This is a genomic window from Kosakonia arachidis (genome assembly GCF_900116535.1).
In the GTDB taxonomy this organism is placed as follows: Bacteria; Pseudomonadota; Gammaproteobacteria; order Enterobacterales; family Enterobacteriaceae; genus Kosakonia; species Kosakonia arachidis.
Genome location: NZ_FPAU01000003.1, coordinates 1 through 115,343, shown reverse-complemented (window position 1 = coordinate 115,343; position 115,343 = coordinate 1). Strand labels below are relative to the sequence as shown.

General features: G+C 53.4%; 98 protein-coding genes, 1 rRNA gene, 3 pseudogenes and 1 riboswitch (1 of these 103 running past the window's edge). Of the genes and pseudogenes, 45 read left to right on the top strand and 57 right to left on the bottom strand.

Features of this window, described 5'->3' with window-relative positions; genetic code table 11:
- The 4 genes from phnM to BM427_RS12080 form a co-directional block, all read left to right on the top strand.
- Window positions 1-648, top strand: the 3' portion of a protein-coding gene (gene phnM / locus BM427_RS12095; protein WP_090121917.1) for an alpha-D-ribose 1-methylphosphonate 5-triphosphate diphosphatase. The gene continues 489 nt to the left of window position 1, outside the view; 648 of the gene's 1,137 nt are visible here — the last part of the coding sequence; the start codon falls outside the window, past its left edge; its stop codon occupies window positions 646-648.
- Complete coding sequence (phnN, locus tag BM427_RS12090; protein WP_090121915.1) at window positions 648-1,196, top strand: ribose 1,5-bisphosphokinase; 549 nt, start codon at window positions 648-650, stop codon at window positions 1,194-1,196. Before phnM ends, phnN begins: the two co-directional genes overlap by 1 nt.
- A gap of 60 nt (window positions 1,197-1,256) precedes the next feature.
- Entirely contained in the window at window positions 1,257-2,015 is a 759-nt protein-coding gene (phnP, locus tag BM427_RS12085; RefSeq protein ID WP_090121914.1) for a phosphonate metabolism protein PhnP, read from the top strand.
- Window positions 2,016-2,211: 196 nt separating this feature from the next.
- Window positions 2,212-2,556, top strand: coding sequence for a low molecular weight protein tyrosine phosphatase family protein (locus tag BM427_RS12080; RefSeq protein ID WP_090121913.1), 345 nt, complete (start codon window positions 2,212-2,214; stop codon window positions 2,554-2,556).
- Here BM427_RS12080 and yjdP read toward each other — a convergent pair.
- Together yjdP and BM427_RS12070 are read right to left on the bottom strand one after the other, a co-directional pair.
- Window positions 2,553-2,861 carry a DDRRRQL repeat protein YjdP gene (gene yjdP / locus BM427_RS12075; protein ID WP_090121911.1) on the bottom strand — a complete coding sequence of 103 codons (309 nt, stop codon included), beginning with the start codon at window positions 2,859-2,861 and terminating at the stop codon, window positions 2,553-2,555. The two genes, BM427_RS12080 and yjdP, sit on opposite strands and share 4 nt — an antisense overlap.
- A 158-nt stretch (window positions 2,862-3,019) precedes the next feature.
- Window positions 3,020-5,584: an ATP-binding protein gene (locus BM427_RS12070; protein WP_090121910.1), complete on the bottom strand. Its 2,565-nt coding sequence runs from the start codon at window positions 5,582-5,584 to the stop codon at window positions 3,020-3,022.
- Between the two features lie 252 nt (window positions 5,585-5,836).
- Between BM427_RS12070 and BM427_RS12065 the strand changes: the two genes are divergently transcribed.
- From BM427_RS12065 to BM427_RS12040, 6 genes are read left to right on the top strand one after another with little or no spacing between them, the layout of a single operon-like run.
- A complete protein-coding gene (locus BM427_RS12065; protein ID WP_090121909.1) occupies window positions 5,837-7,360 on the top strand; it encodes a sugar ABC transporter ATP-binding protein in 1,524 nt (507 codons plus the stop codon).
- On the top strand, window positions 7,353-8,342 hold the full coding sequence (locus BM427_RS12060) for an ABC transporter permease subunit (RefSeq protein WP_090121907.1): 990 nt from the start codon (window positions 7,353-7,355) through the stop codon (window positions 8,340-8,342). Before BM427_RS12065 ends, BM427_RS12060 begins: the two co-directional genes overlap by 8 nt.
- Window positions 8,343-8,382: 40 nt before the next feature.
- Window positions 8,383-9,324 carry an ABC transporter substrate-binding protein gene (locus BM427_RS12055; protein ID WP_007372506.1) on the top strand — a complete coding sequence of 314 codons (942 nt, stop codon included), beginning with the start codon at window positions 8,383-8,385 and terminating at the stop codon, window positions 9,322-9,324.
- A gap of 46 nt (window positions 9,325-9,370) precedes the next feature.
- Window positions 9,371-10,057: a D-lyxose/D-mannose isomerase gene (locus BM427_RS12050; RefSeq protein WP_090121904.1), complete on the top strand. Its 687-nt coding sequence runs from the start codon at window positions 9,371-9,373 to the stop codon at window positions 10,055-10,057.
- An 11-nt stretch (window positions 10,058-10,068) separates the two neighbouring features.
- Window positions 10,069-10,929: a ketose 1,6-bisphosphate aldolase gene (locus BM427_RS12045; RefSeq protein WP_090121901.1), complete on the top strand. Its 861-nt coding sequence runs from the start codon at window positions 10,069-10,071 to the stop codon at window positions 10,927-10,929.
- Window positions 10,929-11,921 (top strand): carbohydrate kinase family protein, encoded by a 993-nt coding sequence (locus BM427_RS12040; RefSeq protein ID WP_090121899.1) that lies wholly within the window; start codon window positions 10,929-10,931, stop codon window positions 11,919-11,921. The genes BM427_RS12045 and BM427_RS12040 overlap by 1 nt, the downstream gene beginning before the upstream one ends.
- Window positions 11,922-11,924: 3 nt before the next feature.
- Here the strand turns inward: BM427_RS12040 and BM427_RS12035 are convergent, their stop codons facing one another.
- Window positions 11,925-12,656: a response regulator gene (locus BM427_RS12035; protein WP_090121897.1), complete on the bottom strand. Its 732-nt coding sequence runs from the start codon at window positions 12,654-12,656 to the stop codon at window positions 11,925-11,927.
- Between the two features lie 256 nt (window positions 12,657-12,912).
- Between BM427_RS12035 and fdhF the strand changes: the two genes are divergently transcribed.
- From fdhF to BM427_RS12020, 3 genes are all read left to right on the top strand, one after another.
- On the top strand, window positions 12,913-15,060 hold the full coding sequence (gene fdhF, locus BM427_RS12030) for a formate dehydrogenase subunit alpha (protein WP_090121893.1): 2,148 nt from the start codon (window positions 12,913-12,915) through the stop codon (window positions 15,058-15,060).
- 210 nt (window positions 15,061-15,270) lie between these two features.
- The gene (locus tag BM427_RS12025; protein ID WP_090121892.1) at window positions 15,271-17,001 is read left to right on the top strand and encodes a penicillin-binding transpeptidase domain-containing protein; all 1,731 of its coding nucleotides are present in this window, start codon (window positions 15,271-15,273) and stop codon (window positions 16,999-17,001) included.
- 147 nt (window positions 17,002-17,148) lie between these two features.
- Window positions 17,149-18,345 (top strand): MFS transporter, encoded by a 1,197-nt coding sequence (locus tag BM427_RS12020; RefSeq protein ID WP_090121890.1) that lies wholly within the window; start codon window positions 17,149-17,151, stop codon window positions 18,343-18,345.
- A gap of 46 nt (window positions 18,346-18,391) precedes the next feature.
- Here BM427_RS12020 and gltP read toward each other — a convergent pair whose 3' ends face one another.
- Window positions 18,392-19,705 (bottom strand): glutamate/aspartate:proton symporter GltP, encoded by a 1,314-nt coding sequence (gene gltP / locus BM427_RS12015; RefSeq protein WP_090121889.1) that lies wholly within the window; start codon window positions 19,703-19,705, stop codon window positions 18,392-18,394.
- 689 nt (window positions 19,706-20,394) lie between these two features.
- Here gltP and acs point away from each other — a divergent pair.
- From acs to yajD, 4 genes are all read left to right on the top strand, one after another.
- The gene (acs, locus tag BM427_RS12010; RefSeq protein WP_090121887.1) at window positions 20,395-22,353 is read left to right on the top strand and encodes an acetate--CoA ligase; all 1,959 of its coding nucleotides are present in this window, start codon (window positions 20,395-20,397) and stop codon (window positions 22,351-22,353) included.
- A gap of 244 nt (window positions 22,354-22,597) precedes the next feature.
- On the top strand, window positions 22,598-22,909 hold the full coding sequence (locus tag BM427_RS12005) for a DUF485 domain-containing protein (RefSeq protein WP_090121886.1): 312 nt from the start codon (window positions 22,598-22,600) through the stop codon (window positions 22,907-22,909).
- Window positions 22,906-24,555, top strand: coding sequence for a cation/acetate symporter ActP (actP, locus tag BM427_RS12000; RefSeq protein ID WP_090121884.1), 1,650 nt, complete (start codon window positions 22,906-22,908; stop codon window positions 24,553-24,555). The genes BM427_RS12005 and actP overlap by 4 nt, the downstream gene beginning before the upstream one ends.
- A 246-nt stretch (window positions 24,556-24,801) precedes the next feature.
- Window positions 24,802-25,149: an HNH nuclease YajD gene (gene yajD / locus BM427_RS11995; protein WP_090121883.1), complete on the top strand. Its 348-nt coding sequence runs from the start codon at window positions 24,802-24,804 to the stop codon at window positions 25,147-25,149.
- A 407-nt stretch (window positions 25,150-25,556) separates the two neighbouring features.
- Here yajD and BM427_RS11990 read toward each other — a convergent pair whose 3' ends face one another.
- Entirely contained in the window at window positions 25,557-27,608 is a 2,052-nt protein-coding gene (locus BM427_RS11990; RefSeq protein ID WP_090121882.1) for a sensor domain-containing protein, read from the bottom strand.
- Window positions 27,609-28,380: 772 nt separating this feature from the next.
- Here BM427_RS11990 and BM427_RS11985 point away from each other — a divergent pair.
- The 5 genes and pseudogenes from BM427_RS11985 (at window position 28,381) to BM427_RS11965 (ending at window position 32,814) form a co-directional block, all read left to right on the top strand.
- The gene (locus BM427_RS11985; protein WP_090121880.1) at window positions 28,381-29,547 is read left to right on the top strand and encodes an iron-containing alcohol dehydrogenase; all 1,167 of its coding nucleotides are present in this window, start codon (window positions 28,381-28,383) and stop codon (window positions 29,545-29,547) included.
- A 541-nt stretch (window positions 29,548-30,088) separates the two neighbouring features.
- On the top strand, window positions 30,089-31,003 hold the full coding sequence (locus BM427_RS11980; protein ID WP_090121879.1) for a LysR family transcriptional regulator: 915 nt from the start codon (window positions 30,089-30,091) through the stop codon (window positions 31,001-31,003).
- 487 nt (window positions 31,004-31,490) lie between these two features.
- Window positions 31,491-31,981, top strand: a pseudogene (tssD, locus tag BM427_RS11975) (type VI secretion system tube protein TssD).
- Window positions 31,982-31,991: 10 nt separating this feature from the next.
- Window positions 31,992-32,411, top strand: a complete 420-nt coding sequence (locus BM427_RS11970; RefSeq protein WP_090121877.1) for a tlde1 domain-containing protein — start codon at window positions 31,992-31,994, stop codon at window positions 32,409-32,411.
- A gap of 16 nt (window positions 32,412-32,427) precedes the next feature.
- Window positions 32,428-32,814: a hypothetical protein gene (locus BM427_RS11965; protein WP_139234407.1), complete on the top strand. Its 387-nt coding sequence runs from the start codon at window positions 32,428-32,430 to the stop codon at window positions 32,812-32,814.
- Between the two features lie 171 nt (window positions 32,815-32,985).
- Here BM427_RS11965 and BM427_RS11960 read toward each other — a convergent pair.
- The 4 genes and pseudogenes from BM427_RS11960 to soxR form a co-directional block, all read right to left on the bottom strand.
- Window positions 32,986-33,341, bottom strand: a pseudogene (locus BM427_RS11960) (MurR/RpiR family transcriptional regulator); the annotation flags it as partial.
- Between the two features lie 115 nt (window positions 33,342-33,456).
- A complete protein-coding gene (locus tag BM427_RS11955; protein ID WP_090121875.1) occupies window positions 33,457-35,103 on the bottom strand; it encodes a Na+/H+ antiporter in 1,647 nt (548 codons plus the stop codon).
- Window positions 35,104-35,238: 135 nt separating this feature from the next.
- Window positions 35,239-36,588 (bottom strand): guanine/hypoxanthine transporter GhxP, encoded by a 1,350-nt coding sequence (ghxP, locus tag BM427_RS11950; protein WP_090121873.1) that lies wholly within the window; start codon window positions 36,586-36,588, stop codon window positions 35,239-35,241.
- 694 nt (window positions 36,589-37,282) lie between these two features.
- Window positions 37,283-37,741 carry a redox-sensitive transcriptional activator SoxR gene (gene soxR, locus BM427_RS11940; protein ID WP_090121872.1) on the bottom strand — a complete coding sequence of 153 codons (459 nt, stop codon included), beginning with the start codon at window positions 37,739-37,741 and terminating at the stop codon, window positions 37,283-37,285.
- Between the two features lie 81 nt (window positions 37,742-37,822).
- Here soxR and soxS point away from each other — a divergent pair, with 81 nt between their 5' ends.
- A complete protein-coding gene (gene soxS / locus BM427_RS11935; RefSeq protein WP_061498717.1) occupies window positions 37,823-38,146 on the top strand; it encodes a superoxide response transcriptional regulator SoxS in 324 nt (107 codons plus the stop codon).
- A 449-nt stretch (window positions 38,147-38,595) separates the two neighbouring features.
- Here soxS and pdeC read toward each other — a convergent pair whose 3' ends face one another.
- Window positions 38,596-40,170, bottom strand: a complete 1,575-nt coding sequence (pdeC, locus tag BM427_RS11930; protein ID WP_090121870.1) for a cyclic di-3',5'-guanosine monophosphate phosphodiesterase PdeC — start codon at window positions 40,168-40,170, stop codon at window positions 38,596-38,598.
- 339 nt (window positions 40,171-40,509) lie between these two features.
- Complete coding sequence (locus BM427_RS11925) at window positions 40,510-41,916, bottom strand: GGDEF domain-containing protein (RefSeq protein WP_090122724.1); 1,407 nt, start codon at window positions 41,914-41,916, stop codon at window positions 40,510-40,512.
- A gap of 738 nt (window positions 41,917-42,654) precedes the next feature.
- On the opposite strand from BM427_RS11925, the gene BM427_RS11915 reads away from it, so the two are divergent.
- Window positions 42,655-42,936, top strand: a complete 282-nt coding sequence (locus tag BM427_RS11915) for a YjcB family protein (protein ID WP_090121868.1) — start codon at window positions 42,655-42,657, stop codon at window positions 42,934-42,936.
- A gap of 68 nt (window positions 42,937-43,004) precedes the next feature.
- Here the strand turns inward: BM427_RS11915 and BM427_RS11910 are convergent, their stop codons facing one another.
- From BM427_RS11910 to BM427_RS11895, 4 genes are all read right to left on the bottom strand, one after another.
- Window positions 43,005-43,826: an ABC transporter permease gene (locus tag BM427_RS11910; RefSeq protein ID WP_090121866.1), complete on the bottom strand. Its 822-nt coding sequence runs from the start codon at window positions 43,824-43,826 to the stop codon at window positions 43,005-43,007.
- On the bottom strand, window positions 43,823-44,656 hold the full coding sequence (locus tag BM427_RS11905) for an ABC transporter permease (RefSeq protein ID WP_090121865.1): 834 nt from the start codon (window positions 44,654-44,656) through the stop codon (window positions 43,823-43,825). Before BM427_RS11905 ends, BM427_RS11910 begins: the two co-directional genes overlap by 4 nt.
- A 66-nt stretch (window positions 44,657-44,722) precedes the next feature.
- The gene (locus tag BM427_RS11900) at window positions 44,723-45,868 is read right to left on the bottom strand and encodes an ABC transporter substrate-binding protein (RefSeq protein WP_425280048.1); all 1,146 of its coding nucleotides are present in this window, start codon (window positions 45,866-45,868) and stop codon (window positions 44,723-44,725) included.
- A gap of 34 nt (window positions 45,869-45,902) precedes the next feature.
- Window positions 45,903-46,889 (bottom strand): ABC transporter ATP-binding protein, encoded by a 987-nt coding sequence (locus tag BM427_RS11895; RefSeq protein ID WP_090121863.1) that lies wholly within the window; start codon window positions 46,887-46,889, stop codon window positions 45,903-45,905.
- A 153-nt stretch (window positions 46,890-47,042) separates the two neighbouring features.
- On the opposite strand from BM427_RS11895, the gene BM427_RS11890 reads away from it, so the two are divergent.
- Genes BM427_RS11890 through BM427_RS11880 form a run of 3 tightly spaced genes read left to right on the top strand, consistent with a single transcriptional unit; the run spans window position 47,043 to window position 49,598 of the window.
- Window positions 47,043-47,801 carry an MBL fold metallo-hydrolase gene (locus BM427_RS11890; RefSeq protein WP_090121862.1) on the top strand — a complete coding sequence of 253 codons (759 nt, stop codon included), beginning with the start codon at window positions 47,043-47,045 and terminating at the stop codon, window positions 47,799-47,801.
- The gene (locus tag BM427_RS11885) at window positions 47,798-48,820 is read left to right on the top strand and encodes a LacI family DNA-binding transcriptional regulator (protein ID WP_090121861.1); all 1,023 of its coding nucleotides are present in this window, start codon (window positions 47,798-47,800) and stop codon (window positions 48,818-48,820) included. Before BM427_RS11890 ends, BM427_RS11885 begins: the two co-directional genes overlap by 4 nt.
- A gap of 10 nt (window positions 48,821-48,830) precedes the next feature.
- A complete protein-coding gene (locus tag BM427_RS11880; RefSeq protein ID WP_090121859.1) occupies window positions 48,831-49,598 on the top strand; it encodes an inositol monophosphatase family protein in 768 nt (255 codons plus the stop codon).
- Between the two features lie 159 nt (window positions 49,599-49,757).
- Here the strand turns inward: BM427_RS11880 and BM427_RS26010 are convergent, their stop codons facing one another.
- The 6 genes from BM427_RS26010 to BM427_RS11850 all read right to left on the bottom strand — a co-directional run bounded on the left by BM427_RS26010 (window position 49,758) and on the right by BM427_RS11850 (window position 55,162).
- Window positions 49,758-49,901 carry a hypothetical protein gene (locus BM427_RS26010; RefSeq protein WP_244316529.1) on the bottom strand — a complete coding sequence of 48 codons (144 nt, stop codon included), beginning with the start codon at window positions 49,899-49,901 and terminating at the stop codon, window positions 49,758-49,760.
- A 493-nt stretch (window positions 49,902-50,394) separates the two neighbouring features.
- Window positions 50,395-51,087 carry a dipeptidase PepE gene (gene pepE / locus BM427_RS11870; protein ID WP_090121858.1) on the bottom strand — a complete coding sequence of 231 codons (693 nt, stop codon included), beginning with the start codon at window positions 51,085-51,087 and terminating at the stop codon, window positions 50,395-50,397.
- A 12-nt stretch (window positions 51,088-51,099) separates the two neighbouring features.
- Entirely contained in the window at window positions 51,100-51,780 is a 681-nt protein-coding gene (locus BM427_RS11865; protein WP_090121857.1) for an AroM family protein, read from the bottom strand.
- Between the two features lies 1 nt (window position 51,781).
- The gene (locus BM427_RS11860) at window positions 51,782-52,720 is read right to left on the bottom strand and encodes a DUF1177 domain-containing protein (RefSeq protein WP_090121856.1); all 939 of its coding nucleotides are present in this window, start codon (window positions 52,718-52,720) and stop codon (window positions 51,782-51,784) included.
- A 24-nt stretch (window positions 52,721-52,744) separates the two neighbouring features.
- Complete coding sequence (locus BM427_RS11855; protein ID WP_090121854.1) at window positions 52,745-54,364, bottom strand: OPT/YSL family transporter; 1,620 nt, start codon at window positions 54,362-54,364, stop codon at window positions 52,745-52,747.
- Window positions 54,365-54,397: 33 nt separating this feature from the next.
- Window positions 54,398-55,162, bottom strand: a complete 765-nt coding sequence (locus tag BM427_RS11850) for an IclR family transcriptional regulator (RefSeq protein WP_090121853.1) — start codon at window positions 55,160-55,162, stop codon at window positions 54,398-54,400.
- Between the two features lie 375 nt (window positions 55,163-55,537).
- Between BM427_RS11850 and BM427_RS11845 the strand changes: the two genes are divergently transcribed.
- From BM427_RS11845 to BM427_RS11830, 4 genes are all read left to right on the top strand, one after another.
- Complete coding sequence (locus BM427_RS11845; protein ID WP_007372446.1) at window positions 55,538-56,233, top strand: amino acid ABC transporter permease; 696 nt, start codon at window positions 55,538-55,540, stop codon at window positions 56,231-56,233.
- The gene (locus BM427_RS11840; RefSeq protein ID WP_090121852.1) at window positions 56,211-56,978 is read left to right on the top strand and encodes an amino acid ABC transporter ATP-binding protein; all 768 of its coding nucleotides are present in this window, start codon (window positions 56,211-56,213) and stop codon (window positions 56,976-56,978) included. The genes BM427_RS11845 and BM427_RS11840 overlap by 23 nt, the downstream gene beginning before the upstream one ends.
- A gap of 24 nt (window positions 56,979-57,002) precedes the next feature.
- On the top strand, window positions 57,003-57,776 hold the full coding sequence (locus tag BM427_RS11835) for an amino acid ABC transporter substrate-binding protein (protein WP_090122719.1): 774 nt from the start codon (window positions 57,003-57,005) through the stop codon (window positions 57,774-57,776).
- A gap of 167 nt (window positions 57,777-57,943) precedes the next feature.
- Window positions 57,944-58,486, top strand: coding sequence for a chorismate mutase (locus BM427_RS11830; protein WP_090121850.1), 543 nt, complete (start codon window positions 57,944-57,946; stop codon window positions 58,484-58,486).
- A 61-nt stretch (window positions 58,487-58,547) separates the two neighbouring features.
- Here BM427_RS11830 and ssb1 read toward each other — a convergent pair whose 3' ends face one another.
- The gene (gene ssb1, locus BM427_RS11825; protein WP_090121848.1) at window positions 58,548-59,069 is read right to left on the bottom strand and encodes a single-stranded DNA-binding protein SSB1; all 522 of its coding nucleotides are present in this window, start codon (window positions 59,067-59,069) and stop codon (window positions 58,548-58,550) included.
- Window positions 59,070-59,333: 264 nt separating this feature from the next.
- On the opposite strand from ssb1, the gene uvrA reads away from it, so the two are divergent.
- Window positions 59,334-62,159: an excinuclease ABC subunit UvrA gene (uvrA, locus tag BM427_RS11820; RefSeq protein ID WP_090121846.1), complete on the top strand. Its 2,826-nt coding sequence runs from the start codon at window positions 59,334-59,336 to the stop codon at window positions 62,157-62,159.
- Window positions 62,160-62,162: 3 nt separating this feature from the next.
- On the opposite strand, the gene BM427_RS11815 is transcribed toward uvrA, so the two are convergent.
- The 6 genes from BM427_RS11815 to dnaB all read right to left on the bottom strand — a co-directional run bounded on the left by BM427_RS11815 (window position 62,163) and on the right by dnaB (window position 67,849).
- Window positions 62,163-62,531 carry an MmcQ/YjbR family DNA-binding protein gene (locus tag BM427_RS11815; protein ID WP_090121842.1) on the bottom strand — a complete coding sequence of 123 codons (369 nt, stop codon included), beginning with the start codon at window positions 62,529-62,531 and terminating at the stop codon, window positions 62,163-62,165.
- A gap of 2 nt (window positions 62,532-62,533) precedes the next feature.
- Window positions 62,534-62,950: a secondary thiamine-phosphate synthase enzyme YjbQ gene (locus BM427_RS11810; RefSeq protein WP_090121840.1), complete on the bottom strand. Its 417-nt coding sequence runs from the start codon at window positions 62,948-62,950 to the stop codon at window positions 62,534-62,536.
- A 69-nt stretch (window positions 62,951-63,019) separates the two neighbouring features.
- On the bottom strand, window positions 63,020-63,730 hold the full coding sequence (gene aphA / locus BM427_RS11805) for an acid phosphatase AphA (protein WP_090121838.1): 711 nt from the start codon (window positions 63,728-63,730) through the stop codon (window positions 63,020-63,022).
- A gap of 194 nt (window positions 63,731-63,924) precedes the next feature.
- Window positions 63,925-65,118 (bottom strand): aromatic amino acid transaminase, encoded by a 1,194-nt coding sequence (tyrB, locus tag BM427_RS11800; RefSeq protein ID WP_090121835.1) that lies wholly within the window; start codon window positions 65,116-65,118, stop codon window positions 63,925-63,927.
- Window positions 65,119-65,223: 105 nt separating this feature from the next.
- The gene (gene alr, locus BM427_RS11795) at window positions 65,224-66,303 is read right to left on the bottom strand and encodes an alanine racemase (RefSeq protein ID WP_090122717.1); all 1,080 of its coding nucleotides are present in this window, start codon (window positions 66,301-66,303) and stop codon (window positions 65,224-65,226) included.
- Between the two features lie 139 nt (window positions 66,304-66,442).
- Window positions 66,443-67,849, bottom strand: coding sequence for a replicative DNA helicase (gene dnaB / locus BM427_RS11790; protein ID WP_090121833.1), 1,407 nt, complete (start codon window positions 67,847-67,849; stop codon window positions 66,443-66,445).
- Between the two features lie 59 nt (window positions 67,850-67,908).
- On the opposite strand from dnaB, the gene BM427_RS11785 reads away from it, so the two are divergent.
- Window positions 67,909-68,892: a quinone oxidoreductase gene (locus BM427_RS11785; RefSeq protein WP_090121830.1), complete on the top strand. Its 984-nt coding sequence runs from the start codon at window positions 67,909-67,911 to the stop codon at window positions 68,890-68,892.
- A 189-nt stretch (window positions 68,893-69,081) separates the two neighbouring features.
- Here BM427_RS11785 and pspG read toward each other — a convergent pair whose 3' ends face one another.
- Entirely contained in the window at window positions 69,082-69,324 is a 243-nt protein-coding gene (pspG, locus tag BM427_RS11780; protein ID WP_090121827.1) for an envelope stress response protein PspG, read from the bottom strand.
- Window positions 69,325-69,457: 133 nt separating this feature from the next.
- A complete protein-coding gene (gene dusA / locus BM427_RS11775) occupies window positions 69,458-70,477 on the bottom strand; it encodes a tRNA dihydrouridine(20/20a) synthase DusA (RefSeq protein ID WP_090121825.1) in 1,020 nt (339 codons plus the stop codon).
- A gap of 236 nt (window positions 70,478-70,713) precedes the next feature.
- Here dusA and BM427_RS25800 point away from each other — a divergent pair.
- A pseudogene (locus BM427_RS25800) lies at window positions 70,714-70,942 on the top strand (cysteine hydrolase family protein); the annotation flags it as partial.
- Between the two features lie 29 nt (window positions 70,943-70,971).
- Here BM427_RS25800 and BM427_RS11765 read toward each other — a convergent pair.
- Window positions 70,972-72,288, bottom strand: a complete 1,317-nt coding sequence (locus BM427_RS11765; protein WP_090121822.1) for a conjugal transfer protein TraF — start codon at window positions 72,286-72,288, stop codon at window positions 70,972-70,974.
- 282 nt (window positions 72,289-72,570) lie between these two features.
- Here BM427_RS11765 and zur point away from each other — a divergent pair, with 282 nt between their 5' ends.
- Window positions 72,571-73,086, top strand: coding sequence for a zinc uptake transcriptional repressor Zur (gene zur / locus BM427_RS11760; RefSeq protein WP_090121820.1), 516 nt, complete (start codon window positions 72,571-72,573; stop codon window positions 73,084-73,086).
- A 111-nt stretch (window positions 73,087-73,197) separates the two neighbouring features.
- Here zur and BM427_RS11755 read toward each other — a convergent pair whose 3' ends face one another.
- The 4 genes from BM427_RS11755 to BM427_RS11740 form a co-directional block, all read right to left on the bottom strand.
- The gene (locus BM427_RS11755; RefSeq protein WP_007372427.1) at window positions 73,198-73,407 is read right to left on the bottom strand and encodes a CsbD family protein; all 210 of its coding nucleotides are present in this window, start codon (window positions 73,405-73,407) and stop codon (window positions 73,198-73,200) included.
- A gap of 163 nt (window positions 73,408-73,570) precedes the next feature.
- A complete protein-coding gene (gene dinF, locus BM427_RS11750) occupies window positions 73,571-74,905 on the bottom strand; it encodes an MATE family efflux transporter DinF (RefSeq protein WP_090121817.1) in 1,335 nt (444 codons plus the stop codon).
- 77 nt (window positions 74,906-74,982) lie between these two features.
- Window positions 74,983-75,594, bottom strand: coding sequence for a transcriptional repressor LexA (gene lexA, locus BM427_RS11745; protein ID WP_090121815.1), 612 nt, complete (start codon window positions 75,592-75,594; stop codon window positions 74,983-74,985).
- A 108-nt stretch (window positions 75,595-75,702) separates the two neighbouring features.
- Window positions 75,703-76,071: a diacylglycerol kinase gene (locus BM427_RS11740; RefSeq protein WP_090121813.1), complete on the bottom strand. Its 369-nt coding sequence runs from the start codon at window positions 76,069-76,071 to the stop codon at window positions 75,703-75,705.
- Window positions 76,072-76,203: 132 nt separating this feature from the next.
- Between BM427_RS11740 and plsB the strand changes: the two genes are divergently transcribed.
- Window positions 76,204-78,627 carry a glycerol-3-phosphate 1-O-acyltransferase PlsB gene (plsB, locus tag BM427_RS11735; protein ID WP_090121811.1) on the top strand — a complete coding sequence of 808 codons (2,424 nt, stop codon included), beginning with the start codon at window positions 76,204-76,206 and terminating at the stop codon, window positions 78,625-78,627.
- Window positions 78,628-78,722: 95 nt separating this feature from the next.
- Here plsB and ubiA read toward each other — a convergent pair whose 3' ends face one another.
- The 5 genes from ubiA to malK all read right to left on the bottom strand — a co-directional run bounded on the left by ubiA (window position 78,723) and on the right by malK (window position 83,850).
- Window positions 78,723-79,592, bottom strand: coding sequence for a 4-hydroxybenzoate octaprenyltransferase (gene ubiA, locus BM427_RS11730; RefSeq protein WP_090121809.1), 870 nt, complete (start codon window positions 79,590-79,592; stop codon window positions 78,723-78,725).
- 12 nt (window positions 79,593-79,604) lie between these two features.
- Entirely contained in the window at window positions 79,605-80,102 is a 498-nt protein-coding gene (gene ubiC / locus BM427_RS11725) for a chorismate lyase (protein WP_090121807.1), read from the bottom strand.
- A 181-nt stretch (window positions 80,103-80,283) separates the two neighbouring features.
- Entirely contained in the window at window positions 80,284-81,225 is a 942-nt protein-coding gene (gene malM, locus BM427_RS11720; protein ID WP_090121805.1) for a maltose operon protein MalM, read from the bottom strand.
- A gap of 111 nt (window positions 81,226-81,336) precedes the next feature.
- On the bottom strand, window positions 81,337-82,665 hold the full coding sequence (locus BM427_RS11715; protein WP_090121803.1) for a maltoporin: 1,329 nt from the start codon (window positions 82,663-82,665) through the stop codon (window positions 81,337-81,339).
- Between the two features lie 75 nt (window positions 82,666-82,740).
- Window positions 82,741-83,850: a maltose/maltodextrin ABC transporter ATP-binding protein MalK gene (gene malK / locus BM427_RS11710; RefSeq protein ID WP_090121800.1), complete on the bottom strand. Its 1,110-nt coding sequence runs from the start codon at window positions 83,848-83,850 to the stop codon at window positions 82,741-82,743.
- Window positions 83,851-84,221: 371 nt separating this feature from the next.
- Between malK and malE the strand changes: the two genes are divergently transcribed.
- The 3 genes from malE to malG all read left to right on the top strand — a co-directional run bounded on the left by malE (window position 84,222) and on the right by malG (window position 88,050).
- Window positions 84,222-85,412, top strand: coding sequence for a maltose/maltodextrin ABC transporter substrate-binding protein MalE (malE, locus tag BM427_RS11705; RefSeq protein WP_090121798.1), 1,191 nt, complete (start codon window positions 84,222-84,224; stop codon window positions 85,410-85,412).
- Between the two features lie 189 nt (window positions 85,413-85,601).
- A complete protein-coding gene (gene malF / locus BM427_RS11700; protein WP_090121796.1) occupies window positions 85,602-87,146 on the top strand; it encodes a maltose ABC transporter permease MalF in 1,545 nt (514 codons plus the stop codon).
- Window positions 87,147-87,159: 13 nt separating this feature from the next.
- Window positions 87,160-88,050, top strand: coding sequence for a maltose ABC transporter permease MalG (gene malG, locus BM427_RS11695; RefSeq protein WP_090121794.1), 891 nt, complete (start codon window positions 87,160-87,162; stop codon window positions 88,048-88,050).
- A gap of 202 nt (window positions 88,051-88,252) precedes the next feature.
- Here the strand turns inward: malG and psiE are convergent, their stop codons facing one another.
- Window positions 88,253-88,663: a phosphate-starvation-inducible protein PsiE gene (psiE, locus tag BM427_RS11690; protein WP_090121791.1), complete on the bottom strand. Its 411-nt coding sequence runs from the start codon at window positions 88,661-88,663 to the stop codon at window positions 88,253-88,255.
- Window positions 88,664-88,801: 138 nt separating this feature from the next.
- On the opposite strand from psiE, the gene BM427_RS11685 reads away from it, so the two are divergent.
- Window positions 88,802-89,311 (top strand): GNAT family N-acetyltransferase, encoded by a 510-nt coding sequence (locus BM427_RS11685; protein ID WP_090121789.1) that lies wholly within the window; start codon window positions 88,802-88,804, stop codon window positions 89,309-89,311.
- Between the two features lie 10 nt (window positions 89,312-89,321).
- On the top strand, window positions 89,322-89,783 hold the full coding sequence (locus BM427_RS11680; RefSeq protein ID WP_090121787.1) for an acyltransferase: 462 nt from the start codon (window positions 89,322-89,324) through the stop codon (window positions 89,781-89,783).
- A 34-nt stretch (window positions 89,784-89,817) separates the two neighbouring features.
- Here BM427_RS11680 and BM427_RS11675 read toward each other — a convergent pair whose 3' ends face one another.
- The 5 genes from BM427_RS11675 to pgi form a co-directional block, all read right to left on the bottom strand.
- Complete coding sequence (locus BM427_RS11675) at window positions 89,818-91,908, bottom strand: YjbH domain-containing protein (RefSeq protein WP_090121785.1); 2,091 nt, start codon at window positions 91,906-91,908, stop codon at window positions 89,818-89,820.
- Window positions 91,909-91,910: 2 nt separating this feature from the next.
- Window positions 91,911-92,648, bottom strand: coding sequence for a capsule biosynthesis GfcC family protein (locus tag BM427_RS11670; RefSeq protein ID WP_425280049.1), 738 nt, complete (start codon window positions 92,646-92,648; stop codon window positions 91,911-91,913).
- On the bottom strand, window positions 92,645-93,283 hold the full coding sequence (locus BM427_RS11665) for a YjbF family lipoprotein (protein WP_090121784.1): 639 nt from the start codon (window positions 93,281-93,283) through the stop codon (window positions 92,645-92,647). Before BM427_RS11665 ends, BM427_RS11670 begins: the two co-directional genes overlap by 4 nt.
- Before the next feature lie 65 nt (window positions 93,284-93,348).
- Complete coding sequence (yjbE, locus tag BM427_RS11660; protein ID WP_090121783.1) at window positions 93,349-93,591, bottom strand: exopolysaccharide production protein YjbE; 243 nt, start codon at window positions 93,589-93,591, stop codon at window positions 93,349-93,351.
- A gap of 452 nt (window positions 93,592-94,043) precedes the next feature.
- A complete protein-coding gene (gene pgi, locus BM427_RS11655; RefSeq protein WP_090121781.1) occupies window positions 94,044-95,693 on the bottom strand; it encodes a glucose-6-phosphate isomerase in 1,650 nt (549 codons plus the stop codon).
- Between the two features lie 511 nt (window positions 95,694-96,204).
- A riboswitch (Lysine riboswitch) is annotated at window positions 96,205-96,400 on the top strand.
- 91 nt (window positions 96,401-96,491) lie between these two features.
- Here pgi and lysC point away from each other — a divergent pair.
- Both lysC and panS read left to right on the top strand, forming a co-directional pair.
- Window positions 96,492-97,841, top strand: coding sequence for a lysine-sensitive aspartokinase 3 (gene lysC, locus BM427_RS11650; protein ID WP_090121780.1), 1,350 nt, complete (start codon window positions 96,492-96,494; stop codon window positions 97,839-97,841).
- An 88-nt stretch (window positions 97,842-97,929) separates the two neighbouring features.
- Window positions 97,930-98,871, top strand: a complete 942-nt coding sequence (panS, locus tag BM427_RS11645; RefSeq protein ID WP_090121778.1) for a ketopantoate/pantoate/pantothenate transporter PanS — start codon at window positions 97,930-97,932, stop codon at window positions 98,869-98,871.
- Between the two features lie 48 nt (window positions 98,872-98,919).
- On the opposite strand, the gene BM427_RS11640 is transcribed toward panS, so the two are convergent.
- On the bottom strand, window positions 98,920-99,225 hold the full coding sequence (locus BM427_RS11640) for a helix-turn-helix domain-containing protein (RefSeq protein WP_090121777.1): 306 nt from the start codon (window positions 99,223-99,225) through the stop codon (window positions 98,920-98,922).
- Window positions 99,226-99,333: 108 nt separating this feature from the next.
- Here BM427_RS11640 and BM427_RS11635 point away from each other — a divergent pair, with 108 nt between their 5' ends.
- Window positions 99,334-99,606: a YjbD family protein gene (locus BM427_RS11635; RefSeq protein WP_090121775.1), complete on the top strand. Its 273-nt coding sequence runs from the start codon at window positions 99,334-99,336 to the stop codon at window positions 99,604-99,606.
- Here BM427_RS11635 and rluF read toward each other — a convergent pair whose 3' ends face one another.
- The 5 genes from rluF to metH all read right to left on the bottom strand — a co-directional run bounded on the left by rluF (window position 99,607) and on the right by metH (window position 107,597).
- On the bottom strand, window positions 99,607-100,470 hold the full coding sequence (gene rluF, locus BM427_RS11630; RefSeq protein WP_090121774.1) for a 23S rRNA pseudouridine(2604) synthase RluF: 864 nt from the start codon (window positions 100,468-100,470) through the stop codon (window positions 99,607-99,609).
- Between the two features lie 135 nt (window positions 100,471-100,605).
- On the bottom strand, window positions 100,606-102,237 hold the full coding sequence (locus BM427_RS11625; protein ID WP_090121772.1) for a Na/Pi cotransporter family protein: 1,632 nt from the start codon (window positions 102,235-102,237) through the stop codon (window positions 100,606-100,608).
- A gap of 174 nt (window positions 102,238-102,411) precedes the next feature.
- Window positions 102,412-102,888 (bottom strand): hypothetical protein, encoded by a 477-nt coding sequence (locus BM427_RS11620; RefSeq protein ID WP_244316530.1) that lies wholly within the window; start codon window positions 102,886-102,888, stop codon window positions 102,412-102,414.
- On the bottom strand, window positions 102,863-103,672 hold the full coding sequence (locus BM427_RS11615; protein WP_244316531.1) for a DUF8093 domain-containing protein: 810 nt from the start codon (window positions 103,670-103,672) through the stop codon (window positions 102,863-102,865). Before BM427_RS11615 ends, BM427_RS11620 begins: the two co-directional genes overlap by 26 nt.
- A 238-nt stretch (window positions 103,673-103,910) precedes the next feature.
- Window positions 103,911-107,597 (bottom strand): methionine synthase, encoded by a 3,687-nt coding sequence (metH, locus tag BM427_RS11610; protein ID WP_090121769.1) that lies wholly within the window; start codon window positions 107,595-107,597, stop codon window positions 103,911-103,913.
- Between the two features lie 195 nt (window positions 107,598-107,792).
- Between metH and iclR the strand changes: the two genes are divergently transcribed.
- Entirely contained in the window at window positions 107,793-108,617 is an 825-nt protein-coding gene (gene iclR, locus BM427_RS11605) for a glyoxylate bypass operon transcriptional repressor IclR (RefSeq protein WP_090121768.1), read from the top strand.
- Window positions 108,618-108,706: 89 nt separating this feature from the next.
- Here iclR and aceK read toward each other — a convergent pair whose 3' ends face one another.
- From aceK to rrf, 5 genes are all read right to left on the bottom strand, one after another.
- Window positions 108,707-110,455, bottom strand: coding sequence for a bifunctional isocitrate dehydrogenase kinase/phosphatase (aceK, locus tag BM427_RS11600; protein ID WP_090121766.1), 1,749 nt, complete (start codon window positions 110,453-110,455; stop codon window positions 108,707-108,709).
- Between the two features lie 97 nt (window positions 110,456-110,552).
- Window positions 110,553-111,857 (bottom strand): isocitrate lyase, encoded by a 1,305-nt coding sequence (gene aceA / locus BM427_RS11595; protein WP_090121765.1) that lies wholly within the window; start codon window positions 111,855-111,857, stop codon window positions 110,553-110,555.
- A 34-nt stretch (window positions 111,858-111,891) separates the two neighbouring features.
- On the bottom strand, window positions 111,892-113,493 hold the full coding sequence (gene aceB, locus BM427_RS11590; protein ID WP_090121764.1) for a malate synthase A: 1,602 nt from the start codon (window positions 113,491-113,493) through the stop codon (window positions 111,892-111,894).
- Between the two features lie 246 nt (window positions 113,494-113,739).
- A complete protein-coding gene (gene metA, locus BM427_RS11585) occupies window positions 113,740-114,669 on the bottom strand; it encodes a homoserine O-acetyltransferase MetA (RefSeq protein WP_090121762.1) in 930 nt (309 codons plus the stop codon).
- Between the two features lie 423 nt (window positions 114,670-115,092).
- Window positions 115,093-115,208, bottom strand: a 5S ribosomal RNA gene (rrf, locus tag BM427_RS11580).
- Window positions 115,209-115,343 lie beyond the last annotated feature (135 nt).

The window sequence follows — 115,343 nt, the reverse complement described above, 5'->3', positions numbered from 1 at the left end:
GATCACTCGCCAGGCCAGCGCCAGTACGCCAGCTATGAAAAGTATCGCGACTACTTTCAGGGCAAATACCACCTGACCAACGAGCAGATGGATGCGTTTGAACAGGAGCAACTGGCGCTGGCTGCCGAGTGGTCACAACCTAACCGGTTGGCCATTGCCGCGCTCTGTCGGTCGCGTAACCTGCCACTGGCCAGCCACGATGACGCCACGCGCGAGCATGTAGTGGAATCCCACCAGTTAGGCAGCGTGATCGCAGAATTCCCCACCACCTTTGCCGCCGCCGAAGCCTCGCGCGAGCACGGCCTGAGTGTGCTGATGGGCGCACCGAACATCGTGCGCGGCGGCTCGCACTCCGGTAACGTGGCGGCGCATAAACTGGCGCAACTCGGCATGCTGGATATCCTCTCATCGGATTATTATCCCGCCAGCCTGTTGGACGCTGCCTTCCGCGTTGCGGCGGATGAGCTCAATGATTTCACCCTGCCGCGCGCCATTCACCTGGTAACGAAAAATCCGGCACAGGCGCTCAAACTTGACGATCGAGGAACACTCGGCGAAGGGAAACGAGCCGATCTGGTTCTGGTGCACAACAAAGGCGACCACGTCCGCGTCGATCACGTCTGGCGCGAGGGGAAACGGGTGTTCTGATGGGCAGACTGATCTGGTTGATGGGGCCATCAGGCGCAGGAAAAGATTCGCTGCTGGCTGCACTGCGCAGCCGCGAGCATCCCCAGTTGCTGGTGGCGCACCGCTATATCACGCGCCCGGCAGATTCCGGCAGCGAGAACCATATCGAGCTGAGCGAAAAGGAGTTTTTTACCCGGGCCGGGCAGAATCTGTTTACCCTGAGCTGGCACGCCAACGATCTCTATTACGCTATCGGCGTGGAGGTCGATCTCTGGTTACAGGCGGGGTTTGATGTGGTGGTCAACGGCTCGCGCGGGCATCTGCCGCAGGCGCAGGCGCAATACGGCGACGTGTTGATGCCGGTGTATGTGCAGGTATCGCCGGAGATTTTGCGCCAGCGGCTGGAAAAACGAGGGCGCGAAAGCAGCACGGAAATTAGTGCGCGGCTTGAGCGCGCAGCCCGTTACTCGCCAGGTAATTGCCTGATGCTGAACAACGACGGGAGTCTGCTACAGTCAGTGGAAGGATTGATCTCGTTGATAAGAGCGCAACAAGGGAAAAGTGCGTAATGCTGCCGGCGCATTCATCGCGCGCCGTTTACGTTAACTCAGTCGTTAAAGCGAGGCGCTATGAGCCTGACTCTCACCTTGACCGGCACCGGTGGTGCGCAACTGGTTCCGGTATTCGGCTGCGATTGTGCAGCCTGCTTACGAGCGCGCCAACAGTCGCAATATCGTCGCCAGCCTTGCAGCGGCGTGGTGCAGTTTAACGACGCGGTGACGCTGCTGGATGCCGGGCTTGCCGATTTAATCGAGCGTTTCCCGGCAGGTCAGTTTCAGCAGATTATGTTGACGCATTACCATATGGATCATGTGCAAGGGTTGTTTCCGCTGCGCTGGGGCTTAGGCGCGAAAATTCCGGTTTACGGCCCGCCGGATGAACAAGGCTGTGACGATCTGTTTAAACATCCCGGTCTGCTTGATTTCAGCCATATCGTTGAGCCATTTGTGGTGTTCGATCTACAAGGATTGCAGGTCACACCGCTGCCGCTGAACCACTCGAAACTGACCTTTGGTTATCTGCTGGAATCGGCACACAGCCGGATCGCCTGGCTCTCGGATACTGCCGGTCTGCCGGATAAGACGCTTAAGTTTTTACTCAATAATCGCCCGCAGGTGGTGATCATCGATTGCAGTGAACCGCCCTGCGCAGAGACGCCGGAAAATCATAACGATCTGCGCACCGTTATCGCCCTGAATGAGGTGATTGGCTGCCCGCGCGTCGTGCTAACCCATATTGGACATCGCTTTGATGTCTGGTTGATGAATAACACGCTACCGACGGGGTTTGAGGCGGGTTTTGATGGCATGCGGATTGTACTGGATTAGACCGCACAATATGGATATATTCGTCCCGTTGCTTACCGGCATGGGGTAAGCAGACGCAGCCTGTAAAGAGGTCGTTTGAAGGATAAAGCGTACAGACTCGCACTGATAGGGTTGTGGATAACGCAACCGGGTCTTAAATACCCGCGTGTGACCAATAAATAATTAGCACATCGCGGCTTACAGAGTATCACTTGCCATGAATGTGCTTTTTATTTGTAGCCGCAACCAATGGCGCAGCCCGACCGCTGAGCATGTGTTTCGTCGCTATCCCGGGGTAAATGCCCGCTCTGCTGGCACACAACGCCATGCGAGAAAAACCGTTTCGCCCGCCATTCTCTCCTGGGCAGACATTATCTGTGTGATGGAAGAAAAACACAAAAACAGCATCCTTGCCGACTTTAGCCACCTGGTGCAGCATAAACCTGTTTATGTGCTTGATATCCCGGATGAATACCATTTTATGGACCCGCAATTAATCACGTTGCTTGAGGATATCGTTCCGGAACGCCTGGGTTTGCGCATCCCCTCGCTGACGCGTTAACGGCCATCGTCCTCTTCCAGCCTGCTTTCTTCATCATCCAGCTGGCGTCGCTCCTGATCGAGCTGACGCTGGCGTTCATCAAGCTGACGGCGCCTGTCTTCAAGTTGGCGGTAGCGGTTGTCATCATTCCGGTACTGCTCGTCGCGGTGGCTGCTGTCTTCATCGTCACGATTGCTGTCAGCGCTGTACGTGTCGCCAATTGCCCGCTGAATATTGCCAATAGCGTCGTCGATAATATCGGCGTGCGCCATCTGACCGCTGAGTGAAAGAGCACCGAATAACAGCACAGTCGCGTAACGTTTCATAAGGCCAGTCTCAAAGGGGGGGACTGGCTGTACGTTAGTGCAGAGTCCGCCGTAGCGGGTAGCGGAGGAATCTCAATTGCAGGCGAAGCGCAGGATGGCGGCCTCATCACCCGCGTTTAACAGCGCGCAGGGCCTGGCAACACTGGCCCGTAGCCGTTTTACGCCGCAATCCGTCGCAGCGCCTGCGCAAGCTCTGCACGGGTAAAAGGTTTACGCAGCTGTTCCACGTCCGGCAGCGCAGGGTTGTGCGCCGGGCGCAGATCCTGGCCGCTAATAAGCAGCATCGGCAGACGCGGATAGTGCTGACGCGCCAGATGAATCACTTCCGCGCCGCTGAGCGCGCCCGGTAACATTAAGTCACTGACCAGTGCGCCAATCTCCGTCGAAGCAGCCAGTAACTGCAACGCCTGCTCACCGGTTTCCGCCTCCAGCGTCAAATAGCCCAGCTCGTGCAACTGTTCGCATAATGTCTGGCGCACATCGGCCTCATCTTCCAGCACCAGAATCAACGTATCGCTGCTATCGCGCGCCTGCGCGGCATCTGGCTCGCGGCTTTCCACCGCCTGCACCGTCGCGCGCGGCAGTTGCAGACGCACGGTAGTACCCTGCCCCGGTGCGCTCTCAATCTCTACCCGGCCACCTGACTGGCGAACAAAGCCATATACCATCGACAAGCCCAGCCCGCTGCCGCTGCCGGTCTGTTTGGTGGTGAAGAAGGGTTCGAACACCTGCGCTTTGACCTCCTGCGACATACCGCAGCCGCGGTCGATCACCTCCAGCGCCACCATATCCTGGCGGCGTCCATCGCTGCGAGTAACACGCTGGTTCCAGGTACGAATTTTAATGGTGCCACTCTCGCCCTCCATCGCATCCCGGGCATTCATCACCAGATTGATAATGGCATTTTCCAGTTGCCCGACATCGATCCACGCGGGCCATGCCGGACTTTGCGCTTCGATATCCAGCGTCAGTGTACCGGGTAACGAGTGGCGCATAAGCTCGCCGAGATTCTCCAGCAGCGGCTGCATCTCCACGGAATGGGGATGTAGCGACTGCTTGCGGGAAAAAGCCAGCAGCCGCTGGGTGAGCAACGCGCCGCGCTCCGCGGCTTTCAGCGCCCGAGAGATACGCGACGCATCCGGCGAGCCGGGTGTCACCAGCTCAAGGCTGCCGATAATCACTGCCAGCAAGTTATTAAAATCGTGCGCCAGCCCGCCGGTCAGTTGGCCGACGGCTTTCATCTTCTGGCTGTGCAGCAGCGCCTCTTCCAGCCCTTTACGCTCAGTGCGATCCAGTACCACGTTAACCATGCCGCGCCCCGGCACCGGGCTAAAACGCAGCTCAATAGTGCGGTTATCCGCCAGCCGTAACTCCTGCGGTTTGGGCAGCGGGCGAGCCAGATTCTCCTGTACGTGGCCGGGAAGATCGCTCACCTGCTGTAACAGGCTCTGATAGTGCTGGCCGCGTTGCAATGCCTCTGCCGTCAGACCGAGCAGCAACGGATATTGCGGGTTCCACACCACCAGACACCCCCGATTATCGAACAGCGCAAAGCCATCGCGCATCGCGTGGAAAGTGGTTTCCAGCTGTGTACTTTTCTCTTTCAGCAACTTAGAGGTGTGTTCCAGCGAAGCGGTATTACGGGCAAACACATTAAACGCGCGCGCCAGTTCGCCCAGCTCATCGCGCCGTTGCAGCGCCGGAACCGACACCTCCTGTTCGCCGCGCGCCAGACGCGACATGGCGCGAGAAATGGCTGTCAGATTCGAGCCCAGATTGCGGTAGATATACCACCCGGCAAAGCCGGTAATCACCAGCGCCAGCAGGGCGAAGACGCTGATAAACGAAATGATCGAGCGCATCTCCTGGTGGCTTTGCGCCGTGCGCAGTTCCGACGCCTGCGCGACCTGCGCAACGTACTGGTTGATGTCGCTGTTGAGTAGTGCCACCAGCGCTTTGATATGAAACATCGACCAGCTAATCGCCAGATCACTCTCTTCCAGCCGGAGCGATAGCGGCCCCAGCTTGCGCAGCTCGGCGCTGAAATCCGGCAGGATAAAATCCACCGTCGGGCTGGCAGCACGCAGCGGCAACTGTCCCATGATGTCGGAGAGCTGTTTGATTGTCGGCCGGGGAGACGGCGTCTGAATCGCGGCGATAATAAGCCGGTCCATCTCGTTAAGCAGGCGGCTATCCGGGATGTTGCTCGCTTCCCGGGTGGTGATCGCCTGCAAATGGCGCAAATAACTTTGGTTCTGATACAGCGAACTGAGCAGCGCATTACGCTCCAGATGACGCTGTTGTCCGCGTTCCAGCATCTCAGTGACACTTTGCTGCAATTCGTGGCTGCGGCGGGTGATCTGCGCCACCAGTTGTGGTTCCTGCTGCGCCAGCGGCGCGCGGGCAAGCTGGCTGAGCGAGTGTTGCAGCGCGCTCTGTGTAGCCTTCAGGCGTTCGGCTTCGCCCTTATACTCCAGCGCCCCCACCACTTGCGACAACCGTACGGCCGCCGTGGCGACGCTGGCAGTATCGCGCGCCAGATTCATGCTGCCGGTCATATCGTCCAGCGTTTGTTGCTGCGCCAGTTCCTGAATCTGGCTGGCGTGGCGAAAGCCCAGTACCGCGACGCCGCAGACCATTAAGGTTACGGCCACCACCAGTAAATTGAAGAACAGCAGACGCCCGCGAGCGCTGGTGAAAAACGGGTTCGCACGATACGACATAGTGGCTCCGGATGAGGTTCAACGCAGATGCGTAACATCACTATACCCAAAATAATTAGAGTTGCAGGAAGGCGACGACGCAGAGAATCCCCAGGAGCTTACTCCAGTAAGTGACTGGGGTGAGCGAGGAAAGCCAACGCACATGCAACTTTAAGTATGACGGGTATATGACAAATATGAACAGAACCTGACATTGTGCATTTACTAACGTGTGATGAAGTGCGGATATCGTTCCTCCGAGGAAGCCCGCTGATGAGCAACACGCCTGTACTGGAGATGCGCAACATTGCCAAAGTTTTTGGCAAATTTTACGCCCTCAAAGGAGTCGATCTGACGGTCTGGCCCGGCGAGATTCATGCGTTGATGGGGGAAAACGGCGCGGGGAAAAGCACGCTAATGAAGATTCTTGCCGGGGCGTATAGCGCCACCAGCGGCGAGATCCTGATTGACGGCCAGCCTTACGCCATCAAAAGCCCGAAAGATGCGCTCGCTGCCGGTATCACGCTGATTTACCAGGAGATGCAGTTAGCGCCAAACCTGACAGTGGCGGAAAATATCTTTCTTGGCAGTGAAATCGCCCGCGGCGGGCTGGTCCAGCGCAAAGAGATGGTGGCGCAGGCGCAGGCGGTGATTGACCGTCTTGGCGCGAATTTCAACGCCACCGATCGGGTGATGAAACTGACTATCGCAGAACAGCAGCAGGTGGAGATCGCCCGCGCTTTGCACCGCAATAGCCGTATTCTGGTAATGGATGAACCCACCGCCGCCCTCTCCTCACGCGAAACGCATCGCCTGTTCGAACTGATCTTGCGCCTGCGCGATGAAGGGATGGCGATTATCTACATCAGCCACCGCATGGCGGAAGTGTATGAACTCTCCGACCGTGTCAGCGTCCTGCGCGACGGCCAGTATGTCGGCAGCCTGACGCGCGACAAACTCAATGCCTCTGAACTGGTGCGCATGATGGTCGGGCGCCCGTTAAGCGACCTGTTTAACAAAGAGCGCGATATTCCGCTCGGTAACCCACGTCTGACCGTTCACGACTTGACGGACGGCAAGAAAATCCAGCCGGTCTGCTTGCAGGTATGTGCCGGAGAGATCGTCGGCCTTGCCGGGCTGGTCGGTGCCGGGCGCTCCGAACTGGCGCAGCTGATCTTCGGCGTACGCAAAGCCACTGGCGGCATGATTGAAGTGGACGGCGAGCCAGTGGTGATCCACTCGCCGCGCACCGCCATCGATTTGGGCATCGGTTTCCTGACTGAAAACCGCAAAGAGCAAGGCCTGTTTCTGGAACTGGCAGCGCAGGAAAACATCACCATGGCAACGCTGGAGCGCGATGCGACCTGGGGGATGCTCGACCGCAAAAAAGCGCAGTCAATATCCGATGACGCCATCAGGTTATTGAATATTCGTGTTCCGCACGCACAGGTGCGGGCAGGCGGCTTATCCGGGGGCAACCAGCAAAAGTTATTGATCTCCCGCTGGGTGGCGATCGGCCCGCGAATTCTGATCCTCGATGAGCCAACGCGCGGCGTAGATGTCGGTGCCAAAAGCGAGATCTACCGGATCATGAACCAGATGGCACGCAAAGGCGTGGCGATCCTGATGATCTCCAGTGAGCTGCCGGAAGTGGTCGGCATGAGCGATCGCGTTTATGTGATGCGCGAAGGCAGCATTGTCGGCGAGTTGCAACAACATGACATCACACAGGAAAACATTATGACGCTGGCCACCGGCGTTAACGAATCCCACCACCAGGCGGTACACCATGACTGATGCCAAAGAGAACGCAGCGAAAAGCCCTTCCGCCAAAAAGATGTTGATGGGCGATCTGATGCAAACCGTCGGCATTCTGCCGATTCTCATCCTGATCGTCGCGGTTTTTGGCTTTATCGCGCCAAACTTTTTTACCGAAAGCAACCTGCTGAATATCACCCGTCAGGCGTCGATCAACATTGTACTGGCGGCAGGCATGACCTTCATCATTCTGACCGGCGGTATCGATCTCTCTGTGGGTTCGATTCTCGGCACCACAGCGGTAGCGGCAATGGTGGTTTCGCTGATACCCCAACTGGCATTGCTTTCCGTCCCGGCAGCGCTGATGCTCGGCCTGGTGCTCGGCCTGTTCAATGGTGCGCTGGTGGCGTTTGCCGGGTTACCGCCGTTTATTGTCACCCTCGGCACCTATACCGCACTGCGCGGCGTGGCCTATCTGCTGGCGGACGGCACCACGGTGATTAATTCCGATATCAGTTTTGAGTGGGTCGGCAATAACTATCTTGGCCCGCTGCCGTGGCTGGTGGTGATTGCGCTGGCGGTAATTGTACTGTGCTGGTTTATTCTGCGCCGCACCACGCTGGGTGTTCATATCTACGCGGTGGGCGGCAATATGCAGGCGGCGCGCCTGACCGGCATTAAAGTCTGGCTGGTGCTGCTGTTCGTCTATGGCATGAGCGGCTTGCTCTCCGGTCTTGGCGGCGTGATGAGCGCCTCGCGGCTGTACAGCGCCAACGGCAACCTCGGTACCGGCTATGAGCTGGACGCCATCGCCGCAGTGATCCTGGGCGGCACCAGTTTTGTCGGCGGAATCGGCACGATTACCGGCACGCTGGTTGGCGCGCTGATTATTGCCACCCTTAACAACGGTATGACGCTGATGGGCGTCTCCTACTTCTGGCAATTGGTGATCAAAGGGGCGGTGATCATCATAGCGGTGCTGATCGACAAATACCGTACCCGGCATCATCAGGCAGCATAACAATACCCTACAAAACAGTAACATAAGTGAGGATTACAGCATGCGTCTTAAACCTCTTGTCACGGCGCTCTGCGCCGCTGCTCTGCTGACCAGCGCGCCGTTTGCGCAGGCCAAAGATCTGAAGTCCATCGGCGTTACGGTGGGGGATCTGGCAAACCCCTTCTTCGTGCAGATCACCAAAGGCGCGGAGCTGGAAGCACGCAAACTGGCGGGCGATAACGTCAAAGTGACGCTGGTCTCCAGCGGTTACGATCTGGGCCAGCAAGTCGCGCAGATCGATAACTTTATCGCCGCCAAAGTGGACATGATCATCCTCAACGCGGCGGATTCCAAAGGCATTGGCCCGGCGGTGAAACGGGCAAAAGAAGCCGGGATTGTGGTGGTGGCGGTTGACGTGGCGGCAGAAGGCGCCGACGCCACCATCACCTCCGATAACACCCAGGCGGGGGAAATGGCCTGTAAGTACATTACCGACCGCCTGAAAGGTAAAGGCAATGTGGTGATCATCAACGGGCCGCCGGTCTCTGCGGTGCAAAACCGTGTCGAAGGCTGCCAGACCGAGTTTAAGCGCCACCCGGATATCAAAGTGCTCTCTGATAACCAGAACGCGAAAGGCAGCCGCGAAGGCGGGCTGGAAGTGATGACCTCGCTGCTTGCCGCCAACCCGAAAATCGACGGTGTCTTTGCAATTAACGATCCGACGGCGATCGGTGCCGATCTGGCCGCCAAACAGGCGCAGCGTCACGAGTTCTTTATTGTTGGCGTCGATGGTAGCCCGGATGGCGAAGAAGCGCTGAAACGCAAAAACTCGCTGTTTGTCGCCACACCAGCGCAGGATCCGCAAGTGATGGCCGCCCGCGCGGTGGAGATCGGCTACGACATTCTGCAAGGCAAGCCCGCGCCAACCGCACCGGTGCTGATCCCGGTGACGATGATCGATAAACAGAACGTCGGCAGCTACAAAGGCTGGACGGTGAAATAGGATTTTCCCCCGCGTTATCCCGCGGGGGAGCTTCTCTGGAGGTGAAATGAAACGCTCCGCCATTAATGAAATTCTCGGCCACACGCGGCAATTTTTCTCAATGCACGATGTCCATTTGCCGCCATTCGCCAGCTTCCAGCCCACCAAGTGGCAACAGCTGGATCGCGCGGCGTGGCGTGAAGTGTTCGATCTGAAACTGGGATGGGATGTCACTGCGTTTGGCGGCGACAATTTCTTTGCCCAGGGATTGACGCTGTTCACTCTGCGTAACGGCTCGCCCAACGGCACGCCGTATGAAAAATGTTATGCGGAAAAGATTATGCATGTGCGCGACGGCCAGCTCACGCCGATGCATTTTCACTGGCGCAAGCGCGAGGACATCATTAATCGCGGCGGCGGTAATCTAATTATTGAACTGTGGAACGCCGGCGCGCATGAAGAGACGATTGCCTCCGACGTTACCGTGGTCATTGATGGCTGCCTTCAGACCCATGCGGCGGGCAGCCAGTTGCGCCTCTCACCAGGGGAAAGTATTTGTCTGACGCCGGGGCTGTATCACAGCTTCTGGGGTGAACCGGGCTTTGGCGATGTGCTGGTTGGCGAAGTGTCATCGGTGAATGACGATGAGCACGACAACCATTTCCTGCGCCCCGTCGATCGCTTTACCACTATTCAGGAAGACGAACCGGCACTGCTGGCGCTGTGTAACGAATATCGTCTGTTCCTCGGCTAAAGGAGGTATCTATGCCTTTGATTTCACTCGCCGAAGGTCTGGCGCACGCCCGTGAACACCGCTATGCGCTGGGCGCGTTTAACGTGCTCGACTCGCATTTCTTACGCGCCCTGTTTGCCGCCGCAAAGCAGGAGCGATCGCCCTTTATCATCAACATCGCCGAAGTCCATTTTAAATATGTCTCGCTGGAGTCGCTGGTCGAAGCGGTGAGATTCGAAGCCGCACGACACGACATTCCGGTGGTGCTAAACCTCGATCACGGGCTGCATTTTGGATCGGTAGTACGCGCGCTGCGCCTCGGTTTCAGCTCGGTGATGTTTGACGGTTCCGTGCTGGAGTATGAAGAAAATATTCGCCAAACGCGGGAAGTGGTAAAGATGTGCCATGCGGTCGGCGTTTCGGTGGAAGCGGAGCTTGGCGCGGTTGGCGGCGATGAGGGAGGAGCGCTGTATGGTCATGCCGACGAAGCCTGTTTTACTGACCCGACGCGGGCGCGGGATTTTGTCGACCGTACCGGTATCGACACGCTGGCGGTGGCTATCGGCAATGCCCACGGCAAATACAAAGGCGAACCGAGACTGGATTTTACGCGCCTGGACGCTATTCGCCAGCAGACCGGGCTGCCGCTGGTACTGCACGGCGGTTCCGGCATCAGCGATGCGGATTTCCGCCGCGCCATTTCGCTGGGTATCCATAAAATCAATTTCTACACCGGCATGTCACAGGCTGCGCTCGGCGTAATTGAGCAGCGCATGGCGGATCGCCAGCCGTTGTACGATGAGTTCGCTCAGTTACTGTTGAGCGTCGAAGAGGCCATCACCGATACCGTGGCCACGCAGATGCGTATTTTCGGCAGCGCGGGGCAACTCTGATGACACGTAACGGCGTTATCGCGGCGGGCAATATGCTGGTCGATCACGTTCACCAGATCGTGCAGTGGCCGGAGCGCGGCTGGCTGGCGGAGATAACCCAGAGTGAGCGCTCAACGGGCGGTGCACCGCTGAATGTACTACTGACACTGGCAAAGTTGCACGTAGGAATGCCGTTGCAGGCGGTGGGATTAGTGGGCGAAGACAGCGATGGCGATTACATTATGGCGATGCTGGATCAGTACCACGTTAATCGCCAGGCGGTGCAACGCACCCCTTCTGCGCCTACATCAATGTCGCAGGTGATGACCGATCCCTCCGGGCAGCGCACCTTTTTTCACTCGCCCGGCGCGAACCGCCTGCTGGATTTACCGGCGTTTGAGCAATTGGACGGCTGCATGAAGATTTTCCATCTCGGCTATCTCTTGTTACTTGATAGTCTCGACTTACCGGACGAAGAGTATGGAACACGCAGCGCGCGACTGCTGGCGCAGATGCGCGAGCAGGGTTTTCTCACCTCATTGGATTTGGTGTCACGTAAGGGCGATCCACGGTACCAGCCGCTGGTACTGCCGTGCCTGAAGCACCTTGATTTTCTGGTGATTAACGAGCTGGAAGCCGGGGAATTTAGCGGGCTTCCGATGCGCACCGAAACCGATAAACCACATATTGAGAATATCGCTGCCGCCGCCGCACAACTGCTTGCCGCCGGCGTGCGCCAGCGAGTAGTGATCCACTGCCCGGAAGGCGCATGGGGCGAAAGTGCAGATCAGGCCGGAGCGTGGATCCCATCGCGCACGTTAAGCCAGTCGGAGATTATCGGCAGTGTTGGCGCGGGCGATGCCTTTTGCGCCGGTTTTTTATACGGCTGCCACGAAACCTGGTCGCTGCAAAAGAGCATTCAACTGGCGCATGCCTGCGCGCGCGCCAGCTTGCTGTGCGCTAATGCAATCGACGGCGCGAAGACGCTGGAGGCGTTATTGCAAGAGTGCTGAGGCTCAGGCGGCTTTATCGCTGTGCGCTACATCGGCGGCAAAGACATAGCCGAGGCCGCGCAAGGTTTTGATCAGCGCCGGTTGGTGGGGATTGGCTTCGATTTTGCGGCGTAAGCGCATGATTAACACATCAATGGTGCGATCAAACACTTCCACGCTTTCGCTGTGCGTTAAAGTCAGCAACTGCTCACGGTTCAGCACCCGCCTCGCATTTTGTACCAGCGCCAGCAACAAACTGTACTCGCCCTGGGTCAGGCCAACCACCTGATGCTGCGGGTTAAACAGCTCGCAGCGTTCAGGGTCGAGATGCCAGCCATTAAAGGTAAAGCCAGGCAGCCTTTCCATTGATATTTCTGCCGACAGTACGCCGCTGCGCCGCAGTACCGCTTTGACGCGCGCCACCAGCACGCGGGCGTTAAAAGGTTTGCCGATATAGTCGTCAGCGCCCATTTCCAGTCCGACCACCACATCCGACTCGCTACCAAGCCCGGTGAGCATCACCACCGGCAGCGACGGCCGCTGTTTTTGTAACTGCTGCAACACCCTCAGGCCATTGATATCCGGCAGCATCATATCGAGCAGCACCAGCGCGATATCCGCATGCTGCGCGCTGAGCGTCAGCGCATCCTGCCCGTTATGGCAGACGTAAACCGTAAAGACGTGCTCGCTCAGCACTTCTTTCAACAGTTCGCACACCGCGCTATCGTCATCTACCACCAGAATTGCAGGTTTCATTGTTCGCTTCCGCCAGGCTCGCTTGGGTAAGTCTGATCCATTCTGTTGGCGGTCATTTATAAATGCAGCGACTAAATACCGAATTTTTAACCGTGGTCACATCCCCCTCGCTCTTCGTCACGTCACTTTTGACGATGGCCTGTTTTTCGTCAGTATTTTGAGCAAATTTCCGGCGTAATATCGGTAAATAACCCCAGTATTGTTATGGCATAGAAGATGCATAGTGGGGGCGACACTGTTAACTGGAGCGAAAGTGATGAAAAAAGTCGTCACGGTTTGCCCGTATTGCGCCTCGGGATGCAAAATCCATCTGGTGGTCGATAACGGCAAAATCGTTCGGGCGGAAGCCGCACAGGGCAAAACCAATCAGGGCACTCTCTGTCTGAAAGGTTATTATGGCTGGGATTTTATCAACGATACCCAGATCCTGACGCCCCGGCTTAAAAGCCCGATGATCCGTCGCCAGCGCGGCGGCAAACTGGAGTCGGTCTCCTGGGATGAAGCGCTCGATTATGTCGCCAGCCGTTTGCGCGCCATTAAAGAGAAGTACGGCCCGGATGCCATTCAGACTACCGGTTCTTCCCGTGGTACGGGTAATGAAACCAACTACATAATGCAAAAATTCGCGCGCGCCGTTATTGGTACCAATAACGTCGACTGCTGCGCTCGTGTCTGACACGGCCCTTCGGTTGCAGGTCTGCACCAATCGGTCGGCAATGGCGCGATGAGTAATGCCATTAATGAAATTGATAACACGGATTTAGTGTTTATCTTTGGTTACAACCCGGCGGATTCTCACCCTATCGTCGCTAATCATGTGATTCGAGCGAAACAGAATGGGGCGAAAATCATCGTCTGCGATCCGCGCAAAATTGAAACCGCGCGCATTGCCGACATGCACGTCGCACTGAAAAACGGATCCAACATCGCCCTGCTTAACGCTATGGGTCATGTGATCATTGAAGAAAAACTCTACGATCAGGCGTTTGTCGCCAGCCGGACGGAAGGGTTTGAAGAGTACCGGAAGATTGTCGAGGGCTACACGCCGGAATCGGTCGAGGAGATCACTGGCGTCAGCGCGCAGGAGATCCGTCAGGCCGCCCGTATGTACGCCGGGGCGAAAACTGCAGCCATCCTATGGGGCATGGGTGTGACCCAGTTCTATCAGGGCGTGGAAACAGTGCGTTCGCTCACCAGCCTTGCCATGCTGACCGGTAATCTGGGGAAAGCGCACGTTGGGGTCAACCCGGTGCGTGGTCAGAACAACGTGCAGGGCGCGTGCGATATGGGCGCACTGCCGGACACATTCCCGGGCTATCAGTATGTGAAAGAGGATGCACACCGCGAGAAATTCGCCAAAGCGTGGGGCGTGGAAAGCCTGCCTGCGCATACTGGCTATCGCATCAGCGAACTGCCGCATCGCGTTGAGCATGGCGAAGTACGCGCCGCGTACATTATGGGTGAAGATCCGTTGCAAACGGATGCCGAACTGTCGGCAGTTCGTAAGGCATTTGAAGGGCTCGAACTGGTGATTGTGCAGGATATTTTCATGACCAAAACCGCAGCCGCGGCGGATGTCATCCTGCCTTCTACCTCCTGGGGCGAGCACGAAGGTGTTTATACAGCGGCGGATCGTGGTTTCCAGCGCTTCTTTAAAGCGGTTGAACCGAAGTGGGATCTGAAAACGGACTGGCAAATCATCAGTGAAATCGCCACCCGTATGGGTTATCCGATGCATTACAACAACACGCAGGAGATCTGGGACGAGTTGCGTCATTTATGCCCCGATTTCTACGGCGCCACCTACGAAAAAATGGGTGAGCTGGGCTACATCCAGTGGCCGTGTCGCGATACGTCGGAGGCCGATCAGGGTACCTCTTATCTCTTTAAAGAGAAGTTCGACACGCCGAACGGGCTGGCGAAATTTTTCACCTGCGACTGGGTCGCGCCGATGGATAAACTCACCGACGAGTATCCTATGGTGCTTTCCACCGTGCGTGAAGTGGGCCACTACTCTTGCCGCTCAATGACCGGTAACTGTGCCGCGCTGGCCGCGCTGGCGGATGAGCCAGGCTATGCGCAAATCAACACCGCCGACGCTGCAAGGCTGGGCATTGAGGATGAAGCACTGGTATGGGTTAACTCGCGGAAAGGCAAAATTATCACCCGTGCGCAGGTCAGCGAACGACCGAACAAAGGTGCGGTATATATGACCTACCAGTGGTGGATTGGTGCCTGTAATGAGCTGGTAACGGAGAACTTAAGCCCAATAACCAAAACGCCGGAGTATAAATACTGCGCCGTGCGCATTGAGCCGATCGCCGATCAGCGCGCCGCCGAGCAGTATGTGATCGACGAATATAACAAGCTGAAAACCCGGCTGCGCGAAAGCGCGATGGGCTGATTGCCGCGTTTGTCGACGTCAAAGCGGAGTGATCTTCACTCCGCTTTTTTATTTACCTTCCGTTGGCCATACTGCGCGTGAGCGACACTTCAATCAACTTACTGAAAAATCATCATTAACGAACTGAAACACAGTTCTTCTGTCATCTGCTGGCATGTTTACCTATAACTAACAGGAGAATATGCTCATTAATAATTGCCGTGAAACCCCATGCCCCCTGTAAAAAAGCACCACAGAGAAAATCACCCCAGTTCTTCATTTAACCTCAACAGGTATCACCTGCTTTCTCTTGTGATTCTGGTGTTTTTGGTGCTCCTGCTGGCACGCGTTGCCGACCTGCAACTGCTGAATCACCCAATGCTGGAGCATGAAGCCGACCAACGTTCATTACGTACCATTACATTACCGACCAACCGCGGAACGCTGGTCGATCGTGACGGCCAGGCGTTAGCCCTGAGTGTCCCCTCGCGCGACATCATTGCCGATCCGAAACACATTCTCGAGGCGAATCCTGATTTTACCAGCCCTAAGTGGGCTTACCTCGCCTCAGCGCTCAATATCAGCCCGGAAGCCCTGCGGGCGCAGATTACGGCGAATCCCACTAAACACTTCCTCTACCTGGGCCGAAAAATCGAACTGGGTATCGCCAAAGACATTGCCGCGCTACATCTGAAAGGGATCACTACCGAATATGACGACAGCCGTTTTTATCCCATGGGGGAAGCTGCCGCGCCGCTTTTGGGCATCGTGGGCGCTGATAACACGGGGCTTAATGGGCTGGAAAAAAGTTATAACGCCATTCTTGAAGGCAAACCGGGGCAGGAAGAGTACCGCCAGGACGGTGACGGCCATCTGATTTCCGTGGTCAATTACGAACCGCCACAGCAACCGCCAACAGTTCAGCTCAGCATCGACAAGTTCGATCAATACACGCTTTACAGTGCATTACGTGATGGCGTGCTGCTTAACAAGGCGGATTCAGGTGCGGCAGTACTGGTGAAAATCGATACCGGCGAGATTCTGGGAATGGCCTCTTACCCTTCGTTTAATCCCAACAATTACGAAAACGCCACCCCGATGCAAATGCGCAACACAGCCATTAACGATAGCTATGAACCAGGTTCAACCGTGAAGCCGCTGGTGGTTCTCGAAGGGCTGGAGCGCCATTTAATTCAACCGAACTCGGTTCTTGATACGTCGCCTTATGTCGTAAACGGGCATTTGATACGTGATGTCGGGCACTGGCCGCGACTGACGATAACCGGCATTTTACAGAAATCGAGCGATACAGGCGCCTCCCACATTGCGCTGGCGATGCCTGCTCAGGCGCTGGTCAATACCTACCAGGCGTTTGGCCTCGGCAAACCTACCGGGCTAGGCTTGACGGGCGAGAGTGTGGGTTACTTTCCCTTACACCGCCAGCGCTGGGCTGATATTGAACGTGCGACGTTCTCTTTTGGCTATGGCCTGCGCGTAACGCCGCTGCAGATCGCGCGGGAATATGCGACGCTGGGCTCGTTCGGTATCTATCGCCCTCTTTCTATCACCAAAGTCACGCCGCCAGTGATGGGCGTAAGAGTGGCGAACCCGGCGACAGCGAAAACCGTCGTGTATATGATGGAAAGCGATGTTTTACCGGGCGGCTCAGGTTTACGTGCGGCGGTACCGGGATATCAGCTCGCCACGAAAACCGGTACGGCGGAAAAAATGGGGACCGACGGGAAGTACGATGGCGGCTATGTTAACTACACCGCGGGCGTTGCACCAGCCAGCCACCCTGAAGTGGCGCTGGTAGTAATGGTCAACCATCCGACAGTGGGCGATCACTTTGGTGGCTCGGTCGCAGCGCCGATTTTCGGCAAAATCATCGGCCCGGTACTGAAACATATGAATATCACGCCCGATGCCATCAGCAATAAACCTTCCGTAAATGCATCCTGATGCCGGCGTGCTTAAGGCGACTCACGCAGCGTTGGGGTGTTGATGGCGGTGTCATGGCGGGGTGTAACGTCTAACAGGTGTGACAAACCGGCCGATAGTGTAATGTCATCAACAGAATTCCCAGATCCCTGATAATGAGAGTGCACGTTGTTGAACTCCATAGAAGCAGAATTACCGGTCAGCCAGCAGAACCATAATATTGTGCTCCTCGCGACAGCACAGGCGCTGGCTGGCGCTAACTCGGTCGTCTTTTATGCCACTGGCGCGATAGTCGGCAATATCCTCGCACCCAGCAGCACGCTGGCAACGCTGCCGGTCACTGTATTTGTTCTGGGGATGGCGGCCTGCATTCTGCCGTTTGGCGCATTGGCTCGCCGTCGGGGCAGACGGGCTGCCTTTATGATCGGCACTGGTGCTGGCATGTTGACCGGGCTTCTGGCTTCGCTGGCGGTCGTACTCGGTTCCTTTTCCCTGTTCTGCCTGGCGGCTTCGTTCGGCGGCGCGTACGCGGCTATTGCGCTCTCGTTTCGCTTTGCCGCCACCGACGGCGTGGGCAGCGAACGACGGGCGCGGGCGCTGTCACTGGTGATGGGCGGCGGTGTCGTAGCGGGCGTCCTTGGCCCAATGCTGGTCACCAGCACCATGAACGCCTGGCCGGAGCACACTTTTGCCGTTACCTTTCTCGCGCAGGCTGCGGTCGCAGTGATTGCCGCAGCGGTGCTGTTCGGCGTGAAATCCCCTGCCGTTACCGATGACACGCAGCACGGCGGTCGCGCACTTCATGAGATCGCCCGTCTGCCAGGCTTTCGTCGTACCGTGTTTGGCGGCGCGGTGGCTTATATGGTGATGAACTTCCTGATGACCGCCGCTCCGCTGTCGATGCATCAGCACGGCCTTTCTCTGCAGGCGGCGAACCTGGGCATTCAGTGGCATGTGATTGCGATGTATGGACCGGGGTTTTTTACCGGCAAACTGATTCAGCGCTTTGGCGCCAGCCGCATTGGCGCTGCGGGATTATTGATCACCGCCCTATCCGTGCTCGCGGGTCTGCTCGGGACTGACATCCTGCATTACTGGCTGTCGCTGATCCTGCTTGGCATCGGCTGGAACTTTGGTTTTACCGGCGCTTCGGCGAAGATCATTGAGTTTCACCGCCCGGAAGAGAAAACCCGCGTCCAGTCGCTGAATGACTTTATTGTCTTTGGCGTGATGATTGTCGGCTCTTTCTCCTCCGGCGCGCTGCTCAATGCCTTTGGCTGGAATGCGGTGCTGTGGGGATCACTGGTGCCAGTGGTGGCGGGTTTTCTGGCGATGCTGGCCAAAAGCAACACGGCAAGGGGATAAAAAAATCCCTCCGTAAAGAAGGGATTGGAGGGATTAAGCGAGCGGTTTACTGACCGACGGTTTTATCAAATTTGCCCAGCATTTCGCGCTCATAGGCCAGCGCTTTTTTGCGGTCGAATTTGTGTTCCCACTTGGCAATGACCAGCACCGCCAGCGCATTACCCACCACGTTCAGCGCGGTACGCGCCATATCGAGAATACGGTCAACACCGGCGATGAAGGCCAGCCCTTCCAGCGGAATACCGACGCTGCCCAGCGTCGCCAGTAATACCACAAAGGAGACGCCCGGAACGCCCGCGATGCCTTTTGAGGTCACCATCAGCGTCAGCACAAGAATAATCTCCTGCCACAGCGACAGATCAATTCCGTACAACTGCGCAATAAAAATGGCGGCAATACTCTGGTACAGCGTTGAACCGTCGAGATTAAAAGAGTAACCGGTCGGCACCACGAAGCTGGTGATGGAGGCAGGCGCGCCGTAGGCTTCCATTTTCTCAATAATACGCGGCAGCACGCTCTCTGAGCTGGCGGTTGAGTAGGCCAGAATCAGTTCATCTTTCAGAATGCGGATCAGGATCCAGATGCTCAACCCACAGATACGCGCCACAATACCCAGCACCACCAGCGCGAAAAACAGGATCGCGAAGTAAACCAGAATCACCAGCTTCGCCAGCGGCCACAGTGAGGCGAAACCGAAGTTCGCCACCGTTACTGAGATCAGCGCGAATACGCCGACCGGCGCGTAGCGCATCACCATATGGGTGACTTTAAACATGGTTTCGGAAACAGAGCGGAACACGGTTACCAGCGGCTCACGGTGCGATGCTGGCAGCGATGAAAGCCCCAGACCAAACAGCACTGAGAAGAAGATGATCGGCAGCATATCGCCCTTCGCCATCGACGAGACGATATTGGTCGGCACCAGCGACAGAATCGTCCCCATCAGGCCATGGGCGTGGCTTTGCACATCCGCAGTGGTGCTTTGGTATTTCGAAATATCCACCGTGGCCAGTTGCGACATATCGATCCCCGCCCCGGGCTGGAACACATTCGCCAGCGTAATACCGAGCACGATCGCAATCGTCGTAATCACTTCGAAATAGATGATGGTTTTCGCGCCAATACGGCCAAGCTGTTTCGCGTCGCCAACGCCAGCAATCCCGACAACCAGCGTCGAGATAACAATCGGCACCACGATCATTTTGATCAGGTGAATAAAGATATCGCCCGCCGGAGACAGGAGATTCGCAATCAGCCATTCGCGGCTGTCGCTATGATAATGCAGGTAACTACCCAGAAGAATACCCAGCACAAGAGCTAGCAGAATCTGCCAGGCCAGGCTGATTTTTATGTTTTTCATCACTACAGACTTCCTCAATGAAGCGCCATTCCATGCTCGGGAACGACACATAACTGAAAGGGTATAATTAACGTCGCACGGTATTGCGGGGTTTTCTAACGCGCATTATCAGTATCATTTGCAGGGTGTAACGCGCAACCCTATATCAGGAGGGGGTTTGACTGAATTTTTATCTAAAAACCGTCTTTTATTTCAATTATTAATAATAAGTATTTGTTATACAAAATTTTTCAATCCACTGAATTCCAATATTCTCGTCAGGAAATTATTCTGCAAAATGCGTTCATTTGCGCGTTTTTTAATCACCACAAATGTCACAGAGGTCACGCAGTGGCGGAAAATTCGTCTGCTATTTGTCATTAACACAGTGAATAATACCTAACAAGAATAATTACGACGCTATTGGTTCCGCAGTGTATTTTCAGCATGTTGCCACAGTGCGTTATCCTGCAATGCTATTAAGTGTAATCAAATCGTCAAATTTCATAACCTTTTGTTATGAGTGATTTTTCTTCTCCCTGCCGTTATTTCTCATTTCTGCGTTACGCCAGCGCATTTATTTTGCTGCTTTTTTACTGAATATCATCAATGCGTGATCTATCGCTCAAATAATAAACAAAGCTGATAAAGGCCCTACAATTAACGTTATTTTGACATATTATTAACATCTTACAAGGAGAGCAATTACCATGAGCCAAATACATAAACACGATATTCCCGCCAATATTGCGGAACGTTGCCTGATAAATCCGGAGCAGTATGAAGCCAGCTATCAGCAATCCATCACCGACCCTGACACATTCTGGGGCGAGCAGGGAAAGATCCTCGACTGGATTACACCGTATAAAACGGTGAAAAACACCTCCTTCGCGCCCGGCAATATTTCGATTAAATGGTATGAAGACGGCACATTAAATCTGGCCGCCAACTGCCTTGATCGCCATCTGGCCGAACGCGGCGACCAGACGGCCATTATCTGGGAAGGCGATGACGCCAGCCAGAGTAAAAAAATCACCTACCGCGAGTTACACCGCAGCGTATGTCAGTTTGCCAATGTGCTGGTCGAGTTGGGGATTAAGAAAGGCGATGTTGTCGCGATTTATATGCCGATGGTGCCTGAAGCGGCTGTCGCGATGCTCGCCTGCGCCCGTATCGGCGCGGTGCATTCGGTGATTTTCGGTGGCTTTTCACCGGAAGCGGTAGCCGGACGCATCATCGATTCCAGTTCACGACTGGTGATCACTGCCGACGAAGGCGTTCGCGCCGGTCGTAACATTCCGCTGAAGAAAAATGTCGATGACGCGCTGAAAAACCCGAACGTGAATAGCGTGGAACACGTCGTGGTTCTGAAACGTACCGGCGGCAACATCGCCTGGAATACAGACCGGGATCTGTGGTGGAACGAGCTGACCGAAAAAGCCAGCGACCAGCATCAGCCAGTAGAAGTCGGCGCAGAAGACCCGCTCTTTATCCTCTATACCTCCGGCTCGACCGGCAAACCGAAAGGTGTGCTACACACCACCGGCGGTTACCTGGTTTATGCCGCGACGACGTTTAAATATGTCTTTGATTACCATCCGGGCGATGTTTATTGGTGTACGGCCGATGTCGGTTGGGTGACCGGCCACAGCTATTTGCTCTATGGGCCGCTGGCCTGCGGCGCCATCACGCTGATGTTTGAAGGCGTGCCGAACTGGCCAACCCCGGCGCGAATGAGCCAGGTGGTGGATAAACACCAGGTCAATATTCTCTATACCGCACCGACGGCGATCCGCGCACTGATGGCGGAAGGTGACAAAGCCATCGAGGGCACTGACCGCTCTTCGCTGCGTATTCTCGGTTCAGTGGGTGAGCCAATTAACCCGGAAGCGTGGGAGTGGTACTGGTCGAAAATCGGCAACGGTAAATGCCCGGTGATGGACACCTGGTGGCAGACGGAAACCGGCGGTTTTATGATCACCCCGCTACCCGGCGCAACGCGCCTGAAAGCCGGTTCGGCAACCCATCCATTCTTTGGTGTGCAACCGGCTCTGGTGGACAATGAAGGAAACCGGCTTGATGGCGCGACTGAAGGTAACCTGGTGATCACCGATTCCTGGCCAGGCCAGGCGCGTACGCTGTTTGGCGATCACGAGCGCTTTGAACAGACCTATTTCTCCACCTTCAAAAACTGTTACTTCAGCGGCGACGGCGCGCGTCGTGACGAAGAGGGCTATTACTGGATCACCGGTCGCGTGGACGATGTGCTGAACGTTTCCGGCCACCGCCTGGGCACCGCCGAGATTGAATCGGCGCTGGTTTCGCATCCGAAAATCGCCGAGGCCGCCGTGGTGGGCATTCCACACAACATCAAAGGCCAGGCGATTTATGCCTATGTCACACTGAATCACGGTGAAGAGCCGTCGCCGGAACTCTACGCCGAAGTGCGTAACTGGGTGCGTAAAGAGATTGGCCCGCTGGCAACGCCGGATATACTGCACTGGACAGATTCACTGCCGAAAACACGTTCAGGCAAAATCATGCGCCGCATTCTGCGCAAAATTGCGGCTGGCGATACCACTAACTTCGGCGATACCTCGACGCTCGCCGATCCTGGCGTCGTGGAAAAACTGCTCGAAGAGAAGCAGTCTATTACCATGCCGTCTTAATAACCGTAACACCCTGTCGGATAAGGCGTCAGCCACTATCCGGCTTATAAACAAAACCATAACGCTCTCCTTATAAGGAGAGGAAACAATCACCTCACCCTACAGTCCTCAATGGATTTTGTGTTGCAGGAAAGCGGCAAACGCACACATCCTCAGGAGCATAGATGACTATGTGACTGGGGTGGGTGCGGCCAGCGAACCTGAGGCGCGAAAGACAAAGGGGAGACCTCTGGAGAATTCTGTGATGAATGACATTTATCAACAGATAGAAAACAGTGCGCATTTCAGGGAGTTAGTTAAAAGACGGCAACGGTTTGCCTTTTTCCTTTCCATCATCATGCTGATTATTTACGTCTGCTTTATTCTGCTTATCGCTTTTGCGCCGCACTGGCTCGGTACGCCGCTGCATGCAGGCACGAGCGTGACACGTGGCATCCCAATTGGGATTGGCGTGATTGTAATTTCGTTTGTGCTGACCGCCGTCTACGTCTGGCGGGCAAACGGCGAGTTTGATCGTCTGACCAAAGCCGTGCTGAGCGAGGTAAAAGCATTATGAAACGAATTCTGACGGCGCTGGCCACCATACTTCCCTTCACGGCGCGCGCTGCCGATGCCATTACCGGCGAGGTACAACGCCAGCCCACCAACTGGCAGGCGATTATCATGTTTGTGATTTTCGTGGCGCTCACCCTGTACATCACTTACTGGGCGTCGAAACGCGTGCGTTCGCGCAGTGATTACTACACCGCAGGCGGCAATATTACCGGTTTTCAGAACGGGCTGGCGATTGCCGGTGACTTTATGTCAGCGGCCTCCTTCCTCGGGATTTCCGCACTGGTATACACCTCCGGTTACGACGGGCTGATTTACTCGCTGGGCTTTCTTGTCGGCTGGCCAATTATCCTGTTTTTGATCGCCGAACGGCTGCGTAACCTTGGGCGCTATACCTTCGCCGACGTGGCCTCGTACCGCCTGAAACAGGGGCCTATTCGTACCCTTTCCGCCTGCGGTTCGCTGGTGGTGGTTGCGCTGTATCTGATTGCGCAGATGGTGGGGGCCGGTAAGCTTATCGAACTGCTGTTCGGTCTGAACTATCACGTCGCCGTGGTATTGGTTGGCGTGCTGATGGTGCTGTATGTGCTGTTCGGCGGTATGCTCGCCACCACTTGGGTACAAATTATCAAAGCGGTATTGCTGCTGTTTGGCGCAAGTTTTATGGCCTTTATGGTAATGAAACACGTCGGTTTCAGCTTCAATAACCTGTTCACCGAAGCGATGGCGGTACACCCGAAAGGCGTGGCAATCATGAGCCCTGGCGGGCTGGTGAAAGATCCGATTTCCGCCCTGTCGTTAGGCCTGGGCCTGATGTTCGGCACCGCCGGTTTGCCACATATCCTGATGCGTTTCTTTACCGTCAGCGATGCACGTGAAGCCCGTAAAAGCGTGTTATACGCCACCGGTTTTATGGGTTACTTCTACATTCTGACCTTTATCATCGGCTTTGGCGCGATCATGCTGGTAGGCGCAAATCCCGCGTTTAAAGATGCGGCAGGCGCGCTGATTGGCGGTAACAATATGGCAGCGGTTCACCTTGCCGACGCCGTTGGCGGTAACCTGTTCCTCGGCTTTATCTCCGCCGTGGCGTTCGCCACCATTCTGGCGGTGGTCGCCGGGTTGACGCTGGCGGGCGCATCGGCAGTCTCGCACGATCTCTACGCCAACGTGCTCCGTAAAGGCGCGACCGAGCGTCAGGAACTGAAGGTATCCAAAGTTACCGTGCTGGTGCTCGGTGTGGTCGCCATTCTATTAGGCATTCTGTTTGAGAAGCAGAACATCGCCTTTATGGTCGGGCTGGCTTTCTCAATTGCTGCAAGCTGCAACTTCCCGATTATTCTGCTCTCGATGTACTGGTCGAAGTTGACCACGCGCGGCGCGATGATCGGCGGCTGGCTTGGCCTGTTGACGGCGGTGATTTTGATGATCCTTGGCCCGACCATTTGGGTACAGATCCTCGGCCACGCCGCACCGGTCTTCCCGTATGAATATCCGGCACTGTTCTCAATTGCCGTCGCGTTTATCGGTATCTGGATTTTCTCCGCTACCGACAATACCGAAGCGGGCAAGCTGGAGCGCGAGCAGTTCCGCGCGCAGTTTATTCGCTCGCAGACCGGTATTGGTATCGAACAGGGCCAGGCACATTAATTCCCCTGCCCCGGTCAGTAATGGCCGGGGATCACATTTTCGCCTTTCTGCTCTATCCCCCTCTCGCCATCGCGCTACAGCAGCCAATAATATCCCGAAGACCGCCTGAACAAGGGCCTGGAGCCGGAGTCAACCCATGTTCCTTCTTCGTCATCGCATGTGCGGCAAAACGATGATATCCCCGTCTCTTTCTGTTCTATTATGGGATAATATCAAACTATCTCTTTGTTACAGGCGACATCGGCAATGGCTTTGATTCCAAAAAACTACGCGCGGCTGGAAAGCGGCTACCGCGAGAAAGCACTAAAAATCTACCCTTGGGTGTGTGGACGCTGTTCACGGGAATTTGTTTATTCGAACCTGCGTGAATTAACGGTTCACCATATCGATCATGACCATACCAATAACCCGGAAGATGGCAGCAACTGGGAGTTGTTGTGTCTGTATTGCCATGACCACGAACATTCAAAATACACAGAAGCGGATCAGTACGGCACCACCGTTGTCGCAGGGGAAGATGCGCAAAAAGACGTTGGCACAGCGACCTATAATCCGTTTGCCGATTTAAAGACGATGATTAACAAGAAGAAATAGTGAAATTAATGTCTCTCTCAGCATAAAAATGCCGATGTGCCGCACTCTGTTCGCTATGCGCGATATCTGAAGGCTGGAAATTCCGATATAAGCTGTGCTTCGGAAAACATATCCCAATCCGTTTCCAACACCCGGCATTCAGTTTTTTCGTGAGATCCTTTGCCAGAGGAAGTAGCCGAACTGATAGCCAGGTGTGTGATTGGCGTGTTTTTTAGAAGGGCTCGATAATTCAGGCACCAGCAACACTTTGTCTGTATCCCCTGTGAATGGTGCCTTGAAAGCAACCCTTGAAACCGCCCCCCTGAAACCAACAATGTCTGTTCCGTAATTCTCTTTTTGCTGCTCTCAGTGCTGGAGAATCGCTTTGGCAATCCTCAATAGCAAGCTCCATTTATGAAATAAAGTGATTACCGTCTATAAGGTAAAACCAGCAGTTTCTCGATCTCATCGGCTGGTAGTGGCTTTGAATACAGATACCCTTGCATATAATCGCACTCCAGCTTAATCAACAAGTTTTCCTGCTCCTCTGTTTCAACCCCCTCAGCAATCACGCCGAGTCCCAAACTGTGCGCCATTGCAATGATAGCTGTACAGAGTTCAAAGCCCACGCCTTTTAAATCCTCGACGAATGAACGGTCAATTTTGAGGAAATCAATATTAAATTTTCTCAGATATGCCAGGGATGAATAACCTGTGCCGAAATCATCTATGGCAATCTGAATACCTATCTGATGTATCATCTTTAAATTATAATTGACGCGCTTTTCTGAATTAAGCAGTAGCCCTTCAGTAATCTCAATAGTGACCGCCTCACCATCAAGTTCGTGGCTCTGCAGATCCCGAATCCAGGGTATGTCTTCAAATTCCTGGCTGCGTAACTGCACCGGTGACAAATTAATGGTCATTTTGAGTTCAGGATCATATTTTTGTCGCCAGTAAGCCAGTTGTGTAATGGCCTCTTTTGCTATCCAGTTACCGATAGGAACGATAAGGCCGGTATCTTCGGCCAGCGGAATAAAGGCATCCGGGCTAATAAGCCCCTGGACTGGGTGAAACCAGCGAACCAGCGCCTCCATTCGTGTAATATGCCCCGTCTTCACCGAAATAATCGGCTGGTAGTAGACCACGAACTGGTTCTCTGCAAGTGCCTTTCTTAAATTTCTTATCATCCGAAGGCGCGTATGAATCGCATCATGAAGGGCACGGGAGTAGAAGCGAAAATTCTTACGACCGGCATTTTTAACGGCATACATAGCCTGGTCGGCATTCTTAAATAATTCCTCCAGGTTTTCCGTGTCTCCAGGATAAAGAGAAATGCCAATGCTCGCAGAGACAAATATGGCCTCGCCATTAACCGTAAAGGGCGAATCCAACGTCCTGAGAATGTCGCGGGCAATATCCGTGCATTCGGCCGGATCGTCAATATCCGGGATAATAATCGCAAACTCATCGCCACCGAGTCGCGCGACGCAGTCAGCATTATGAGCACATTCGAGTAAACGAAGCGCCACACAGCCTAATAATTCATCCCCTGCGCGGTGCCCCATACTGTCATTAACCGATTTAAATTGATCGAGATCGATAAGCATTAGCGCCATAATATGACGGGTACGTGAGGCATGGAGAGCGGCCTGTTCAAGTTTAGTTTTAAACAAATGGCGGTTGGGTAGACCGGTGACAGCATCGTAATTAGCTTGCTGCCAGATTAACTCTTCCTGTTTTTTGCGTAAGGTAATATCGGAAAACATACCGACGTAATTAATTACATTGCTATCAGGATCTTTAATCACTGAAATTCTCAGCTCCTTGAGAAATTCGGTGCCATCTTTATGCCGATCCCAGACATCTCCTATCCATTGTCCTGTTTCGTTTAATGTCTGCCACATCTCCGTATAAAAAAAAGTTGGGTGGCGACCTGATTTAAACTCCCTGGGATTAAGCCCCTTAACTTCCTCTAAAGACCACCCGGTCAGAACGGTGAATGCCGGGTTGACGGTAACAATATTATTTTCACTGTTGGTCACGACAATGGCTTCCTGGCTGGCATCAAAGACGGCTGCAGCAATTTTCATTTGCTCCTGCGCCTTTTTGCGTTCAGTAATATTCTGGACATAGACCAGCCTGGCCGGTAGACCATGGGCAGGATAAAACGTGACGGACTCCGAAAAGACCGTCATCTGAGACCCATCGCGATGCATGACAGACCACTCTCCGCCAAGACGTGTGCTTTCTTCAAGAAATCGCTGATGCCGCTCCAGAACCGGCAGTTTATCTGCGGAAGGAAAAATCATTGTGAAAGAGTGATTCAGCATCTCATTTTGCGTGTAGCCATAGATATCGCAATAAGCGGGATTAACAGTGAGATAAATTCCCTCGTAGTTAATTACCGCTATTCCGACGGGACATTTATCAAGGATTGCCTGAAATAAGCCACTTTCATCCCAGTGAGTTTTATTCATAATGCCCTCGCCACGATCAATAAAAACTATGATTTACTCTCAGCGTGTAATGACTATTTCAACAGCCGACCAAAAAACAATCGAACTCAATCCGAACATTGGCAGTTAACAATCCTTAGTCTCAGAAAAATAACAGAATTGATTTATCCCATTCAATGCATAACATCATGTAATATGTAAAACGTCATTCCACTATCATCAATTCCGTTTACGTTAAATCGTGCAGGACCGGTACCTTTCACTCTTCGTGATAGAAAAAGACGACTGCGCACTGACTGGCTTACACACTACCGACCGCGTTTTCGCTCACCGTCAACAAGCTGGAGCAAACGTGGAAGAGAACAACTTCAATCATAGCATTCTCCTGCCGACAGATCTGACGCACGCCTTTGCATCAAGCCGCAACGTAAGTACAGGAAGTGATAGTGACGACGATAAAACTGTCTCTTCCCCATAAGACGTAATCAGATGCATAGGAAGCGTTATCGCCCACAGGCTGTACTGCGATGAGTCACATCTCATTTGTAACAAAGGAATAAAAAACGTAATAATTAAAAAGTCAATCTGTAAATATAATTGATTATTTCTGTTAAAAACCACTACTTTTGTGAGGTTGTTCACTGTTCCCACTCAGCTTTTCTTTAACATTGCCTCCACACATTCAGTCAGCGCTTTTATTCGCATCACCAGAGTATCGTTATCCTGAGCTGTTGATACTTTGCCAGGAGTTTAAAAGCATTTAACAATTACATTGATGAACAGAGGATGAGCAATGTCGACATATTATTTTCTACCAACACGAAATGTATTTGGTGAAGGTAGTGTTCAGGAAGCTGGTACTTTGGCTCGAACGTTAAATGTGAAAAAAATACTTATTGTTACGGACGCATTTCTGGCAAAAAACGGCATGGCGGATAATGTTGCGAAAATTTACCGGGAAGCGGGTATCGATGTACATATATTTGGTGGTGCAGAGCCAAACCCTACGGATAAAAATGTAGCAGCAGGCATTGAGAGCTATCGTGAGCACGAATGTAATGGGATCGTGTCACTCGGTGGTGGTTCATCCCATGACTGTGCAAAAGGCATTGGTCTGGTTGCGGCAAATGGCGGAAATATTCGCGATTATGAAGGGGTAGATAAATCCAGCAACGATATGATCCCGTTGATGGCTATTAACACCACCGCAGGGACAGCCTCCGAAATTACCCGTTTCTGTATTATTACGGATACAGAACGCAAGGTGAAAATGGCGATCGTGGACTGGCGCGTAACACCTCAAATTTCCATCAACGACCCGGTATTAATGGTCGGAATGCCACCCTCCCTTACCGCAGCAACCGGCATGGATGCGCTGACACATGCTATCGAAGCCTATGTGTCAACAATGGCTAATCCGCTAACAGATGCCGCCGCATTACAAGCCATTAAGATGATTACGCAATACCTGCCCAAAGCAGTAGCGAACGGTGAGTATATGACGGCAAGGGACAACATGGCCTATGCTCAGTATCTCGCCGGGATTGCGTTTAACAACGCTTCTCTGGGCTATGTACATGCAATGGCGCACCAACTGGGCGGGTTCTATAACCTGCCTCACGGCGTATGTAATGCTATTCTCCTGCCTTATGTTGAGTCTTTTAACCTTATTGGCAACCTTAATCGCTTCCGTGATATTGCAGAAGCCATGGGTGAAAAAGTCGCCGGACTGTCGACCGATGAAGCGGCAGAGAAAGCCATTGCCGCCATTCGTCGTCTGAGCAAACAAGTCGGCATTCCAGCCGATCTGAAAAGCCTTGGGGTAAAACCTGAAGACTTTGCCATTATGGCGGAAAACGCCAAAAAAGATGTTTGCCAGTTAACTAACCCAAGAAAAGCGACGAAAGAGCAGGTCATTGAGCTTTATCGTCAGGCTTACGAAGGTGAAGGAGCGCTATAAATAAGCGCCATTGCAGGACGCGAAAAGGCCTTATTGCTGGTTTCTGGCAATAAGGCCTCTGTTTTGCAATTTCCTGACAGAGCCAGAAACCTCTCCCTGCATAAAAGGATGAATCGCTGTGCCGACGGGTACATGCCGGTGGAACGGAGGCTGAACCGAAGGTGAATGCTCATTCAAATACAACCCGAAAGTTATCTGCCTACTATGTCAGCGATGACCACTGAATTTAATCAGCAGATGTTTGATTAATGCCCCCGTAGCCGAACGAAGCGGACAAAAATGCCGGGTACACTGGCGTTGGCAATCTGACCGTTAAATTAAGCCAGGCAGCCGCATATTCTCCGTTTTCCTCACAAGCATTAACCCTATCGGGACGGTGGGATGTTTTGTTCAAACGCTTTTTCATTACATCGTTGCCGCAAATAAGTTGTTTGTCTCTATGCGTCTCGTGATTAAATTCATTGCAAGGCCAGTACAGAGATCCCCCTTACGTTACTGAAATGAATTAAACTCATCGCACACAGAATTCCAGGGAATCATTATGGACATCAGAGCGCTGCGCTATTTTGTCGAGGTAGTACGCCAGCAAAGTTTCACCCGCGCGGCGGAGCGCCTGTTCGTCACCCAACCGACCATTAGCAAAATGTTGAAAAATCTTGAGGATGAACTCAACTGCACGTTGTTGATTCGCGATGGCCGCAAATTACTGCTGACCGATACCGGACGTGTAGTGTTTGAACGCGGCATGGCGATCCTCGCCGAATTCCAACAGTTGGAGGCAGAGCTTGGCGATATCAACACACTGAACAAAGGTCTGTTGCGCCTCGGCATTCCACCTATGGTGGGCATGCTAATGGCCGGGCCGATCAGCTTGTTTCGTCAGCGTTATCCCGGTGTTGAGCTGAAAATTGCCGAATTTGGCGGTCTGACAGTGCAGCATGCGGTAAGCAATAGTGAGTTGGATCTGGCGATGACTGCGCTGCCGGTAGAAGAAGACAGCGGTTTAGCAACAATGCCGCTGTTCAGCTACCCAATGTGTGTGCTGGTGCCACGCTCCGGCGACTGGCTGAAACACGAAGCGGTCACGCCGGAAGAGTTAGGTGAATATCCTCTACTTATCTACAACGAAGATTTTGCCCTCAGCCGCCAGTTAATGCAGTTGTTTAATCAGCACGATGTGAAGCCGCGCATCGCCGTGCGGAGCGGGCAATGGGATTTTTTGGCAGCGATGGTGCAGGCAGGCATCGGCATAGCCATTCTGCCAGAACCGATTTGCCAGCGACTGGATAAACAAAGCCTGCTTTGGCTTCCTTTGCAGAGCGATTTACGCTGGCAACTTGGGATGATTTGGCGCGAAGGCGTCTATCTTTCCCACAGTGCGCAGGCGTGGTTAAGCTGTTGTGAAGGGTTCTGGCTTGGGTCAGACGCCTCATCATTGCCTGCGGGGAAAGCGTAGCTTCCCGACATCGCTCAGCTCAGGCAGCATGCCCCGGCACCCATGGACCTTGCAAATTCACCTGCGGAAATCCTGACGTCAGAATACGCACCTCCACATCGCGCACGCGGGTATCCGCTGCCGTAGACTAAATCAAAGCACTGACGGGGATTCCGCTAAAGAGATTGCAGCCGAGGACGCTATTCCAGACAATACGTTCAACGGGCATACAGTTTCACGTACAGTTGGAAATTCAAGAAACAAGGGGCCCGACTTGATAACCCCCACCGACGAATAAATTACATACCTGAATGAATAGTGCGGCGCTTTACCGATGCCCTCGAGGGTTTATGCTTTAGTTGAATACATTAAGCATGTCATTCATTAAACACTTATCATGATTATTGATTTAATTATTCAATAGATTATACGGATGTTTAAATTTATTTTCTCGTTTTCTTTATAAGTGTAGAATTTTAATTCCTAATCTAAAATTGGAGAATTACGAATGGCTATACCTATTTATTTATGGCTGAAGGATGACGACGGAAATGATGTAAAAGGTTCAGTTGATATCCAGCAGCGCGAGGGGAGCATAGAGATTACGGCATTGGCAGGCAGAGTCTCTATACCAACAGACGACCTGACCGGGAAGATCACTGCCACACGAGAGCATTCACCCTTTGTATTCACAAAGCCGTTGATTCATCCAGCGCGTATCTTTTCCAATTTGTCGGAACAGGAAAACGCTTAAAATCAGCAGAGCTTAAATTCTACCGAATTAATCACGCAGGACAGGAGGAAGAATATTTCAATATATTCTTAGAGGGCACCCGAATTACCAGCGTTGTTCCATATATGGAAGATATCAAAGACCCTGATTACCAGCATTATGACCACATGGAAGCGGTCGAAATGACGTATGAGAAAATCACCTGGCATTACCTCGATGGAAATATTATTCATTCTGACAGCTGGAAAGAGCGCAGCGCCGCATAAGGAGATAATCATGGCATGGACATATTATCAGAGCACTGGCGAGCTGTGGCACAAAGGCAAGCTGGTAGGTACAGGGTATTCAGGCAATCTGACCAATAAGAACAACCCTGATCGCCAGCATGTTAAAGGCATGGGGCTACTGCCGCGCGGAACATATCACATTGGCGGACACTCCAATTCCAAAGGCCCAATGACTATCATCCTGAAAATGACATCCGGGGAGAGCTTCGGGCGTTCTGCATTCCGCATCCACGGCGAACGTAAACCACCTAAACCGGCCGGATTTGCTTCTGAAGGATGTATCATTATGGGGCCGCATGTTCGCTCGAAAGTCATTCTGTCATCGGATCGCACGCTTGGGTTGTACGGTGAGGTGCTGGGCAGTTCTGCTGGCTTGCGCTCTGTCTGCATCCTGTATGGCTTCAGATAGCAGTTGGAATGCTTATTTGAAGTTGGTAGACAACGCAGATCCTGCAACTATCCAGGCGCTACCGGTGAAAGCGAAAAGCATTGGTGGCACGCTTGATGACGAACACGCTTCGCGGCTGGCAACGGCGATCAGCATGGCGCTTGTTAAAGACCCGACGAATGTGCTGAAGGCGACCGACGTGATCGAAAATTATCCTGATGACTTGCAGCAGCGTTTTGGGACATCCCTGATATGCAGTATTCCCGGCATAACGCATTTCACCACCGAACAAGCAGAGCGTTATTATGTGCAGGCTGAAGCGTCATTGGTGAAGGCTGGGGAACCGGCGTCTGAGTGTCTGGACAATATGCGGGCTACGATGAGCGAAATACGGCAGGAAGCGGAAAGCCGGAGTGATGATTGATCACGTCGCAGGGGAAACTCGGCGGCTTTTCATCGCTATTCTATCAGTAGGATACCGTTAATTGTCTTCGACCGGAGACATGGACACCCAACCTTTGGTGCCGTCGTCGTCATTTCCGCCTTGAGCAATAAAAACATGTCCTTCAGGATCTACAGCAATAGCCCCTGGCTGTTCCAGGGTGCGATAGCTGTTCACCAGGTTAGCGATCTCTTTTTCCAGATGCTGCTGCTTCACGTTGTCCATCGGCGAAGCGCCCGGTGCGGCTTGCAGATAGAGCGGCGATCCACTGCTTTGCATTTCGCGCGCCTGGTGGCGAGCCGCTTCATCACTCTCATAACCGAGATGGCGGAAAAAGCGGGTCGTGGTGGCTTTGGAAACGCCTGCGCTTTGCGCCAGCTCGGTGGCTATATTATCGCCAGCGGTCCAGGAGCAGCAAGCAGCACATCTGCCAGCCGCTGCTCGTGGCTGGAGAGTTGATCCCAGTGCTGTCGGATCCGGCCTTCTGACGATGTCGTTTTTGCACTCATGATAATTCCCTGAAATGAAAAACCTCATCCTGCACAGAGCAAACCCGGATATCACCAGAATTTTAGATTTTTATGACGTGGGGAAAAGGGGCAGGAAACTCGCCCCGAAAGGTGATTATTTCCTCTCCAGCAGCAACGCTTCCAGCAAATCGAGGTCGTGCAGCAGTTTTTGCAGTGTCTCGTTGCTGATCTGCCGGGTGGCGCGCAGATGGTAAAGCTCGGCGCGTTCAGATCGCAGCGCCGCCAGGCGGAAACGACGCTCCAGGTTCTCTTCCTGCAGTGAACTTTCGATGTTGTTGCGCCCATCTGCGCGGCGTCGCAGATTACCAATTACCCGGGAGCTGACCTCCGTCAGCAACTGATTATCGATATTCTCTTCAATATCCGCCGCCAGGCGCTCTTCCATTTTCTGGATCGTGACAATCGCCACATCGGCAGTCGCCGCCCGCGCCATGCGCTCCTCTTTGTACTGCTGAGCGTGGTCACGCACTTCAATATGCTGCAACAGCGGCGGCAGCGCAATGACGCCAACGAACAGCGAGAAAAGGATCACACCAGCGGAAAGAAACACCAGCTCGTAACGCGCCGGGAAGACATCGCCGCCGGGCAGCAGCAACGGAATGGAGAGCACACCGGCCAGCGTGATCGCCCCGCGAACCCCGGCAAAGGTCGCAATCAGTAGCTCGCGATCGCTCCAGGAGGCGAACTGCATCGGCTTTTTATGTAAAAAACGCAGGCTGAATCTCTTCATCGTCCACAGCCAGCCGAAACGCACCAGCATCAGCGCACCATAGATCAACACAATATCGGTGAACAGCATCCAGGTTTCAACATTCGGATCGGCCTCCGCCGCCGCCAGTGACGATTCCAGGATGCCCGGCAGTTGCAGACCTAACAGCAAGAACACCATACCGTTAAAGACAAATTCCAGCATCGCCCAGGTGCTGTTAGCGCGCAGACGCATCGCCAGCGGCGCGGTGCGCATAACACCGGAACGGGTGATAGTCATCCCCGCGGCAACGGCGGCCAGGATGCCGGAGACGCCGATATGCTCCGCAATCAGATAAGAAGCAAACGGCAGCAGGAACAGCAGCACGATCTGCGTGGCCGGTTCATCACCGCCCCAGCGACTGAGAAAGCGCAGCGAACGTCCGTACAGCCAGCTCACCACAAAGCCAGCCAGCAGGCCGCCAATCGCCACTTTCATAAATTCGACCGTGGCGCCACCGACGGTAAAGACCATCGTACCCATCGCCACGGCGACAGCGAATTTCAGTGACACCAGTCCGGAAGCGTCGTTCATCAACGCTTCGCCCTGCAAAATGCCCATGATTTTTTTCGGAATGCGCCCTTCACCAACAATGCCGGAGAGCGCCACCGCATCAGTTGGCGACAGCACCGCCGCCAGCGCGAAAGCGGGCACCAGCGGAATGCCAGGCACCAGCCAGTAGATTAAAAAGCCGATCCCGACCACGGTGATCACCACCAGAGCAAGCGCAAGGCCGAAGATTTCGCGGCCATGCTCGAGAAACTCGCGCGTCGGCGTTTTCCAGCCGTCAGCAAACAACAGCGGCGGGATAAACAGCACCAGAAACAGTTCCGGATCGAACTCGACATGCAGGCCAAACGTGGGAAATGCCAGCAGCGCGCCGATGGCGATTTGCATCAACGGTAGCGGGATTTGAAAAGGCAGCACACGCGTGAAGACGCCCGAGAGCGACACCACGAGCGTCATGATAAGAATGGTAAAAAATATTTCCATGCGTTCCCTGTTTGCAATGTTTTGTTATAGCGGTCTCAGACCTTGAGTCCAGAGCATTCAGCTTAACGCAAAGAAACCGGGCTGTGGGTAAAAAAATGGGCGACCGAAGTCGCCCATTATGTAACCGTTTATGGTTCAGATTGCCCAGCCGCCTGCATAGAAGGCCACCAGAGCAACCGCAATCACGATAGTTCCGATGTTCAGCTTGCGCCACTCACCGGAAACCACGCGACCTATCACCAGCGAGGCGAAACCGATCATGATGCCGGTGACGATGTTACAGGTCAGCACGATGAACACGGCGGTGATCAGGCCTGACATTGCATCGACGAAGTCAGCAAAATCAATTTTCGCCACATTGCTCAGCATCAGCAGACCCACGTACATCAACGCTGGCGCGGTGGCATACGCAGGAACCAGATAAGAGAGCGGAGAGAGGAACAGGATCAGCAGAAACAGTACGCCAACGGTAATCGCTGTCAGACCGGTTTTACCGCCTGCCGCCGTACCTGCTGCCGATTCGATATATACCGCAGCTGGCGCCGCGCCGACCAGACCGGAGAAAACGCTACTCAAGGAGTCAGTGGTCAGCGCTTTGCCGCCATCAATGATCTGACCATCTTTATCCAACAGATTGGCCTGGCCTGCTACCGCACGGATAGTACCGGTGGCGTCAAAGACCGCCGTCATCACCAGCGCCAGCACACTCGGCAGCACTACCGGATTCAGCGCGCCCATGATATCCAGGCTGCCGATCAGCGAGTTGCCTTTGTCATCGCTCAGCGACGGCATAGCGAAAATACCGGAGAAGTGCACGCTCGGATCGAAAATCAGGCCAACGATGGAAACACCAATGATGGTCAGCAGAATGCCGCCCGGCACTTTCAGTTTTTCCAGACCGATAATCACCGCCAGGCCGATCAGCGACATGATCACCGGGAAGCTGGCGAAATGGCCCAGCGTAACCGGCAGACCGTCCAGCGGGTTTTTGATCACCAGACCAACACCGTTTGCGGCAATCAGCAGCAGAAACAGACCAATCCCGATGCCGGTGCCATGCGCAACGCCATGCGGCAGGTTGCGCAGGATCCAACTACGGATGCCCGTCGCGGAGATGATGGTGAACAGTACACCCATCAGGAATACCGCACCAAGCGCGACAGGTACGCTGATGTGTTGGCCCAGTACCAGACTGAACGCGGTGAACGCGGTCAGAGAGATAGCGCAGCCGATGGCCAGCGGCAGATTCGCCCACAGCCCCATCACAATGGAACCAACACCGGCGACCAGACAGGTGGCGACGAAAACAGCAGCAGGCGGGAAACCGGCTTTACCCAGCATGCCAGGCACCACGATCACCGAATAGACCATCGCGAGGAAGGTGGTTAAACCGGCAACGATTTCCTGACGAACAGTACTGCCACGGGCAGAAATTTTAAACAGTACGTCAAGCGAACCATTGGTACGCGCAGAAGGCGTAGACATAGAAAACATCCCCTGAGAATTTTATTGTGCATTGTAGTGCGTGGTGGACAGTCCACTGCCGGTTAAACGTCATCTCCCTGTGCTGCGTTGTGGTAAGGGGCCACAAAAAAGCAAACGTTTAACTCCGCGCATACAACGGTTGGTCAAAAAAAGGCAAACGATTATCCAGCGTTTACACAGCGCTTTTCAACTGAACTTTGCCGCTTTTTGCTAAATTTTGCTTATCACGGCGAAGATCCAAGCGGACGATGCGCAAACGTTATCGTCGGTGCGCAACTTTGCAACATATTACAAACATTCTTAGCTATCGGGTAAATCAAACGACCGCACTGGGCAATGGCTCGCTGCCAGGCTGAACAGCTTTCCCCGTTTTTTCAGACTGATAAAGGTCGATCTGGTAAGGCACGCCCAGTTCTTACAAAACCCCAGAGAATGAGCTGTGTGCATTGACGCATTAACGATAGAAAATCAGCGGAACGGCGGACGAAATATTCTGAAAAAAAGTGAGCAAAAAAGTAGCGATTTTGCATACAGAAACTACACTAAAAGTGTCAGCACAATCCGGAACCTCCAACATACTTGAGGGGTGCTGATGTCGGGGGAAACCCTCCTGTGACAGAACGGGATAGAGAGAAAGACAAAGACCGGAAAACGACTAAAGCGCCCCAGCGGGCGCTTTAGTTTTTTGCACGTTTCAGTCATCTTCCAGCAAACGCGCGCCGGTGCCCTGCTGCCCCAACTGATCGCCTGGGTTACGCAACGGGCATTCACTGCGCGACAAACAGCCGCAGCCGATACAGCCATCCAACTCATCACGCAGTGCAACCAGCGTATGAATACGCCGGTCCAGTTCTTCCCGCCATTGGGACGACAACTGCTTCCACTCTTTTTTGCTCAGGGTATGCCCCTCGGGCAAAACACCGAATGCTTCGCCGATGGTCGCCAGCGGAATACCAATGCGCTGGGCAATCTTGATGATCGCCACGTAGCGCAATACATCGCGGGTATATCGCCGCTGATTGCCGCTATTGCGTAAGCTTTTTATAAGTCCCTTGCTCTCATAAAAGTGCAGAGCAGACACGGCCACCCCACTACGTTTCGCCACTTCTCCAGGACTGAGCAGTGATTTAATGCGCGGCATTCTCTTTTCCATAAAACCTCTTTACCTCAAGTTAACTTGAGGAATTATACTCACTCCCAGACAAAACGACGAATCGGGAAATGAGGAAGCTTTATGTCCCATCAGCAAATTATTCAGACGCTTATCGAATGGATTGATGAACATATCGACCAACCAATGAATATTGATGTAGTCGCCAGAAAGTCAGGTTATTCAAAGTGGTATCTACAGAGAATGTTCCGTACGGTGATGCATCAAACGTTGGGCGACTATATTCGTCAGCGCCGTTTATTGCTGGCAGCCGAAGCGCTGCGCACCACGCAACGCCCTATTTTTGATATTGCAATGGATTTAGGTTACGTCTCACAACAGACGTTTTCGCGCGTGTTTCGCCGTGAATTCGATCGCACTCCCAGCGATTACCGGCACCATGCCTGACAACCATCAAAGCAACGTTCAGGGTGAGCGGGTGTGGTAAATCTTCACCGCTCCCCAAACTCTACCGCTGAGCTCTCTCTCCAGCGATAAATTTGTCCCCTCCCTTATTCGTGTTGAATACAGCGACTATTTTCCTGGATTGTGGTTTCGGCGAAACAGTTCCACTTTTAGCGTAGGGCTGGAATTAAAATTATGAATTAACTGACCACAAGATTGTCTTTCATATTTATAAAATGAAAAATTCATTATAAAGCACGTCAGTTCTCTCTCCCGGCGAACCTCATTAAATAGTGACAGGGCTTCACACCTGTAGCTTCAATACATTCCCAATGGAATCAATATGTTTCCCCATCATACTTTCAATAAACTATTTATTGTCGTTATTACTGCATTAACAGAGGGAGGAAAGGGCGATGCGTTTATTAAGAGTAATGGCTATGTGTACACCATCATTTTAATGACGGCGGATGCAGCACCCAGAGTTTAAATTCTTCAGGTGGCAACGCTTTGGCAAAGTGCCAACCCTGGCAGAACTGCACACCGCGCTTCAGTAACCAGCTCACTTGCTCTGCCGTTTCCACACCTTCGGCAATAATCTTCAAACGCAGGCTCTGCGCCATCTCAATAATATGTTCAGCAATCAGATGACTGGTGCTGTTGGTGATCAGCGTGTCGATAAAAGATTTATCGATTTTCAGGATATCAACATTCAAGGAATAGAGGTTATGCAGGTTGGAATATCCGGTACCAAAATCATCAATCGCCACTTCATAGCCCGCCTGACGAAACGCCTGAATCACCGGCGTGGTTTTGGGCACATCGATAAACCCGCGCTCCGTCACTTCAATCTTAATCTGCTCCGCGCGTACAGCGTGTTCCCTGGCCTTATTGGAAATCAATGAAATAAGGCGTGAAGAGTGAAAATCTGCAGCAGATAAGTTAATCGAAATATAAAGATGGGGTACCACAGCCAGGAAGTCGCCGAGATCGCTAAACACTTCATCGACGACATAATCCGTAATGCGTTCGATCATCCCCTCTTTTTCCGCCAGTGGAATAAATTCCGCCGGGCTCATTACCTGCTGGCCATTAAAACACGGCCAGCGTAACAGCGCCTCAGCGCCAACACAGGTGCCATTTTTAATATCGATAATCGGTTGATAGTGGAGTTGAAGCTGGCGTTTGGTTAACGCGCGGTGAAGCATTCGGCGGGGCGAGTTAAATTCTTTTCGTGTTCGTGACCACACCAAACAAAGGATCACACTGCAAATTAGCCCCAGCGGCAGCAGCAGCATCACCTGATGGTATAGCGCCCGAAAATAGTGTGCATTAGAGGTCGACACGATGATAGCAATTGGACGTTTATCCGAATGTGCAATGGTGTAAAAACGCCCATCCTGCTGGAAGGTTGATGCCTGGCTGTGGATCAGTTTCTCCAGCGTCTCCAGGTTCGCACTTTTACTGAGAGAGAAAAATAATTCGCTCACTGTGTCGTAGACGCCGTACGCCAGCGCTTTATCTTCCGAGGCAACATCACTATAGGAAAGAGGATTGATCACCGCAACGTAGTTACCACGCTGCATGTAGACCATTTTATAACCGGCATAAAACGGTGTATTGCGGTAATAATAAATGGCAATGTCTGGCGAGCGTTTATACTCTGCGGGCGCCATAGTATACGATTGTGCGGGTACAATAGCGCTGGAGCATAAAAATTGATCGCCATGCGCATAGATGAGATCGGCAACATACAAACTGCTGCGTACAATATCCAGCATCGCTTTGCGATGCTCCTGCGAGCATATCTGACCGTGAAATTTTTCCGCAGCGGTGCGAACGCTATCCACTTGCTTGATAACCACTTCAGTTTTATTTAACGCCAGTTGGGCAAAAGAGCGGAGCTGGGAGGCTGTTTCATTTACTGCACGGATATGTGCAAACCATAGCGACAGCATCACCGGCAGGATGACTCCTATGATGATCCCGACGACTCTGAGCATCTTGCGAAGGACGCTATGATTCATGTCCGCCTATATCCACGCATTTATTGTGCCTTTTTAATGTACGGCAGGATGCTTTGATAAACAGGTGATTACGTTGCATGAATCACACGACATTAGCAACTGACTTTTCTCATTAAAAACCTAATATTTGGTTATGACCAGAATATTCGACCGTAAGATAAAGTCAAAGTGTGCCCAATGTTTATATTAAGGAAAATATTTATCCATTCGTTATGAGGCGTTTTCACTTAACACAACATAGTATCACTGATTAAGCTAAACTCACCGCAGGATAAAAAATGGCGCGGCCTGTCGGGTATTTTTTCATCTAATGAATGACATTCCTTCATCTTTGCGTATTTATTTATAAAAATCGCTGGCAACCACTGTTTTACTGCGTCCGCTACGTTTTGCATCGTACAGCGCGTTGTCGGCAAGTGTAAGTAAAACTGAAGTATCTGTCTGCTCGCCGTACACGAATACTAAACCAGCGCTAAAGGATAACGGGATTTTTTCACTCCCGCTTAACAAAGGTGAACAAGCTAATGCAGCACGAATTTTTTGGCTAAAACGCAGCGCATTTTTACGATCGGTGTGCGGCATCAAAATCAGGAATTCCTCACCACCCAGGCGACCAAAGAGATAAGACGGATCACTATGCTCACGAATCTGGTCACAAAAATGCACCAGTGCAGCATCGCCCGTCAGATGTCCCCAGCGATCGTTGATGTTTTTGAAATAATCCAGATCCAGCATTAACAGACTGAAATGGCTACGGGGTTCCTCAGGTTTACACTGTACCAGCGCCTCTTTTAACTTCCGCAGCATGGAGAAACGATTGTAGCAGCCGGTCAGATCGTCAATCGTCGCTTTTTTCTCCAGTTGCCGCTCCACTTTTTTACGCTCGGTGATATCCAGGCCAATACTCAAGATCGAGCGGTCAGGTAGCAAAATATTTGACCAAAGCACGGTCAATACCTGTCCATCGCGCCGTATCGGATGCCACTCATGCATATCGACGGCGGGCGAAGTATTAACCGAAGAGCGAATTTTCTGGCGCATCTCCGGATCAGGGAAAAAGAGTGCTAATGGATCGGACTGCTGATTAAGCTCATGAATGCTCCAGCCAAATAAACGTTCACACTCGCCATTCCATAAAATACAGCGATTTGTTTTATCGAAAGAATTCATTAAAACCGGGGCACGATCGAACAGTGCTTTATATTGCGTAACAACACGCTGCATTTCTTTAGCGGCACGTTCTCTAACAAAAACGTCCTCCATATAATCTTTAAGTTTCTCCACCAGAATAATAACCACGTTCTTGATTATAGACAGTGAAGGTAAAGGATGTGAAAACGCTAAAAAGAAATAACCTTTGATGCTCAGATTTTTATAATTCAGCTTACATAACACGCCGCTTTGCAATTTATTGGCGCTGAATGACTGGGTCGGGAATAATAATTTCCCGACATGCCGTCGCCAGCATATAACGCGCCAGGCACGCTGATTACGACGCAGGTGCAACTGTTCCAGCAGAGTTTGTGCATCACGTAGTGTACACTCCATCTCTCCGTTGCAGGCTATCTGCCATACGTCGTCCTGCTCGATCACCACCCAGGAAAGTTGCGCGCCCAGGGACGCATTGATGATGGACAATATATCTTCCATGGAGCGTTGTGCAGCGAGCCACGGCATCAACTTCGCCAGAAGCGTCAACGCCGCAGCGCCGTTTCCTAAAGAAACGACTAAATTCTCTGTTTTCATTTTTTCTTTTCGCTGATTATTAATACCAAACCGGCCTGCCATGATTTAATCAGGAAGAAAAAACATTCGCCCACAAGTGTCACATAACGTAAATGCGCGCAGCACATAAACCGTGACAAGAAAGAATATATCGATAAAGATCAGAGGCCTGAATAACCATTCACAGGTAAATAAAGATAACAACACAAGCATAATATATGTTATGCGGACTGTAAATATTGTGGCAATTAGGGTGCTAAGAGCCTATCCCGGTAAGCGAATATTGTTGCAGCCAGTCTGGACACGGACAGCGCGCAACAACCGGAGCGTACACGCAGTACGTGAGGATGACTCGCTTCGCTCGCCCTAAAGGGCCGCCGCAAGCGGCGTTCAAAATGCCAACACATTTTGTGTGAGCACTGCCCAGGACCAAAATGGCAAATAAAATAGCCTAATGGGATAGGCTCTAAATATCACTTTAATACATGAATAATACCGGGGGTAATTCCCGCAAGTACTAAGCAATATATCCTCGTGAAAAAACGCGTTATCACCCCACTAAAATTAGTAGGAAACCTCTACAAAAAATGCATTTTCCACTGGTGAATAAATCACCAAATGTGATACAGTTCACACATTCTTGAAACGGCCAGCCCGTTTCACATTGTTGTGCAACTCCTGCGGACTTCTGTGTCACCTTTGCCACTCGCGCGTAACGCCAGGTCCGCCCGGTATTCGATTCTTTCTGAGGATGGTTTCATGGCTACCTTTACCACCAGCGTGGTTCTGTTGCGCTGGCAGTTATTGAGTGCAGTGTTGATGTTTATGGCCAGTACGCTGAATATTCGCTTCCGTCGGGCTGATTATATCGGCCTGGCAGTGATCAGCAGCGGTATGGGACTAGCGGCGGCGTGCTGGTTCGCGACCGGACTGCTGGGCATTACAGCATTGGATATCACTAACATCTGGCACAACGTGGTGCAGGTCATGGCGGACGTCTCGCGTAACGCTCCACCAGACTGGCCGATGGTCATTACTTGATAAAAATGAAGCGCCTACGGGCGCTTTTTTTATCTCCACGTAGACCTGCATATTCGCTACCTTCCCACCTATTTCCCCAGCTTCGACAGCATTTCTGGACGCATAAACTTGTGGATCACCAGCATAAACAGCACCGAAGGCACCAGCAGGATCAGCGCGGTGATCGACGACACCTGGTAGTTACCCGACATGCTGGCGGTATAAAGCAAAATAGGCAGTGTAGTGATATCCGGCGCGCCGACGAAGAAGGTGGCGGTAAACTCATCCAGCGATTCCAGAAACACAAAGATGCTGGCGGCAATCAGACCTGGCGCGGCCTGCGGCAAAATAATATGGAAAAATGTATATACCGGTCCGGCACCGAGATTGCGCGAGGCCCGCGCCAGCAGCGGATCGAGCGCCGAAAACGCCGCGACGCTTATCCAGATGGAATACATAAGCCCATGTACGCTGTGCACCAGCACCACACCGGCAATCGTGCCATTTAGCCCCCACTGATAAAACAGCCGCGCCACGTTCATATACACCGTCAGATTGGGAAACGCCTGCGGGATCAGAAACAGCAGCATAAAAAATGCGCGACATGGCATACCGCGCTGGGCAAGCGCGTAACCTGCCGGTACAGAGATGATCAGGCAAACCAGCACTGCCAGCACGGCAATCAACACGCTTATCGACAGCGAACCCGAAACGTCGCTATATGGACTAAACACCTGGCTCCAGTACTTCAGCCCCCACTGGCTCGGCAGCGTATGCGGGAAGAACCAGCTCTCCGCCACCGTCCAGATCAGCAGATTCAACAGCGGGCCGAACAGCGCCAGCACCAGAAATGTCAGCAGCAACGTTTGCAGCAGAAAACTGCCGCGCAGTTTTTGTCGAAAGGCATTCATGACTGAGCTCCTTTCGCCTGCAGGCTGTGACGTAAGTAGAACCAGGAAAGCAGCGCGCAAATCAGATATGAAATGACGCCCATCGCGTTGGCGACCGGGTAATCACCGTAAGAGTTGACGCGAAATGCCATATCCACCGTCATCATCGTTGGCGTACCGGTACCTATCATCAGCGGTACAGAAAGGACCGACATCATCGTCACGGTCGACAGCACCATCGCCACGCCAATCGTCGGCAGCACCTGCGGCAAAATAATGTCGAACAGAATACGCAGTCGGGAAGCGCCAAGGTTTTTCGCAGCCAGAATATGGGCCGGATCGATCGCCGACATCGCGCCGCAAATCAGCAGTGTAGTGAAAGCCATCTGTTTCCAGACAAACGTAATCATAATCCCGCTCCAGCCGAGCAGCGAGGTGGTCTCCATCGGTGTCATCACCCCGGCGGCGACCAGCACATTATTCATCAGGCCGTTTTTTGCCAGAAAAGTGCGCATCATTTGCGCGGTCACAATAAAGGGAATAAACAACGGCAGGCGGTACAAAAAGGCCAGCGCCTTGACGATCCCGCGAAACGGCGACAGCACAATGATCGCCGCGATGCCGATCGACAGTAGAGCGAGGATCGCCAGCGACGTCAGCACAATAATCACGGTAAACAGTATGTCATTCGAATAGAGCGCCAATACTTTATCAAAGTGTGCCAGCGTCAATTGCCCTGTCTCGCCGGTAAAGGCAGAGATCAGCGAAAAGCCCAGCGGCCAGAGGAAAAACACCGCTATCATTAGCGTCGCCGGAGCCACCAGCAGTAAATATTTCATCGCATGTCGCATGGTAAACCTGAATTATCACCGTAAAAAAAGATGCCCGGACCGACAACATCCGGGCACCTAAAAACATCAGTTTGAAACCTGGCTCTCGTAACCCTCTTTGATGTCATCAAAGTAGTGGGTAATCGGGAAATTCTTGCCGTATTTCGCCAAATCTTGCGGTGAAATTTCAGCGAACAACTTCTGCCAGGTGGCATCATCCAGCTTCTCTTTGACGTATTTCGCGTCAATCCCTGGATACCAGTTAAACTGCTTCACAATCCCCTGCGCCTGCACTTCCGGGCTGGTCGCCAGTGCAATAAATTCCTGCGCCAGTTTGGCCTGCGCGGCATGGGCTGGCACCACGTAGTACATCGGCTGTCCTGGCATACCCGGCGCAATCAACGCCAGTTTGATCGACGGTGGGAGCTTGCCCTGATCTTTCCAGCTATAGAACATATCGACCCACACCGGCCCCATGGTGATTTCGCCACGGCTCAGCATATCCAGCGTCCCGGCGTTGCCGGGCGTAAAGGTGACGTTCTTGTTGAATTCTTTCAGTTTGGCGTAAGCCTGAGTCCACTCTTTTTCCACGGCTTTATCGTAAGGCTGCGCGGTAAGGCGATCCGCACTGGTGCCGTAGGCATACATCCAGCCCACCACAAAGCTCACGCCGGACATGCCGTTTTTAATACCGTTATAACCAAAGGCTTTCGGATTTTTCTCTGACCACTGCACCAGTTCGTCGTAGGATTTCGGCGGTGTTTTGACAAGATCGCTGTTATAGGCAATTGCCGTCTGACTTAAGAACATCGGCATGACGTAGCCATCAACATTGACGCCCAACGCATTCTTTGCGTTTTCCGCCGTCACCATGGCGCCAGTGCTGACAGTCGGGCGATATTTATCCAGCAACCCTTTTTCAACCAGTTGTCCACCCGCGTTCTGATGCACCACAGCGACGTCGATATCCCAACTTTTCGCGCCGCTTTGCTGCTGCGCAGTCAGTTTTTCGATGATCTTATTCGACCCGGCATCGCCTGGCCCGGTGCCGATCACCTGCACTTTTACCCCTGGATGCATCGCTTCAAATTTCGGCCCCAACCAGGTTTTGACATAGTCCACCATATTTTGATCGCCTGCCGTTGCAACATTGAGAACCGTTTCGGCGTTCGCGGCATGCAGTGACCCCAAACAGAGTGCGGCTGTGACAGCAAATTTCATTTTTACGGACATGATGTATCCCCAGGAAAAAGTGTGTCGGTTGGCATTACAAAGGTTGTTCAAAAAGATGCAGAGCCGGTTGCGGAACATGCAGCACCACGGGCGTTTGCGCTGGCCAGAACTGCGGTGAATCGGCGAGCAAAAGCTGCCCACCGCAGCGCACGCGGTGGCGATACTGGTGGCCGAGAAACGCGCTCTCTTCAATAACGCCCTCCAGCACTAACCCCTGCGGTGCTGGGGGCGTCGAAGCAGCGTGAATGGTGACATCCACACTGCGAAAATAGAGGGATTTGCCCCCGTCATCAGTGCCCGTCAGGCAGTTATCCGCACCCATAAAATCCGCCACGAACGGTGTTGCCGGGCGATGGTAGATATCTTCCGGCGTACCGATTTGCTCGATACGCCCGCTATTCAGCACCGCAATACGATCCGCCATCACCAGCGCTTCCTGTTGATCGTGAGTGACGATAAGCGAGGTGAAGCCGAGCTTCTTTTGCAGCGCTTTAATTTCATGGCGTACATTGAGGCGCACTTTGGCATCGAGGTTCGACAGCGGTTCATCCAGTACCAGCACCTCCGGTTCAATCGCCAGCGCACGTGCCAGCGCCACGCGCTGACGTTGGCCGCCAGAAAGTGCGGTCACTTTAATATCCGCGTAACCTTCAAGGTTGACGATTTTTAATAATTCCTGCACTCGTTGTTGAATTGCTTCTTTTTTCACGCGACGCACTTTTAAGCCATAGCCAATATTTTGCGCGACGGTAAAGTGCGGCCACAACGCATAACTCTGAAAAACCATGGTGATATTTCGCTGCTCCGGCGTACTGTGCGTAATATCCCGACCATTGATGGAGATAGTTCCTGAACGCACGGGCACAAATCCGCATAATGCATTGAGTAATGTAGTTTTTCCGCAGCCAGAAGGTCCAAGCAACGCGATCATCTCGCCCTTCTCCACCGCTAAATGGATATCGTGGAGAACGATGTTATTGCCGTAGCCAATCTTCAGCTTATTAATTTGCAAATAACTCATGGGCGATCCTTTTATTCGACATCTTTTTCAACGATGAACACGTGTTCATTTATTTGTAAAAAAAATGCAACCTTGCAGCGACATTATGTGAGCCTACTTTGTCGTCTATTTGTGACAATTTGATTAAGTCCGCGATAATTTTGGTGAAGCGAAATGGAAATAGATGTTCTGGGTTGCGGCAGCGCCTTCTCGCTGCAACAAAATACCTCTGCGCTGCGCGTGATCGACCGTGAAAACCGACAGTGGTTGATTGATTGCGGCCCCACGATCCCGCGCGCGCTGTGGCAGCGTGGCCTTGATGTGAATGCCATCGACGCGATTTACTTCACCCATGTTCACCCGGATCACTGCACGGGGTTAACGGCGCTACTGAATTACTGGAAAAGTTTTCAGCGCAGCAAACCGCTGGTTATCTGGTCACAGCGCGAACAGCGCTCGGTACTGATGCAGCTGGCAGGCCTCGCCAACTGGCCGGATACGTCGCTCTGTTTCGACATCGACTGGCGCGACAGCGAACCGCTGTGGCGCTGGCACGACTGGCAAGTGAGTACTGCATTCACGCATCATGAAATTCCCAATCTTGCGGTGCGTATTGAAGCAGACGGCGTGGCGCTGTTCTACAGCGGCGACGGACGCCCGACGCCGGAGAGTATTGCATTGATGCACCATGCGGATCTGGCGTTTCAGGAGTGTGCATCCATGACACCGTTGGCCAGTGACGCTTCACACGGCGATTTTCCCGGTTGCCAGGCGCTGTTTACCCAACTGCGTTTACCCGCGCTGGGGTTGTATCACTGTAATGACGCCGCGCGTCCGGCACTGACGCAGGCTTGCCTTACGCATCAGGGACTGTTTGTCAGCGAAGATGGCATGCGCATTGAGATTACGCGCCGCACGGAGGGGAGCATTTGAGTCAGGTAATCCGCAAACAGGCCGTTACGGCGGAAGATGTGGCGAAACGGGCGGGCGTCTCCCGCGCTGTGGTGTCACGCGCATTAAGTAGCAACGGCAGCATCTCGCTGGCAACCAAAGAGAAAGTACTGCGTGCCGCGCAGGAACTGGGTTATCAGGTCAATTTTCTCGCGCAGGGGCTGAACCGCCAGCGCAGCCATCTGATTGGCGTGATTGTGGCGCGCATTGGCGATCCTTTTCGCAGCAGCCTGTTGGAAGGGTTACTGCATGAGATCCAGCGGCGCGGCTACCAGGCGCTGGTGACCGAAATTACCGGCGAGCAGGATCTGGTCACTACGCTACGCCGTTTCACTCAATTTCGCGTCTCTGGCGTGATTGTTACCTCCGGCAAACCGCCGGAGGCCATCGTCAACGAGTGTGTCGGCCAGCAGATTCCAGTGGTTGGCATCAATCGTCATCCCGATATTCCGTTTGTCGATTTTGTCTGCTCGGATAACCATCGCGGTGCACAACTGGCCGCCGAACAGTTGGTTCACGCGGGTTGTCGCCGTTTCGGCTGGCTAATCAACCGTAACTCCACATGGGCAGGCGTGATGCGCGGCGAAGCTTTTGAGCATGCGCTGCAACAACTGGACGTTGATACGCAACGGCATCTGCGCTGGATAAGCGCCAGCGAAGAGGGCTACGACGGCGGATGGCAGGCTGCGCTCAACGATAAAGACGAATTACCGGAAGGGATCTTTTGCGCCAATGCGCAATTGGCCTGTGGTTTTCTCGACGGCATGCGCCAGCGCGGTAAGTTCGCGCCGCACGACTTCCATTTGATAGGCTTTGATAATACGCCACAAAGCGGCCAGTTCAGCTACCAGCTCACTACGCTGCATCAGGATGTGGCGGAGATCTCACGGCGGGCGTTAACGCGCCTGCTGGAGCGGGCCAAAAATCCCTTACAGCCTTCCCGCGTTGAGTGGGTTAAGGTGGAACTGATTCACCGACAAACATCGCCACGTATTGGCTAAGAGTCCCGCTATGACAGAAGAGTTTACCCACGCGCTCTGCGCGTTGATTCGTCGTCTCGGCCAGCAAGCGAAGCAACTTCGCGATAACGGGCTAACGATTGAACAGAAAGGCCGCCAGGATTTTGTCTCCCAGGCGGATGTGTATGTGGAAAACGAACTGCGCGCATGGTTGAAAACGCAGCGCCCGCAGGATGGCCTGCTAGGCGAAGAACGCGGGCTTGAGCCGGGAAGCGACGGCATCTGGGTTATCGATCCGATCGACGGTACCACCAACTTTATCCTCGGCATGGATTACTGGTGCATCTCCGTCGCCTATGTTCGCGCGCACAACATTGAGCTGGGCATCATTTATGCCCCCGATCGTAACGAGTTTTTCTTCGCGCAAACGGGCAAAGGCGCGTACTTAAACGAGCAGAAGTTGACGATTCGCGAGCCGTCGCCGGAGGCTGTGGTTCTGGGGCTGGGTCGTTCAAGCCGTACCCCGCCGCGCGACTATACGCAGACCATTGAAACCCTTTTTGAGCATGGCATTGAGCACCGCCGCTTTGGCGCCGGCGCGTTGATGCTGGCACACGTCGCGGCAGGCCAGGTACATGGTTATTTTGAGGCCCATCTTCATAGCTGGGATGCGTTGGCCGGTCTGGCGCTAATTAAGGAAGCGGGAGGCGTACACAACGATTTTCTCGCCAGTGATGGTCTGACGCAGGGAAACAATGCATGGGCGGCAAGCCCGGCGGTGTGGAAACGTCTGCAACCGGTACTGTTGCCAAACGGCTGAAGCCAAAAGCCCCCGACAAGCGGGGGCGCAATTCCATTATTTGGAAACTTTATCCCAGGCCATATCCCAGGCGCTACCGCGAAGGCCGCACCGGAACACCAGTTGGTGTACGGCCGCGGTTTGCACTGGTAAGCGTCGCCGTCAGTACCAGTCACAATATCACCTCCGGCATAAGGGAAACTTTCCTGATAAGCCGTGTGAGTTCAACGGGTCGATACCATCCAGCTCTTCTGAGTGCGCAGAGATCGCCGTGACTTTACCGCTCAGATAGCGCATCGTTCCCAACTGCGTTGGGATCACCATCTTCATCTCCTGGCCCAGCAGTTTTGCCGATCGAGGATGAAATCTTTGCTCCGCAGCTCGACCTGAACGTGAAAGGGCATGGAGTGCTGTTCTTCCCCCTTTAAACGTCCAGAATAAGAGCGAATCACTTCCGGAGGATGACAGAACGGTTATCCGGTTAACCATACGTGTTCCTTTATTGCCGAGGCGAATATTTCGCGTGATATTAACTGGATATAGCTGAAACTTGCACCGATTGGTAATTAAGAATCATCACATTTCCATTAAATTATTATAACTAGTTGAAAATTAATTAATAAATTTATTTTAGCAAATTTATTTATGGTTATTAGGCTATGCGATTCAACCAACATATTGATTGCGCATCATATATTTTGAGAGGGTAATATTATTCTCAGCACTAACAATTAAATAATTTCGCAGATTACTTTAGGCAAATTTAATTATATGTCAGGAAATAAAAAGATGGCCCGCCAGCGGGCCATTGTCGATTTCAGAAAAAGCGGTGACCGGCAGCCAAGGTAATGGCCGGTTGCCTGGCTTTAAACAGCAGGGCCGATTTGTCGCCGCCGAGTTGTGCGTGGCCGTCCTGTACCGTGATCCAGCTTCCTTCCGGTAAACCGATCACTTCCAGTTCCGGCGCCACCACCAGCAGCTCGCGAATGCGCTGCTCACGCGTTTCTCCCTGATGCCCGGCGGGCAGCGCGTTGGTAAAGTGCGGGTTGATCTGCAATGGCACCAGATTGAGTGCATCCAGACCGCCCGGATCGATAATCGGCATATCGTTGGTGGTGCGGATCGTCGGACAGGCCAGATTCGCCCCGGCACTCCAGCCAACATACAGCGCACCGTTGTTCACGGCCTGGCGGATCGGTTCGATCAACCCGCGTTCGCGGCAATTTTTCAGCAGGTTAAACGTGTTGCCGCCGCCAACCATCACCATCTCTGCAGCGGCAATCGCCGCAGGTGCGTCGTCCACGGTATGAATGCCGGTGATAGATAGATCCAGCTCCGCCAGCGCCAGACGGACTTTATCCGTATAGGCATCAAAGGTTTGCGTTACGCCCGCGAAGGGAATAAATACCACCTTGCGACGCCCGCCAAGCTGCGCTTTCAGCAGCGGTAGCGCATATTCCAGATATTCGGTGCCAGGCAGCACCGAATTGCTCAGTAACAACAACTCCATAACCCTCTCCTTTTACAGCAAATTGCGTAGCAGATCGGCTAACAGCTTATTCGATAGTACAACGGGCAGCGGAACGTGACGGGCGCAGATCGCCTGATGCCAGGCAGTGTAGCCCATGCAATCGGTCAGAATCACGTCCGCGCCCTGCGCTTGCAGCGAGCAAGCGGCGGCGGCCACGTCGTCTTCGCTGGCGGTATAGGGCGAGGCAACGGCAAACACCGGTGTTTGCACGGCGCCGCGCCACTTCTCCAGCTCGCTGGCGATCTGCGCTTCCAGCGGCACAAGGATCCCGGCACGACGCTTCCCTACCAGAGCGTTCAACGTCGGCGGCAGGATCTGATCCGGCTCGATCAACCACGCTTTTTTACTGCTCAAACCGTGAAATTCACCGGTACAAAGAATAGCGATGATCTCGCAGCCCTGCGCTTCCAGCCAGTCGATCTTCTGTTGCAGCGCGTCGCTGACCGCCGGTTTGCCCATCACGACGGCTCGCCCGTCCAGCAGACGCGAAGTCAGCAATGCATCGCCAGGTTTTGGCGCAAAACGCGCCGCGATGACGACATCATCCAGCCCATCCAGCACTCCGGCGTGCAGGCAGTTCACCTGCACGGGTAACGCCGCATCGAGGATGGGCGTGATGTCGCTGCGCGGTGCCTGGCCGATGGTTAGCGTACCGATTTTGCGGATCGCCATTTCACACTCCCGGCTGACGTTTTTGCAAATGCGCCAGCGAACCGTACAGATCGAGCAAGCGCTGGTATTCCGCTTTATCGAAGAACTGGCAGGTGCCGCGGGTAAACTCTTTCGCCACTTCTACAGCAAATTTACAGGCCAGCGCGATATCCGTTTCGTGGCTCGCCCCGGTGCCACAGCCCGGTACAGTGCTTACCGCCGTAATCGCCACGCCAACCACGGGTGCAGCGGTGGCAATCGACGGTTGCAGAATGCTGTTCAGGTGATAAACCCCATTACCGTACGGCGTGATGTCCTGGGTGGTGATCGGAAAAGTGACCGGCAGTTGCCCGGTGGTCATTTCCATGATGCGCAGCAGATCTTCTTCCACACGCAGGATGTAACCCGCTTTGACCGTCGGCGAAATAGCAAAGCCTTTATGGTTGATGATGCGGTTGCCTTTGGTGGTATCAATCGACAGCACCGCATCCATTTCATCGGAGACTTCCTGCTCGTTCATGTCTTCGGTTTCGACTGGCGAATCCATAAAATCAACCGGCTCGTGTGGTCGCGTTGGCGCATCCGGGCAGATATGGGTGGTGACAATCACATCGCCTGGCAGGCTGTCTCCCTGGCGCTGCATCTCCGCCAGTTTGAGCGAACTGGCAATCGCCGCCACGGCGCCGTCTGCGTCGGAGACCAGCCCAATTCGCCCCGGACGCGCGCCAATCCCCCCCAGACGTCCGACAATCCCCAGCGTCGGCGCGCTGCCGCCGCGGCGTTTACCTTCGGTGCCGGGAATGACAATTTTAACGAAGTCGGTGCTGCCTTTCGGGCCACTGACCGCTTTCACGCTCACCTCGAGGTTGCTGTAGCCCGCCAGCAGAGTTTTCACCTTGTCACCGCTGGCATACGCGCTATCGAGTAACTCAAAGACCTGTAACGTTTGTTGTAAGCTCATCATATTTTCTCTGAAATGGCGTGATTACTTTTTGCCGCCCGGCAGGACGGAATTAAAGAAGCTGAACAGGGCGTCTCCGGCGATCAAACCCGCCGCCAGCACCTCGATTTTGTTACGCATCGGTTCGCCGCCAATGCGCAGCACCACCGCGCGGATGGCAATACCGATCATCACCGCCCAACCCGCCAGCGGGTTATTGATCAGCAGCCCTGTAGCCAGCAGCACCCCCATCTGACGGCCAGGGCCGCCGATCAACTGGATAATGCCCCCCGGAATGGCCCAAATGAGCAGCGATTTGGCAATATCAAACGACACGCCGGCGTTAATGGCGGCGACATACACTTTTGCCACCGGCGGCACTAGCCCCTGCGAGAAGTAGTCACGGAAAATAAACAGCACCACCGGCATGGCGACGACAAAGGCCAGCATAGCGGCGAGCAGTTGCTGACGGCGGCCCTCCAGCTCAAAGCGGGTATGTTCGCCTTTACCGCGCAGGATCCATCCGGCTTTCAGGTCATAGCCCATATCAGCAAAAGCCGGGCCGGTCGCAGCGGAGAAACCGCACAGCATCGCCAACGCTTGTGGCGGGAAGCCAATCAAAATACCGATAAGCAAGGTGATCAGCGCCACGGCGAAGGCGGGGAACCAGCCGGAGTGCATGGCGGCAAGGCCAACAATCATTTCGTGTAGAAAGGCAGCGAAAGCGGCATAGACCATAAACGCCACCAGCCACGGAAGGGAGAGATGGGTATACAGACCACTGCCAAGCGCAATCAGTACCGAAATCGCCATAAAGCCGAGCGCACCTAAGCGGATGGTTTTGCCAATCTGCTCATTTTGCGCCTGCGGTAGCACGTCGGCGGCGGTATGCTGCGACGCTTTCTGGCTGTTGCTCTGACGTATCAGGCGGATAATCTGGAACAACGCCACCACGCCTGCCCCCGCCATCACGCCGTGCGGGATGTAGAGTTTGTTGATATCAATGTCGAATAGCGGCCCGGAATAACCACGCAGCAGGAAGCCAACGCCGAGCATGCCCAGCGCCCAGATATTGCCGATAAACGCCGTACCCAGCGCTGCCATCGGGAATTTGAACCACGAGCCGACAGCGCCGATCACCATGCCTGTGCCGAGCAGCGCCGCCTGTTTACCGCCCTGATCGCCCGCTTTAATCGACTCCGCCGCCGCAATCCCCGGCGGCCAGGCCCCTTCGGCCGGGAAGATGCGCGTATTGAACAAGCGATAGAGCAGCCAGCCATCCAGCAACATCGCCAGCGCCACGCCGATAAACATTGGCATAACCATTTCGTTATGGCCAAACAGCCACGGAATAGAAATGGGCAGCAGCAGCGAGTTCGCCGCGCCAAAGGTGGCCGCCGACGTCGCGCTTTGCGCCAGGTTTTGAATATGGATGGAGCGAAAACGGGCGAAGCACTGGAGTGGAATACGGGCGATAATCATCGCTGCCATCGCGCCGATGATCGCCGTGTTCGGCGTTACCCCCAGCGTGGTTAGCAGTTGTACGCCAATAACTGCGCCGAAGATGCTGAGTACCAGCAGCAACAGTAATGTGGCCGGGGCAAAAGCACGCGGATGGCTCTCGCGCTGTTCCGGCGGCGTTTCGGATGAGACAGTCTGACTCACGGTTATTCTCCTGGCATTGGCAAAAAGGAAAAATCAAAGCGGGCTGGTCACCAGCGTATCGCCGGTTTTTCCGGCGATGGCGAGGGCAGCTTCTTTCAGTAATGTCGCGATCCGTTGCAACTCTTCAGGGGTAGCAAGGTGTTGAGGGAAGGAGAGGCAGAACGCCACGGCTTCGTGAGTGGCCGGGTCGCCTACTGCGCAACTGACGGAAGCCGTGTCGGCAACCGATTCATTAACGGCCGTTGCGTAACCGGCATCGCGGGTACAGGCCACGGCAGCAACCAGCATACTGACGTCGTGCTGTGTACCGCTAAGCTGCGATACCACCAGCGGGCTGGCAAAAAAATCATGGAGTTGCGTATCGGAAAAACGCGCCAGCAGCGCACGGCCGGTCGAGGTTCCCCATGCTGGCGAGCGGGAACCAGGCCAGGTAACAACCGGCAGCGCCTGACGGCCGTGGATCACTCGCAGCACAAGGATTTCCTGGTTATCGAGCATCGATATATAGCCGGTGTATCCCGTGCGTTCGCACAGATTGCGCAGCGCTGCATCAACATGATCGCTCAGGGTGATTTGGCGGCTGACGAGATGTGAGGCTGACATAATCAACGGGCCAGGCAGAAAGGTGCCCTGGCTTTCGTCCTTTTCCAGATAACCCCAGAACTCAAGCTGGCTCATAACACGTGAAGCGGTACTTTTAGGCATGCCGAGGCGGGTAATCACATCGCTCACGCGGATGCCGCCTTGCAGCTCCACCATCAGTTTCAGGATGTTGGCTGTCGTTTCTAAAATGGACATTGCGAGGTCTCATAAAATGGGACTTAGGTTTCATTAAATGGAACTGCAAGAAGAATGCCAGCACGTAACATGCTGAATTATATTAAGTTGATAAAATTACTCAGAACTCACGCACTAAAATAATGATCAAAAAAGGTGCATTAGCGGCGAAACTTCACGCAAACGGTGCAGTAAAACGGCAGTGAACGACGGCGGGCTTGTATCAAAAAGGAATGGCTTAGTTTTTTTTCGTATAACGTTATTCGTATATATTTGTTTTCGCACACGGTGCAAAGAATATAATTCGCACTAATCCAGCCCGCAAATAATTAAGCCGGGCTAATAAAATATTCCGCCAGCAATTTCTGGCAAGATGCTCCGTCCGGTAGGTGTTCAGTGCCAACATGGTTACCCTTAGCGATTGATTCTTTCTGGCCGATGCTTTCCGCAGGGCTGAAATTCACCATTCCCTTAACGCTGATCTCTTTTATTCTTGGGCTGTCACTCGGGTTTGTGGTTGCGCTTTTGCGTCTGTATGGCCCGGCGTTTTTAAAACCGGTAGTGCGGTTTTACGTCTGGCTGATCCGCGGTACGCCGCTGCTGGTGCAGCTATTTTTGATTTTCTACGCGTTGCCGAGTGCCGGGATCACCATTGATGCCTTCCCTGCGGCGGTAATCGGCTTTACCGTCAATATTGGCGCGTATACCTCCGAAGTGATCAGGGCAACGCTGCTGGCCGTGCCGAAAGGGCAATGGGAAGCCGCCCATTCCATCAGCATGACATGGGCGCAGTCGCTGCGTCGTATTATTCTGCCGCAGGCCGCGCGCATCGCCGTGCCGCCCCTCTCTAACACTTTTATTTCACTGGTAAAAGATACTTCGCTGGCGTCGGTGATCACCGTACCGGAGATGTTTCTTGCCGCGCAGCAAATTGCGGCGGTGACCTATGAACCGCTGATTTTGTACAGCGAAGCGGCGATTATTTATCTGTTCTTCAGTTCTGTGTTATCGCATTTGCAAGAGAAGCTGGAGCGGAAATTAGCGGGTACGACAGTAAAAGGCCAGGTCAATGATAACGCTCTCCAGCATTGAAAAAAATTTCGACGGCAACCGGGTGCTGAAGAACATCAATTTGACGATTGAAGAAGGTACGGTAACCACGCTGATTGGCCCTTCAGGCAGCGGGAAAAGCACCTTATTGCGCTGCATTAATTTGCTGGAAATTCCCCAGTCAGGGGAGCTGACCATCGGCAAAGAGCGCATCACATTCGCGCCGGATGCGCGGATCAAAGGGCAGGATATTCGCCGCATCAGCCGCCAGACCGGTATGGTGTTTCAGAACTTCGCGCTGTTTCCGCATATGACCGCCCTCGACAACATCATCGAAGGGCTGATTACAGTACATAAATGGGATCGCGAACGCGCCCGCCGCCGTGGTGAAGAGCTGCTGGATAAAGTCGGCATGCTGCACAAACGCGATGCTCTGCCAAATACGCTCTCTGGCGGCCAGCAGCAACGCGTGGCGATTGCCCGCGCGCTGGCTCCGTCACCAGCAGTTCTGCTGTGCGATGAACCCACTTCCGCACTCGATCCTGAGCTCTCCGGCGAAGTGGTGGCCGTGCTGCGCCAACTGGCGCTGGAAGGCACCACGATGATCATGGCGACCCATGATTTGCGTCTGGCGGCGAATATTGCCAGCCAGGTGGTATTTCTGGAAGCCGGGGAAATTGTCGAATCCGGCTCCGCTAACGATTTGTTTTTGCACGCGAAGAAACCCCGTACTGCGGAGTTTATCGCCTCGTTAAGCACAGCGCTCCCGGAACTCGGGGCGAGTTAATTAAAACAACATAGGGTAATGCAGATGAAAGCACTCGCAACATTAGTCGTCGCCGGGATTATGCAGCTTGGTTTTGCCCACGCAGCGCTGGCACAGGATGATTTGGCAAAAATTCAGTCCGCTGGCGTACTGAAAATTGGAACTGAAGGCACCTATCCGCCGTTCACTTTCCACAATACTTCCGGCACGCTGGAAGGTTTTGACGTAGAAATTGGCCGTGAAATCGCCAAACGCCTGAAAGTGAACCCGCAGTTCGTTGAAGGTAAATGGGACGGTCTGATCGCCGGTATCGACGCGAACCGTTATGACGTGGTGATCAACCAGGTGGGTATTACGCCGGAACGCGAGAAGAAATTCGACTTCTCCGAGCCGTATATTGCTTCTAAAGCAGTACTGATCGTCAATGACAAAGATAGCAGCATTAAAAGTTTTGCCGATCTAAAAGGCAAAAAATCAGCCCAGTCACTGACCAGTAACTACGGCCAGATCGCGCGTAAATACGGTGCGGAAATTGTTCCGACCGACGGCTTTAACCAGTCTATCGATCTGGTGGTGCAAGGCCGTGCCGATGCCACTATCAACGACAACCTGTCGTTCCTCGACTTTAAAAAACATAAACCGTCTGCACCGGTGAAAATCATCGCCACGGAAGACAATGCGGAGAAATCCGCCGTGCTGCTGCGCAAAAACAACCCGCAGCTGAAAGCGGCGATTGATAAAGCACTGGAAGAGATCAAGGCCGACGGCACCTACGAACGTATTTCCCAGAAATACTTCGGTGCGGACGTGTCTAAGTAATTTTTTAACCCCGCGGTAAAAGAGAACCGTAAGCCCGGATCGGGTTTACGGTTTTTTTATCATCACATGGCTGTAAAATGTGCCAGCTACACTTTCTGCGCAACGTTTCTTCAAAGGGCCGGAAACGCCTGCAGAGGCTTCCTGTTTATCGACGTCGGAGATTTATGATGCCGTACAAGCTCTATACAGTCGTATTGCTTCTCGCTGCCGCAACATTCTCTGCGACAGCCGCTTCTGCTTCACCCCCTTCGATTGGCAATTTGATCAATGAACGCTTGTCGTGGATGAAAGATGTTGCTGGCTATAAAGCGCAGCACCACCAGGCAATCGAAGATCTACCGCAAGAGGAGAAGGTACTGGAGAGTACCCTTGCTGATGCTGATTCTCTGGGGCTAAAAGGCGAGAGCGTAAGGCCATTTATTCAGGCGCAGATGGACGCCGCCAAGGCGATTCAGTACCGCTATCGCGCCGACTGGCTGGCTGCGCCGGAAACTGACTGGCGGCCTCGCCCGCTTCAGGATGTACGGACGCAAATCGGCCAACTTAGCGCTCGTATTCTGCAAAGTGTGGCGGCACGATTAAAGTCCGGGCAACCTCTGACGGAACAGGACCGGGAGGCATTTATGCACGCCGTGCAGCAGAAGAATTTACACAAACAGGATAAGCAAAGGATTTGGGAAACAATGAAAGGGATTTCGTTGAAAGAGTAACTAAAAAACCCTGCCGAAGCAGGGTTTTTTAGTTCTGATTAACGCGCGCTAAAAAGCGCAATCAGAACGGGATATCGTCGTCGAAATCCATAGGCGGTTCGTTAGACGGTGCCGGAGCGGACTGCTGCGGACGAGACTGCGCGCCGCCGCTGAACTGGTTACCGCCCTGCGGCTGCTGAGGCTGGCCCCAACCGCCCTGCTGCTGACCACCAGTAGCAGGTGCGCTGCCGCCCTGACGGCCACCCAGCATCTGCATGGTGCCGCCCACGTTCACCACCACTTCCGTAGTGTATTTTTCCTGACCGGACTGATCGGTCCATTTGCGGGTACGCAGCTGGCCTTCGATATAAACCTGAGAACCCTTACGCAGATACTCACCGGCCACTTCCGCCAGCTTGCCGAACAGCACAACGCGGTGCCACTCTGTCTGCTCTTTCATTTCCCCGGTCTGCTTGTCGCGCCAGGATTCGGAAGTAGCCAGCGTAATGTTGGCAACTGCGCCACCACTCGGCATATAGCGTACTTCCGGGTCCTGGCCCAGATTACCGACGAGAATCACCTTGTTTACGCCTCTGCTGGCCATGTTCGAGTCTCCTGATACGTTAATACGTTTCTTAGTAGTGTAAACGCGCGAGTGTACCATTTCCATGTAGCAATTTGATAGCTGCGAAGGATGTTCCGGAGATATCGCACTCACGGCGCATTGTTGCACATCGAATCATGATTTGCATTCCAATACTGTATATTCAAACAGGTCGAATTGTGTCATAATTAGCCGTTTGTGATCGCCGGTTGTCCTTCAAACACACCGGGCAAAACGTGTTCCTCCGGGTAAAAGGTGAATGGATTGGATAAGATAGAAGTACGGGGCGCCCGCACCCATAATCTCAAAAACATCAACCTCATCATCCCGCGCGACAAGCTGATTGTCGTCACCGGGCTGTCGGGTTCTGGTAAGTCCTCACTGGCTTTCGACACGCTTTATGCCGAAGGACAGCGCCGCTACGTTGAATCGCTTTCCGCCTATGCACGTCAGTTTTTATCGCTGATGGAAAAACCGGACGTTGACCATATTGAAGGTCTGTCGCCGGCGATCTCGATTGAGCAGAAATCAACCTCGCACAACCCGCGTTCCACCGTCGGGACAATTACCGAGATCCACGACTATTTGCGTCTGCTTTATGCCCGCGTCGGTGAGCCGCGCTGCCCGGATCACGATGTGCCGCTGGCGGCGCAAACCGTCAGCCAGATGGTGGATAACGTACTGTCACAGCCAGAAGGCAAGCGCCTGATGCTGCTGGCTCCGGTGATTAAAGAGCGTAAAGGCGAGCACACCAAAACGTTGGAAAACCTGGCAAGCCAGGGCTATATCCGCGCACGTATCGACGGCGAAGTGTGCGACCTTTCCGATCCGCCGAATCTGGAACTGCAAAAGAAACACACCATTGAAGTGGTGATAGACCGCTTTAAAGTGCGCAGCGATCTGGCGCAGCGCCTGGCAGAATCGTTTGAAACCGCGCTGGAACTCTCCGGCGGTACCGCTGTGGTCGCCGACATGGACGATACCAACGCGGAAGAGTTACTGTTCTCCGCCAACTTTGCCTGCCCCATTTGCGGCTACAGCATGCGCGAACTGGAACCACGCTTGTTCTCGTTCAATAACCCGGCAGGCGCATGTCCGACCTGCGACGGCCTTGGCGTACAGCAATATTTTGACCCGGACCGTGTGATCCAGAATCCGGAACTGTCACTGGCTGGCGGCGCGATCCGCGGCTGGGATCGCCGTAATTTCTACTACTTCCAGATGCTGAAATCGCTGGCGGATCACTACAAATTCGATGTGGAAGCGCCATGGGAAAGTCTGAGTGATAGTGTACGGAAAGTGGTGCTGTTCGGTTCCGGTAAAGAATCAATCGAATTCAAATATATGAACGATCGCGGCGACACCTCTGTGCGTCGTCATCCGTTCGAAGGCGTGCTGCATAATATGGAGCGCCGCTACAAAGAGACGGAATCCAGCGCGGTGCGCGAAGAGCTGGCGAAATTTATCAGCAACCGCCCCTGCGCCTCCTGTGAAGGAACGCGTCTGCGTCGCGAAGCGCGTCATGTGTTCGTTGAGAATACGCCGCTGCCGACCATCTCCGACATGAGCATCGGCCATGCGATGGACTTCTTCAATAACCTGAAGCTTTCCGGTCAGCGGGCGAAAATTGCCGAAAAAGTGCTGAAAGAGATTGGCGACCGTCTGAAGTTTCTCGTTAACGTCGGCCTGAACTACCTGACGCTTTCCCGCTCGGCGGAAACACTCTCCGGCGGCGAAGCGCAACGTATTCGTCTGGCGAGTCAGATTGGTGCCGGTCTGGTGGGTGTCATGTACGTTCTGGATGAGCCGTCCATCGGTCTGCACCAGCGCGACAACGAGCGCCTGCTCGGTACGCTGATTCACCTGCGTAACCTGGGGAATACGGTGATTGTCGTCGAACACGACGAAGATGCCATCCGTGCGGCCGATCACGTGATTGATATCGGCCCTGGAGCGGGTGTACACGGCGGGCAGGTCGTCGCTGAAGGGACGCTCAAAGATATTATGGCGGTGCCGGAATCACTGACCGGCCAGTACATGAGTGGCAAGCGTAAAATCGAGCTGCCGAAACAGCGCGTGAGCGCCGATCCGGAAAAAATGCTCAAGCTGACTGGTGCTCGTGGTAATAACCTGAAAAACGTCACACTGACGCTGCCGGTGGGTCTGTTTACTTGTATCACCGGCGTTTCCGGTTCCGGGAAATCGACGCTGATCAACGATACGCTGTTCCCGATCGCCCAGCGCCAGCTCAACGGCGCCACCATCGCGGAACCTGCTCCGTACCGCGATATTCAGGGGCTGGAACATTTCGATAAGGTAATCGATATCGACCAGAGCCCGATTGGCCGCACACCGCGCTCCAACCCGGCAACATACACGGGCGTCTTTACGCCAGTGCGCGAACTGTTCGCCGGAGTGCCAGAATCACGCTCGCGCGGTTACACGCCGGGACGGTTCAGCTTTAACGTGCGCGGCGGGCGCTGCGAAGCCTGTCAGGGCGATGGCGTTATCAAAGTAGAGATGCACTTCCTGCCGGATATTTATGTACCGTGCGATCAGTGCAAAGGCAAACGCTATAACCGCGAAACGCTGGAAATTAAATATAAGGGCAAAACCATCCATGAAGTGCTGGATATGACCATCGAAGAAGCCCGTGAATTCTTTGATGCTGTGCCAGCGCTGGCGCGCAAGTTACAAACGCTGATGGATGTTGGGTTGACCTATATTCGCCTGGGGCAGTCGGCCACCACGCTCTCTGGTGGAGAGGCGCAGCGCGTGAAGCTCGCGCGTGAACTGTCGAAACGCGGTACCGGGCAAACGCTCTATATCCTTGACGAGCCGACGACCGGCCTGCACTTTGCCGATATCCAGCAGTTGCTGGACGTGCTGCATCAACTGCGCGATCAGGGTAATACCATCGTGGTAATTGAGCACAACCTGGACGTGATTAAAACCGCGGACTGGATTGTCGATCTTGGCCCGGAAGGCGGCAGTGGCGGCGGTGAAATCCTCGTTGCCGGCACGCCGGAAACCGTCGCCGAATGCGAAGCCTCGCACACGGCGCGATTCCTTAAGCCGATGTTGAAATAGCGGCTACGAGCGGGTTGATCCTTCATAAAGCTGGTGCCGGATATTCTCTGGTACCAGCTCCATCGCCTGTTTCCAGGAGGCATCCACCAGATAGTAAATCTGCGAATCTGGCAGCGAACCATCGAGATATACCGTGCTCCAGTGCGCTTTATTCAGATGGCGGCTTGGGCGCACATCTTTATGCTGCTGACGCAGCAACTCCGCCAGCTCCGGACTGGTTTTCAACGAAGCTGCCGGGCGACCGTCCACCTCTTTTACCATCGCAAACAGCACATCTGAGACCTTGATTTGCGTAGCTTTCCAGTCGCTGTGCACACTCTGTTCCGCGCCAGGTCTGGACATGCAATACTGTAGTAACTCCGAAATTGTCATCTTTATTCCCCTTGTAGTGTCGCGATAATCGTGCGCGACCCGCCGTGGATACGATGCTCCCCCAGCCAGATCCCCTGCCACGTTCCTAACTGCACGCGCCCATTCCTGATCGGCAGTAGCAGTGAAACACCCAGTGTTGAGGATTTGATATGCGAGGGCATATCATCCGGCCCCTCGTAGTCGTGCTTATACGGTGCATTGTCCGGCACGGCGTTTAAAAAGTGGCGCTCCATATCATCGCGCACCGTGGAGTCACAATTTTCATTCAGAGTGAGGGAAGCTGACGTGTGCATCAGCAACAGATGCAATAAACCCACTTGCACGCGGGGAAGCTCACGAATTTGCGCCAGCACTTCATCGGTGACCAGGTGAAACCCGCGCGATTTCGCGCCAAGCGTAAGCGTCTGTTGATACCACATCGACTATTCCTTCTGCAAAGAGGCCGTTTTTAAGTGTGCTGCAAATTGGCAAAAGGGCAAATCCGGCCTTTAAAACTCCGAGTCGACAATCACCTCTTCGCCCATAGCGCCCGCCTGCGGCAATGGCTTATAGGTAGAATTTGCGGCACGCAGAATGCGGACTGGCCGGGCTTCGCTCGCACGCGCGGCGGCGATATCACTGTCCGAATCGCCGTAGAAAATGCGGATCTGCTTCTCCTTCAGCCACTGAGTTTTGGTGTTCTGCCCTGGCTGGTCGCCGGCAAAAATCACCGGATTCATATTCGCGGCAGGGATCAAAAAATCCTCCTGCAACGTTTTTGTCACGCTTTCTGTTTGGGTCTGGCTACGACCGGTAATGAAAAAGATGCTGTCGCCGCGTTTCACATGCATGGCGATTAACTGACGTGCAACCTCTTTGGGAATGCTGAATGCATCCCAGCCGTTATTCATTTTCTCCCAGAACGCCGGGGTGTGCAGGTAATCATCACTGTCCGGAGACCAGGTTTTCTTGCCACGCCAGAAACCAGGACTGGAGAAAAGCACCGTATCGTCGATATCAAACCCGACAGCCATTGGGGGGCGCTCCACCAGCGAACTTTCAATTTGCGCCACGGAAACCCAGTGAACAGGTGCCTGCTCGGCCAGTTTGATGATGTTGGTACCCTCCACAACCGGAGAAGGTACGGAGGCATAAACCGCAAGGCTACCTGACGCCAGCCATAAACAGGCTGCGCCAAAAAGACGAGTGATCGTTCGCATATTTATCCCTAAATTATCAGTTCGTTATATTCATAAATGGTGCGAATGGTCAAAATGTTACCCGACCTTAACCCCAGAGACAGATGAAACAAAGAATTTTCTGCGAATTACGCGGATAATGAGAGAATAGGTGGGGATAATGACCTTCTGCGCGTGGGTAGAAGGTCAGGGAAAACTAAAAAGTGAGCAGGTGCTTACATTACAGCGGCAAATGCTTGCGCCACGCGCTGCACGTTGCGGCTGTTCAGACCGGCAACACACATGCGACCGCTGGCAATCAGGTAAACGCCAAACTCCTCACGCAAACGATCGACCTGCATCGCACTCAAGCCTGTGTAGCTGAACATACCGCGTTGCCTAAGCAGATAGTCGAAATTCCCGCCCGGCACGGTTTCGCGCAGCACCTGCACCAGTTGCTGGCGCATTGCCTGAATGCGCGTGCGCATCGTTTCCACTTCCTTCAGCCAGAGCGCCCGTAGCGCCGCGTCACCGAGCACGGTCGCTACCAGTTGCGCACCAAAACTTGGCGGGCTGGAGTAGTTGCGACGAACGGTAGCTTTCAGTTGTCCCAGCACGCGGCCTGCGGCTTCGCTGTCTTCACACACTACGGAAAGGCCGCCGACACGCTCGCCATACAGGGAGAAAATTTTGGAGAACGAGTTACTGACCAGCGCAGGCATCCCGGCGCTGGCAATAGCGCGGATAGCGTAAGCATCTTCTTCCATGCCCGCGCCGAAGCCCTGATAAGCGATGTCGAGGAATGGGATCAAATTGCGTGCTTTCAGCACGCCAACCACCTCGTCCCACTGGGCGTTAGTCAGATCCGCGCCAGTCGGGTTATGGCAGCACGGATGCAGTAATACGATGCTTTGTTCCGGCAGGGTATTCAGTTTTTCCAGCAGTGCCGGGAAGCGCACGCCGTTGCTTTCGTCGTCGTACCAGGGGTAAGTACTTACTTCGAACCCAGCGCCTTCAAAAATAGCGATGTGGTTTTCCCAGGTCGGATCGCTGACCCAGACGCCGGAGTTGGGGAAGTAGCGTTTCAGGAAATCCGCGCCTATTTTTAGCGCACCGGAGCCGCCCAGCGTCTGGATAGTTGCCACGCGGTTTTGCGCCAGCACCGGATGATCTGCGCCAAACAGCAGGGGTGCAATGGAGTGACGGTAGCTGTTCAGCCCTTCCATCGGCAGATAGAGCGATGCGCCATGCGGTTGCGCATTGAGGCGCGTTTCGGCTTCAGCCACTGCTTGCAGGCGTGGAATAATGCCATCTTCGTTGTAATACAACCCGATGCTGAGGTTAACTTTGTCGCTTCTGGGATCTTCTTTAAAACGCTCCATGAGCGAGAGAATCGGGTCGCCAGCGTAGGCGTCAACTTTTTGAAACACGCGTGTATTCTCCAGGTTTACAGTCGGCAAGACCAACACAATAAACCGGAAGCCAGGGAAGATCGAGAGGAGCAGCGCTTTCCCGTGCAGGAAAGCGCAAAACGTTTAGTCGAGGTACTTCAGGGACGCCCTGGCAGTCAGGCGCGTAATAAGTTCGTAAGCACTCACTTTTGTGATGGCCGCGATACGCTCGACAGGCAAACCATCGCCCCATAGCACTACGCTATCGCCGACGCGCTCACGCGCATCAGGGCCGAGATCGACACATATCATGTCCATTGCTACACGGCCAACGATTGGCACTTCGCGTCCATTGACCAGCACGGGTGTTCCGGAAGGCGCAGCGCGCGGATAACCGTCGCCATATCCCATCGCCACCACGCCCAGACGGGTATCGCGCGCGCTTTCCCAGGTACCGCCGTAACCGACTGCGTCTCCTGATTTGTGGTCACGCACGGCAATCAGCGTGGAAGTCAATGTCATCACCGGCTGAAAACCAAAATCAGCGCCCCACGGTCTGTTTTCCAGCGGCGAAACACCATAAAGAATGATTCCGGGACGCACAGCGTCAAAGTGCGACTGCGGCCACAGCAAGGTGCCGCCAGAAGCTGCAATCGAACGCAGGCCCGGTTTGTCGTCAGTAAAGGCGGTAAAAATACCCAGTTGGCGTTCCGTTACACCGCACTCCGGCTCATCGGCGCGGGCAAAGTGGCTGGCGAAATTCACCGGTTGATGCACATTTTTGCAGCCGGAGAGACGCGTGTAAAACGCCTCAGCTTCATGAGGATGCACACCAAGGCGATGCATGCCGGTATCCAGTTTCATCCATACAGTGACCGGCGCGGACAGCGTGGCCGTTTCCAGCGCATCCAGTTGCCATGGGCTATGGATCACCGTTTCAAGCTGTTGCTCTGCCAGCACGGGCAAATCGCTGGTGGCGAAAAAACCTTCCAGTAACAGAATCGGTTGTGTGATTCCCCCTGCACGCAATTGCAGGGCTTCTTCGAGACGAGCAACGCCAAAAGCGTCGGCATCGGGGAGCGTTCGCGCGGTCTCCACAAGACCGTGTCCATAGGCGTTCGCTTTCACGACTGCAACCAGTCGGCTGGCAGGAGCCAGCTCGCGCAGACGTTGCAGATTGTGTCGCAGAGCGCGGCGGTTAACGACTACAGTTGCCGCTTGCATGTTTTTCCTCAAAAAAACAATTTTCTGAATCATTCGCCTTGCAGGAAAGCGACAAGACCGCGAAACCCCAGAGCTTAGTAAAGTGGCCAGGGTGAACGGGTGCCGTCAACGCACCTGCGGTGCGAAGGATGACGAAAATTTATTCATCGTCGTATTGTGGCCCTGCATAATTATCAAAACGTGACCACTGCCCGTTAAAGGTCAGGCGTACCGTACCGATCGGCCCGTTACGCTGCTTACCAATAATGATTTCTGCAATACCTTTTAAATCGCTATTTTCGTGATAAACCTCGTCACGATAGATAAACATGATTAAGTCGGCGTCCTGCTCGATAGAACCGGACTCACGCAGGTCGGAGTTGACCGGGCGTTTATCAGCGCGCTGTTCCAGGGAGCGGTTAAGCTGCGACAGCGCCACCACCGGCACTTGCAACTCTTTTGCCAGCGCTTTCAGCGAGCGGGAGATTTCGGCAATCTCCAGTGTACGGTTGTCGGAAAGCGACGGTACACGCATCAACTGAAGGTAGTCGATCATAATCAGGCCTATCCCGCCGTGCTCGCGGGCAATACGTCGTGAGCGCGAACGCACTTCTGTCGGCGTCAGGCCGGAGGAGTCATCAATGTAGATATTGCGTTTTTCCAGCAAGATCCCCATGGTGCCGGAAATGCGCGCCCAGTCTTCATCATCAAGCTGGCCGGTACGAATGCGCGTCTGATCCACGCGCGACAGCGACGCCAGAGAACGCATCATAATCTGTTCTGATGGCATCTCCAGACTGAAGATAAGAACCGGTTTATCCTGTAACATCGCTGCATTTTCGACGAGGTTCATAGCAAATGTTGTTTTACCCATCGACGGACGGGCCGCAACAATAATGAGATCCGACGGTTGCAAACCTGCCGTCTTTTTATTGAGATCTTCATAGCCGGTGTTCACGCCCGTGACGCCATCATGCGGCTGCTGGAAAAGCTGCTCGATGCGCGAGACGGTGGCCTCAAGCACATCGGCGATATTTTTTGGGCCTTCATCTTTATTGGCGCGACTTTCAGCGATCTTAAAGACCCGTGATTCCGCCAGATCGAGCAGATCTTCGCTGGTGCGCCCCTGCGGATCGAAACCGGCGTTAGCGATTTCATTGGCTACCGTGATCATCTCGCGAACAACGGCACGTTCACGCACGATATCGGCATAAGCGCTAATATTCGCTGCACTTGGCGTATTTTTCGATAACTCAGCCAGATAGGCAAAGCCGCCGACAATATCCAGTTGCCCTTGCAGTTCCAGCGACTCGGCCAGGGTGATGAGGTCGATAGGTTTCCCCATCTCCTGCAAGCGATGCATCTCGGTAAAAATATGGCGGTGCGGACGGGTATAAAAGTCTTCGGCCACGACGCGCTCAGCGACGTCGTCCCAGCGCTCATTATCCAGCATTAAACCGCCCAACACCGACTGCTCCGCTTCGATGGAATGTGGAGGCACTTTCATCCCCTCGACCTGTCTGTCAGGGGTTTCAGTCTGTTTGTTGAAGGGTTTATTTCCTGCCATAGTGAATGGAGCTATCCGGGTTATGAATGGTTCGAAAGATTATCACATCAGGAGGAAGCATGGCGACACGAATAGAATTTCACAAGCATGGCGGCCCCGACGTGCTCAGCGCGGTGGAATTTACCCCCGCAGCGCCAGCGGAAAATGAGGTGCAGGTAGAAAATAAAGCCATTGGTGTCAACTATATCGACACCTACATTCGCAGCGGCTTATACCCGCCTCCCGCGCTGCCAAGCGGGCTGGGCACCGAAGCCGCAGGCGTAGTAAGTAAAGTGGGTAGTAACGTCACACATATTAAGGTCGGCGATCGCGTGGTATATGCGCAATCCGGTCTCGGCGCCTACAGTTCGGTGCATAACGTTCTGGCAGACAAAGTGGCCGTCCTGCCAAACGCGATCTCCTTTGAACAAGCCGCTGCCTCGTTTCTGAAGGGGCTGACAGTGTTCTATCTCCTGCGCAAAACCTATGACATCAAACCCAATGAGGTATTTTTATTCCACGCAGCGGCTGGCGGCGTCGGACTGATTGCCTGCCAGTGGGCGAAAGCGTTGGGCGCAAAGCTTATCGGTACCGTAGGTTCAACGCAGAAAGCGCAGCGCGCATTGCAAGCCGGTGCCTGGCAGGTAATCAACTACAGCGAAGAGAATGTCGTTGAACGCGTTAAAGCGCTGACCGACGGTAAAAAGGTCAGCGTGGTGTATGACTCGGTGGGTAAAGATACCTGGGAAATTTCCCTCGACTGCCTGCATCGCCGTGGGCTGATGGTCAGTTTCGGCAACTCCTCCGGGCCAGTTACTGGCGTGAACCTGGGCATTCTCAACCAGAAGGGCTCTCTTTATGCCACCCGCCCTTCCCTGAATGGCTATATCACCACCCGCGAAGAGCTAAAGGAAGCCAGCAATGAGCTGTTCTCGCTGATCGCCAGTGGGGTGATTAAGGTGGATGTGGCCGACAACCAGAAGTTCGCACTGAAAGATGCGCAACGGGCACATGAAGCGCTGGAGAGCCGTGCCACGCAAGGCTCAAGCCTGCTGATCCCTTAAGGTAAGCGGCTGAAAGAATTAGGGCCTCCTTCAGGAAGCCCTTTCTTTTTTTAGTTCGGCTGCATTGTAGGGTACAGCGCGATGAATTCGTTAACGCCACGATAGTGACAGATTTAATATCTAAATCCTATTCGGTTCTAAGCAATGCGGCTGGAAATGTCTCAGGGTTGTGATGAACCACTCAATACTTTAGTAACGCCAGTGGTTATTGCGTTGATAACGTGGAACCTTCGGCTCTTTGATGGTACGAATCACCCAAACGACCACTACGGCCAGCAGCAGCCAGGGCAACAGTTTTATCATCAAAGCAAAAAGTCCGCCCAAAAACATAACTGCTGTGGCAACCAGCAGCGCGGCGATAATGCCGAGCAGTGAAATGCCGGTCATCAGTAACATCACAAAAAAGCCAATAATAAACAGTAGTTCCAGCATGGTCTTCTCCTGAGAATCAGTAATACCTTTTGTATTACAAAAAACATGCCAAAAATAACCTAATGATTTTCAAACAAAAAACCCCGCAACGCTGTGCAGGGTTTAGTGAATTTGACCACCTTTTAGTGAAATTTTAACGCTTCGATGCCACCAGGTTTAACGCGTGCTCCACTACCGCGATATCAGCGCCCGCTTTGTGCGCATTTTCACTCAGATAACGGCGCCACTGACGCGCACCCGGCACACCCTGGAATAAACCGAGCATATGACGCGTGATATGACCAAGATAAGCGCCCTGGCTCAGCTCGCGTTCAATATAGGGATACATCGCGCGAACCACAGCGACAGGATCGGTATCCGCGACATTAGCACCGTAAATCACCCGATCGACAGCGGCCAGAATTCCCGGATTCTGATAGGCTTCTCGTCCTACCATAACCCCATCCATATACTGCAAATGGGCTTTAGCTTCTTCCAGAGATTTTATGCCACCATTGATTGCCATCTTCAGGTGCGGAAAATCGCGTTTAAGCTGGTAGACACGCGGGTAATCCAGCGGCGGGATTTCGCGGTTCTCTTTGGGGCTCAGGCCAGAGAGCCAGGCTTTACGAGCATGAATGGTGAAGCTTTCACACTCGCCTTTACCGGCAACGGTGCCAATAAAATCACAGAGGAATTCGTAGCTATCTTGATCGTCGATGCCAATACGGGTTTTCACCGTCACTGGAATAGAAACTACGTCCCGCATTGCTCTAACGCAGTCCGCCACCAGTTGTGCTTCGCCCATCAGGCAGGCGCCAAAACGTCCGTTTTGCACGCGATCCGATGGGCAACCAACATTAAGGTTGATCTCATCGTAACCGCGTGCTTGCGCAAGCTTCGCACAATGCGCAAGCTGCGCCGGATCGCTGCCCCCCAGTTGCAGCGCCACCGGGTGCTCTTCCTCGCTGTACGCCAGATAATCACCTTTACCATGAATAATGGCGCCCGTCGTCACCATTTCGGTGTAGAGCAGCGTCTGGCGCGACAGTAAACGCAGGAAGTAACGGCAATGTCTGTCCGTCCAGTCGAGCATCGGAGCGACACTGAATCGCCCATACCAGTGATTGTCAGAATTTACAGGCATTACGCTGGTTTGGCTGGCGTTAGTCATTTCAGAATTACCGTGCTTTGATTTCCAGAAAAAGAGGTGCTCTCACCGCCATTCCGCCGGTGAGCGAAAGCAATAAGACAATAAGATTCCCTATTGTATCACATTCGCTGTAAGGCGCTGGAGAAGGCATTTTTTCACCGTGTTGAGACGAGGTTCTCTTCCTGTATTTTTTCTAACGCACAAGGGGACTTAACCCAATAGCAGACAGCTATTGTCAGCTGAAACAGGGAGTTATTATGTCTAAACCGTATGTTCGCTTTGATAAAAATCCTGCAGCCGTACTGTGAGTTGATCATCAAACAGGTTTGTTATCTCAGGTCAGAGATATTGAGCCGGACAAATTCAAAAATAATGTTCTGGCATTAAATGTTCTCGCCAACTATTTCAAATTGCCTACGCTTTTGACCACACGTTTTTGAAAGCGGACCGAATGGCCCGCTGGTAACGGAACTTAAAAACGTATTTTCCGGAGGCGCAATGCCTCCGGTTACTCATCAGAAAGTCACGCTAAGCTGTGCCCCGGCCCCCCAGGTTTCATTTTCACCCACCAGACCCATCAGATCGATATGTACGCGGTTAAACGGCGCAAATCCGACACCGCCGGTAAAGACGTTTTTATCATCCCCTTTGACATCTGCGCGGTAACCGGCACGCACCGCCAGCCAGCTCAATGGGCGAACCTCTGCACCCACACCAACATACTGGGAATTTTTCTCACTCTTAAAGCCTTTAGTCTCGGTTAAATCACCGTCGGCGCTCAGTGTCAGCAGGTCGTTATGCCATGCCGCACCCGCCGTCACAACCGGGCTAATCTGGTAAGTATCTTTGTAGCTCACCACATCACCCGTTCTGCCGTTACGGATACGAATATCTTGAGTATCAATATCACGGGAGATCAGGTTGGTACCGGTCAAACCGACCGTCACATTCTCGCCGAAATCCGCTGCCAGGCCGACATCCACGTTGAAGCCTGTATCGTCGGTACGGTAGCGGCTGCTGTTCCAGTCACTACTTTTATAGTCATAAATCGACGCCGTGTAGTTGTAGACCCAGGTTTTCTGTAATTTCGGCGTCACGCCAACGGATAACGGTATGCCGCCGACATCAAACTGGCGAGCCATTGCGATGCCGTAATCCGAGACGATAGCCGCTCGGCCTGAAGCGGTTGAGTTGAGGTTTTTGGTAATTTCGTTGCTGCCATCCGGCGATATCACCGCATTCAGCGCTTTACCTGCAGCAACGGCGGTGCTGTTTTCAATACTGCGCAGGTAGTCAATGTCCTGCTGATCGATTGCCGACGTAACGCGCGCATGGGCGTAAGCTTTCGTCACAAACGCCACGGAAAGGACATCGTTGGGAATGCTTACCGCGATACCGGCGGCGGCTTTGGCCTGCGCTGTTTTTCCTCTCAGAAACTCCAGCTCGTTCGCCAAATCACCTGCGGCGCTCTGAAATTGCCTTACCGTACCGAGCGGATTAGCAATAATTTCCGCAGCGGTGAGACTATCGACAACGTCTTTGTAGCCATCGATTTTGTCATTGATATTGTCGATCTCGTCGCGCAGATTATCTTTGTCGCTAATTTGCGCCTGTACGCTCGGCAGGATGACGGTAATATCATCCTCGGGTTTTGCTTTTGCTAACAGTGCCGGGTTGATTAATGGCCCACTGCCATAGTTTGCGGACGCAACGCCCGTTCCCCCCATTGCATCATTACGTGCTTCTGCCCAGGTATTGGCTGCGCCTGCCTGATTCGCCACAAAAAAGGAGACAGCGATCGCGACCAGCGAAAGTTTAGTTTTTTTATCCACAGTATGCGTCTCGTAGCCAGATGAGTTTTAAGCCTGTAAGTATTGGCACAAACAGGAATGCACTATTGCTGTGAATAACGTAAGAAAATGAAGCTAAATTGCCGGAATACCCGTAGGTACCCGAACATTATTGTTTTAAGGGATGACCATGACTATTTATAGATGACGAAATCCATTTCGGGAAGCGATCCAGAGAAATGGAGATTACTGGCCACGAACTCGGCGTTTTCGGCAGGACATGATAAAGTGTATGGCCTGTATTTCCCCAACCGGAGAGCGCCTATGGATAAGACCACTTCGCAAGAGATGTTAGCACAGGCTGAAAAGCTGTGCGTGCAGCGCAATGTGCGCCTGACTCCCCAGCGTCTTGAAGTGTTGAGATTACTCAGTCTGCAACAAAGTGCCATCAGCGCATACGATCTGCTCGATCTGCTGCGTGAAAGCGAACCGCAAGCCAAGCCGCCGACGGTGTATCGCGCTCTTGATTTCCTGCTGGAACAGGGGTTCGTACATAAAGTTGAATCAACAAACAGTTACGTGTTATGCCACCTTTTTGACCAGCCGACACACACTTCTGCGATGTTTATTTGCGATCGCTGTGGTTCGGTAAAAGAAGAGCAGGCGGAAGGCGTGGAAGATATTATGCATGCGCTGGCGGCAAAGATGGGTTTTGCCCTGCGGCATAATGTGATTGAAGCTCACGGTTTATGTGCGGACTGTGTCGAAGTGGAATCCTGCCGTCATCACGACCATTGCCACCATGACCACAGCGTTCAGGTGAAGAAAAAGCCACGTTAATCGGTTTTGTTTTCGCAAGACGGTAGATAAAACAGCTGGAGGGGTGGTACATCCTTGTACCTTCGGGCAGGGTAGCCTGTAGAGGGTTAGCACATTGAGGGGATGTGCAGGCTACCAGCGGTAGTCGTTACGCGTTTCCCAATCTGTAACTTCTTTCTCCGCCTGGTCTTTGGCATAACCGTAACGTTCCTGGATTTTACCCACAAGTTGGTCACGTTTACCCTCGATGATGGTCATATCATCATCAGTCAGTTTGCCCCATTTTTCTTTAACAGTGCCTTTGAACTGTTTCCAGTTACCGCCGACTTCATCTTTATTCATCGTTGACTCCTTATCGTTCGGTTAAATATGTACTCGTTCTGCTGAACGTACTGATTATTGTAGTCAGGGATTCTGATAATTGATTTTTATTCGGAATCTTTAACCGTCACGATGATTAAAAAGAGCATAAGCGAGACGAGGACACCAGCAAAAAAACTGGCGTTCAGGAAGGATTTGCGTCGGAAAACCAGCTGCCGTTACGCCAGTGGCGACGCCACAGCCAGGCAAGAGTAAACCCGCGAAGGGCGAGAAAGACGGTCAGAGACAGCCATAAACCGTGATTGCCCAGCAGCGGCACCGTCAGCAGTGTGACAGCGAACCCGGCAGCGGCAACCGCCATACTGTTACGCATCTCCGTCGCGCGCGTGGCGCCGACAAACATACCATCCAGCAAATAGCACCACACACCCACCAGCGGCAGAATCACCTGCCAGAACAGGTAATGCCCGGCGAGCGCCTGCAGGGCAGGAAGCGAAGTCAGCAAGGCAATAATGTTGTCGCCTGCCAGCGCATAAATCGCAGCAAAGAACAGCGCCACCAGTCCGGCCTGGCGGCACGCCGCTCTCCAGACGTCCATCAATTGGCTACCATCATGCGCACCGTAGGCCTGCCCGGAGTGCGCTTCAACCGCATAGGCAAAACCATCAAGCGCATACGCTGTAAAGGTCAGAAACATCATCAGCACCGCGTTTGCGGCGACCGTCTCTTCACCAAGGCGCGCGCCCAGCACGGTGATTGAGCCAAAACAGAGTTGCAAAAGCAGCGAGCGCAGCATGATATCGCGGTTAAGCGCTAATAATCGCCGCATACCGCCTCGCCAGGCATTTTTCAGCATTGGCAGGGAGATACCGCGCACCACCAACACGCGGCGCGCCATTAACAGGCCGAGGGCGAAAGTCGCATACTCAGCCACAACTGTGGCGAACGCTGCCCCTTGCACATTCATGTGCAGACCCATCACCAGCCACAGATCGAGCACAATGTTGAGGAGATTCCCCACCACCAGCAGGATCACCGGCGCCCGGGCATACTGCACGCCCAGCAACCAGCCAAGCAACACCAGATTTCCCAAAGACGCTGGCGCACTCAGCCAGCGAATACTGAGAAAACGCCGCGCCTGCTCCAGCACGGCTTCGCTCCCGCCGGTAACGTGCAGCGCCAGATCGATGAGCGGCGTCCGCAGCAGCATAATTAACATCCCTGCCGACAGCGCCAGTAACAGCGGCTGTACCAGCGCACGCGCCAGCGCAGGTGAATTTTTCGCGCCAAACGCCTGCGCCGTAAGACCGGTTGTGCTCATCCGCAAAAACAGCAGCAGCATAAACAAAAAGCTGGTTGCTGTTGCGCCGATCGCCACACCACCGAGGTAAACAGGGCTATCCAGGTGCCCAACCACAGCGGTATCCACCAGCCCCAGTAACGGAACAGTGATATTGGAGAAGATCATGGGCAGCGCAAGCCGCCACAGTGCTTTGTCAGATGCGTTCAGCAACGGCATGGCAGTGTCGAATCAACGAGAGAAAAGCGGATAACGCAGCGCCACGTTGTTCTGTGTCGCTGCGAAAAAAACAGGTGTTAAAACCATGTACCGTTACGGATGACGCCAACCGCTAGTCCTTCAATGGTGAAGTTTTGATCGCGGAGATCGACGACGATCGGGGAAAATTCGCTGTTTTCCGGCAGCAGTTCCACAGTGTTACCCTGTTTTTTGAGACGTTTCACGGTAACTTCATCATCAATACGTGCGACGACCACCTGGCCGTTACGCACGTCCTGCGTTTTATGCACTGCGAGTAGGTCGCCGTCCATAATACCGATGTCTTTCATCGACATGCCACTGACGCGCAGCAGGAAATCCGCGTGAGGTTTAAAGAGATCGGGATCGACCTGGTAGTGACCTTCGATATGCTGTTGCGCCAGCAGCGGTTCACCCGCAGCAACGCGGCCAATAAGCGGTAAACCGATATCCTCTTCTTCCAGCAGCAGACGCAGCCCGCGCGATGCGCCGGAGACGATTTCAATAACCCCCTTGCGCGCAAGCGCTTTCAGGTGTTCTTCAGCCGCATTTGGGGAACGGAACCCCAATTGCTGTGCGATTTCCGCACGCGTTGGTGGCATACCGGTTTGGGTGATACGATCGCGGATAAGATCGAACACCTCTTGCTGTCTGGCCGTTAATGCTTTCATCCCGCCCCCTGGGTGTATATACAGTTATGCTGTGAGTATATACAGTCAAAGGCGATTTTGGAACCAAATTTAATCAAAAAACCAGGGCGTTATCGATTTCTGGAAGCGTTATCGAAAATGCGACCAGAGAAGTGACATCCAGATAAACAGCGCCAGCAGGATCGACATCAGCACTGCCGCCGATCCCATATCCTTCGCCCGACCGGAAAGTTCGTGAAATTCAGAACCAATGCGGTCTACGACAGCTTCAATTGCACTATTTAGGATTTCAACAATCATTACTAGCGACACCGAGCTAATCAGCAATACCCGTGTGACCGTGTCAATGTCCAGCCAGCAAGCAATAATGATAGCTAAAACAACGGCTACCAGCTCCTGACGGAACGCGGCTTCATTGATCCATGCAGCGCGAACGCCCTTCCATGAGTAACCTGCGGCTTTAATGATTCGGGTAATCCCGGTGGTATTATTGGCCATGAAAAGAACCTTTTTGTGTAATAAACGTCAATGTCTACATCAGCGTACTGAGGTACAACAGAAATTACGTGCGCTTTCTGATATTCTTGCGGCGCAATGGCACCATTATTAACCAGAGGCTTTTTATCTTTTATGTCCGGTTGGCCACGAATTTACTACAAATTACTGAACTTACCATTAAGTTTACTGGTAAAAAGTAAATCGATACCTGCAGAACCTGCACAGGAACTGGGTCTCGATACCTCACGTCCTATTATGTACGTGCTGCCCTATAACTCTAAGGCAGACTTGATGACGTTGCGCGCTCAGTGTCTGGCGCACGAACTACCCGATCCGCTGGAACCCATGGAAATCGATGGCGTATTGCTGCCGCGCTTTGTATTTATTCATGGCGGCCCGCGCGTGTTTACCTATTACACGCCGAAAGAAGAGTCCATAAAACTGTTCCACGACTACCTGGATTTACACCGTAGCCATCCGGATCTGGATGTGCAAATGGTGCCGGTATCGGTGATGTTTGGTCGCTCCCCAGGGCGTGAGAAAGGCGAGATTAATCCGCCGCTGCGCATGCTGAACGGCATCCAGAAATTCTTTGCTATCTCGTGGCTTGGCCGCGATAGTTTTGTGCGCTTCTCTCCGCCAGTCTCCCTGCGCCGTATGGCAACCGAGCACGGCACCGATAAAATTATCGCGCAGAAACTGGCGCGCGTGGCGCGTATGCACTTTGCGCGACAACGTTTGGCCGCTGTTGGGCCGCGTCTGCCTGCGCGTCAGGATCTGTTCAATAAGCTGCTCTCTTCTAAAGCGATTGCCCGTGCGGTCGAAGACGAAGCGCGCAGCAAAAAAATCTCTCACGACAAAGCGCAGCAAAACGCTATCGCGCTGATGGAAGAGATTGCCGCCAACTTCTCGTACGAGATGATCCGTCTGACTGACCGTATCCTCGGCTTTACCTGGAACCGTCTCTATCAGGGAATCAACGTACACAACGCCGAACGCGTGCGCCAGCTTGCGCACGACGGCCACGAGATTGTCTATGTGCCCTGCCACCGCAGCCATATGGACTATCTGCTGCTCTCGTATGTGCTCTATCACCAGGGGCTGGTGCCGCCGCACATTGCCGCTGGCATCAACCTGAATTTCTGGCCCGCCGGGCCGATTTTCCGCCGTCTGGGTGCATTTTTTATTCGCCGTACCTTTAAAGGCAACAAACTCTACTCCACCGTGTTCCGCGAATATCTGGGCGAACTTTTCAGCCGCGGTTATTCAGTCGAGTATTTCGTCGAGGGCGGTCGTTCACGCACCGGGCGTTTGCTGGACCCGAAAACCGGTACGCTGTCGATGACCATCCAGGCGATGCTGCGCGGCGGTACGCGCCCCATCACGCTGGTGCCGATTTATATTGGTTATGAACATGTGATGGAAGTCGGTACCTATGCGAAAGAGTTGCGCGGCGCAACCAAAGAGAAAGAGAGCCTGGTGCAGATGGTGCGAGGGCTGAGCAAGCTGCGTAATCTGGGGCAAGGTTATGTGAACTTCGGTGAACCCATTCCACTGATGAACTACCTGAACCACCACGTTCCGGAGTGGCGCGAGTCTATCGATCCGATTGAAGCGATTCGTCCGGCATGGCTGACGCCGACGGTGAACAACATTGCTGCCGATTTGATGGTTCGCATTAATAATGCAGGTGCGGCCAACGCCATGAACCTGTGCTGTACGGCGCTACTGGCATCGCGCCAGCGTTCGTTGACGCGCGAGCAGTTAACCGAACAAATCAGTTGCTACCTCGAACTGATGCGCAATGTGCCTTACTCACCGGACTCAACAACACCTGCCGCCAGCGCGGACGCGCTTATCGACCACGCGTTGCAGATGAATAAGTTCGAAGTCGAGAAAGACACCATCGGCGATATCATTATTTTGCCGCGCGAGCAGGCAGTATTGATGACTTATTACCGCAACAACATCGCCCATATGCTGATGCTGCCGTCGCTGATGGCGGCAATCGTGACCCAACATCGCGCCATCTCCCGTAGTGATATTCTGCACCACGTTGAGTTGCTCTATCCGCTACTGAAAACCGAGCTGTTCCTGCGCTGGGAAAAAGCAGAGCTGGCAGAAGTGCTGGAAAGATTGACGCAAGAGCTGCTGCGCCAGGGCTTAATCACCGTCAAAGACGATAACCTGAGCATCAACCCGACTCACTCGCGGACGCTGCAACTGCTGGCCGCCGGCGCGCGTGAGACGTTACAGCGCTATGCCATCACCTTCTGGCTGCTTGGCAACACGCCATCAATGAACCGCAGCACGCTGGAAAAAGAGAGCCGCACGCTGGCGCAACGTCTGTCAGTACTGCACGGTATTAACGCGCCGGAATTCTTCGACAAAGCGGTATTCAGCACGCTGGTGTTAACGCTGCGTGACGAAGGCTATATCAGCGACAGTGGCGATGCAGACCCGACGCGAACGCTAGGTGTTTATCAGATGCTGGCAGACTTAATAACGTCGGATGTGCGTCTGACAATTGAAAGCGCGACGCAAACGGAAGTGTAAACCGGGAAGTATACGCGGATGTCGCTTACGCTAAACCGGCCTGTGGAATGACGCAGGCCGGTTAACGTGTAGCCGTCATCCGGCAGTGTTTAGATTCACCTCAGGTAACCCAAAGCCAGTCCTAAAAACAGCACCAGCCCCACATAGTTGTTGTTCATAAACGCTTTAAAACAGGCGTCGCGTGCACGCCCCGCAATCAATATCTGTTGATAAACAAACAGCACGCCCGCTGCCAGCACCGCAGCGTAATATGCCCAGCCCAGCCCGTTCAACCAACCAATGGACGTCATTAGCACCAGCACGGCAACCTGCAAAATACCGATAATCAGCTTGTCGTAGCGGCCAAACAAAATCGCCGTCGACTTGATGCCAATCTTCACATCATCATCGCGGTCAACCATGGCGTACTGGGTATCGTAGGCCACCGCCCACAGGATATTAGCGAAGAACATGATCCAGCAGCTTAGCGGTACAGATTCGCTTACCGCTGCAAATGCCATCGGAATTGACCAACCGAACGCCGCGCCGAGCACCACCTGCGGCAGATGCGTGTAGCGCTTCATAAACGGATAGACCCACGCCAGCGCCAGCGCCGCTACCGAAAGCAGGATGGTCATCATATTCAGCGTCAGTACCAACGCAAAGGCCAGCAGCACCAGAACAACAAACAACATCCGCGCTTCATTTTCAGTGACCGCGCCGCTGGGCAGTGGTCGGTTCGCCGTGCGTTTTACATGCCCGTCGAATTTGCGATCCGCGTAATCATTCACCACGCAGCCCGCCGCGCGCATCAGCCAGACGCCCGCAACAAATACCAGTAAGATCCACAACGGTGGCACACCAGGCGTTGCCACCCATAACGCCCACAGCGTTGGCCACAACAGCAGCAATGCGCCAATCGGTTTGTCCGTACGCATAAGCCTGTGAAAGGCTAACAACTTAGTCTGCGTGAGACTCCACTCCATTCTGTTTTCCTCTTAGTACAACGGCGACGCAGGCAAAAAAAGTTCTGTAAGCATCAAGGGTTTTCCCCCCAGACGCAGGCGGGAACGCCGTCCCCACAGCTGCTCATGGCGTCCAATATCAATAAAATCACGCGTAAGCGTTGAAGAGGTAAAGAGATATCGTCCAAGTGGCGTATTGCCCAGCTGTTGTAGCGCCATTTCCGGGCCGCTCAGGGTCGATTCCGGCACGACGGTGCGCCCGGCAAGCCAGGGTTCACTATCTGCGCAAAGGATAATCTCCCGCAACCAGTAACGTGCTTCTTGCGGCAAATACGCACGTTCGGGCGCAATCTCGTCCGCCGTGACAAAACCTTCCTGAATCAATGTGACGCTGACTTTTTTACCTTGTTGCTCAAAACGTTTGGTCATGGAATCTTCCAGCAACAGCCAGTCCAGCAGTTGCGGTTCCAGTTCGGGTATTGCGTCTACATAGCGCAGCGCACGCAATTGCGTAAGCGCAAGGTGTGACATGCCTTACTCTCCGGTACATAACGTAGCATTAGTGTATCGCAGAACAGGCAGGGTCGTGCGGGGAAACTTCAAGCGGTTTTCATCAGCGCAACAGATGCGCAACAGCGCGCATCTGCGCCGGAAAAAGGGTGCGTCAGGCGACGCACCAGTTACTGCAAAATATCGGCAGTGCGGGGATGGGTTACCCCTTGCCTTTTACACTGCTGATAAAAGTGGCACGGGCGGTTTTCGATCCGAGGCGTTCAGCTTCATCCAATAATTTCAATGCCTTATCAACATCACCTTTTGCAACAGCTTGTTTGATAGCTTGGTTAAAATAGCTCTCCGTATCGTTGAGCATCGGTTCTCTTTTCGCGGCTGGCGCTGGAGCAGGAGCCGCTACCGGCGCAGGTTGTGCACTGTATACCGGCGCCGCAGTATTACCCACGGTGACCGGGGCAGGGCCAGATGAACCAAACAGCGGGCCAACCAGCACACTGGAACCGTTGCTGTTTTTCACTTTCAGCGCCAGTTTTCCGTCAGTACTGTGCTTCGCGATAGGATCAGGAATATCCGGTATCGCATTGCCGGTGCCTTTGGCATAAGCTTTTGCCGGATCGATTAATTTCGTGGTGCGCTGCAAGTCGTTGTTTGTAGTAAAGACCAGTACATAGATTTTTTGTTGTCCCAGCGCAGGCGTCAGGCGCATCACCCCTTCCAGGCGATCGGCGTTCATTACTCCCGGCTCCAGGTAGGTAAAGTATTCACTTGGGAAATAAGCTGAAGGTGTCATGTTCTGATCAAGAATCAGCACATTCGGTGCAAATACGCTGGTGTGCTTATCCACTTCGCTGGTTAACGTCAGCGTTAGTTCACCGATGTTCGCGGGTACGCTCCACGCAGCGACCGGGCCGCTAATACCCGGCACATCAAGGCGTTGACCACCTGTTGCCAGCTGTGTGGACTGTGTTTTCGATTGATCAACTGGCGTCCAGGTCAGTTGCTGTAATGCCGACGCCGGAATTGACGGCGCGGCGGCGGTGTTTTGCGGGACAAAATTGACATCAGCGAAGCTAACCCCGGGAGCTCCCACCAGTAAACCGGCGGTCAGGCACAGGGCGATGAGATTTTTTTTCATTTTCATTGTTATCACCTTTTCTGCACGGGAACAGCAAACGCCAGGCAATAGCGCACTGCCCCAAGGATTGAGGGGCTTGCGCCCCTCTTTTGGTCATTACGTCAGGTTAAGCGTGGATTACCACCAGATTTCCATCTGTGCGCCGAAGCTCCACTCGTCGCTGTCGCCACGGCTGGTGGTGGTGAAACCGGAATCGTTCGCCGCAGCGAAGCGCGTTACAGAATCACCGTTTTTGATGTAGCCCCATTTCTCGTTCCATTTCGCATAGGTAGCGAAAATACGGATTGCCGGACGAGACCAGATGCTGTCGCCTGCCTGCCATTGCTGTGCAAGGGTGATTTTGTACTGGTTGTTTCTGTCACCGGTCTGCTGGGATTTCACGTTGTCATAGCCCACTTCCAACAGGGTGCTCATGATTGGCGTCCATTTGTACATTGGACGAACGCCCACGGTCCACCAGTCAGCGCCGAGGTTAGAATCGAGATCCTGCTTCTGATACATACCGACATACATCAGGTCCCATTTATCACTCAACGTGATTGCACCGTGATCCAGCACGCGCCACAATTTACCGTTGTTGTTACCACCGACGAAATCGTTAAAGCTGCCGGATTGGTAAGTCCCTTGCGGAATACCTTTACCCTGCGTGGTCATGGCATCGGTCGCGTACTGCAGAACAAATTTGTTGTAGCCTTTCAGCATGCTCTGGACATGTTCGGCGGTAAACATCCAGCCATCTTTTGAATCGTTGCTGTTCACATAGCGATAATTGTCAGTTTTGTTTGACCGACCATAATCAAAGCCCAGTTCCAGCATGCCGTCCGGGTTAGTCTGCAGGCCAGCTAAACGAACGTCGAAGACATCGTTAGCGGTATCTTTAACCACGTCATAAACACCCGGGCTGCTGAAGGTGACAGAACCGCCTGCTTCAGAAGAACGGGTTGCCGCCAGAGAGAGTTTACCGAAGCCAAGATCGACGTTTTCCAGACCTGCGCCCGGGCCGGAGATATCCCAGTAGTAGAAGTCGATCATGTGTACGTCATGACGCTGATAGAAACGTTTACCGGCCCAAATGTTGGCGCCTGGCAGTGAGTCAATCAGGTTTTTACCCTGCACGTTCGCTTCACGGAAAGCCGGGCTGGTGGCTTCCCAGTCATTTTGCTGTGACACGGAGTAAGCCACGTTAGTGTCGAAGTAGAAGCTCTTATCGCCCTCTTTCCACACTTCCTGGCCGAGTTTTAATTCTGCGTAGGTTTCACATTCGTTACCGAGACGGTATTTAGCACCTGCACCGGTTGCCTGGAAGCATTTCTGCTCGCCACCGCTACCGGTCCAGCCGATACCGGAACGCGCGTAACCTTTGAAGTCGACAGCACCCGCATGCGCAGACAAAATGCCTGCGGTAATGGCGAGAGCCAGGGGTAGTTTGCGCAGAGTAATCATCATTCTATCTCCTGAGATCATTGCTTTTCTGTTTACACTTGGCCCTGGAAGGGTTGGTGTAAGTTTTTTGGGGTACGCTTAAACGCCCGGCTCTTTGTGTAAACGGCGGCAGGCGGTGCCATCTTCACGGAACAGATGGCAGCGCTCCGGCGGCAAGCCGATAGCGAATGTGGCACCCTCTTCTACCAGCACGACGTCAGTCTGGCGGTAGACCAGGTTCTGGCGTATTGCGGGGATCTGGATATGAATTTGTGTTTCGTGACCAAGCTGTTCTACGACCTGCACTTCCCCTTCCAGCGTGACATCGGCGATGTCGCTTGGAAGCAGATGCTCCGGGCGAATGCCCAAAGACATATTCGCGCCGACCTGCACATTGGCACTGTCCACTGGCAGCCAAACCTGCTGGCGGTTAGGCAGTTCAACCTGCACCTGTTCAATGGCGGTGGCCGTCACTTTTACTGGCAGAAAATTCATCTTCGGCGAGCCAATAAAACCCGCAACAAAGCGGTCAGCCGGGTAGTGATAGAGTTCCAGTGGTTTCCCGACCTGCGCCACGCGACCGGCGTCCAGCACCACTATCTTGTCGGCCAGCGTCATCGCTTCGACCTGATCGTGGGTGACGTAAATCATCGTGCGGCCAAGGCGTTTATGCAGACGGGAGATCTCAATACGCATCTGCACGCGCAGCGCGGCATCAAGGTTGGAAAGGGGTTCATCAAGCAAGAAGACGCTGGGTTCAGCCACCAGCGTACGACCAATCGCTACTCGCTGACGCTGACCGCCAGAGAGCGCTTTCGGTTTGCGTTCCAGCAAGTGCGCCAGTTGCAACACCTCTGCCACCTGAGTGACACGCGATTTAATGAGTTCTTTTTTCGCACCCGCTAACTTCAGGCCGAAAGACATGTTTTCCGCTACCGACAGGTGCGGATAGAGTGCGTAAGACTGAAATACCATCCCGACGCCGCGTTCGGCAGGAGGAACATCATTCATGCGGGTATCGCCGATAAACAACTCCCCGCTGGTAATGGTTTCCAGCCCGGCAATCATGCGCAGCAACGTCGATTTACCACAGCCTGACGGGCCGACAAACACCACAAATTCACCTTCGTGAATGTCGAGATTGATCTCTTTTGAGACCACAACATCGCCCCAGGCTTTCGTTACGTTACGAAGCTGTACGCTCGCCATGCCCTTCTCCCTTCGTTACAACCTGTCACCAACAGAAACATTCAACGTGGGCTGACTATGGGGCATCGGTACAGCGAGCGAATCCTCCACCCCTCCGGTTTTTTACGGGGGAGGAGGCGGGAGGATGAGAAGGTTTGCTCTGCACCCCGTATCGCTGGATGACAGGCATTTTCGTGATGCAATCGGCAAAAATCGCCTCTTCTTTATGTGCGCTGACACACATAATGAAAATCTATGTAACACAGATCACACAAATCGCCCCAGGGGCGTAGAGATAAGGAGGATGAGAAGCACTTGTCAAAAAAGGAGACTAATCCCGTCAGACCACCTTGAGCGTATCCACGAGCACATCACCAAATAGGACGGGATATATGAAAATCAAAACAGGCGCACGCATCCTCGCATTGTCCGCACTGGCGACGATGATGTTCTCCGCCTCTGCCCTCGCCAAAATTGAAGAAGGTAAGCTGGTTATCTGGATCAATGGCGATAAAGGCTATAACGGCCTTGCCGAAGTGGGTAAGAAATTCGAGAAAGACACCGGCATCAAAGTGACGGTTGAACATCCGGACAAACTGGAAGAGAAATTCCCGCAGGTTGCCGCTACCGGCGATGGCCCGGACATTATCTTCTGGGCGCACGACCGCTTTGGCGGCTACGCACAATCTGGCCTGCTGGCAGAAGTCACCCCGGACAAGGCCTTCCAGGACAAGCTGTTCCCCTTCACATGGGACGCGGTGCGCTACAACGGCAAGTTAATCGCTTACCCGATTGCCGTCGAATCGTTGTCGCTGATTTATAACAAAGATCTGGTACCGAACCCGCCGAAAACCTGGGAAGAGATCCCGGCGCTGGATAGACAACTGAAAGCGAAAGGTAAGAGTGCGCTGATGTTTAACCTGCAAGAGCCGTACTTCACCTGGCCGCTGATCGCTGCTGACGGTGGTTATGCGTTCAAATATGAAAACGGCAAATACGATGTGAAAGATGTCGGCGTTGACAATGCAGGCGCGAAAGCGGGCCTCGGCTTCCTGGTCAAGCTGATTAAAGATAAGCACATGAATGCCGACACGGATTACTCCATCGCTGAAGCGGCATTTAACAAAGGCGAAACTGCGCTGACCATCAATGGTCCATGGGCATGGGCCAACATCGATAAGAGCAAGATCAATTACGGCGTAGCACCACTGCCAACCTTCCACGGTAAGCCATCCAAACCGTTCGTTGGCGTGTTGAGTGCAGGCATTAACGCGGCCAGCCCGAACAAAGAACTGGCGAAAGAGTTCCTGGAAAACTACCTGCTTACCGATGCTGGTCTGGCGGATGTCAACAAAGACAAACCGCTGGGTGCCGTTGCGCTGAAATCGTACCAGGATGAGTTAGCGAAAGATCCGCGCATTGCTGCCACCATGGCTAACGCAAAAACCGGTGAAATCATGCCGAACATCCCGCAGATGGCCGCCTTCTGGTATGCCACCCGCACTGCCGTTATCAATGCCGTGAGCGATCGTCAGACTGTTGATGCTGCACTGAAAGACGCACAGGGCCGTATTACCAAGTAAAAATGTGAATGCCTTATCCCCGGAAAAGGATAAGGCAACCTGGACAGTTGTATACACGGCATTATTCGCGCGGCATCGCGGCGGCAAGGTTATGTCCACTCACGTGCTTACAAAAGTAAGTGACTGGGGTACGCAACCGTAGCCAACAAAGAGGCAGCGTGAAAAATGCCGCGTAGAGAGGAAATCCCCATGGATGTTGTAAAGAAGCGCCATTGGTGGCAAAGCCCACAGCTTGCCTGGACCGTCATTACCCTGATCGGGCTGGTGGTGGCATACCTTGTCGTTATGATGTATGCCCAGGGGGAATACCTTTTCGCCATTACCACGCTCGTGCTCAGTTCGGCGGGCCTTTATATTTTCGCCAACCGTAAAACCTACGCCTGGCGCTATGTCTACCCTGGCATGGCCGGGATGGGGCTATTCGTCCTGTTCCCATTGATTTGTACGATCGCCATCGCCTTTACTAACTACAGCAGCACCAACCAGTTAACGCAGGAACGCGCGCAGCAGGTGCTGCTCGATCGCTCATTCCAGGCGGGAAAAGCATATAACTTTGGGCTTTATCCGGCGGGTAACGAGTGGCGGCTGGCGCTGACGGATGACGAGAGCGGTAAACGTTTCGTTTCCGATGTATTTAAACCCGGCGGCGAACAACAACTGAAATTAAAAGAAGCGGACACATTGCCCACTGGCGAGCGCGCCAACCTGCGCATCATTACGCAAAATCGTCAGGCGCTAAACCAGCTAACGGCTATTCTGCCGGATGAAAGCAAAGTGGTCATGAGCTCGCTGCGCCAGTTCTCTGGCACGCGCCCGCTCTACCAGCTCTCGCAGGATGGTACGCTGACCAACAATCAGAGTGGCGCTAAGTACCTGCCAAATAACCACATCGGTTTCTACCAGGCGATTAATGCTGACGGTAGTTGGGGCAGCGAAAAACTCAGCCCTGGCTATACGGTGACCATCGGCTGGGATAACTTCACCCGCGTCTTTACCGATGAAGGTATCCAGAAACCGTTTATTGAGATCTTTATCTGGACGGTGATCTTCTCCGTGCTGACCGTCGTACTTACCGTCGCCGTTGGCATGGTGTTGGCCTGCGTCGTACAGTGGGAATCGCTGAAAGGCAAAGCGATTTACCGGGTGCTGCTGATTCTGCCCTACGCGGTGCCGTCGTTTATCTCGATCCTGATATTCAAAGGGCTGTTTAACCAGAGTTTCGGTGAGATCAACATGATGCTGAGCGCGCTGTTCGGCATTAAACCGGCCTGGTTCAGCGATCCGGCCACCGCCCGCACAATGATTGTGATCGTTAACACCTGGCTCGGCTATCCCTACATGATGATCCTTTGCATGGGTCTGCTGAAAGCGATCCCGGACGATCTGTATGAAGCCTCGGCAATGGATGGCGCCGGGCCGTTGCAGAACTTTTTCCGCATCACTTTCCCGCTGCTGATCAAGCCACTGACGCCGCTGATGATCGCCAGCTTCGCTTTTAACTTTAACAACTTCGTGCTGATCCAGTTACTGACCAACGGCGGGCCAGACCGCATCGGCACCACCACCCCGGCAGGTTATACCGACCTGCTGGTGAGCTACACCTACCGCATCGCCTTTGAAGGCGGCGGTGGTCAGGACTTTGGGCTTGCAGCCGCTATCGCCACGCTGATTTTCCTGCTGGTAGGTGCGCTGGCTATCATCAACCTGAAAGCCACGCGCATGAAATTCGATTAAGGAGGACGACATTATGGCTATGGTGCAGGCAAAATCGCAGAAGCTACGGCTGTTTATCACCCATGCGTTACTGCTGGTGTTTATTGCCGCCATCATGTTCCCGCTGCTGATGGTGGTCGCCATTTCGCTGCGTGAAGGTAACTTCGCCACTGGTAGTCTGATCCCGGATAACATCTCCTGGGAGCACTGGCGGCTGGCGCTGGGCTTCAGTGTCGAGCACGCTGACGGGCGCATCACTCCGCCGCCGTTCCCGGTGCTGTTGTGGCTGTGGAACTCGGTGAAAATCGCCGCCATTACTGCTGTAGGCATTGTCGCGCTCTCCACCACCTGCGCATACGCATTTGCCCGTATGCGTTTTCCCGGTAAAGCGACGCTGCTGAAAGGGATGCTAATTTTCCAGATGTTCCCGGCGGTGTTGTCGCTGGTTGCGCTGTATGCGTTGTTTGATCGTCTGGGACAGTATGTGCCATTTATCGGTCTGAATACGCACGGCGGGGTGATCTTTGCTTACCTTGGCGGGATTGCGCTGCATGTGTGGACAATCAAGGGCTATTTCGAAACCATCGACAGCTCGCTGGAAGAAGCCGCTGCGCTGGATGGCGCCACACCGTGGCAGGCGTTTCGCCTGGTGCTGCTGCCGCTATCGGTGCCGATCCTGGCGGTAGTCTTTATTCTGTCGTTTATCGCGGCCATCACCGAAGTTCCGGTGGCCTCGCTGCTGCTGCGCGATGTCAACAGCTACACACTGGCGGTCGGCATGCAGCAATACCTCAACCCGCAAAACTATCTGTGGGGCGACTTTGCCGCTGCGGCGGTGCTCTCCGCCATTCCGATTACGCTGGTGTTCCTGCTGGCCCAGCGCTGGCTGGTAAACGGCCTGACCTCAGGCGGAGTAAAAGGTTAACTTTCATCGTTGTTATCACGCCCTAAGTATTTCGGGTTAGAGCAAGGCGGCGACTGCACGAATCCCCGGGAGCTTACTGAAGTAAGTGACTGGGGTGAGTAAAGGAAACCAACACAGCTATCACCCGAAAGATGACGGGCGTTGCTACTGCACCCTCAATTTTACTTGTGAAGTCGTTGGCGGCCCAAAAGGCCGCCTCTTTTTATTCACGCTTCAACCGGTTGGAGTTACATAACCACAGGGTGATCACCAACAGCAGGATCGCCGCAGAGTAGATCAGCACATCCATCGGCGCCTGATGATCGACAATGATCAACCGCACGATCGCGGTGATGCCGATATAGATAAAGTAGCGCAGCGGGAAATGGAAACCGGACTGAAAGTACTTCACAATCAGTGCGATAAATTCAAAGTAAAGGAAGTAGACAACCAGACCTTCCACCAGCTCATATTTGCTGGTTTGCACCGGCGAAAACAGCACATCCGCCAGATGCAGCGTCTCTTTACCCAGAAAAACAATCAGGATCAGCCCCAGGCTCAGCAGACCCAGATTCAGCACGGTCTGCAAAATAGTAGAAACAAACTCAGCGCGTGGACGAGTTAGCGACGTCATAAAAGCACCTCATTTTCTGTGGGGAATCCCCTGTATAACGTAAAAATGTGATCTGGATCTACATTATTTACTTATCTTTTGTGACAGCGCGTGGTGACATGTCTGGCTAGCTGTTTTCATGCAAGAGGAAAAAAGAGCATGCTTACACTGCGTAAAGCATCTGTGGACGACGCGGCGTTAATCAGCGAAATGGGATGTGCCAGCTATATGCACCACTTTGCTCATCTTTGGCGCGAGCAGAGCGAATTACAGGATTTCCTCCGGCAAGAGTATGCCGTGCCGACGCTGCAACAGAGCTTACAGGATGGGAAAAGGTGCTGGTTCATCGCCAGAGATCCTTCGCCGGTTGGTTTTGCCAAAGTCTCCTGGCATCGCGCAGTCGATGATCATGGCCCAGTGGGAACACAGCTGCATAAACTCTATTTTCTGCCGGGCAAGACCGGGCTTGGCTACGGCGAAACGCTGCTTACGGAGATCGCGCGCGTAGCGAAAAGCCGTGGCGAAACCGCGCTCTGGCTGGAGGTACTCGATGCGAATCCCAACGCCCATCGCTTTTATCGCCGCCTGGGATTCACGCACCTGAAAGAGACCTTGTTTAGTACCCCTTCTCAGAAAAGTACGCTGCATATTCTCTGTAAACTGCTCTAAAGGAGCCAGCATGCCTACCGCTACCGTACGCCAGTCCACCATCCGCAACGTGACCTGCGGCGAGAACGTGGTGATTTATGAACCCAGCAATCTGTATGACTGCATTCTCGGTGACAATGTGTTTGTCGGCCCGTTTGTGGAAATTCAGGGACATACGAGAATTGGCCAGGACAGCAAAATTGAGTCGCACAGCTTCATCTGCGAATTCGTGACTCTCGGTGAGCGTTGCTTTATCGGCCACGGCGTGATGTTCGCTAACGACATGTTCCGCGACGGCAAGCCCAATTCCGATCGCGAAAGTTGGGGACACATTGTGATTGGCAATGATGTTTCTGTCGGTAGTGGCGCCACGATCCTGGCCGTTACCATTTGCGATGGGTGCGTGATCGGCGCAGGTAGCGTGGTAACAAAATCGTTGCACGAGAAAGGAGTTTATGCAGGAAATCCAGCGCGGTTGCTGCGGCGACTGTGAGAAGCCCTCTCTCCCGCAGAGAGAGGGCGAAGGATTACTGGAAGTTGATCGTCTTATCGTTGGTCATATCATAAAGCTCAAACTTACGGCCCAATTTCTGGCCGCCATCACGCGTCAACGGCGTCCAGCCAACGCCTGCACGGCTACGGGTCGGGCCGGTCGTGAACAGATCCAACGGTACAGAGACATACACCCCTTTGGTGAATTGCCCTTCCCCGTACTGCGCCGCCGAAACGTTGGTCTTCGTGGCATACGCACCAATGACAACGCCGCTATCAAAGTGTTTCGAGACATCCAGCGTGATACCTTTGTCCCCTGCCAGATACTGCCCAACGCTCGTTTTAATCAGCACATCGTCGGCAAACCACGGCGTCCAGTAGGCGGTGAAGTGGCCGGTTTTCACGCTATAATCGGTGAACTTCATCATATCCTGCGGGCTGCGCCAGTCGCGCTGTTTCACGTAGTTGCCATCAATACCAAATGCCCAGTGGCTGTCGACCGGACGCCACAGCACTTCAGCCCCCGCGCCACCAAACATAGTTTCCAGATAACCGGCATACACCTGACCATAGAAATTATTCCCCAGGTAGTGCATGTAGTTCGCTTGCATGTTGTTGACGTAGTAGTCATTTTGCACATATTCACGTACGCGGGTACGCACACGCGGCAATGCTGAATCGCTGGAGGTATAGCTGAATTTATCGTAGTTGTTAGCCACGTTGGCAAACAGGCTGCCGGTGGTCAGTAAATGATCGGTCCACCACCAGTCAGCGGTTGCCATTACGCCAACCTGGTACATGTAGAAGCTTTCCGGGCCGCCGAACGACTGGTTCAACACCGGATCGATATGGAAATCGAACGACGATTTATCGATATACCAGCCCTGCTCTGTGCTGTCCGGAACAATCGGCGTGACCCGTTTCTGCACCAGCTCTGTATCCTGCCCCAGTGGTTCCCCTTCCAGATGGCGCTTCAGGCTGGCAACATCCGTTTCGGTGGTGACGATTGGCATATTAAGGCTATTTTCCGTCACACGAATAGTGTGAATGCCATCCGGCAGGTCATTCATGATGATACGGTTTGCCCGCTCAATCCCTTCCTGGGTGTTACGGTATTTCACCTGCTGGCCGGTCACGTAGAGCGTATCGCCTTTCACTTGAATCTGCGGGTCGGCAAAACCGGCGTTATATTTCAACAGGGTAAGCTGGTTAGCCACCACCGCATGTTGCAGGATCGCGTCCTGCGGCTGCGGTTGATACTTCGGCCGCGGCACATCGCTGTACGCGGGACGTAACTCGTTGAAATTATTACGCAGGGTAAAACCAAACATCCAGGTGTTGCCGCGCTCATAGCTCAGGTTGATGTCGGCCCAGTCAGTAATGCGGTAAATTGCACCAACGTTCACCTTGCTGCGCTGCGGCAGTTTCCCGGCATAATCCTGCTGATAGTTGTTACCTTCATACTCCAGTTTTAAACGCAGCGGGTTCCAGGGGGTTTGATATTCAACGCCGCCAAACAGAGCCGTCGGACCGCGGAACATCTGGCTGGTATCGGTGGAACCCGCCAGTTTATAGCTAGTGTTGCGCGTGCAATATTTCTCGTCATAAGAGCAGAGCGGGTTTTTGATATTACCGCTGGTGCCCAGATAACCCCAACCAATACCGAGAGAGAAATCGAACGGTCCCCAGGCTTTGCTGGCGACCAGATATTCGCCGTCAAACAACCCTGTACCGCCGATATCCCGCGCGCCAAGGGAGACTTGGGGTAGCCAGTAACCTTCCTGCCACAGGCGCAGTTTCACATCGAAGGCTTTATCTTTGTAGGTCTGATTGCCGGAAAACGACTCCACCGAGCTATATTTGCGTGTACGTACGTCGGTATAACGTAGCGTCGTTTCCAGCCAGGGAAAAAGCTGTATCGAGCCAGAATAGAAACGGTACTGATCGTTATCGCGATAGTTAAAACTCAGTTCGCCTTCGCGCGACATGCGTGCGGTCGGTGTTTGCAGCAATCCCACGCCGCCAAAGTCCGACTGGGATGGCCCGACCGGCTCAGGATAAGATTCTGCGTGACAGGCAGCGCTAATTCCCAGCGCCAATAGGCTTATTACAAACGATTTTTTCATTATTATTCCGGTATCCGATGCGTCAGGGACTGAAGGATGTCGGCATTCAGTTCGTCATATTCGTTGCTCCACAATCCCGGTGCGAAGCCAACGAAAATCACGCTGCCGGGCATCGGCTCTACGTGGCGGCGGTTCCAGTAAGCAACCGGCACTTTTTGTGTCTGACCGGTGGGATAAATCACCCACGCATAGCTGCGGTCCGCACCACTGAGCAGGCTCATCTCATCCAGGTAACTCACCACATCTCTGCCTGGTGTAAAGGTTTTTTTCCCTGGGCTGCTAACCAGCCCCACCACGGTAATCGTGGCTGGTTGCGGCCCCACCCAAAGCGAGTATTCCCCCTCCAGCGAACGATTCGCCAGTCGATGAGTCCGAACGTAATCCGGATCCAGATTGACTATCTGCCTGCCAGTGACCTTCACCGCCTGCAACTGCTGGCGCAGTGAATTGATGGCGGCGGCAGTGTTACCGCTTTCATCAGCAGCAAGCGCGCTCAGACGCGTTAACAACACCTGATGCCTGGCCTGCTCCGCCTGCGTAGCGTGGCGTTCACTGACCACGGCACCGGGCCACCAGCTCTGTGCAAGTAAGGGTTGCCCGACCAGATCGCTCAAATGCATGGCGTGGGATAACGTTTTTGGTTTGCCGTCGCCAGCAATGTAGACATTCACCGTCCCGTCTGCCAGCGCGAGCGGGGAAGCGAGGCTGGCTAATAACAGAAGAAAAGTACGCATCGTCATTGTTTAGCCGCCTTAATCAGTATGGTCTTCACCGGGAACCAGTCTGCGCCCAGATACTGCTCCGACTGCCTGATTACCCCGGCGTCATCCACCCAGAAGCGGTTGCGCCAGCTTTTCTTGTCCGTGGTGACATCCTCGTCGAGAATACGTACTGCGGTGACATCATCCGCCAGCTTGACAGTGTCGGTACCGTTCCAGTGGAAGACGGAGTGCGCGGTTGCGTAGCGCACCTGTTTGTGCTCCGTCCAGCCCATAGTGCGCGTCCAGTTTGCACCATCAATGATTTGATTCGGTTTTGCCAGGGGATCGGACGCCAGATTATTCACTTCAATCAGGTTATCGCCGCCGAGCTGTGTTTTTACGATGCGATAATTCTGCGTCACGATGGTCGCCTGATCCTGCGTGACCCATTTCTGCTGACCGTTTTCGTCGAAAGCGAGCACCACAAACAGTTGCGGGCCGTTGTTAAGCTGCATGTACTGGCTGGCATAGGGCATGTTGAGAATTTCTTCATCTGTCAGTTGCACGCCTGGCACGCCAAAAACGCTATCCCACAGTGAATTTCCCAGGCCTTTGATTTGGCCAGAACATGCCTGAAGCAGCAGGCAAATTAAAATAATACCAGGTCGCTTCACGACTCTTCTCCGAGAGGGGCGGAAATAACCACACCGAAGTGTGGTTATAGTTAATGTACCCGTGATTACTGAGTACTTGTGGTCGTGGTGGTCGTGGTTCCAGTATTGGAGCCATCACCGCCACCGGTTGCCGCCAGCGCGACACCCACCGCTGACCCTACGGTGCTGACGCTCGTCGCAGCAGAACTACCTGCCGACACAGAGGTCGCTGCCGACCCTGCTGCTTCACCGATTTGCACCGGTTCAGCAAAAGCAGAAGTCGCCGCAAGCGCGGATATGGCAAGAATGCCATACAGGACTTTTTTCATATCAATTTCCCTTCATTGAATGAATGGAGATTTGCCTGAAAAAACTCAGGCGATATCGAGTATACACAACTAAAGCAGATGAATTACGCAACGGGAATTAGCAGAGAATATTTTCGGAGGATTGGCAAATAAGGTACACCTGAGAAAGCAACAACAGAAAAATACCATTTAATTCAATTAATTAAATAATCATAAAAGATTGATACAATAAGGCTACTCCTAAAATGCCTAACAATGACTGGAGGTACTGGCAGCTTTTTCAGATAAACCTGATCCCCGATATCTGCCGCAAAGAATCATCGCTTGTCCATAATTTAGCAAAGGGGAAATATCAATATCAGAATCGCTTATAATATAGTGGAAACCGGGAGCCAATATATATGCACAAGGGATTAATATATTCGGCAGACAAAAAAAAGCGCCGCCGAAGCGACGCTTTCTCTGTAGCTCGATTAGCCGCGCCAGGATTTGTAGCGGTTAATCAGACCGTTGGTTGAACTGTCATGGCTGGAGATGGCTTTATCATCACCCAGCTCAGGCAGAATGCGGTTCGCCAACTGTTTACCCAGCTCCACGCCCCACTGATCAAAGGTGAAGATATTCAGGATAGCGCCTTGAGTGAAGATCTTGTGCTCATAGAGCGCAATCAATGCACCGAGGCTAAATGGCGTGATTTCACGCAGCAGGATGGAGTTGGTCGGGCGGTTGCCTTCAAACACTTTGAATGGCACAACGTGTTCTAGTGTGGCCGGATCTTTACCCTGGTCACGATATTCCTGCTCAACCACTTCACGGGATTTACCAAACGCCAGCGCTTCGGTCTGTGCGAAGAAATTAGACAGCAACTTCTGGTGGTGATCAGAAAGCGCGTTGTGGGTAATAGACGGCGCGATGAAATCGCACGGCACCATTTTGGTTCCCTGGTGAATCAGTTGATAGAACGCGTGCTGACCGTTAGTTCCCGGCTCACCCCAGATAATTGGGCCAGTCTGGTAATCCACGGCGCTGCCGTTACGGTCAACATATTTACCGTTAGATTCCATGTTGCCCTGCTGGAAATAGGCAGCAAAGCGGTGCATATACTGGTCATACGGCAGGATAGCTTCAGTTTCAGCACCAAAGAAGTTGTTGTACCAGATGCCGATCAGCGCCAGTAGCACTGGCAAGTTTTTCGACAACTCAGTGGTGGAGAAGTGTTTGTCCATCGCATGAGCACCGGAGAGCAGCTCAACAAAGTTGTCGAAGCCCACGGAGAGGATGATCGACAGACCAATGGCAGACCACAGCGAGTAGCGACCGCCCACCCAATCCCAGAATTCAAACATGTTCGCGGTGTCGATACCAAACTCGCCAACCGCTTTGCCGTTGGTGGAGAGCGCGGCGAAGTGTTTCGCAACGTGTTTTTCGTCACCCGCGGTTTTCAGGAACCAGTCGCGCGCGCTGTGGGCGTTGGTCATGGTTTCCTGGGTAGTGAAGGTTTTAGAGGCCACGAGGAACAGTGTGGTTTCCGGGTTCACTTTTTTCAGCACTTCGGCGATATGCGTACCATCGACGTTAGAGACGAAATGCATGTTCAGGTGATTTTTGTAAGGGCGCAACGCTTCGGTGACCATAAAAGGACCGAGGTCAGAGCCACCAATACCGATGTTCACCACGTCAGTGATCGGTTTGCCGGTATAGCCTTTCCATGCGCCGGAAATGATCGCTTCAGAGAAGGTTTTCATCTTCTCCAGCACAGCATTCACTTCCGGCATCACATCTTTACCATCAACCAGAATCGGGGTATTGCTACGATTACGCAGCGCAACGTGCAGGACAGCACGATCTTCAGTGCGGTTAATCTTTTCACCGGAGAACATAGACTTAATGGCCGCAGCCAGATCGGTCTCTTTGGCGAGCGCCAGCAACTTATCCAGAGTCTCTTGCGTAATGCGGTTTTTGGAGAAATCTACCAGCATCAGATCATCGAAGGTTGCGGAAAACTTACTAAAACGGTCGCCGTCTTTCGCGAACAGATCCGCGATAGTGACGTCCTTCATGTCAGCGTAGTGTTTCTGTAATGCCTGCCAGGCAGAGGTCTGCGTTGGGTTGATGTTTTTCATAGCAATACTCTTCTGATTTGAGAATTGTGACTGCGGTCGATTGTAGCGCCTGCTGGCGAAAATTGTGATGGTTTTTGTGCCCGCCCCCTGTTCTGCGGCTCAAGCTCGGCGAAAATGGCCGATTACCCACATAACATAAGTCATTTTACTGATTGCGAAAGCCGCATGAAAAATCCGCATAATCCCGGCGTTGACAGCGCCCCTGCTAACCCTTTATTTATAACCACACTTCTTGCGCGTGTGCGCAGAAGAGGATTGGAAGATTGTCAGATGGCACAGCGTTTATCCGCCCTATACACTCTGTCTGTAGGCGTGGCACGCATACCGCCAGCGACAGTTTAACGTTACCTGAGTCAACGCCGCTTCTGTGCGAGAAACGACGGTAAGTATTACCAATGCATTTCGCGTTGTGGCCAGGCGGCAACTGAGCGCATCCCCGGGAGCTTACATCGGTAAGTGACCGGGGTAAGCGAAGGCAGTCAACACCGCCACGGCGCGAAAGGCGAAGGTAATAGCCAGAAGAGGCGCGTTGCCCAGGTACACGGTGTTCGAAGTGCCAGACTAAAGAAAACACCTGAGGGGGAGCAACGCCGAGATAACAAAGCGCCTGGCAGCGTTCGTTATCGGCTACAGAGGCTGAATCCTCTGGGTTGTCACCAGAAACGTTCGCAGTCGGGCGTTTCGCAAGGTGGAGCGCTTCTGGGGAAAACGTAGTTGTTTTGCTATCTGCGCCACCCCTGTTTTTCGCTCTTCCCTTGTGCCAAGGCTGAATATTGGATCCCCTGACACGAGGTTGTTATGACGAGTTTAGTTGTCGCCAAATTTGGCGGCACCAGTGTTGCCGATTACGATGCCATGAACCGCAGTGCGGACGTGGTGCTTGCCGATGCCAGCGTCCGTCTGGTTGTTCTCTCCGCCTCTGCGGGCGTGACCAATCTGCTGGTTGCCCTGTCTGAAGGGCCGGAAGCCAGCGAGCGCTTCGTAAAACTCGACGCTATCCGCAAAATTCAGTTCGATATCCTGGAACGTATGGTGAATCCTTCCGTGATTCGTGAAGAGATCGAACGCCTGTTGGAAAATATCACCACCCTGGCGGAAGCCGCCTCGCTCGCGACCTCAACCGCCCTGACCGACGAGTTGGTGAGCCACGGTGAATTAATGTCGACACTGCTGTTTGTTGAAGTGCTACGTGAACGTAACGTCCAGGCGCAGTGGTTTGACGTGCGTAAAGTCATGCGTACCAACGATCGCTTTGGCCGTGCTGAGCCGGATGTCGCCGCGCTGGCTGAGCTTTCCGCCCAGCAGCTCGCACCGCGTCTCAGCGAAGGGTTAATCATTACCCAGGGTTTTATCGGTAGCGAAGCCAAAGGCCGTACTACCACGCTGGGCCGTGGCGGCAGCGACTATACGGCAGCCCTGCTGGGTGAAGCGCTGCACGCCTCGCGTGTGGATATCTGGACAGATGTTCCGGGTATCTATACCACCGACCCACGCGTTGTTCCGGCAGCAAAACGCATTGATGAAATCGCCTTTGAAGAAGCGGCTGAGATGGCCACATTTGGTGCGAAAGTGCTGCATCCGGCCACACTGTTGCCCGCCGTGCGCAGCGACATTCCGGTATTTGTCGGCTCCAGCAAGGACCCGAAAGCTGGCGGTACGCTGGTATGCAACAAAACCACTAATCCACCGCTATTCCGCGCACTGGCGCTACGCCGCAGACAAACGCTCGTGACGCTCCACAGCCTGAGCATGCTGCACTCCCGTGGCTTCCTGGCCGAAGTGTTCGGCGTCCTCGCTCGGCACAATATCTCTGTCGATCTGATCACCACCTCCGAAGTGAGCGTTGCGCTGACACTGGATACCACCGGCTCAACGTCAACCGGTGATACGCTGCTGACACAGTCGTTGCTGACTGAGCTGTCATCACTGTGTCGCGTAGAAGTGGAAGAGAACCTTGCGCTGGTGGCGCTGATCGGCAATGAACTGTCGAAAGCCTGCGGCGTGGGAAAAGAGGTGTTTGGCGTGCTTGATCCGTTCAACATCCGTATGATCTGCTACGGCGCATCCAGCCATAACCTCTGTTTCCTGGTGCCTGGCACCGAAGCCGAGCAAGTTGTACAGAAGCTGCACCATAATTTGTTTGAATAAAATTCCTTAGCACGATAAACAATAACGATGGCCGGGCACGAACCCGGCCTTTTTATAAAAAACACAACAATCGCAAGGAATTCCTCACATGCTCGCAACACTGACGCGGCTGTTCCCGTTATGGGCGCTGCTGCTTTCCGTCCTCGCTTATTACTTACCGCCCACGTTCATCGCCATCGGTCCGTGGGTGACCACACTGCTGATGCTGATTATGTTCGGTATGGGCGTGCATCTGAAACTTGATGATTTTAAACGCGTGCTCTCTCGCCCGGCGCCGGTCGCTGCAGGGATTTTTCTACACTATCTGGTGATGCCGCTGGCGGCATGGCTGCTGGCGCTGCTCTTTAAGATGCCGCCGGATTTGTCCGCCGGAATGGTGCTGGTAGGTAGCGTTGCCAGCGGTACGGCGTCGAATGTGATGATCTACCTGGCAAAAGGCGATGTCGCTCTGTCGGTCACCATCTCCTCCGTCTCAACCCTGGTCGGAGTGATCGCCACACCGCTGCTAACGCGCCTGTACGTCGATGCGCATATCCAGGTTGACATGATGGGTATGCTGCTCAGTATTTTGCAAATTGTGGTGATCCCGATTGCGCTGGGATTGATTGTGCATCACCTATTCCCGCGCGTGGTGAAAGCAGTCGAACCCTATCTGCCAGCCTTTTCGATGATTTGTATCCTGGCAATTATCAGCGCGGTAGTGGCCGGTTCTGCGGCATATATCGCCTCGGTTGGCCTGGTGGTGATTGTCGCAGTGATCCTGCATAACAGCATCGGTTTGCTGGGCGGTTACTGGGGCGGACGCCTGTTTGGTTTTGATGAATCCACCTGCCGCACGCTGGCGATTGAAGTAGGCATGCAAAACTCCGGTCTGGCCGCCGCGCTGGGTAAAATCTACTTCTCCCCGCTCGCCGCGCTGCCTGGCGCATTGTTCTCCGTCTGGCATAACCTCTCTGGCTCGCTGCTGGCGGGTTACTGGTCCGGTAAACCCGTCGACAGGCGTAACGCAAATGTGGTGAAAGAGGGTTAACACAGAATCGCTGCCGGATAAAACATATCATCCGGCAGATTCATTTTTTTACCCAACCGTAATCGTCACCGGCTTACCGAGTTTACTCAGCATGGTTACCGGGGCATCAATGGTAAATTTACTGGTTTTTTGATTGACCACATCGGAGATGCGAGGGCGAGAAATATTGAGTCTGGTCGCTACTTCAGCCTGTTTGAGGTGGTTTTCAGCTATCCAGCCTGCGATTTCCTGCATCAGTTGACGTTTAATACTCAGCAAGTGTATGACCTCTCTTTCTGCATCCTGCGCGAGCGCCTTTGCGGTTTTAGGTGCACAACTCCGTTCCGCAAAAATATTGGCATCGGCCGGGGTCACTCACGTTCGGGCAAATATGAGAAGCGCTTTCCAGCGTTTATGTACCATCAAACATGCTTTACCTGCCCGTATCGCGTACACTCATGACACTTCCCGAGGAGAGAATTCATGGCCCTTACCAGACTGACGCAAAAAGAGATGACAGAGAGCGAACAGAGGGAGCTAAAAACCCTGCTCGATCGCGCCCGTATCGCACACGGACGCCCACTCAGCAATTCTGAAGCGAATCATGTGAAAAAAGAGTACATCGATAAGCTGATGGAGCAGCGTGAAACGGAAGTGAAGAAAGCCCGCAAGGTTAAAAAACAGCAGGCTTATAAACCGGATGAGAGCACGACCTTTTCCTGGTCGGCGAATACCTCAACGCGCGGCAGGCGCTAATCAGCGCCCTTTCTTTTTCCTGCCCGGTTGGGTAAAGCGTTTACTCGCCGGTTTGCCCCGGTTTTTCTCTTCGGGTTTCGCGACATTGACGGCAGGTTTTCTCGCAGCCTGCGGTTTTGCTTTGGCTTTCGGCTTCGCTTCTGAAGATGAGTTCTCGATCAGTTTGAATAACGAAATCAGTTCGTCGCCGGTTAGATCGCGCCATTCGCCCGGCGGCAGCCCGGTAAGGCTAACGTTCATAATACGCGTGCGCTCAAGTTTCGTGACTTCATAACCGAAATGCTCGCACATGCGGCGGATCTGGCGGTTCAGCCCCTGTACTAACGTGATGCGGAAGGTAAAAGGTGCCTCTTTCTTGACCTTGCATTTTTTGGTCACCGTACCGAGGATCGGCACGCCCGCTCCCATGCACCGAATAAACTCATCGGTCACTGGTTTGTTGACGGTCACCAGATACTCTTTTTCGTGGTCATTACCTGCACGCAGGATTTTATTCACTAAGTCGCCGTGGTTAGTAAGAAAAATCAGCCCTTGCGAATCTTTGTCCAGACGGCCAATTGGGAAGATACGGCTGCTGTGATTAACAAAATCAACAATATTGTCTTTTTCGCCGTCTTCGGTGGTACTGACAATACCAACCGGCTTATTCAACGCGATAAATACCAGATCTTCTGCATTTCGCGGTTCGATAAGTTGACCGTTCACTTTGACAACGTCTCCGGCAGCAACCTGATCACCAATCCCGGCGCGCTTGCCATTGATAAAGACATTGCCCTGCTCAATATAACGATCTGCCTCACGACGCGAGCAGATCCCGCTTTCGCTGATATATTTGTTTAAACGTGTTGATTGGGGTGGCAGCATAAACTCTCCTGTAAAAGCGGAATATAACTGTCTTTAAGAGGAGAAAAAATGGATTTTTATCGTGCGTAAATTAATTTGTGCGCTAACCCGATAAAACCAGGGGTTTTAACAGCCGTGCCCACTGACACGGCAGGATTAATAATCATCGCGCTCGTCATCTTCATCGGGTTGTTCGAGAACACCATAGGCCACCGAGCAGAACAGTGAGTTAAGTCGTTTCATGTCTCCCAACAGGCCAAGGTGCAACGAACTGGTTTCAATGCTCTGAACGTTTTGCTGATGCAGTCGATCAACGTGTGCATGCGCATAGCGCCGGTTCATAATGCGGAAGCGGTGCTTGCTGCGACGCAGTCGGCGGGCGCTGGTGACATCGCTGGAGAAAAATACTGACATCGCCAGTTTCAGATTCCCCACCAGCCGTTCATGCAGCGCATCCAGCTCTTTCAACCCTTCCCCTGAAAAAGCGCGTCGTGCGGCTAACGATTTGTCAGCAATTTCACTGCCCATCCGCTCGACAATATCGGAGGCCTGCTCCAGGTTAAGCGACATCTCGATAATTTCCGCCCAGCGCTTTGACTCCTCTTCCGCCAACTCCTCTTTCGGCATACGCGCCAGATAGAGCTTGATAGCGGTATAAAGCACGTTGACGTCATCCGCCAGCTTGCGCAGCTCTTTCTCCTGCCGCGGCTCTCCGTGCATCACTTTATGCAACCCTTCGAGCATCAGTTCTACTGCATCGCCTATGCGCAACGTTTCGCGCGCAGCATTCGCCAGCGCCAGCGTCGGCGTATCCAGCGCAGAGCTGTCGAGATGTTTGGGTTTCAGACGCGCATCCAGCTCCTGTTCATCGCTAATGATGCGTTTACAAAATTGTGCCATCGGCCCGGCAAACGGCACCATCGCCAGACAACGGATCAGGTTGTAGAAAACGTGGAAGTAAATCACCAGCTCCGCTTCCGGTAGCGGCAGTTTTTGCATCGAACTGGCGAGCACATGGATAAACGGCAGAATAATCAGGCTGCCTACCAGCTTAAACAGCAGGCTTCCGAGCGCCACGCGGCGAGCTGCAGCATTAGCAGCACTGTTGTTCAGCATCGCCAACAGACCGGAACCAAGGTTGGCACCAATCACCAGACACAACGCCACCGGAAACGAAATAATACTGGCGGCGGCCAGCGTTGCCGTCAGCAGTACAGCGGCCAGGCTTGAATAACTGATAATCGCAAAGACCGCGCCAATCAGCGCATCCAGCAGGATATCCCCCGTCAGCGAGGCAAAAATCACCTGTACCCCGCTTGCCTGGGTGATTGGCGTAACCGCCTGCACGATGAGTTCCAGCGCCAGTAGGATCAGCCCGAGGCCAATACTGACACGACCCAGTTGCCCTTCACGGGTCTGTTTGCGGCCGAGGAAAAAAATCACGCCGATAAAGATCAGCAGTGGCGACAGCCAGGAGAGATCGAAGGTCAGCACACGCGCCATCAGCGCAGTCCCGACATCGGCACCAAGCACAATCACCAGTGCTGGTGTCAGCGCCACTAAATCCTGCGCGACGAAGGATGTCACCAGCATAGTCGTCGCGTTACTGCTCTGCACCAACGCGGTCACGCCGATGCCCGCGCAAAAGGCGAGCGGTTTTTTCTCTACACTGCGGCTGAGCACCGTCCGTAAACGGGCGCCAAAAACGCGCATCACGCCGGTACGGACAATATGGGTGCCCCATACCAGCATGGCAACGGCAGATAACAGATGAAGCAAAGTCAGCACTGAATGGGATCCTCTTTATTGTTATGCGTTGCTGGCTATCAGCGGATAGATAACCACAACATTATGGTTTAAGTATAAGGTGTTAAAACCAGGAATAGCGCAGAACACTGCTTAAGCATCCTACGAGTTGTAAGGAAAAATGACATTTTTGTGACAATGATAGCGGCTTAACGCTTAACGGCTGGCGGCATCCATGGCCTGCGACTCATCATTTCGTTTAATCCACATAATAGAGCCAAGCTTGACCACCTCCGACAGGACAAAAAGCAGGATAGCGATCCACGGAGAGCGTACATCGGAGAAATGCATAATCAGCGGGATTAGCGCAATTGAGCATTTCAACGAAAATACCCGACCAATTTCCTGTGCGATTAAAAAGATATTATTGATATGTTTTTTGACTATCATCCACCAGCCAGAAAATGCTAATGAAACAATCAGCGCAATATTAATAAAGAACAGCATCTGGATCAGTCCACCGGTTAAACCACCTGTACCTAATTGCGCATAGTTGGTATAAAACCCATGGATATCGGAATAAAAAGGAATGCTACTGCCCTGTATCGAAAAAAATAAATATCCGGCTAATGTCAATACATCCATAATTCCCCAGAACAGGTATATCTTATTTTTTAAACTCATAATCTTCATCCCTTACTCCTGGTATCCATTGCCATGATTTACCCGATTGCATCCCGGCATCATCACCTTCGAGATATTTTTGACTTATCGATCGCTTGTCGCCATAGCGCCGGATTACTGAACGATTATAGAGAATATCCCGGGTATCTGAAACCACGCTGTCCGGAATGGATGTCCACCGCTGGATCTTATCCCGCGAGGTATTCATATAATCTTTGCCATCTGAGCCAAATACACGCCCCTGATCGCCCATACTGGTCGCGCGGTTGAGTAACATCACCGCAGCATTTGTAACACCGTGGAAGTCCGTCTCGTTGGTTTTCCAGTAGCCGGGGCCATACTCCGCCGTTACCGGGACAAAACTGCTACGTGTTGGCGCAGGCGTACCGTGAATCGTCACACTGTCTTTAAAACCGTTCAGTATGGTCCTGATATAGACGGCATTAAACGACATCTCCTGTACGCAAAACAGCGCACCATCTTCCGCAATAAAAAACGGATAGTAGAAGCGGTTGCGGACGCTGACATTTGGCCGCACCACCACCACCACGCCTCTGTCCACCAGACTATCAATATATTTCTCTTTTTGATGGCCTAAGGGATCGTGCGGTAAACTATATTTAAAACCATGGTGTTTTTTAATGCTATAGCCATCGATACTCCCAAGGACATTATTAGGACTATTTTCGATAAAATATTCCTTTCTGATAATATTTTTCGCGATGTCAGGCGCGAGAATATTTTCATAATCCTTCGGCAATAGATTTCTTTTTCTTATATCATAAACGTCCATTTTATACTACCTAAGTTAAATTTATGACAAACGAATGAACTGCAAAAATGGAAGCAATCTTGCCTGTTAGCAAGCCCCCCATCATACGCACGAAGAGGAACAGCGGCCTAAGAAAATATCCAATTTTAAGAATGTTCTTAATTTCAATTTTATTATGTTCTCTTGATGAAGTTTTCATGAAGAGTGATAAAAAAACGGGACATTAAATAATGTCCCGTTGCTATGCTATGTATTGCGATTAGTCGGCATCGTAGCCTAAATTCGCGGACAGCCAACGCTCAACCTCTGACACTGACATGCCTTTACGCCGCGCATAATCTTCTACCTGATCGCGCTGAATTTGCGCGACGGCGAAATACTTGCTTTCGGGATGGCTGAAATACCAACCGGAAACCGAGGCGCCCGGCCACATGGCGTAAGATTCTGTCAGCTTCATACCGGTATGTTTTTCCACATCCAGTAACTGCCAGATGGTGCCTTTTTCGGTGTGTTCCGGGCACGCAGGGTAACCCGGTGCGGGACGAATTCCCTGGTAGTTCTCGCGGATTAGCTCTTCGTTGCTGAGGTTTTCGTTTGGCGCATAGCCCCAGTACACTTTACGCACCCGCTCATGCAGATATTCGGCAAACGCTTCTGCAAGTCGATCGGATACCGCTTTCACCATGATTTTGTTGTAATCATCGTGTGCGGCATCATAAGCCTCTGCCAGCGCGTCTTCTTCCAGGCCGCCGGTCACGGCAAAAGCGCCGATGTAGTCCGCTTTTCCGCTCAATTTCGGCGCAACAAAATCGGCCAGGCAGTAATTGGCGAAACCGGTTTTTTCAGTCTGCTGACGCAGATGGCAACCGACCGTCAGCACCTGCGTGCGGGTTTCATCACGGTAGATTTCGATGTCATCACCGACGCGGTTTGCCGGAAACAACCCGACCACACCGCGCGGGTTAAGCCGTTTCTCCGCACTCAGCATATCGAGCATCTCGTTCGCATCCTTAAACAGACGCTTCGCCTCTTCGCCCACCACGTCATCTTCCAGAATGCGCGGATACTTGCCCGCCAGCGACCAGGTCATAAAGAATGGCGTCCAGTCGATATAATTGCGCAGCGTCTCGATGCTGGCCACGACCTCCTGCACGCCGAGGCGATGCGCCACTGGCGGTGTATAACTCGCCCAGTCGAAAGCCAGATCGTTTTCCCGCGCGGCCTGCAAGGTCACCGGCGGCGTACGCGGTTTTTTGCGCGCGTGCTGAATGCGCACCGTTTCATACTCTTTGCGGATGCGGGCAACAAACTCATCGCGCTGCGTGTCTGACAGCAGCGACGACACGACGCCGACGGTGCGTGAGGCGTTCTGCACATAGATCGTCGGCCCGCTGTAGTTCTGCTCGATTTTAACCGCCGTGTGCGCTTTCGACGTGGTCGCGCCGCCAATCAGCAGCGGAATGGTGAACCCCTGGCGTTCCATCTCTTTAGCCACGTTGACCATCTCATCAAGCGACGGCGTAATCAGCCCGGAAAGGCCAATCAGGTCAGCGTTCACTTCGCGGGCGGTTTTGAGGATTTTGTCGGCCGGCACCATCACGCCGAGATCGATGATTTCGTAGTTATTGCACTGCAACACCACGCCCACGATGTTTTTACCGATATCATGCACATCGCCTTTCACGGTGGCGATCACCATCTTGCCGTTGCTTTTGCCCTTCTCTTTGCTGGCTTCGATATACGGCTCCAGGTAAGCAACCGCCTGCTTCATCACGCGGGCGGATTTCACTACCTGTGGCAAGAACATCTTACCTTCGCCGAACAAATCGCCGACCACGTTCATACCGTCCATTAGCGGCCCTTCGATCACCTCGATCGGGCGAGCGGCTTGCTGACGGGCTTCTTCGGTGTCCTGCTCAATAAATTCGGTAATCCCTTTTACCAGCGAATATTCGAGGCGCTTTTTCACATCCCAGCTGCGCCACTCGGCCAGTTGCGCCAGGGCGCCATCATCCGCGCCTTTACTGCCGCGATATTTCTCGGCCAGATCCAGCATGCGCTCCGTGGCATCGTCACGACGGTTAAGAATCACATCCTCAACGCCATCGCGCAGCTCGGCAGGCAGATCGTCATAAATCGCCAACTGACCGGCGTTCACGATCCCCATATCCATGCCGTTGCGAATCGCGTAATAAAGGAAGACGGCGTGAATCGCCTCACGCACCGGATCGTTACCGCGGAACGAGAAGGAGACGTTCGACACACCACCTGAGATCAGCGCATGCGGTAGCTCGCGTTTGATATCCTCACAGGCACCAATAAAGTCCTGTGCATAGTTGTTGTGCTCTTCAATCCCCGTGGCCACCGCGAAGATATTTGGATCGAAGATAATGTCTTCCGGCGGGAATCCTACCTCTTCAGTGAGGATTTTATAGGCGCGGCGGCAAATGTCGATTTTGCGCGCACGGGTATCCGCCTGGCCCACTTCATCAAAGGCCATCACCACCACCGCCGCACCGTAACGGCGCACGCGTTTCGCGTGATGGATAAACGGCTCAACCCCTTCTTTCATGGAGATGGAGTTAACAATGCCTTTGCCCTGGATACATTTCAGCCCTTTTTCAATCACCTCCCACTTCGAGGAGTCGATCATGATCGGCACACGGGCGATATCCGGTTCACCGGCGATCAGATTGAGGAAACGCACCATCGCTGCTTCGGCATCGAGCATCCCCTCATCCATGTTGATATCGATGATCTGTGCGCCACTTTCCACCTGCTGGCGCGCCACGTCCAGCGCTTCACTGTACTTCTCTTCTTTGATCAGGCGCTTAAATTTGGCCGAGCCGGTAACGTTAGTACGTTCGCCGACGTTCACAAACAGGCTGTCGTCGCCAATATTCAACGGCTCAAGCCCGGAAAGACGGCAAGCCACCGGGATGTCCGGCAGTTTACGCGGCGGCAGCCCGGCAACTGCATTGCTCATGGCAGCGATATGTTCCGGCGTGGTGCCGCAACAACCGCCGACGATATTCAGGAATCCGGCCTCCGCCCATTCGCGGATCTGCGTCGCCATGGTGGCAGCATCCAGATCGTACTCGCCAAAGGCGTTCGGCAGACCGGCGTTCGGATGCGCGGTAACGTAGCATTCAGCAATCCGCGACAGTTCCTGCACATACTGGCGCAGCTCGTCTGGACCCAGCGCGCAGTTAAGGCCGAAAGTGAGCGCATCGGCATGGCGCAGCGAGTTGTAAAATGCCTCGGTCGTCTGGCCGGAAAGCGTACGACCGGACGCATCGGTAATAGTGCCGGAAATCATGATCGGCAGTTCAATACCCAGTGCCTCAAATTCCTCTTTAACGGCAAAGATCGCCGCTTTGGCATTGAGCGTATCGAACACCGTTTCGATCAGGATCAGATCGGCACCGCCTTCCACCAGCGCTTTGGTTGATTCGCGGTAGGCCTCCACCAGTTGATCGAAGGAGACATTACGAAACGCCGGATCGTTGACATCCGGTGAAATAGAGGCGGTGCGGTTAGTCGGGCCAAGCACCCCGGCCACGTAACGCGGTTTTTCCGGCGTTTGCGCTGTCCATTTATCGGCGCTGGCGCGGGCCAGTTTCGCTGCAGTAAAGTTGATTTCCGCCGACAGGGATTCCATCTGGTAATCCGCCATGGCGATGGTCGTCGAGTTGAAGGTGTTGGTTTCGATGATATCCGCACCTGCCGCAAAATAGGCGTCGTGAATGGCGGTTATCACATCCGGCTTGCTGAGCACCAACAAGTCGTTGTTTCCTTTGAGATCGCAGGGCCAGTCGGCAAAGCGCTCGCCGCGAAAATCCTGCTCACCCAGACGATAGCTCTGGATCATGGTACCCATACCACCGTCCAGAACCAGAATGCGTTCATTTAACTGCTGTTGCAGTTGTTCAACTTTGCTGCTCACACGTGCTCCCGACAAGGCTCAATGAGGCCAAAAGGCCAGCAAAACATACTGGCACAAAGTGGCAGAACGGAAAAGCGGCAGCGGGTTAACATGAGAGATGTTCAGCTTCACTCATCCGATCAGTCTGTCATGGAGTTACGTTATACTCTGTTAAAACGAAAATGATTTCCACGATACAGAAAAAGGAGCCAGCCGATGGTCGCTTCCGTTCCCGCAAAACGTGGCAGAAAAGCCACCGCGCCAGCCGCTCCGGCAGGCGGACAAGTCCAGTCGTTAACCCGTGGCCTGAAACTGCTGGAATGGATCGCAGAATCCCACGGCAGCATCGCGCTAACGGAACTGGCGCAACAGGCCGGTTTGCCTAATTCTACCACCCATCGACTGCTTACTACCATGCAGCAACTGGGCTTTGTCCGTCAGGTAGGCGAGTTGGGTCACTGGGCAGTCGGCGCACATGCTTTTATTGTCGGCAGTAGCTTTCTGCAAAGCCGCAACCTGATGGCGATTGTGCATCCTATTCTGCGTAAACTGATGGAAGAGTCCGGTGAGACGGTCAATCTTGCCGTGCTGGATAAAAGCGATCATCAGGCAATCATTATTGATCAGGTGCAGTGTACGCAGTTAATGCGAATGTCCGCGCCCATCGGCGGCAAGCTGCCGATGCACGCATCCGGCGCAGGGAAGGCTTTTTTAGCACGGCTGGATGATGAGCAGGTCGGTAATCTGCTGCACCGCCAGGGGCTGCACGCCTATACTCACGCGACGCTGGTTTCACCCGTGCATCTGAAAGAGGATCTCGCCCAGACGCGCAAGCGCGGCTACTCTTTTGACGATGAGGAACATGCGCTGGGCCTGCGCTGCGTTGCCGCCTGTATTTATGATGAACACAGCGAGCCATTCGCGGCAATCTCTATCTCCGGGCCAATATCGCGTATGACAGATGACCGAGTGACCGAACTGGGCGCCATGGTCATTCGCGGTGCAAAAGAGGTGACGCAGGCCTACGGGGGAATGCGTTAATGACCCTCACTATTATCTCTTTATCCACCGCATAAACGCTGCAACTTATCTATTCCCCTATGACAAGAATCGTCTCGACTCATGGGGGTTCAGCCCGCTTGGCGTAAGGCACCAGCGCCGAAGCGTATGCTAAAGCGCTGGCGCTTACGGTAAGCATAGACATCTTCCACATGTCCCTGCCGGATGCGTTCCTGTAACCCTCGCCAGTAGTCGGCGCGCAGTAAATCGGCGTGCATCTCCTCAAACAACGGGCCGATTTCTGGATCGGCGCACAGCCAGTGACGAAATTCCTGCGGAAAAACATCGCCGGGCGCCACGCTGTACCAGGGCTCAGCGCTCAGCTCATCTTCCGGGTAGCGCGGAGGCGGAATATCGCGGAAATTCACTTCCGTCATATAGCAAATTTCATCGTAATCGTAGAACACGACGCGGCCATGACGGGTGACACCAAAGTTCTTGAACAGCATATCGCCGGGAAAAATATTGGCGGCGGCAAGCTGACGGATGGCGTTACCGTACTCTTCCACCGCATCGCGCAGTTGCTGGCCTTTGACCTGTTCAAACCAGATGTTCAGCGGCACCATGCGCCGCTCAATGTAGAGATGGCTGATGACGATACTGTCGCCAAGATCGGTGATTTTGCCCGGCGCCTGTTCCAGCAGTAACGCCATCAGCGCGGGTGCGATTTGCCTTTTTTCCAGCACAAAGTTTTCAAATTCCTGCGTATCGGCCATGCGTCCGACGCGATCATGCTCTTTAACCAACTGGTAACAGGCGCGAACATGCGTCGCGCTCATCTCTTTTTGCGGAGGAAAGACGTCTTTAATAACTTTAAACACCCGGTCAAACCCCGGCAGCGTAAAGACCAGCATCACCATGCCGCGAATACCCGGCGCTTCAATAAACTGCTCATTGCTGGCGTGGATGTAGTTCAGGTATTCGCGATAACTTTCGGTTTTGCCGTGCTTCTGGCAGCCAATAGCCATATACAATTCGGCGGTGGTTTTGCCCGGCAGGATTTCCCGCAGCCACTCCACCGTCGCGGCAGGCAGCGGCGCATAGACCATAAAATAGGATCGGGCAAAACCAAACACGATGCTGGCTTCAGCAGGTGTAGTCAGACAGGTATCGACAAACAGTTCGCCTTCATCCGTGCGGTGGATAGGCAGCAAAAAGGGCAGCGTTGCCAGCGGAGTGACGAGTTTGCCCACCAGCCAGGCTGCCTTATTACGATAAAACAGTTCATTTGCCACTTGCAGGTGCGATTTCGCCAGCATTTCGTGACCGAAAGCCTCCTGCAAATGCGCGGTGATATAACCGATATCGCGCGTTTTATCCTGCCACGGCAGGCGCAACGGTAAATCCGTCAGGACTTTACTCAGTAACGCTTCCCAGCCACGTTCAGGCCAAAAATCTTTCGCCAGCGGGCGCGGGATGGTGCGAAAACGGCGCTCCGGCTGCGAACTAAAGATAAATAAGCGTTCCGGCGTTAATGATCGGTGATCAAACAGGCGACAGTAGACCGAATTGAAAAAACTTTCGGCAATCTCAAAGCGAGGGTAATCCGGCAGCAGCCTTGTGTAATGCTCTTTTACCCGCAACAGAAACGCCGCGTCAGGGCTTTGACTGTCGGTGATGCAGCGTAACTGCTCCACTACCAGGCCAACATGATGATCATAAAGATGAATACGCTGCTTCATCGCCTGCTGCACAGCCTGCCAGTCTGCCTGTTCAAAACGCTGCTGGGCACCGGAGGTGACCTCCAGGAAGCGCCCATATTGCGCATCGAAGCCTTGCAGAATAGTTTGTGCAATCAGTAGTTCCAGGCCACGCGACATCTTTTGTCCTCATGTCGGGCAGAGAGTTGCCGAAGAGCGTTGTCCGGCATACGAGGTGCCGCAAACCCGGCAGCTATCGTCTGCCGGGTATCGACAATCAGAATTGTGCTTCTTCGGTCGAGCCTGTCAGCGCGGTCACCGAGGAGGTACCGCCCTGAATAATGGTGGTGACCCTGTCGAAGTAGCCCGTACCAACCTCCTGCTGGTGAGAAACGAAGGTGTAACCCTCTTTGCCTGCGGCGAATTCCGGCTGCTGCACTTTCTCGACGTAGTGTTTCATCCCCTCGCCCTGCGCATAGGCGTGCGCCAGGTCGAACATGTTGAACCACATGCTGTGAATACCGGCGAGAGTAATGAACTGGAATTTGTACCCCATGTCCGACAGCTCCTGCTGGAAGCGAGCGATAGTGTTGTCGTCGAGATTCTTTTTCCAGTTGAACGACGGTGAGCAGTTGTAGGCCAGCAGTTTGCCGGGGAATTTTGCATGGATCGCATCGGCAAAGCGGCGCGCCAGCTTGAGGTCTGGCGTCGAGGTTTCACACCACACCAAATCGGCATACGGTGCATAAGCCAGCCCGCGACTGATAGCCTGCTCAATCCCGGCATTTGTGCGGTAGAAACCTTCGCTGGTGCGCTCACCGGTAATAAAGGCGCTGTCATAGGGATCGCAATCGGAGGTGATCAGATCGGCTGCATCCGCATCGGTACGCGCCACCAACAGCGTCGGAACACCCAGTACATCTGCAGCCAGACGCGCAGCCACCAGTTTCTGCACCGCTTCCTGTGTCGGTACCAGCACTTTGCCACCCATATGCCCGCATTTTTTCACCGACGCGAGCTGATCTTCAAAGTGAACGGCAGCAGCTCCGGCTTCAATCATCGATTTCATCAGTTCAAAGGCATTAAGCACGCCGCCAAAACCGGCTTCGGCATCCGCCACGATTGGCAGGAAATAGTCAACAAAACGCGGATCCCCCGGTTCAATACCGGAAGCCCACTGGATCTGATCGGCGCGGAGGAAGGTATTGTTAATCCGCTCGACCACCGACGGCACCGAATTCGCCGGATAGAGAGACTGATCCGGATACATGCTTGATGCCAGGTTAGCATCTGCAGCGACCTGCCAGCCGGAGAGATAAATAGCTTCGATCCCTGCTTTCGCCTGTTGTAAGGCCTGACCACCAGTCAGCGCGCCAAGGCTATTGATATAACCCTTTTTCGATTCGCCATGCAGCAGTTGCCACATTTTAGCCGCGCCCAGTTGCGCCAGCGTACATTCCGGGTTGACCGAACCGCGTAATTTCACCACCTCTTCCGCGCTGTATGGGCGGCGTATACCTTCCCAGCGCGGTTGCGTCCACTCTTTTTGTAATTCTTCGATTTGTTGGGTACGGGTTTTCATATACAGATGCTCCATAGGGTGTCAGGTGGGTGAATTAAGCAAGTAAGCGATAGCCGGGCAACGTCAGGAAGTCGATCAGCTCATCAGAGGTGGTGATCTGCTCTATCAGGCGCGCGGCGTCGTCAAAACGACCGCTGCTGAATCGGTGCTCGCCCAGCTCGTCCTGAATCACCAGCATCTCTTCGGCCAGCATCTGTCGGAACAGCATTTTGGTCACAGGTTTGCCGTTGCTGAGCGTCTTTTCATGGTGGATCCACTGCCAGATAGAGGTACGGGAGATTTCGGCAGTGGCGGCATCTTCCATCAGCCCGTAAATAGGTACGCAGCCATTGCCGGAGATCCACGCTTCGATGTATTGCACCGCCACGCGAATATTGGCGCGCATTCCCTCTTCGGTGCGCTCGCCTTCACACGGCTCCAGCAGTTGCTCTGCAGTGATTGGGGCATCGTCTGTCCGACTAACAAACAGCTGGTTTTTATTATCACCGAGGGCGGCGTTGAACACGTCCATCACCGTATCGCCAAGACCAGGGTGAGCAATCCAGGTGCCATCGTGGCCGTTACGCGCTTCGAGTTCTTTATCGGCTTTCACTTTATTTAGCACCCAGTTGTTGCGTTCGGCATCTTTACTGGGAATAAACGCCGCCATGCCGCCCATAGCGAATGCCCCGCGGCGATGACAGGTTTTGATTAACAAGCGGGAATAAGCACTGAGGAACGGCTTATCCATGGTGACCACCTGGCGATCCGGTAAAACCCGATCCGGATAGTTTTTCAGGGTTTTGATATAGCTGAAAATGTAATCCCAGCGTCCACAGTTTAGCCCGACAATATGGTCGCGCAGCGCGTGCAGGATTTCGTCCATTTGAAACACCGCTGGCAGCGTTTCAATCAGCAGCGTCGCTTTGATGGTGCCGCGCGGCAAATTAAACCGGTCTTCGGTATAACTGAATACTTCACTCCACCAGGCCGCTTCTTGCCAGGATTGGGTTTTCGGCAGATAAAAATAGGGACCACTGCCTTTGGCGAGCAGGTTTTTATGGTTATGGAAGAAGTAGAGCGCAAAGTCGAACAGACTGCCGGGGATCGCTTCACCACGCCAGGTCACATGTTTTTCTGGCAGATGTAAGCCGCGCACACGGCAGACAAGAACCGCTGGATTGGGCTTTAACTGATAGATCTTGCCAGCTTCATTGGTATAGCTGATGGTGCCGTTGACTGCATCGCGCAGGTTGATCTGCCCATCGATCACCTTGTCCCAGTTCGGCGCCAACGAATCTTCAAAATCCGCCATGAAAATTTTGACGTTGGCATTCAGTGCATTGATGACCATTTTGCGCTCCACCGGCCCGGTGATCTCCACGCGGCGGTCGAGCAGATCTTCCGGTATTCCGCGGATCGTCCAGTCAGATTCACGAATGGAAGCAGTTTCCGAAATAAATCCAGGCAACGTACCGGCATCAATTTGTTGCTGCTGGCGCTGACGCGCTGCCAGCAGTTGATTACGTTTTGGCGTAAAGCGTATTACCAGCTCACTCAGAAATTCCACTGCCGCCGGAGTAAGGATCTGCTTCTCCTGCTCGCCATACGGCTGTGTAAAGGCCAGTTCATCGGTTGTTGTTGCCTGTTGTGTCATGGTGCGATTCCTCTTTTTTGCAGCAAAGACATTTCCCAATGCTGACGAAGATCGTTTGTGCGGTTTTCGTTCAGCAAGATCCATCCTGGCTAATAAAATTTCCAAAATCAAAAACAATTTCCATTTTATAATTAAAAAGACAATAACCAACTGATAACAATCAAGTTATAGTTTTATTATGTTGAGAAGTGATTTTCGGAAATAAAAAAGGCGCCCGAAGGCGCCTGATGTATAGGGCTGAAACGCTTAATCCAGCGTCGGATTCATGTGGCGCAGATCGTATGGTGTGATCTGGTAGACGTAGTAGTTGAGCCAGTTGATAAACAGCAGATTGCCGTGACTGCGCCAGGAGGCGGGTGGTTTATTCTGCGGATCGTCTTTCGGGAAGTAGTTATGCGGCAGTTCAGGACTGAGACCCGCGTCCACATCGCGGAAATATTCATTCGCCAGCGTGTTAGCGTCGTATTCCGGGTGTCCGGTCACAAAAGCAATACGTTTATCTTTGCTGGCAAACAGGTAGGCATCACCCTCTTCTGTTTCGGCCAGGATCTCCAGATCCGTGTAGTCGCGGATCAGTGCCGCCGGGAAATCCGCATAGCGAGAGTGAGGAGCAAGGAATACATCATCAAAACCGCGCGTCAGCAGCGCGTGGGGATGGAGGATGTGGTGTTCATACACACCGGAGAGCTTTTCACTGCGGGTCTGCTTGGGAATGCCATAAAGAATATTGAGTGCGGCCTGTACCGCCCAACAGACAAACAGCGTTGAGGTAACGTGATCTTTCGCCCACTCCAGTACCTGCTCAATCTGCGGCCAGTAGGCAACATCGTTAAACTCAACCAGGCCCAGTGGCGCGCCGGTAACAATCAGGCCATCGTAGTTTTCGTGGCAGACTTCATCAAAATTACAGTAAAAGGTGTTCAGGTGCTCAGCTGGCGTATTACGCGATTCGCGGGAATCTATGCGCAGCAAGCGCACATCAACCTGTAGCGGTGAGTTCGACAGCAGACGCAGAAACTGGTTTTCTGTCTCAATCTTCTTTGGCATCAGGTTCAGGATCAATACCTTCAGGGGACGGATCTCCTGAACTGTCGCGCGTGAAGTCGTCATTACAAAGACGTTCTCGTCACGCAAGAAATTGACGGCTGGCAGCTCGTCCTGCACCCGAATCGGCATAACTTATATCCTCACTGCATACGTTTAAACGTTTAGACATCCAGATAGCCGAAGATACCCAGGAAACAGCAAAATGTCGAGTCCGCAAGTGAAAGGTGAGAAAGTTTCACGTCACGGTTCACCTATAAAATAATTTTAGATTTTTTGTCGTGCTGCGAAGGGGAATTTTTGGGCTACCTCGTTACAGCCAGCATCTGCCGGGCGCTCAGAGGAAAGCTGCTGATGAGTATTGAGGTTGCGTACAACTATGATGCAATTTTTATAAAGCTGAGCGTATAGCGCGATCATAGCTATACCCTTTAACGATTGAATTCTGCTGAAACAATAGCAAAAAAGCCCGGTGCCTGCGCACGGGGCTTTCCTGTCTGTTCCGCCGCAACGCAAAAAGGCCATCCTTCCGGATGGCCTCTTCACCTGTTTGATGCCTGGCAGTTCCCTACTCTCGCATGGGGAGACCCCACACTACCATCGGCGCTACGGCGTTTCACTTCTGAGTTCGGCATGGGGTCAGGTGGGACCACCGCGCTAGTGCCGCCAGGCAAATTCTGTCTGTCAGTATCCCCTCAGGCATACCAACTTAATCTGTAATCTCGCTGAAAATCTTCTCTCAATTCCGCCAAAACATCTTCGGCGTTGTAAGGTTAAGCCTCACGGTTCATTAGTACCGGTTAGCT

Excerpts from the sequence above, each read along its gene's own strand:
- phnN (WP_090121915.1), top strand. The coding sequence starts at position 648 with ATGGGCAGACTGATCTGGTTGATGGGGCCATCAGGCGCAGGAAAAGAT.
- phnP (WP_090121914.1), top strand. The coding sequence starts at position 1,257 with ATGAGCCTGACTCTCACCTTGACCGGCACCGGTGGTGCGCAACTGGTT.
- BM427_RS12080 (WP_090121913.1), top strand. The coding sequence starts at position 2,212 with ATGAATGTGCTTTTTATTTGTAGCCGCAACCAATGGCGCAGCCCGACC.
- yjdP (WP_090121911.1), bottom strand. The coding sequence starts at position 2,861 with ATGAAACGTTACGCGACTGTGCTGTTATTCGGTGCTCTTTCACTCAGC.
- BM427_RS12070 (WP_090121910.1), bottom strand. The coding sequence starts at position 5,584 with ATGTCGTATCGTGCGAACCCGTTTTTCACCAGCGCTCGCGGGCGTCTG.
- BM427_RS12065 (WP_090121909.1), top strand. The coding sequence starts at position 5,837 with ATGAGCAACACGCCTGTACTGGAGATGCGCAACATTGCCAAAGTTTTT.
- BM427_RS12060 (WP_090121907.1), top strand. The coding sequence starts at position 7,353 with ATGACTGATGCCAAAGAGAACGCAGCGAAAAGCCCTTCCGCCAAAAAG.
- BM427_RS12055 (WP_007372506.1), top strand. The coding sequence starts at position 8,383 with ATGCGTCTTAAACCTCTTGTCACGGCGCTCTGCGCCGCTGCTCTGCTG.
- BM427_RS12050 (WP_090121904.1), top strand. The coding sequence starts at position 9,371 with ATGAAACGCTCCGCCATTAATGAAATTCTCGGCCACACGCGGCAATTT.
- BM427_RS12045 (WP_090121901.1), top strand. The coding sequence starts at position 10,069 with ATGCCTTTGATTTCACTCGCCGAAGGTCTGGCGCACGCCCGTGAACAC.
- BM427_RS12040 (WP_090121899.1), top strand. The coding sequence starts at position 10,929 with ATGACACGTAACGGCGTTATCGCGGCGGGCAATATGCTGGTCGATCAC.
- BM427_RS12035 (WP_090121897.1), bottom strand. The coding sequence starts at position 12,656 with ATGAAACCTGCAATTCTGGTGGTAGATGACGATAGCGCGGTGTGCGAA.
- BM427_RS12025 (WP_090121892.1), top strand. The coding sequence starts at position 15,271 with ATGCCCCCTGTAAAAAAGCACCACAGAGAAAATCACCCCAGTTCTTCA.
- gltP (WP_090121889.1), bottom strand. The coding sequence starts at position 19,705 with ATGAAAAACATAAAAATCAGCCTGGCCTGGCAGATTCTGCTAGCTCTT.
- acs (WP_090121887.1), top strand. The coding sequence starts at position 20,395 with ATGAGCCAAATACATAAACACGATATTCCCGCCAATATTGCGGAACGT.
- BM427_RS12005 (WP_090121886.1), top strand. The coding sequence starts at position 22,598 with ATGAATGACATTTATCAACAGATAGAAAACAGTGCGCATTTCAGGGAG.
- actP (WP_090121884.1), top strand. The coding sequence starts at position 22,906 with ATGAAACGAATTCTGACGGCGCTGGCCACCATACTTCCCTTCACGGCG.
- yajD (WP_090121883.1), top strand. The coding sequence starts at position 24,802 with ATGGCTTTGATTCCAAAAAACTACGCGCGGCTGGAAAGCGGCTACCGC.
- BM427_RS11990 (WP_090121882.1), bottom strand. The coding sequence starts at position 27,608 with ATGAATAAAACTCACTGGGATGAAAGTGGCTTATTTCAGGCAATCCTT.
- BM427_RS11985 (WP_090121880.1), top strand. The coding sequence starts at position 28,381 with ATGTCGACATATTATTTTCTACCAACACGAAATGTATTTGGTGAAGGT.
- BM427_RS11980 (WP_090121879.1), top strand. The coding sequence starts at position 30,089 with ATGGACATCAGAGCGCTGCGCTATTTTGTCGAGGTAGTACGCCAGCAA.
- BM427_RS11970 (WP_090121877.1), top strand. The coding sequence starts at position 31,992 with ATGGCATGGACATATTATCAGAGCACTGGCGAGCTGTGGCACAAAGGC.
- BM427_RS11955 (WP_090121875.1), bottom strand. The coding sequence starts at position 35,103 with ATGGAAATATTTTTTACCATTCTTATCATGACGCTCGTGGTGTCGCTC.
- ghxP (WP_090121873.1), bottom strand. The coding sequence starts at position 36,588 with ATGTCTACGCCTTCTGCGCGTACCAATGGTTCGCTTGACGTACTGTTT.
- soxR (WP_090121872.1), bottom strand. The coding sequence starts at position 37,741 with ATGGAAAAGAGAATGCCGCGCATTAAATCACTGCTCAGTCCTGGAGAA.
- soxS (WP_061498717.1), top strand. The coding sequence starts at position 37,823 with ATGTCCCATCAGCAAATTATTCAGACGCTTATCGAATGGATTGATGAA.
- pdeC (WP_090121870.1), bottom strand. The coding sequence starts at position 40,170 with ATGAATCATAGCGTCCTTCGCAAGATGCTCAGAGTCGTCGGGATCATC.
- BM427_RS11925 (WP_090122724.1), bottom strand. The coding sequence starts at position 41,916 with ATGAAAACAGAGAATTTAGTCGTTTCTTTAGGAAACGGCGCTGCGGCG.
- BM427_RS11915 (WP_090121868.1), top strand. The coding sequence starts at position 42,655 with ATGGCTACCTTTACCACCAGCGTGGTTCTGTTGCGCTGGCAGTTATTG.
- BM427_RS11910 (WP_090121866.1), bottom strand. The coding sequence starts at position 43,826 with ATGAATGCCTTTCGACAAAAACTGCGCGGCAGTTTTCTGCTGCAAACG.
- BM427_RS11905 (WP_090121865.1), bottom strand. The coding sequence starts at position 44,656 with ATGCGACATGCGATGAAATATTTACTGCTGGTGGCTCCGGCGACGCTA.
- BM427_RS11900 (WP_425280048.1), bottom strand. The coding sequence starts at position 45,868 with ATGTCCGTAAAAATGAAATTTGCTGTCACAGCCGCACTCTGTTTGGGG.
- BM427_RS11895 (WP_090121863.1), bottom strand. The coding sequence starts at position 46,889 with ATGAGTTATTTGCAAATTAATAAGCTGAAGATTGGCTACGGCAATAAC.
- BM427_RS11890 (WP_090121862.1), top strand. The coding sequence starts at position 47,043 with ATGGAAATAGATGTTCTGGGTTGCGGCAGCGCCTTCTCGCTGCAACAA.
- BM427_RS11880 (WP_090121859.1), top strand. The coding sequence starts at position 48,831 with ATGACAGAAGAGTTTACCCACGCGCTCTGCGCGTTGATTCGTCGTCTC.
- BM427_RS26010 (WP_244316529.1), bottom strand. The coding sequence starts at position 49,901 with ATGGTGATCCCAACGCAGTTGGGAACGATGCGCTATCTGAGCGGTAAA.
- pepE (WP_090121858.1), bottom strand. The coding sequence starts at position 51,087 with ATGGAGTTGTTGTTACTGAGCAATTCGGTGCTGCCTGGCACCGAATAT.
- BM427_RS11865 (WP_090121857.1), bottom strand. The coding sequence starts at position 51,780 with ATGGCGATCCGCAAAATCGGTACGCTAACCATCGGCCAGGCACCGCGC.
- BM427_RS11860 (WP_090121856.1), bottom strand. The coding sequence starts at position 52,720 with ATGAGCTTACAACAAACGTTACAGGTCTTTGAGTTACTCGATAGCGCG.
- BM427_RS11850 (WP_090121853.1), bottom strand. The coding sequence starts at position 55,162 with ATGTCCATTTTAGAAACGACAGCCAACATCCTGAAACTGATGGTGGAG.
- BM427_RS11840 (WP_090121852.1), top strand. The coding sequence starts at position 56,211 with ATGATAACGCTCTCCAGCATTGAAAAAAATTTCGACGGCAACCGGGTG.
- BM427_RS11835 (WP_090122719.1), top strand. The coding sequence starts at position 57,003 with ATGAAAGCACTCGCAACATTAGTCGTCGCCGGGATTATGCAGCTTGGT.
- BM427_RS11830 (WP_090121850.1), top strand. The coding sequence starts at position 57,944 with ATGCCGTACAAGCTCTATACAGTCGTATTGCTTCTCGCTGCCGCAACA.
- ssb1 (WP_090121848.1), bottom strand. The coding sequence starts at position 59,069 with ATGGCCAGCAGAGGCGTAAACAAGGTGATTCTCGTCGGTAATCTGGGC.
- BM427_RS11815 (WP_090121842.1), bottom strand. The coding sequence starts at position 62,531 with ATGACAATTTCGGAGTTACTACAGTATTGCATGTCCAGACCTGGCGCG.
- BM427_RS11810 (WP_090121840.1), bottom strand. The coding sequence starts at position 62,950 with ATGTGGTATCAACAGACGCTTACGCTTGGCGCGAAATCGCGCGGGTTT.
- aphA (WP_090121838.1), bottom strand. The coding sequence starts at position 63,730 with ATGCGAACGATCACTCGTCTTTTTGGCGCAGCCTGTTTATGGCTGGCG.
- alr (WP_090122717.1), bottom strand. The coding sequence starts at position 66,303 with ATGCAAGCGGCAACTGTAGTCGTTAACCGCCGCGCTCTGCGACACAAT.
- dnaB (WP_090121833.1), bottom strand. The coding sequence starts at position 67,849 with ATGGCAGGAAATAAACCCTTCAACAAACAGACTGAAACCCCTGACAGA.
- BM427_RS11785 (WP_090121830.1), top strand. The coding sequence starts at position 67,909 with ATGGCGACACGAATAGAATTTCACAAGCATGGCGGCCCCGACGTGCTC.
- pspG (WP_090121827.1), bottom strand. The coding sequence starts at position 69,324 with ATGCTGGAACTACTGTTTATTATTGGCTTTTTTGTGATGTTACTGATG.
- dusA (WP_090121825.1), bottom strand. The coding sequence starts at position 70,477 with ATGACTAACGCCAGCCAAACCAGCGTAATGCCTGTAAATTCTGACAAT.
- zur (WP_090121820.1), top strand. The coding sequence starts at position 72,571 with ATGGATAAGACCACTTCGCAAGAGATGTTAGCACAGGCTGAAAAGCTG.
- BM427_RS11755 (WP_007372427.1), bottom strand. The coding sequence starts at position 73,407 with ATGAATAAAGATGAAGTCGGCGGTAACTGGAAACAGTTCAAAGGCACT.
- dinF (WP_090121817.1), bottom strand. The coding sequence starts at position 74,905 with ATGCCGTTGCTGAACGCATCTGACAAAGCACTGTGGCGGCTTGCGCTG.
- lexA (WP_090121815.1), bottom strand. The coding sequence starts at position 75,594 with ATGAAAGCATTAACGGCCAGACAGCAAGAGGTGTTCGATCTTATCCGC.
- BM427_RS11740 (WP_090121813.1), bottom strand. The coding sequence starts at position 76,071 with ATGGCCAATAATACCACCGGGATTACCCGAATCATTAAAGCCGCAGGT.
- plsB (WP_090121811.1), top strand. The coding sequence starts at position 76,204 with ATGTCCGGTTGGCCACGAATTTACTACAAATTACTGAACTTACCATTA.
- ubiA (WP_090121809.1), bottom strand. The coding sequence starts at position 79,592 with ATGGAGTGGAGTCTCACGCAGACTAAGTTGTTAGCCTTTCACAGGCTT.
- ubiC (WP_090121807.1), bottom strand. The coding sequence starts at position 80,102 with ATGTCACACCTTGCGCTTACGCAATTGCGTGCGCTGCGCTATGTAGAC.
- malM (WP_090121805.1), bottom strand. The coding sequence starts at position 81,225 with ATGAAAATGAAAAAAAATCTCATCGCCCTGTGCCTGACCGCCGGTTTA.
- BM427_RS11715 (WP_090121803.1), bottom strand. The coding sequence starts at position 82,665 with ATGATGATTACTCTGCGCAAACTACCCCTGGCTCTCGCCATTACCGCA.
- malK (WP_090121800.1), bottom strand. The coding sequence starts at position 83,850 with ATGGCGAGCGTACAGCTTCGTAACGTAACGAAAGCCTGGGGCGATGTT.
- malE (WP_090121798.1), top strand. The coding sequence starts at position 84,222 with ATGAAAATCAAAACAGGCGCACGCATCCTCGCATTGTCCGCACTGGCG.
- malF (WP_090121796.1), top strand. The coding sequence starts at position 85,602 with ATGGATGTTGTAAAGAAGCGCCATTGGTGGCAAAGCCCACAGCTTGCC.
- malG (WP_090121794.1), top strand. The coding sequence starts at position 87,160 with ATGGCTATGGTGCAGGCAAAATCGCAGAAGCTACGGCTGTTTATCACC.
- psiE (WP_090121791.1), bottom strand. The coding sequence starts at position 88,663 with ATGACGTCGCTAACTCGTCCACGCGCTGAGTTTGTTTCTACTATTTTG.
- BM427_RS11685 (WP_090121789.1), top strand. The coding sequence starts at position 88,802 with ATGCTTACACTGCGTAAAGCATCTGTGGACGACGCGGCGTTAATCAGC.
- BM427_RS11680 (WP_090121787.1), top strand. The coding sequence starts at position 89,322 with ATGCCTACCGCTACCGTACGCCAGTCCACCATCCGCAACGTGACCTGC.
- BM427_RS11675 (WP_090121785.1), bottom strand. The coding sequence starts at position 91,908 with ATGAAAAAATCGTTTGTAATAAGCCTATTGGCGCTGGGAATTAGCGCT.
- BM427_RS11670 (WP_425280049.1), bottom strand. The coding sequence starts at position 92,648 with ATGACGATGCGTACTTTTCTTCTGTTATTAGCCAGCCTCGCTTCCCCG.
- yjbE (WP_090121783.1), bottom strand. The coding sequence starts at position 93,591 with ATGAAAAAAGTCCTGTATGGCATTCTTGCCATATCCGCGCTTGCGGCG.
- pgi (WP_090121781.1), bottom strand. The coding sequence starts at position 95,693 with ATGAAAAACATCAACCCAACGCAGACCTCTGCCTGGCAGGCATTACAG.
- lysC (WP_090121780.1), top strand. The coding sequence starts at position 96,492 with ATGACGAGTTTAGTTGTCGCCAAATTTGGCGGCACCAGTGTTGCCGAT.
- panS (WP_090121778.1), top strand. The coding sequence starts at position 97,930 with ATGCTCGCAACACTGACGCGGCTGTTCCCGTTATGGGCGCTGCTGCTT.
- BM427_RS11635 (WP_090121775.1), top strand. The coding sequence starts at position 99,334 with ATGGCCCTTACCAGACTGACGCAAAAAGAGATGACAGAGAGCGAACAG.
- rluF (WP_090121774.1), bottom strand. The coding sequence starts at position 100,470 with ATGCTGCCACCCCAATCAACACGTTTAAACAAATATATCAGCGAAAGC.
- BM427_RS11620 (WP_244316530.1), bottom strand. The coding sequence starts at position 102,888 with ATGAAGATTATGAGTTTAAAAAATAAGATATACCTGTTCTGGGGAATT.
- BM427_RS11615 (WP_244316531.1), bottom strand. The coding sequence starts at position 103,672 with ATGGACGTTTATGATATAAGAAAAAGAAATCTATTGCCGAAGGATTAT.
- iclR (WP_090121768.1), top strand. The coding sequence starts at position 107,793 with ATGGTCGCTTCCGTTCCCGCAAAACGTGGCAGAAAAGCCACCGCGCCA.
- aceK (WP_090121766.1), bottom strand. The coding sequence starts at position 110,455 with ATGTCGCGTGGCCTGGAACTACTGATTGCACAAACTATTCTGCAAGGC.
- aceA (WP_090121765.1), bottom strand. The coding sequence starts at position 111,857 with ATGAAAACCCGTACCCAACAAATCGAAGAATTACAAAAAGAGTGGACG.
- aceB (WP_090121764.1), bottom strand. The coding sequence starts at position 113,493 with ATGACACAACAGGCAACAACAACCGATGAACTGGCCTTTACACAGCCG.
- metA (WP_090121762.1), bottom strand. The coding sequence starts at position 114,669 with ATGCCGATTCGGGTGCAGGACGAGCTGCCAGCCGTCAATTTCTTGCGT.